This is a genomic window from Streptomyces sp. MUM 2J, from assembly GCF_022414535.1.
Lineage (GTDB): Bacteria > Actinomycetota > Actinomycetes > Streptomycetales > Streptomycetaceae > Streptomyces.
The window spans coordinates 1-113,871 of the sequence record NZ_JADWYM010000015.1; the positions used below are offsets into that span (position 1 = coordinate 1).

The window sequence follows — 113,871 nt, forward strand, 5'->3', positions numbered from 1 at the left end:
CGCTGGTTCCTGGACCGGATCGAAGGCACCGCGCTGGCGCCGGTGCAGAACCGTCTCGACGTGCCCGCCCCGGGCCGGAGACCCGTTCCGCCGGATCGCGGTGCGCGCCCGCGCAGCGCCCGCGGGGGCGCTCGTGCCGGGCGGGCACCGGGATCGTGCCGCCCGGCGCGGGCGCTCCGGTGTGCCGCCGTCACCCGACCCACCGGCGCCGGCGGCGGGCGGGGCGGCCGTCGTGGAGGAGCCGGGCAGGGACGGTTGCCGCGACCGGATGTCAGTCCGGGACTACGCGCGGTCGTCGCAGTTGCCGCTCCAGGTCGGTGAGGTCCGTCGCCTCCCGGTCCGCGGGACGCATCGCAGTGGGCTGGGGCAGGGCAGTGCGGCGCACCCAGGCGGTACCGAGCCCGGCCCGCGCGGCCCCGTCGACGTCCCACGGGTGCGCCGAGACCAGCAGCGCGTCCGCGGCGTCGATCCCCACGGTGCGCAGGGCGTGCGCGTAGGCGTCCGGTGCGGGTTTCCACCGGCCCCCCGCCCCCCGGACGTCGAGGTGCGTCTCGAAGTGGCGGGCGACTCCCGCGCGGGCCAAGGCCGCGCGCGTGGTGCCGGACGAGCCGTTGGTCAGGGTGACCAGGCGGAAGCCCGCCTCCTGCAGGGCCCGGACGCCGTCGGGGACGTCGGGGTGGACGGGCAGGGCGGGGAGTGCGCCGAGGACGTGCCGGACGGCCCGTTCGGGGTCCGGCCCGTCCGGCTGCCCCTGGGCCAGCAGTGTGCGCAGGCCGTCGCCGGCCACGGCGGCGAAGGGGGCGGGCGCGCCGGCCAGCGTCAGGGCGATGCCGTCGCGCAGGACGCCGGCGAACCAGACGGGCAGGAGGCGGGCGGGCAGTCCGACCTCCTCCAGGCAGCTGCCGAGCGGCGCCAGGTCGACGAGCGTCTCGTTGACGTCGAAGATCAGTACCCGTGGGGTGTCGGCGGGCATGGTGTCCTCCTGTCCGCCCCGGCATGGCGGGGACGCCGGTGGGCCGTGCGTCGTTCCACCGCCCGGAGTGCCCCGGCACGCCCCCGGCCACGCATGCGTCGACGCAGCGCGTACGGACGGTGCCCGGGGGAAGCGGGGGTCGTGCTGCTGCCGGACGCCGCCTTCGCCGCCGTCGGAGCGGGCGGCCCGGTTCCGGGCCCGAGTCGGTGGGCGGGACGGAACCGCGGCCGGTCCCGTCGTCCCGGGTTTCCCGGGAGTCACATGCGGATACCCCGGTGGCTGCCCGTACCTCCTGCGAGGTGATCATGCGCCTGCTGCTCGTCCACCCCAGCGCCCTGATGTACTCGGAGATCTTCCTCCGGCTGGAGCCGCTCGGTCTCGAACGGGTGGCCGGTGCCGCCCGGGAGGCGGGACACGAGGTCCGGATCGTCGATCTCCAGGTGTTCGGCCCGAGCGAGCTCGACGCGGAGATCGCCGCCTTCCGCCCCGAGGCCTTCGGCGTCTCCCTCAACTATCTGGCCAACATCCCGGAGGCCATCGAGATCGCCCACCGGGTCAAGGCGGCCGTGCCGGGGTGCTTCGTCTTCTTCGGCGGGCACAGCGTGTCGTTCGTCGCGCCGGACGTCCTGGAGCAGGCGCAGGGGGCCGTCGACGCGGTGGTCCGGGGCGAGGGGGAACCCGCCGTCGTTCCCCTGCTGGAGGCCGTCCGGGACGGCGGCGTGGACGACGTCCCCGGGGTCGTCACCCCGAGCGGACGCGGCCCCGCGCCGCTGCTCATGCACGGCATCGACGCCCCGCGACCCGCCCGGGACCTCATGCGGCGCCGCAACCGGTACTTCATCGGGGAGCTGGACCCGTGCGCCTCCATCGAGTTCACCCGCGGCTGCCCTTGGGACTGCTCCTTCTGCTCGGCATGGACCTTCTACGGCCGCAACTACCGCAAGGCGTCGCCGGAGGCCGCCGCGGAAGAGCTGGCGGGAATCCGCGAGCCCAACGTGTTCGTCGTCGACGACGTGGCGTTCATCCGCCCCGAGCACGGGAACGCGATCGCCGCCGAGCTGGAGCGCCGGCGGATCCGCAAGCGCTACTACCTGGAGACCCGCAGCGACGTCCTGCTGCGCAACTCCGAGGTCTTCGAGCGCTGGGCCCGGCTGGGGCTGTCGTACATGTTCCTCGGTATGGAAGCGCTGGACGAGGAGGGGCTGGACCAGTTCCGCAAGCGGGTCAGCCCGGACGACAACTTCCACGCCCTGGAGGCCGCCCGCCGGCTCGGCATCAACGTGGCGATCAACCTCATCGTGGACCCGGACTGGGACGCCGACCGGTTCCGCCTGGTGCGGGACTTCGCCCTGTCGGTGCCGGAGATCGTGCACCTGACGGTGATGACGCCGTATCCGGGCACGGAGATCTGGCACACCGAGTCCCGGCGTCTGACCACCCGCGACTACCGGCTCTTCGACATCCAGCACGCCGTGGTGCCCACCCGGCTGCCGCTGGAGGAGTTCTACCGGGAGCTGGTGCGCACCCAGTCCGTGATCAACCGCAAGCATCTCGGCCTGCGCACGGCGCTCGGGGCGGGCCGCGTGCTCGGCCGCAACCTGCTGCGCGGGCAGACCAACTTCGCGCGCATGCTCTGGAAGTTCAACGACGTCTACAACCCGCGCCGCCAGCTGGCCGACCACCGGCGTCCGGTCCGCTACGAGTTGCCGCTGCCCCAGCCGGTCGACGTCGGGGACCGGCAGCAGCTGTACGTCCACGTCCGTCCGTCCCGCGACCGCGGCTGACCCGCACCCGGCCGTCCGCGGGTCCTGCGGGGCCCGCGGCGGCACCGGCCGTGCACGGCGGGCATCCCAGGCGCTCCGGGTGGTACCCGGGGGATGTCCGGCGGCTCCCGCCGGACATGGTCATCGGGAGGCGCCATGGAGGCGCTGCGTCGGCTCGACGCGTTCCAGCGACGGCACCACTGGCTGGGCATGCCACTGGGGGTGCTGTACAAGTTCGCCGACGACCAGGGCATGTTCCTGGCCGCCCTGATCGCCTACTACGGCTTCCTGTCCCTCTTCCCGCTCCTGCTCCTGCTCGTCTCCGCCCTCGCGGTGCTGCTCCAGAACGACCCGGAGCTGCAGGAGCAGGTCCTGAACTCGGCGCTGCGGAAGTTCCCCGTGCTGGGCGACCAGCTGAGGGAGAACATCCACTCCCTGCGTGGCAACGGCGTGGCCCTGACCGTGGGTGTGCTGGGCAGCCTGTACGGCGGTCTGGGCGTGGCCCAGGCGGTGCAGCACGCGCTGAACAAGATCTGGGGCGTGCCCCGCCACGCGCGGCCCAATCCGCTGCACTCCCGGGTGCGCGGGCTGATGTTCATCGGGCTGCTGGCGGTCGGCCTGTTCGTGACCACCGGGGTGCTGGCCTCGGCCTCGTTCGAGGAGGCGTTCGGGCTGCGGGTCGGGAGCCTCGTCCGGCTGGTCGCGGTCCCGGGCGTGGTCCTGCTCAACGCCGCCCTGCTGGTGCTCACGGTACGGATCCTCACCCGCGCGCAGGTCACCCTGCGGTACGTGTGGGGGCCCGCGCTGGGCGGGGCCTGCGCCTGGCAGCTGTTGCAGTGGGGCGGCACCTACTACGTGCGGAACTACCTGAGTGGCGCAGGCGCCACGTACGGCATGTTCGCCATCGTGCTCGGGCTGCTGGCCTGGCTGTTCCTGGGGGCGCTGGTCTTCGTTCTGACGGTGGAGACCGCCGCGGTCCACGCGCACCGGCTGTGGCCGCGCAGCCTGCTCACTCCGTTCACCGACGACGTCCGGCTCAGCCACGCCGACCGCCGCGCCTACCGTTCGTACGCCATGGCGGAGAGCTTCAAGGGCTTCCAGAAGGTCACCGTCGAGTTCCACGCCCGGCCGTTCCCGGGTACCAACACCATGGACGGCCGTGCCGCCGCCGACGGCGGCGCGGCTCCATCGGGCGACACCGGACGGCCCGACGCCGGATGAACCGCCCACCGCTCACCCCTGGAGCCGAGATGTGGAAGCCGTGGAAACGCGCCAAGGGCGCCGCCCCGGAGCGGTCCGCCCCGCTGGAGCTGTGCGATCTGTGCGGCACTGCCTTCCCCGAGGCGGAGGCGGTGACCGCGGACGTTCCGGACTCCTCCTGCGCGCGTCCCGGACACGACGGGTACGACGGGCTACGGCGGATCACCGCCTGCTGCACGGAGCACGTCGAGGCCCTCCGGGACGAGTACCGCCGCCGCCCGTTCGTGCAGGAGGAACTCTGGGCCGCCAAGATCGTCCGCGCCTTCGGCACCGGTCCGCCCGTGCGCACCCTGGAGGAGCTCGGACGCCGGACCGGCCTGCACGGGCCGGAGATCCGCCGCGCCATCGCCTGGCACAACGAGCGGTTGCGCCGCACCGGTCCGGGCGGCCCGGACGAGTCGGGCGGGGCGGGCGACGGACGCTGACCGTGCGGGGCGGCACCGAGCTGCGGGGCAGTGGTGCGGACGGCGTGCGGGGCGCCCTTCGCGGTGGCACCGGCACCCGGCGCGTCGAGCGGGACGGCCGGGCCCCGGCACGGGGCGCCGGCGTGGACCGACGGGAGCGGTCGGCCGACCCGCGCGGCCCTGTGACCGGATGCCGTTTGCCGGAGCCGGGGCCGGGTCACTCAGCCCGATGTGCGCGAACCCGGGACCAGCACCGTCGGGCGCCGCCTGCTGCGCGCTGTGCGCAACGGGGCCGGCTGGGTCGGTGCACACCCCCTCGTCAGGCGCGGCCGTGAGCTGGAGCTGATGCACCGGGCCACCGGCTTCGCCACCCTGGCCCTGGTCACCGTGGCGCCGCTGCTGATCGTGGTGGCGGCGGCCGACCCGCTGGGCCGCGGCGGCTTCGCGGCGTGGCTCGCGGACGGCATGGGGGTGTCCGGGAAGTCGGCACAGAGCCTGACCGGCATCATCAGCCCGCCCCCCGACGTGGTCGGCACGACCAGCGTCTGGGGCGGCATCGCGCTGGCGGTGTTCGGGGTGGCCCTCGGCGGGGGCGTGCAGAACGGCTACGAGCGGGTCTGGGAACTGCCTCCCGGCCCGTGGCACCGCGTCTGGCGCCAGGCCACCTGGCTGGTGGTGCTCACGGGGTACCTGTACCAGGAGGTCCTGACCCGCAGCGCGCTCGCCGGACCGCCGCGGATCGCCCTGTCGGCCGCGACGGGCGTGCTGTTCTTCTGGTGGGGGCAGCGCTTCCTGCTGGGCGGCCAGGTCCGCTGGCGTCGGCTGCTGCCCGGCGCGGTCGCCACCATGGCCGGCCTGGTGGGCCTGCGGGGCTTCTCGTACCTGTTCTTCACCCCGCTCATCGTCGACAACGCCATCAGCTACGGGACGGTCGGCATCGTGCTGGTCGTCGAGTCCTGGCTGATCGGCGTGGGGTTCGTCGTCTTCGGCGGGTCCCTGCTCGGCCGCTGGATCAGCGAGCATCATCTGCACCGGCACGAGGACGACTGACCGCCGCCGCGGGGCACCGGCGCCCGGCCTCGTGCGGCGGCGCCCGGACCCGGCCGACCGGGCCGTCCGGTCCGTGCGCGTCCGGACCCGGCCGGGCGGGCCCCGTGGACCCTTCGGCCGTGTCCGGACGAGGGCCCGCCCGGGTGCCGTTCCCCCCTTCCGCCCGTGGGCCCCGCGGCCGCGCGGGGGTTGCCGCAGACGGCCCGTCCCGTGCGCGGGCACGCCCGCCCGGCCCGGGCCCGTTCAGCCGGCAGCGCGGGCGGCGTGCTCGGCGACACGGAGCACGGCGTCGCCGTCCCGGAAGGCCGCGCGTCCCCGCGCGACGGCGCGGTCCCGGGCCGGCCCGGGCGCGGTGAGCCGGTGCAGGGCGGCGAGCAGGTCGTCCCCGTCCCGGGCCGGCCGGGTCAGGCCGAGGGCGGCCATGGCGGCCACGCCCTCGGCACCGTGCCCGGGCAGCGGGCGGTACGCCACCACCGGCAGTCCCGCGGCCAGGGCCTGGACGGCCGTCTGCCCGGCCGCGTTGTCCACCAGGGCACCGGCCGCCGCCGTCAGCCCGGGCATGTCCTGGACCCAGGACGGCGCCAGGACGCCGGGCACCGCCGACAGACGGCGGCGCAGGCGCTCGTTGCGGCCGCAGAGCGCCACGGGGAGGAAACCGCCGCACCCGGCCAGCAGCCGCGCGGTCTCGACGGGCCGCGAGGCGGCGCCCCAGGCCCCCGACGACAGCAGGACTGCCGTTCGTCCCGGGGCCCGGACCGCGAAGAGCTCCCGCCAGCGGGGCGCGCCCGGAGCCGGCCGGAGGAACCCGGGGGCGACGAGCGGCCCGGTGACGTCGGCGGGCACACCGAGGTCCTGCCGCACCACGCGGGCGGCGTCCTCGGTGAGGCAGACATAGTGGTCGTTGCCGGGGTGCAGCCACTGGCGGTGGACCGCGAAGTCGACCACGAACACGACGCTCGGGACCGTCAGCCGGCCCCGTTGCCTGAGGTGCCCGGTCAACTGCGCGGCGAGATGGAACACCGGCACCACCACGTCCGCGCCCGTGCGGTCGGCGATCTCCGTCAGGGCGTCGGCGGCGAGCCGGGCCAGCGGGACACCGCTGGGACGGCTGCCCGACCCCCGGCGCAGGAAGGCCCGGTACAGGCCACCGTAGGCCCACGGGAAGTGCCGCACCGACGCCCGGTAGAAGTCGTGCAGTCCGGTGCCCAGGCCGTACGGCAGCAGCCGCAGAACGTCCACGACGTGGGGCCGGTGGCCCGCCTCACCGGCCCGGCGGGCGAGTTCGGCGGCCACCGTGTCGTGGCCGGCCCCCATGCTCGCGCTGACGATCAGGATGCGCAGGGGGCCGCCGGCCCGGCCGGACCGGCGGCGGTGCGGGAAGGAGGGGACGGCCACGCCCGCCCAGGTGTCCGCCCCCGGCACGGCGCAAACGTGCGTCACCCCGCGGCCCCGCGTTTCGGGTGGGCACGGCGGGGATACTCCGTGTCCGCCGTGTCCTCACGATCCGGAAGGCGTCGCAGTCCCGCTCGTTCCCGGAGTCCGCCGTCGCAGCCGAGGTCAGCACCATGTCGCACGCCCCGTCCTCCGCCCGGTCCGCGCTCGCACCCGGTACGGCCGCGCCCGCCTCCGGCGCCCGCTCCCACCGCGGGACGGACGGCTCCGCCGCGCCGGGTACCGCCCTCGTCACCGGGGCGTCCTCCGGCATCGGCGCCGCCGTCGCCCGCCGGCTGGCGGCCGAGGAGCGCTGGCACCTGGTGCTCACCGGGCGCGACGCGGGCCGGCTGGAGCAGGTGGCGCCCCAGGGCCGGACGGCGCTGTTCCCGGCCGACCTCACCCGGCGCGGCGCCGAGCAGGAACTGGTGGACTTCGCCCTGGACCGCGCGGGCGGGCTGGACCTGCTGGTGGCGGGTGCCGGCGTGGGCTGGGCCGGCGACTTCACCGCCATGCCGGGGCACGCGATCGAGGAACTCGTCGACGTGGACCTGCTGGCCACGCTGCGCCTGGTGCGCTCGGCCGTGCCGCACATGGTGGCGGCGGGGTCCGGACGCGTCGTGCTCATCGGCTCCCTCGCGGGCTCCGTCGGGGTGCGTGGGGAGGCGGTGTACTCGGCCGTGAAAGCGGCGCTCGGACCGTTCGCCGACGCGCTGCGCTACGAGTTGCGCGGTACCGGCGTGGGCGTCACGCACGTCGTCCCGGGCGTGGTGGACACGCCGTTCTTCGAGCACCGCGGGGCGCCCTACCACCGGTCGCGGCCCCGCCCGATGCCGCCGGAGCAGGTGGCCGAGGCGGTTCGGGACGCGGTGCTGCGGGGCAGGGACGAGGTCTACGTCCCCGGCTGGCTGCGGCTGCCCGTCCGGGTGCGCGGGATGGCTCCCGGACTGTACCGGCGGCTCGCCGGCGTGTTCGGATAGGCGCCCGGTGCCCGGCCCCACCGTCGTCCTGATGCCGGGGGCGTGGTTGCTGCCCGAGGTGATCGGGGTGGTGCTCATCGGCCTGGGCAACGTCGGTCTGGCCCGGGCCCCCTCGGTGGGCGGCGGGTGGGACGCCGGGCCGCCGCGGCCGGCCGCGGGCGCCGACGCGGCACGGGCGGCTCTCCGGGAACCGTGGCGGCACGGCGGAGAGGCGGGAGCGATGGCCAGGACGTCCGGCGCGTCGGCGACACGGCGCGCGGCTGCGGTGCTGGTGCCGTGCGCGGCACTGGCCGCCGCACACATCGGCCCGGCGGCCACCTGGCTGCCCGCGGTGCGCCGCAGCTGCTTCCCGCGCCTGGCCGGGACGGGCCGCCCGGACCACGTCGCGCTCACCTTCGACGACGGGCCCGACCCGGTGTCCACGCCGCTGTTCCTGGACGCGCTGGACGCACTCGGGGTGCGGGCGACGTTCTTCCTGCTCGGCGAGGCCGTCGCGGGCCATCCGGCCGTCGCCCGGGAGACCGTCCGGCGCGGGCACGAACTCGCGGTGCACGGCTGGAGCCACGACCGCCCGTGGCTGCCGGCGCCGGTCCGGGAGCTGCGCGGCATCGGGCGGACGGCCGCTGCCGTGCACGCCCTGGCCGGCCGCCGCCCGCGGTGGTACCGCCCGCCCTACGGCATCCTGACGTCCGCCCGCTGGGCCGCCGCCCGGCGGGAGGGGCTGCGGCCGGTGCTGTGGACGGCGTGGGGCCGGGACTGGACGGCGGACGCCACGCCTGCCACGGTGGGGGCCACGGCCGCGGCGGATCTGCGGGGCGGCGGGACGCTCCTGCTGCACGACACCGACCGCACCTCCGCGCCCGGATGCTGGCGTGCCGCGCTCGGAGCGCTGCCCGGCCTCGTCGCGCACTGCCGTGCCGCGGGGCTGTCGGTCGGTCCGCTGGCCGAGCACGGGGATCACGCGGATCCCCGGCACGGCTAGTTTGCACTGTGCAATGATGCGTCCGGGGGAGTCGGGCCGACGGTCGGCCGGACCGCTCGGCGTCCAGGAGTGAACGCGGCAGGGATCACCGGAGCGAGCGGCACACCGGCCGTCGGCCGCTCACACCGCCGGGGCGTACCGCCGTGCCGGGTGCCCTGGTCACAGCTGGGCCCGCCGGGTGCCGTCGCCGCGGCGCGGACCACCGGCTCGGCAGCGGCTCTCCGCCTCCCGCGAGGGACCGGCGGCCGACCGCGGGCCGCACGCCACCGCCGCCGCCCCCGGACGCCCGTCCGGCCGCGCCCTCGGCCGCCTCCCCTTGCCGGGTGTCCCCCCTGCCGGGCGTTCCCCCGCCACGGGGGCGGAGCCGGCGGGTCCCCATCGAGATGTGCCGCGCCGCCGGGTGGCGGAGACTGGAGGGGGCAGCGCCTCTGCGTGCCCGCACGTACCGCCCGAGGCGCGAACGGATACCGCACACGCCCCGCCGCCCGCCCGGACGCGCGCCCCGCTGTCCCTCCGAGACCGTCTCCCGACAGGGGTGTTCGACCATGAGCGGCATCGACGACACTGCGCTGCAGAACCTGCGCGACACCATGCGGGGCCCCGTCCTCGCGCCCCAGGACCCGGGCTACGACGAGGCCCGCAGCATCTACAACGCGATGATCGACCGACGGCCTGCGGTCGTCGCCCGGTGTGTCGACGCCGCGGACGTCCGCACCGCCGTCGGCTTCGCCCGGGAGCACGGGGTGGAGCTGTCGGTGCGGGGCGGCGGCCACAGCGGCCCGGGGCTGTGCCTGGTCGACGGCGGGCTGGTGCTCGACCTGTCGCCGATGCGCGGGGTCCGCGTGGATCCCGAGGCGCGGACCGCGCAGGTGGACGGCGGCAGCCAGCTGGGCGACGTCGACCACGCGACCCACACCTTCGGCCTCGGCGTGCCGGCCGGCATCATGTCGACGACCGGCGTGGGCGGACTCACCCTCGGCGGGGGGCACGGGTATCTGACCCGCAGGTACGGGCTGACGATCGACCATCTGCTGTCCGCCGACGTCGTCCTCGCCGACGGCACCTTCGTCACCGCCTCCGCGGAGCGGAACGCGGACCTCTTCTGGGCGCTGCGGGGCGGCGGCGGGAACTTCGGGGTGATCACCTCCTTCACCTTCGGGCTGGAGCCGGTGGACACCGTCGGGGTGGGGGTGACCGTGTGGCCCGTGGACCGGACCCACGACGTGCTCCGGTGGTACCGCGCGTTCCTGCCCGCCGCACCCGAGGAGCTCTACGGGTTCTTCGCGGTCCTGACCGTCCCGCCCGGGCCGCCCTTCCCGGAGCCCGTCCACGGGCAGAAGATGTGCGGTGTGGTGTGGTGCTACACCGGTGACCTCGAACAGAAGCCTCTGGAGGACGTGCTGACCGTGGTGAACGAGCCGGGACCGCCCGCCTTCCACTTCACCACCCCCATGCCCTACCCGGCCCTTCAGAGCATGTTCGACGCCCTGATCCCCAAGGGCCTCCAGTGGTACTGGCGCGGCGACTTCTTCGACTCGATCCCCGACGAGGCCGTCGCCGTGCACGAGAAGTACGGCGAGAACCTGCCGACCGACCTGTCGACCATGCACCTGTACCCGGTGGACGGAGCCGTCCACCGGGTCGGCACCGACGACACGGCCTGGGCCTACCGGGACGCCGTCTGGTCGGGAGTGATCGGAGGCATCGACCCCGATCCCGCGAACGCGGACCTGATCCGCCAGTGGTGCGTCGACTACTGGACCGACCTGCACCCCACCTCCATGGGAGGCTCCTACATCAACTTCCTGGGAGAGCAGGAGGGGCCGGAGCGCGTCCAGAGCACCTACCGCGGCAACTACGAGCGGCTGGCCGCGGTCAAGCGCGCCTACGACCCGGACAACTTCTTCCACGCCAACCAGAACATCCCGCCGGCCGCGTCCTGAGCCCGGCCGCCTCCGGCTCCGCCCCGCACCGGTTCCGCCGGCGGCGCGGGCCGGGGCGGTCGAGGCCGCCGGCGGCCCCCACCCCCGCCCGACGAGCGCCATCCGGCGGGAGGGGCGGGTCCGGTGCCGGCAGCCGGACCCGGTGGCGCACGCCGGGCAGCGGTGACAGGGGGCGTCCGGACGCGCACGGTGCGGTGCCACCGGACGCCCGGCCGGTCACGGCACCCGCACCCACCGAAGTGGCAGGTGCGGCCGGCCTCCGGGCCGGCCACCCGGCGCACGCGTCCCGTTCCCGCGTCGCAGACGCGCGCCTGGAGGAGTTCTCGGCGGCAGGGCCCCGGTAGTCCTGGGAGCCCCCGTGACCAGCACGGTGTCGTCGGGCAGGATCGACAGCTCCGGGTAGCGGGTGCCCATGTCCGGTTGCCGGCGGTCCGCGAGGAAGGGGCGGGCCCGCGAGAAGCCGATGACGTGGGTCCTCCTCGACGGCTTCGCCGACCCGCCGACGCCTCCGCCACCGGCCATGAACCGCTCGCCCCGGGCGGGCGGCGGCATCACCGTGCCGTAGGTCTCCATGCGGTCGGCGTCGCCGTGCGACGGCGGGACGCCGTGCGCGGCGGCGCGCGACACCGTCACTCGTGCCCCGGATCAGCCCGGATCGACTGCGTCATGCGCCACCATCATATTCTGCGCGACGCAAAGAAGGGTTCAAGGTCCGGCAAGAACCGAGAACTTGAGGCTCGAACACGTCCTCGCCGATGACTCCTCCGCCTCCCCGGCTCACTCGTGTGGCCCAGCCCCGGCGGGCCCCCGACTTGACTCGTTTTGCATAATGCAAAAGTAAGGGAGGAGAACCGATGACTGCCACACCGGCAACCGAGGACATGACCCGTGGGTTCACCACAGCGAGCAACAACGACATCCCACCCCGCCGCCGGCTCATGGACTCGATGCGCGGTGCGCCCTGGGGACTGATGGCGTTCGCCGTGGTCATCGGCGCCGGAGCAGGCGCGGGGTCGATCGTCTTCCGCTGGTGCATCCAGACCTTCACGCGCTTCTTCTCCGGCCACGAGGACTACGCCGCCGCACCGGGCGCCGCCCACCCGAGCGTGCCGTGGCTCGGTCCGTACTTCGTGCTGATCGTGCCCGTGCTGGGCGGCCTGCTGTACGGGCCGCTGGTGCAGCGGTTCGCCAAGGAGGCCCGCGGGCACGGCGTGCCCGAGGTCATGCTCGCGGTCGCCCAGCGAGGCGGCCGGATCAGCCCCAAGGTGGCGGTGGTCAAGACGCTGGCCTCCGCGCTCACCATCGGTTCGGGCGGATCCGTGGGCCGCGAGGGGCCCATCGTGCAGATCGGCTCGGCGCTGGGCTCGACGCTGGGCCGGATGACCCGCGTGACCGAGGCACGGATGAAGCTGCTGGTCGCGTGCGGTGCGGCGGGCGGCATCGCCGCCACGTTCAACGCGCCGCTGGCCGGGGTCTTCTTCTCCATGGAGCTGATCCTCGGCACGTTCACCGCCGAGGCCTTCGGTGCGACGGTGCTGGCCAGCGTGACCGCGAGCGTCATCGGCCGCGCGGCCTTCGGCAACACCGCCTTCCTCGAACTGCCCGACTTCCAGGTCGACCACATCGCCCAGTTCGGCCTGTTCGCACTGCTCGGCGTGATCGCCGCGGGCGTCGGAGTCGGTTTCACCCGCGTGCTGTACCTCATCGAGGACGCCTGCGACTGGGCCTGGCGCGGCCCGGAGTGGCTGCGCCCCGCGGTCGGCGGGCTGGCCCTGGGCGTGGTGCTGCTCGTCCTGCCGGAGATGTACGGGGTGGGCTACCCCGTCCTGCAGAAGGCGACCCAGGGCGGGTACGCGGTGGCCTTCCTGCTGCTGCTCCTGGTGGGCAAGGTGGTGGCGACCAGCCTGACCATCGGCATCGGCGGCTCGGGCGGCGTCTTCGCTCCTGGCCTGTTCATCGGGGCGATGCTCGGCGCCGCCTACGGCGCGGGCGTGCAGGAGCTGCTGCCCCAGCAGGCCGGCCCGGTCGGGGCGTACGCCCTGGTCGGCATGGGCGCCGTATTCGCCGGCGCCTCCCGGGCGCCCATCACGGCCGTGGTCATCCTCTTCGAGCTGACCGGCGAGTACTCGATCATCCTGCCCCTGATGCTGGCCATCGTGCTGGCGACCGCCACCAGCCGCCTGCTGTCCCGTGACACGATCTACACCCTGAAGCTGCGGCGCCGCGGCATCGACCTGGAGGGTCCGGCGCCCGGCGCCCGCATCGGCGGTCAGCCCGTCGAGGCGGTCATGGAACCGCTCCCCTCCCCTCTGCCCTCCTCCACCCCGCTGACCGATGCCGCCGACCTGCTGAGCCTGTCCGGGCACGGCGCCCTTCCCGTGCTCGACGCGTCCGGACGCTACCGCGGCGTCGTCACCGCCCAAGCCGTCGCCGAGAGCCTCGCCGAGCAGCCGGACGGCGCCCCGCTGGACGTCGGGCGACTCGCCGACGTCCCCCAGCCGGTCACCGCGGACGAGCCGCTCGCCCAGGCCCTGCGTCAGCTGGTCACGGCGCCCGGAACCGGCGTACCGGTCCTGGACGGCCCGAGCGGGAAGCCGGTCGGCTGGCTGAGCCACCAGGCTGCCCTGCGCGCCCTGCACACGACGGGCCAGGAGCCGCGCCACAGGCCGTCCGACCGGCGGGCCCCCGCCCGGCGGGTCCACGGCACCGTGTGACGCGCTCCGGGGGCGCGCCCGCGCCCCCGGCCGGCTCCCCGCAGCCTCGCCCCCGGCGCAACAGACCGCGCCCGGAGCGGGGCTGCGGGCCCCAGGCGGTGCAGGGCGCCGGACGGCACACGCGGACCGCGAAGAAGGCTCAGCGGGCAGGAGCCGGCGCGGGAGCCTCCCCGCTCCAGCCGTGGCGGTGGTAGCGCAGCAGCAGCATGGCGGCGTCGTCCCGCGGCGGGCCCCCGCAGTGCCGGACGACGTCCTCGCGCAGCGCGTCCAGGGCGCTGCGGGCATCCGGGTCCTTCAGCAGGTGCGCCCGCTCCTCCAGCGGGTAGAACGCGCCCGCGATGTCGCGGGCCTCGGTGACGCCGTCGGTGTACAGCAGGAGCTGATCGCCGGGCCGGAAGCCGACGCGGTACGGGTGCGGGGGCTCGACTCCGTGCGCGCCGAGCCCCAGCGGCAGCGCGCGGGCGGGCGGCTCGGGGAACTCCGCGGTGCCGTCCCGGTGGACGAGCAGCGGCGCCGGATGGCCGTGGTTGAGGAAGACCACCTCGTGGCCCGAGCGGACCTCTGCGAGGACGGCGGTGACGAACCTCTCCCCCACCAGTTCGCGGGTGATGCTGCGCTCCAGCCGCGCACCGACCCCCGCCAGCTCCGGTTCGTCGTGGGCCGCCTCCCGGAAGGCGCCCAGTACGACGGCGGCCGTCTCGACCGCCGCGAGACCCTTGCCCTGCACGTCTCCCACGATGACGCGCACCCCGTGCGGGGAGGCGACCACCTCGTACAGGTCGCCGCCGATCCTGGCGTCGGCCACGGCCGAGGTGTACGACACGGCGGCGTGCAGCGGGCCCGCCGTCCGCGGGACGGGGCGCAGCAGCACCCGCTGGGCGACCTCGGCGATGGAGCGGACACTGGCCAGTTCCGCCTCACGCCGGCCCCGCATCACGGCGGCGGCGACACCGGCACAGGTCACGCCCGCGACCGAGGCCATGGCGGTGACCGCCCGGCGCCCCTCCAGCAGTCCGTCGTAGGCGCCGAGTGCCAGGCACAGCAGCAGGGCCGCCAGTCCGATGATCGCCGTGCGGCGCCATCCGCCGACCAGCCCGGCGAAGGCGGGGCCGAGGGACACCAGGGGGAGGAAGCCGATCTCGGGCCCGGCCAGGAGGTCCACGCCGGCCACGACCGCCATGACGCCGATCGGCATCCAGGCCAGCACCGTGGTACTGGCCGGCGTCTTCTTCTCGGTCATGGCGTACTCCAGCACTCCTACGTTCCAGGAGCCGCCGCCTGCTCGTCGAGCGGGCACCCCTCCCCTTCCTTTAGGCTATGCAGATGTTTCTGCAGGTCCGCGGCAGGCGCTCGGTCCGTTACTCGATCGAATCCTGCCGCCGGGCCCGGTGACCGGCGGAGGAGAGATGGCGCCACCCGACACCTCGCGGCGCCGCCGCCCGCGGCTTCCCCGCGGATGGCGCAGGACCGCCGCGCGTCTTCCGATCCTGGCGTTCCGGGCCGGGCTGGCGCCGCTGTTCCGGCAGCGGCTGCTGCTCCTGCACCATGTCGGACGGACGACCGGCCTGGACCGGCAGGTGGTGCTGGAGGTCGTCACCAGGGACCCGGACGGGGCGTCGTGGACCGTCGCCTCGGGGTTCGGCCCGTCGGCGGACTGGTACCTCAACCTGCGCCGGCGGCCGCACACGCTCATCCAGGTGGGCAACCGTCACATACCGGTGACGGCGCACTTCCTCTCCGCCGAGGACGGCGACGCGACCATGGCGAGCTACGCGCAGCGGCATCCGCGCACGGCCCGCCGGCTGTGCGCGTTCATGGGTTTCCCGGTCGACGGCAGCGCGGCCTCGTTCCGTGCGGCGGGCCGGTTGATCCCGTTCGTGCGGTTGGCGGCGGCGGTCGGACACCGCCCGGTCTGACCGCCTCCGGACACCGACTCGGCACCTGGGAGGAGACGGTTTGAGCACGCGAGAACCCGGCCGCGGCGACGCTCCGGACGGTCAGGATCCGGTCCATGACCTGCCGGACGACCTGTGGGACCGATTTCTGCGGGAGTGCGCCCACCCGCACGGGGGGACCGCCCCCACCGAGCCGTCGGCCCGGGCCCGCACCGGCGGTGCGCGGGTGCGACCGCCGTCCGGGCCCGGCCCAAAGGCCCTTCGGCAGTCGGTCGGCGACCTGTGGGAGCCGCAGGAGACCCCCGTCGCCGCGTGGCGCGACCTGGACGGTCCGGCCCGCCGCAGGCGTGTGGGCCGGGTCTGCGGAACGGCCGTGGCCGTGACCCTGCTGCTGGCCCTGTGGTCGGGCGCGCCCGTGGACCGGCCGGACGCCTCGGGCACCTCCGCGGACGCCACCCCCAGGCAGTCGGAGGTGGCACCGCCCGCTCCCCGGGCGACCGGCCCCGTGGGACTCCCTTCGCCGGACGGCTCCGCCACCGCGCCGCAGCCCGACTGACGGACCCGGCCGGTGCCGGCCCAGCCGTCAGCCTTCGCGCCGGGCCGCGGCGTCCGCCCAGCCCAGCGGGAACATCTCCAGGTCGTCGACGGCCGGGACGGGCGGCTCGCCGCCCACTTCGCTGAACGCGGTCAGGGCCTCGACCAGGGCCGACCGCCGGTCGGCGTCCAGCCGCTCCACGATCGCGGCGATCTCGGCCCGCCGCCGTGCGGTGACCTCGGCGACGGTGCTCCGCCCCTCCTCGGTCAGCTGCAGCAGGGTCTCGCGCCGGTTGTCCGGGTTGACCTGCCGGTCCGCCAGCCCGGCCGCGATCAGGCGGTCCACCATCCGCATGGCGGTCGACGGCGCCACCTGCAACAGCTCCGCCAGCGCGACCAGCTTCGTGGCTCCCCGCGTCGACAACACGACCAGCATCCGGAACTGCGGAAGCGTCACCCGCTCCTCGACCGCGGCCAACGACCGCGCCGACACCGCCACCAGCAACCTGGACGCCGTCAGCACCGCGCGGGTGACCGCGTCCACATCATCCACGCCCTCGGTCAGGGCCTCATGCTCCCGCATGACTCCTTTCTATCGCGCCGACGCGCCGATGCACGCGTCCGTCCCGCCCACAGCTCCCCGTCATGACCATGACGCCGGCAGGACCGCCCCGCGGCGAACCCTCCCCGGTGCGTGCGAAATCACCCGAGCCGGGCGCATCCGCCCCGTCCGCACACGTCCGCGCATCGGCGGGGCGGCGGCTCCGGTGCGGACCGCCACCCGAACACCGGAGGCCGCCCTGTTCCCGGCCGTGAACGGCCGGGAACAGGGCGGCCTCGCGTGTGGTCCTCAGTGACTGCCCGCGAACCGGCCCGCCAGCTTCTCGTGCATCTCGGCACTCGGCTCGTTCAGGCCGACGATGGTGACCTTCTTGCCGCGCTGGGCGTACTTGGTCTCGATCGCGTCCAGGGCCGCGACGGAGGAGGCGTCCCAGATGTGGGCGCCGGACAGGTCGATGACGACGTCGTCCGGGTCCTCCCGGTAGGCGAACCGGTGGACGAGGTCGTTGGAGGAGGCGAAGAACAGCTCGCCGGTCACCGCGTAGACGACCTGGTTGCCGTCGGGGTCGACGACACCGGAGACCTCGGCGAGGTGGGCGACGCGCTTGGCGAAGATGACCATGGCGGTGACGGAGCCGACGACGACGCCGATGGCGAGGTTGTGGGTGGCGACCACGACCGCGACGGTGGTGACCATGACGATCGTCTCGCCCAGCGGCATCCGGCGCAGCGTACGCGGTGCCACGGAGTGCCAGTCGAAGGTCGCGAAGGACACCATCACCATCACCGCGACCAGGGCGGCCATCGGGATGTCGGAGACCACCGGCCCGAAGACGATGCACAGCACCATCAGGAAGGCTCCGGCGAGGAAGGTCGACAGGCGGGTGCGCGCCCCCGACACCTTCACGTTGATCATCGTCTGGCCGATCATGGCGCAGCCGCCCATGCCGCCGAAGAAACCGGTGACGATGTTGGCGATGCCCTGGCCGATGGCCTCGCGCGTCTTGCCGGAACGGGTGTCGGTGAGGTCGTCGACCAGCTTCGCGGTCATCATCGACTCCATCAGACCGACCAGCGCCATGGCGAGCGCGTAAGGCGCGATGATCTTCAGGGTCTCCAGGGTGAAGGGCACGTCGGGCAGCCCCGGCACGGGCAGGGACGAGGGCAGGGCGCCCTTGTCGCCGACGGTCGGCACCGCGATCCCGGCCGCGACGGTGATCACGGTCAGGACGACGATGGAGACCAGCGGAGCCGGAACCACCTTCGTGACCTTGGGGAACAGCACCATCAGCGTCAGACCTGCGGCGACGAGCGGGTAGACGGCCCAGGGCACGTTGCGCAGCTCGGGCACCTGAGCCATGAAGATCAGCACGGCGAGGGCGTTGACGAAGCCGACCATGACGCTGCGCGGCACGAACCGCATCAGCCGGGCCACGCCCAGCGCGCCCAGGGCCACCTGGAACACACCGGCCAGGACGACGGCCGCGACCAGGTACGGGAGCCCGTACTGGTGATTGAGGGGGGCGATGACCAGCGCGACCGCGCCGGTCGCCGCGGAGATCATCGCCTTCCGGCCGCCCACGACGGAGATCACCACGGCCATGGTGAACGAGGCGAACAGCCCCACGCTCGGGTCGACGCCCGCGATGATGGAGAAGGAGATGGCCTCCGGGATCAGCGCCAGAGCCACCACCAGGCCGGCCAGTACTTCGGTACGGAAGACCTTCGGGGAGGAGAGCCAGTCGGGCCTGGACAGACGCAGCCCGGAGGCCGCGGACAGCGGTGAGGACATGCAACCGTTTCCGTGTGGGGCGCCCACGTCCATGCCGCTGCACGCGCGCGCGTCGTACCTGGTTCCGCAAGGCGGGGAGACCGCTCCGGCGGCCCGGCCGTCTCGCCGGGAGCCGTACCGGGCAGCGCGGCGGTCCGCCGGCCGCCGATCGGGCATCATTGCCCGGAAGCCTTCGGTGCCGTGGGCCGTGAAAGGCCCGGCACGCCCCGGGACTCTACCCTGACGTGACGGCAGAGTGCGACGTGCGGCTGGTGCGGCGCGGGCGAAGACCCAGGTCGACGGCGATCGAGAACCTGTGATTGTTCTCACGTGGACCGGGTGTCCTGCTTCCTGAAGTCGGAGATCCCGAGGAGACGGCCTGTGACGAGCGAGCGGCGGATGCAGATCGGTGAGGTCGCCGAGCGGACCGGCCTGTCGTTGCGCACCATCCGCCACTACGAGGAGGTGGGTCTCGTGGCCCCCTCCGCGCGCAGCAAGGGCGGATTCCGCCTGTACACGGAGTCCGACGTCGAGCGTCTGATGGTGATCCGGCGCATGAAGCCGCTGGACTTCTCCCTGGAGGAGATGCGGGACCTGCTCCAGGTCACCGACCGGCTGACCGGTGCCGGCGGCCGTCCCGCCGGTGAGGAGTTCCGGCGTCTGCGTGAACGGCTGGACTCCTACCGCGCGGTGGCCGACGCCCGTTGCGAGAGGCTGCGCGCCCGCCTGGAGATGGCCGAGGACTTCGCCGCCACCCTGCGCCGGCTGAGGGCCGGCGCCTGACCCCGCCCCCGGACGGCGTACCGCGGCGACGAACCGTGCACGCGACGCGGCCGGGACGCGAACAGGGCGCGAGAGGCGTTCCCCTGACGCACCACCAGAGGTTACCGTTCGGTAGACGACGGAGTCCCGGAGGTGCGCGCATGACGCTCGACCGCTGTGCTGGCCTGGCGGAGACCGCACACGCACTGGCCGTGGGCGAGGTGAGCTCCCGCCGGCTCGTCGAGGAGACCCTGGCGCGGATCGAGGCGACGCAGGGCACCCTCAACGCCTTCCGCGTCGTGCGGGCGGGTGCCGCGCTCGCCGAGGCCGACGTGGCCGACGCGGAGCTGGCCACGGGGGTGCGGCGCCCGCTGCTCGGGGTGCCCGTGGCGGTCAAGGACGACATGGACGTCGCGGGCGAACCGACCGCCTTCGGGTGCGGCGGTGACCATCCGGCCGTCGCCGAGGACGGCGAGGCGGTCCGGCGGCTGCGCGCCGCGGGGGCGGTGATCGTGGGCAAGACCAACACCTGCGAGTTCGGGCAGTGGCCGTTCACCGAAGGGCCCGCCTTCGGCGCGACCCGCAACCCCTGGCACCACGGCCACACGCCCGGTGGTTCCTCGGGGGGCTCCGCCGCCGCGGTCGCGGCCGGGCTGGTTCCCGCGGCGCTCGGCTCCGACGGGGCCGGCTCGGTCCGCATCCCCGCCTCGTGGACCCACCTGGTCGGCATCAAGCCCCAGCGCGGACGGATCTCCACCTGGCCCCTGGGCGAGTCCTTCCAGGGCATCACCGTCAACGGCACCCTCGCCCGTACCGTCACCGACGCCGCCCTGCTGCTGGACGCCGCGAGCGGCAACGACCCCCGCGACCCGCACCGGCCCCCGCGGATCGACGCCGGCGCGGCCGTCGGCCGCGATCCCGGCCGGCTGCGCATCGCCCTGGCCCTCCGGCCGCCGTTCACGGCGGTGCCCGCACGCCTGCACCCCGCGGTGCGCGATCGGGTCGTACGGCTCGCCGAGCGGCTGGAGGGGCTGGGGCACGTCGTCGAACGTGCGGACCCGCCCTACGGGCCGATCGGGCTGACTTTCGTGCCCCGCGCCACCGCCGGGATCGCCGAGCGGGTCCGCGACGCGCCCCACCCGGCCCTGCTGGACCGGCGGACCCGGGACGCCGCCCGGCTCGGGCGGCTGCTGGGCGGGGCCCCGCTGCGTGCGGCGCGCCGGGCGGAGGCGGTGCTGCACCGCCGCGTCGGCGGCTTCTTCGCGTCGTACGACGTGGTCCTCGCGCCGACGACGGCCGCTCCCCCGCCGCGTGTCGGAGCGCTGCAGGACCTGGGCGGACTCGCCACCGACCGGGCGATGATCGCCGCGTGCCCGTATGCCTGGCCGTGGAACGTGCTGGGCTGGCCCGGTGTCAGCGTCCCCGCCGGCTTCGTCGGCCCGGGGCTGCCGGTCGGCGCGCAGCTGCTCGGACCGGCGTACAGCGAGCCCCTGCTCATCGCGCTGGCCGCACAGTTGGAGCGCGAGCTGCGCTGGCACGAGCGCTGGCCGCCGCCGCACCGCGGGCAGGAGCCGGCGGCCGTCGCCTGACGCCCCCCGGAGGACACCCGGCCGCGGCCCGCACCGTGTACGTCACCGGGGTCCCGTGCCGTCGCCGCCGGGCAACCCCCGGGGCGGAGACCGCAGATCGCCGGGGCCGGTGTTCGGGTGTCCCGGACCGATGGTGCCCGGTGTGCTTCTCAACGGGCGGGCGCCGGAGGGGACTTCGTCGCCGGACGGACCGGCGGCACCGGTCGCGCGGGGCTCTCCGGCGAAGCGGGACGTGCCGGTGGCAGCCCGACGTGTTCGACGCGGTCACGACGGAACCCTCTAAGGTGCCCCCCGTGACTGTGTTTATCGATGAGGACAACCCCGGCCGCCACGGCCCCACCGCCACCGTGGAGGCCCACCCGCGCGAGGTCGGCCGGGTGCGCACCGAGTACTCGCCCGCCCGCGACGGCGACCCCGACCCCGGTGAGATCGTCTGGACCTGGGTGCCGTTCGAGGAGAACGACGGGCGGGGCAAGGACCGGCCGGTCCTGGTCGTCGCCCGGGAGGCGGCGGGCACCTTCCTGGCCGTGCAGCTGTCCAGCAAGCGGCACGACGGCGACCGGGAGTGGGTACCGATCGGCAGTGGCCCGTGGGACCGGTCGGGGCGGGACTCGTGGGTCGACGTGGACCGGGTGCTGCGGCTGCACGAGGACGGCATGCGCCGCGAGGCGTGCGCGCTGGACCGCGGCCGGTTCAATCTCGTCCGCAACCGGCTCCAGGAGCGCTACGGCTGGAGCTGAGGCTGCCCGAACGCCCGGTCGAACGCCGCCCGGACGGTCTGCCCGCGGGTGCGGTCCAGGATCCCGAACACCACGTGCCCGAAGGTCCCCGCGAAGCGCCCGCGGGGACCCAGCAGACCGCGGAAGGCGTCCGCGACCTGCGCGGGGTCGTTCCGGAAGACCCCGCAGCCCCAGGCGCCCAGCACCAACCGCCGGTATCCGTGCGCGGCGGCCGTCTCCAGCACGCGCTCGGCGCGCACCGCCAGGACGTGCGGCAGTTCGGCCGCACGCTCCGGCGCCGTGCGCGACACGACGCCCGCGTTCGGCGCGGCGGCCGTCAGGAACCCGGCGGCGTACGGCTCGTCCAGCAACCGGCCCCGGTCGTCGCGGAAGACGGGCACGGCCGGCGCGTGGATGACGCGGTCGGTGTAGAACGGGTCGCGGTGGGCGCGGTGGTGGTCGTAGAACTCCCGGACGCCCGTCAGGCAGGTGTACAGGGCTGAGGCCCGGCACAGGGCCTCCTCCTGGGCCTGGGCGCCGTTCAGGTAACCCCCGCCGGGGTTGCGGGCGGAGGCGAAGTTCAGGACGGCGACGGGCTCGGCGGCGAGCCGCCGGGCGGCCTCCAGGCTGCTCTCCCCCGTGACCTCGATCCGCCCCGCCACCGGGCCGGCAGCGGCGCCCGGCGCGGCCGGGGGCACGACGACGGGCTCCGGTCCGGTCATGCGGGTTCCGGCCCGCGCGTCCTCGATCCGCGCCGCGAGGGACACCTGCCGGCCGTCTGCGCGCCGATAGGTGCCCGCGGCCACGATCGCCTCGGTCTCCTGTGCGATCGCGCGCAGCCGCGCGCTCATGGCGTCTCCCCCGTGCACTCCATGGGCGCGCCGCATGCGCGCACCACCCGCTGTTTCCCCGTGGTGCTCATGAACGCATCGTGAGCGATGCTTGACGTGTGGTGCAACGGGGTTTCCCGGTGCACGAAAAAACTCGACAGCCGTTCCTGCCCGTACCGAACGTACCGATGTGCACTCTTGTGCGAAGCGGTCGCAGCGTCTTGGGTAGAACGAGTGCCGCTCCCGGGACGACCCGTGCCGGGAGCGGTGGCATGGTGGTCTCTCAGGAGGATCCCGACATGTCCGATTCACCCGCTGTCGCGGCGGACGGCTGCACGCAGCCCCGCACGGCAGTCACGGAACCCGAGGTGGAAGCCCTGGTCCGGGGCATCTGCTTCAAGACCGGCCCGCCCCGCACCCTCGGGGTCGAGGTGGAATGGCTGGTCCACGAGCTGCGTCAGCCGCAGCTCCCGGTGACACCCGCACGTCTCGAAGCGGCGTACGCCGCCCTGCGCGCCGCGACCCTCAGGTCGGCGCTCACCGTCGAGCCCGGCGGGCAGCTGGAACTCAGTTCGCCGCCCGCCGCCTCCCTGACGGAATGCATCGGCACCGTCTCCGCCGACCTGGACACCGTCCGCGCCGTCCTGCGCGGCCACGGTCTCGGTCTGCTCGGCATCGGGCACGACCCGCTGCACCCACCGCGCCGGTACCTGCACCAGCCGCGCTACGACGCCATGGAGGCCTGTTTCGATCGCAGCGGCCCGTCCGGCCGCCGCATGATGTGCTCCTCGGCCTCCGTGCAGGTGTGCCTGGACGCCGGGTACGAGGAACCCGGCCCACTGGGGCACGGACGGCGCTGGTGGCTGGCGCACACCCTGGGCGCGGTCCTGGTGGCCGCCTTCGCCAACTCGCCGCTCGCCCTGGACCGGGCCACCGGCTGGCGCTCCACGCGGCAGCTGATGTGGATGCAGATCGGCCCGGGCCGGGCGGGCGCCCCCTTACCGGACGGCGACCCGCGCACCGCGTGGACCCGGCACGTGCTGGACGCCCCGGTGATGTGCATCCGCCGCGAGAGCGGCCCCTGGGATGTACCGGAGGGCCTCACCTTCCGGGAGTGGATCCGGACGGGCGCGCCGAGGCCGCCGACCCGCGAGGACCTGGACTACCACATCTCCACCCTGTTCCCGCCGGTCCGGCCGCGCGGGCATCTGGAGCTGCGGATGATCGACGCGCAGCCCGGCGAGGACGGCTGGATCGTCCCGCTCGCCGTGACGGCCGCCCTGTTCGACGACGCGGAGGCCGCCGAGACCGCCTACCGCACCGTGAAGCCGCTGGCCGAGCGCTCGCTGGGCCGGCCCGCGCCGCACAATCCGCTGTGGACCGCGGCGGCCCGCGACGGACTGACCGACCCCGAACTCCACGAGGCCGCCGTCATCTGCTTCACCACGGCCCTGGAGGCGCTGCCACGGCTCGGCGCCGGACCGGAGGTCCGGGACGCCGTCGCGGCGTACCTCCGGCGCCATGTGGTCCCGGGCCGCAGTCCCGCCGACGCACTGCTCGACCGGCCGGCCTCCGGGGCCCCCTCCGCGCACGGGAAGGACATCCGCTTGTGACCGAGTCCGCCATCGACCCCGAACCCGCCGTCTCTGCGCCCGACGTCGGCGCGGAGACCCTGCGCGAGCGCGCGCTGACCACGCTCACCGCCGCCCGCGAGCGCACCACCCTGCTCACCACCTGCGTGACGGACCACGACCTCACCGCACAGCACTCGCCCCTGATGTCACCGCTGGTGTGGGACCTGGCGCACATCGGCAACCAGGAGGAGCTGTGGCTGCTGCGCACGGTCGCGGGGCAGGAGGCGATCCGGCCGGAGATCGACGGCCTCTACGACGCCTTCGAGCATCCGCGCGCCGAGCGGCCGAGCCTGCCGCTGCTGCCGCCGGAGGAGGCCCGCGCGTACGCCGCCGACGTGCGCGGCCGTGCCCTGGACGTGCTGGAGCGGACCACGCTGCACGGCACGCGGCTGACCGAGGCCGGGTTCGCCTTCGGAATGATCGCGCAGCACGAACAGCAGCACGACGAGACGATGCTGATCACCCATCAGCTCCGTCCGGGCCCGCAGGCCCTGACCGCGCCCGACCCCGGCCCGGCGCCCCTGTTCACCGGGCCGGCCGAGGTCCTGGTCCCCGGCGGCCCGTTCACCATGGGCACCTCGGGCGAGCCGTGGGCGCTGGACAACGAGCGGCCCGCGCACGTGCGCGAGGTGGCGGCGTTCCACATCGACACCACCCCGGTGACGAACGCCGCCTTCCAGGCCTTCATCGAGGACGGCGGCTACGACACCGAACGCTGGTGGACGCCGGAGGGCTGGGCGCACATCCGCCGCCACCGCATCACCGCGCCGCTGTTCTGGCGGCGTGAGGGCACCCAGTGGCTGCGCCGCCGGTTCGGCGTCACCGAGGTCGTCCCGCCCGACGAGCCGGTGCTGCACGTGTGCTGGTACGAGGCCGACGCCTACGCCCGCTGGGCCGGGCGCAGGCTGCCCACCGAGACGGAGTGGGAGAAGGCGGCCCGCTTCGACCCGGCGACCGGCGGCTCGATGCGCTACCCGTGGGGCGACGCCGACCCGGAGCCCGGGCACGCGAACCTCGGCCAGCGGCACCTGCGCCCGGCTCCGGCCGGCAGCTATCCGGCGGGCGCGTCCCCGCTGGGTGTGCGGCAGCTGATCGGCGACGTCTGGGAGTGGACGGCGAGCGACTTCCTGCCGTACCCGGGCTTCAGGGCGTTCCCGTACAAGGAGTACTCGGAGGTGTTCTTCGGCTCCGAGTACAAGGTCCTGCGCGGTGGTTCCTTCGCCGTGGATCCGGTGGCCTGCCGGGGCACCTTCCGCAACTGGGACTACCCGATCCGGCGGCAGATCTTCTCCGGCTTCCGCACCGCGCGCTCGGCCGGGGAGTCCTGATGTGCCGTCACCTCGCGTGTCTGGGGCCCGAGGAGCCGATGCAGCGGCTCCTGGTGGATCCGCCGCACGCGCTGTACCGGCAGTCGTGGGCGCCCCGGCACCAGCGCCACGGAACGGTGAACGCCGACGGTTTCGGCGTGGGCTGGTACGCCGAGGGCGATCCGGTGCCGGCCCGCTACCGCAGGGCCGGGCCGATCTGGGCCGACCGGTCGTTCGCCGATCTCGCCAGGGTCGTCCGGGCGGGCGCGCTGCTGGCCGCCGTGCGGGACGCGACGCTGGCGGGGGCCGACGCGGAGGCCGCCGCCGCGCCGTTCGCCGGTGACCGGTGGCTGTTCAGCCACAACGGCGCCGTCACCGGCTGGCCGCGCTCCCTGGCCGCGGTCTCCCGTACCCTGCCGTCTGCGGACCTGCTGGAGCTGGAGGCACGCAACGACTCGGCGCTGGTGTGGGCGCTGGTCCTGGCCCGGCTGCGGGCCGGGGACGGTGCGGGGCAGGCGCTGGCGGACACGGTCGCCGGGGTCGCCGAGGCGGCCCCCGGTTCCCGGCTCAACCTGCTGCTCACCGACGGCACGTCGATCGCCGCGACCGCCTGGGGCGACACCCTGTGGTACCTGCACGAGCCCGGCCACCGCGTCGTCGCGGCTTCCGAGCCGTACGACGACGATCCGCGCTGGCGACCGGTCGCCGACCGCACCCTGCTCACGGCGAACCGGACCGACCTGCTGCTCACCCCGTTGAAGGACCCGCACGCCGACGCGGCGCCCCACCCCCCTCTCGGCTCCGGCCGGGCGGGGACGCCCCCATCCCCCGAGGAGTCCCGTACGTGAGCCCGTTCCAGATCACCCGCACGCTGCCGGAGCACGCCACGGAGGCCGCCCTGCGCGACGACGTGCTGCACGGCCTGACCTCGACGCCCAGGACACTGCCGCCGAAGTGGTTCTACGACGCCCGGGGCAGCGAACTGTTCGAGCAGATCACCGAGCTGCCCGAGTACTACCCCACGCGCGCCGAGCGCGAGATCCTCGTCGACCGAGCGGCCGACATCGCCGCGGCGGCCGGCGCCCGCACCCTGGTGGAGCTGGGCTCGGGTTCCTCCGAGAAGACCCGGTATCTCATCGACGCCCTCTCCGGCCTGCACACCTACGTCCCCGTGGACGTCAGCGAGAGCGCGCTCGCCCAGGCCGGGAAGGCGGTGGCGGCCGAGCGGCCGGGGCTGGCCGTGCACGCCCTGATCGCCGACTTCACCGGCACTCTGGTGCTGCCGGACACGCCCGGTCCACGGCTGGTGGCGTTCCTCGGCGGCACGATCGGCAATCTGCTGCCCGCCGAGCGGGCCGCCTTCCTGTCCTCCCTGCGGGCGATGCTGGCGCCGGGCGACATGCTCCTGCTCGGCACGGACCTGGTCAAGGACGAGGAGGTGCTGGTGCGGGCGTACGACGACACGGCCGGGGTGACGGCCGCGTTCAACAAGAACGTCCTGGCCGTCATCGACCGCGAGCTGGGCGCGGACTTCGATGCGGACGCCTTCGACCACGTGGCCCTGTGGGACGCCGAGCGCGAGTGGATCGAGATGCGGCTGCGCTCCCGCAAGGCGCAGACCGTGAAGATCCCCGCGCTCGGCCTGGCCCTGGACTTCGCCGCAGGCGAGGACCTGCGCACCGAGGTGTCGGCGAAGTTCCGCCGGGAAGGCGTGCGCCGCGAACTGGCCGCGTCCGGGCTGGACCTGACGCACTGGTGGACCGACGCCGAGGGGCGTTTCGCGCTGTCGCTGAGCACGGCCGGCTGACCGGGGACGGTCAGGTGAGCGGGACCTGGAGCTGCTCGGTGATACGGCGCGAGGCCCGGCCTGCCGCCGTCTCGGGGTCGGTGCCGGTCAGGACCGCGGTCATGTAGGTCTTGATCGGGTTGTCCGCCTCGACGACCGCCCACTCCGGTGTACTGGGGGTCGCCCGTCCCTGGGCGGCCCCCGCCGCCATCGCGGCCACGCCCTCCTCGCCGGCGACGGCCCGGGCGAGTCCCGCCTTGTTGGGCACGTAGTCCATCGTCCGGGCCAGGTCGCTGTCCCACCGGGCGCCGGTGAGCGCGCCGACCACGGCCACGGCGCCCGCCCGGTCGTCGGTGTTCTGCGGGACCACGAGGTCCGAGCCTCCGGTGAAGACGGCACCGGGCTTGCCGGCGGTCGGCCCGGGCACGGGGAAGAATCCCAGCTTGTCCTCCAGGGCGGGGTTCTTCTCCAGGACGGCTCGGACGAGTCCCGGCACGGCGATGATCTGCGCCACCCTGCCGCCCGCGAAGACGCCCGCCTGGGGCGGGTGGTCCTCGTCGGCGTCGGCCGGACCGTCGCCGAGGGCCTGGAGCCGGCGGTAGAAGTCCATGCCGCGCAGGGCGGCCGGGGTGTCGAGGGTGCCCTTCCAGGCGCCTTCGTCCTGGCGGGCGAGGTCGCCGCCCTCGTCCCAGATGAAGCCGGAGAGGGTGTACCAGTCCTGGCCGGCCAGGTAGATGCCCTGGTTGGCGCCGGAGTCGAGCTTCGCGGTGACGTCCAGCCACTCGTCGCGCGAGCGCGGCGGCTTCTTGATGCCGGCCTCGGCGAAGAGGTCCTTGCGGTAGATGACGACGCGGTTGGCGGCGTACCAGGGGATGCCGTACTGCGTGCCCCTCTGCCGGCCCGGTTCGGCGAGGCCGGGCAGCCAGTCGTCGGAGCCCCAGTCGCGCATCGACTCCAGCGTCAGGTCGAGCAGTCCGCCCCGGTCGACGTACTGCGGGACCTGGGTGTTCCCGACCTCGATGACGTCCGGGAGGCTCTCCTTGCCGTCCTTGCCGTCCTTGCCGGATCCGCTCTTCAGCGCGGCCTGGATCTTCGGGCCGATGCCCGTCCACTCCTGGATGCGGATGTCCAGGTCGAGGTCGGTACGGGTGCGTTCGAAGTCCTCGGTGAACCGGCGCAGGAACTCCGGGGAGGCACTGTCCTTCATCAGCCACACGGTGACGGTGTGCCGTGCGCCCCCGCCGCCCTGCGGCAGCAGGCCGCAGCCACCGAGCAGAGAGGCGGACACGCAGACGAGGGCGAGCAGACGGCGGCGCACGGAGGGTCTCCCGGGGTCCGGAACTGATCCTGTGGACAGGGGTGTGGGGCCCGACGTGGGGGACGAGCGCACGGCTCGAACGGGTGTGCTGGATTTTGGTATGGACCAATGCCGAGGTCAAGGGGTCCCGGCTGACGCACCCGACGCCTCGCGCTCCGCCGCAGCTTGGGGCACGGTGGAGTGACAGGTACCACACGCACCGTGACCGTCTCCGCGGAGAGGAGCACCCGCATGTCGAACCACACCTACCGGGTCACCGAGATCGTCGGCAGCTCGCACGACGGCGTCGACCAAGCCGTACGCAACGCCATCAGCAGGGCCTCGCAGACCCTGCGGAACCTGGACTGGTTCGAGGTGACCCAGGTTCGCGGCCAGTTGGAGAACGGGCAGATCGCGCACTGGCAGGTGGGGGTCAAGGTCGGGTTCCGCCTGGAGGAGTCGGACTGACGTCCCGTCCGGACGCACCGCACCGCTCGGGGCGCACCCCGCGGAACGGACGTCCTGTCCGGGCAGACCCGGCCCCGCCGGGGCGCGGCCCGGACGCACCGCGCCGTCCGTGCTCCGGGCCGGTGGCTCAGGTGCGCCCCTCCCGCTCCTGCGCGTCCCGCAGGTCGGGGGACGGGGCGGACCAACGGGCCCGGACGACGGTGAACCCCGCCCGCTCGGCGTCCACGCACACCAACTCGTCGTCGTCGACCAGCATCCGCACCTCCCTCGTACGGGCGAGCCGGCGCAGGACGGCCAGCTTGGTGGAACGGGCGGGCCGCCGGTCGTCGTTGCGGCGCATGTACAGCCGTCCCGCGGGCAGCCCGTGCGCGGCGAGCCACTGCAGGCTGTCGTGCCGGCAGCGCTCGGGCCGCCCGGTCAGGTAGACCACCTCGCACTCGCGGGCGCTGTCCACGGCGAGCGCCACACCCTCGGGGATCGGCGGATCGTGCGGCGCGGCCGCGAAGAACGCGGTCCAGTCGCGCGGCCTGTGCTCCAGGAACCTCTGCCGGTGGGTGGTGTCGGCGAGGGTGTTGTCGAGGTCGAACACGGCGAGCGGAGCCCGGCTGTTGTCGGTCACGCCGCCCACCCTAGGGATGTTTCGAAGGTCCCGCACAGCACCCACGGCGCCCGGCACGCGCCCCCGCCGCACCGTGCCGCGAGCCGGCAGGACGCCCTCCGCGTCCCCGGGCCCGGATCCGGGAAACGCCGTGGTGCCCGGAGGGGGGCGCGTGCTTGCATGGGCGGCATGGTGTCCCCCGACCGGCTGACCGCCTTCGCCGCGCTCTCCCTGCTGCTGATCGTCGTCCCCGGCCCGAGCGTGCTGTTCGTCGTCGGGCGGGCGCTGGCGCAGGGCCGCCGTGCCGCGCTCACCACGGTCGCCGGCAACACCCTGGGCGCCTATGTCCTCGTGGCGGCCGTGGCCCTCGGTATCGGCTCGGTCGTGGAACGCTCGGCCCTCGTCTTCACCATCCTCAAGCTCGCGGGCGCCGTCTGCCTCGTGCACCTCGGCGTCCGGGCGTGGCGGGAACGGGGCGGGCTGCGGGCGGCGTTCACCGCGGCGGAGGGCGCGCGCGGCGGCCGGCGCACCTTCTGGGAGGGGTTCGCGCTCGGCGTCTCCAACCCCAAGACCATCGTGTTCTTCGCCGCGGTCCTGCCCCAGTTCGTCGACCGCGGGCAGGGCGGCGCGGCGGCCCAGATGCTGCTGCTCGGCCTGGTGTTCAACCTGATGGCGCTCGCCTGCGACAGCATGTGGGGACTGGCGGCCGCCACCACGCGCGACTGGTTCGCCCGCTCCCCACGCCGGCTCTCCCTGATCGGCGGGGCCGGCGGGCTGACGATGATCGGCCTCGGTGTGACGGTGGCCGCGACCGGTGGCAAGGACTGACGGAGTGGTGATCACCGCGGCTCCACCCCGGGTCCGCCCTCAGGACCGCCGGCCCCCAGGGCACGAGGCTTCCCGGAGCACAGGCCCGGGCGACCGGGGTCCCGCGGCATGCCGGCCACCCGAATGGATCATGCTGCTTCCATGAGAAGCGTCTCGCCCGCCGTACCCGTTTCCGCCGCCCCCTCCCGCGCTCCCGCCCGCGCCGCCTCCACGCCCCCGTGCACGCTGGTCGTGTGCCGCGGCTGCTGCTGCGGCGACGCCCGCAAGAACCCCGGCACGGACCACGCCGGGCAGCTCGACCGGCTGCGGTCGGCCGCCGTGGAGCACGGGTTCCGGGTCCGTACGAGCGACTGCCCCGGCCCCTGCGACCAGGCGAACGTCATCGTCGTCCAGCCCTCCGCCGCGGGCCGCCGGGCCGGCGGGCGGCCCGTGTGGGTCGGCTTCGCCACCGACGACGACAGCACCGGGGAGGTCGTCGCCTGGGCGGCGGAGGGCGGGCCGGGTGTGGCCCGCCCTCCGGTGGCACTGGAGCTGCAGTTCGTCGAACCGCGCCCGCCCCGCGCCTGAGCCGTCCCGGGCCCGCGCAGCGGGCGGAATCCCTGGGCGTGCGGGGCGTTGAACGGTGTATGAGTTCCCTGATCGCGCAGACCCGTTTCTCCGTCCTCGACCGCTCCCGCATCCGCGAGGGCCGCACGGCCGGCGAGGCGCTGCGCGACACCGTGGCACTGGCCCAGGAGGCCGAACGGCTGGGCTACCACCGGTTCTGGGTGTCGGAGCACCACGGGGTGCCCGGCGTGGCCGGCTCGGCGCCGACCGTGTTGGCCGCGGCCGTCGCCGGGGCGACGCGCACACTGCGCGTCGGCACCGGCGGGGTGATGCTGCCCAACCACCGGCCGCTGGTGGTCGCAGAGCAGTTCGGGGTGCTGGAGTCGCTCTTCCCGGGGCGGATCGACATGGGCCTCGGCCGCTCGGTCGGGTTCACCGACGGGGTGCGCCGGGCACTCGGCCGGGACCGGGACGACGCGGCAGGCTTCGCGGACCAGCTCCGTGAACTGCTCGGCTGGTTCCGGGGCACCTCCCCGACCGGGGTCCGTGCGCGCCCCGCCGAGGGGCTGCTGGTCCCGCCGTTCGTCCTCGCCATGGGCGAGGGGGCCTCGATCGCCGCCCACGCGGGGCTGCCGATGGTCATCGGCGACCTGCGGAACCGGGAGCGGATGCAGCGCGGCGTGGACCACTACCACACGCACTTCCGCCCCTCCGAGTGGGCGCGGGAACCGTACGTCGTCGTCTCCGGCACGGTCGCGGTGGCCCGCACCCCGGAGGCGGCCCGCAGGCTGCTGGTACCCGAGGCCTGGTCGATGGCTCACTCCCGCACCCGCGGCACCTTCCCTCCGCTGCCACCCGCCGAGCACGTGGAGGCCCGCACGATGACCGCCAGGGAACGCACCCTGTACGAGTCGGGACTCACCGGGCACATCGCCGGCACCGGGGAGCAGGTCGCCCACGCACTGGAGACGCTGCTGAAGGAGACCGGTGCACAGGAGGTGCTGGTGACGACGAGCACCTACGACCGCGAGGCGCTGACGGACTCCTACCGGCGGCTCGCCGCCCTCGTGTCCGGGGGCGCCGTCGCGTCCTGAGCGTGGCCCTCGGTGCTGGCGTAGGATCGCAGGGTTTGCCCCCGAGAGCGGAGAGCGGTGCCAAGGCCCCATGCCCAGCCCCAACGACCCGTACGTGCGGGTCCGCGGCGCCCGCGAGCACAACCTCAAGAACGTGGACGTGGACATCCCCAGGGATGTCGTGGCCGTCTTCACGGGCGTCTCCGGATCGGGGAAGTCGTCACTGGCGTTCGGCACGATCTACGCCGAGGCGCAGCGGCGCTACTTCGAGTCGGTCGCACCGTACGCGCGGCGTCTGATCCACCAGGTCGGTGCCCCGAAGGTCGGCGAGATCTCGGGCCTGCCGCCCGCGGTCTCCCTGGAGCAGCGCCGGTCGGCGCCGACCTCTCGCTCGTCGGTCGGGACGGTGACCCATCTGTCCGCGTCCCTGCGGATGCTGTTCTCCCGCGCGGGCGACCACCCGCCGGGCGCGCCGCGCCTGGACTCCGACGCCTTCTCCCCCAACACGGCCGCCGGAGCCTGCCCCGCGTGCCACGGCCTGGGCCGGGTGCACCGCACGGCCGAGGAGTTGCTGGTCCCCGACGCGTCGCTGTCGATCCGCGAGGGCGCGATCGCCGCGTGGCCGGGCGCCTGGCAGGGCAAGAACCTGCGGGACGTCCTGGAGGCCCTCGGCCACGACGTGGACCGGCCCTGGCGCGAGCTGCCCGCCGCCGAACGCGAGTGGATCCTGTTCACGGACGAGCAGCCGGTGGTCACCGTGCACCCGGTGCGCGACGCCGACCGGATCCAACGGCCGTACCAGGGCACGTACATGAGTGCCCGGCGCTGGGTGATGAAGACCTTCGCGGAGTCGAAGAGCGCCACTCTGCGGGCGAAGGCGGAGCGTTTCCTGACCAGTGTGCCCTGCCCGGCGTGCGGAGGCGGCAGGCTGCGGCCCGAGGCCCTGGCGGTCACCTTCGCGGGCCGGACGATCGCCGACCTGGCGGCGCTGCCGCTGGCGGAGCTGGCCGGGATCCTGGCGGCCGGGGACGGGGCTGCGCGGGTGCTGACCGACGATCTCAAGGCCCGTATCGCGCCGGTCGTCGAACTCGGTCTCGGCTACCTCAGCCTGGACCGCGCCACGCCGACCCTGTCAGCGGGTGAACTGCAACGCCTGCGCCTGGCGACCCAGCTGAGGTCCGGTCTGTTCGGCGTGGTGTACGTCCTCGACGAACCGTCGGCGGGGCTGCACCCGGCGGACACGGAGGCGCTGCTGGCGGTGCTGGCACGGCTGAAGGCAGCCGGGAACACGGTCTTCGTGGTCGAGCACCACTTGGAGGTCGTCCGCGGCGCCGACTGGCTGGTGGACGTCGGGCCGCACGCGGGCGAGCACGGCGGACGGGTGCTGCACAGCGGCCCGGTGGCACAGCTCGCGGGTGTCGCGGAGTCGGCGACGGCCCGTCACCTGTTCGACGCCTCCCCGGCCCCCGCGCGTGAGGTCCGCACCGCCCGCGGACACCTGCGGGTCGGCCCGGTCACCCGCCACAACCTTCGGGAGGTGACGGCGGACATCCCGCTCGGGGTGCTCACGGCGGTCACCGGGGTGTCCGGTTCCGGGAAGTCGACGCTGATCGGTGAGATCACCGAGGACCTCGACGGTGTGAGCCGCCTGGTGGCGGTCGACCAGAAGCCGATCGGCCGCACCCCCCGCTCCAACCTCGCCACCTACACGGGCCTGTTCGACGTCGTGCGGAAGCTCTTCGCGGCCACCGGGGAGGCGCGGCGGCGCGGCTACGGCGTCGGCCGCTTCTCCTTCAACGTGCCCGGAGGACGCTGCGAGACCTGCCAGGGCGAGGGCTTCGTCAGCGTGGAGCTGCTCTTCCTGCCCAGCACGTACGCCCCCTGCCCCGGCTGCGGCGGGGCGCGCTACAACCCGCGGACGCTGGAGGTGGCGTACCGGGGCAGGACCGTCGCCGAGGTCCTGGACCTGACCGTCGAGGCCGCGGCGGACTTCTTCGCGGACACCCCGGCCGCCGCCCGCCCCTTGGGTGCCCTGCTCGACGTCGGCCTCGGATACCTGCGGCTCGGCCAGCCCGCCACCGAACTCTCCGGCGGCGAGGCCCAGCGCATCAAACTCGCGGCCGAGCTGCAGCGCGGCCGGCGCGGGGACACCCTCTACCTCCTCGACGAACCGACCACCGGCCTCCATCCCGCCGATGTGGAGGTGCTGATGCGGCGGCTGCACGGCCTGGTGGACGCCGGGCACACGGTCGTCGTCGTCGAGCACGACATGTCGGTGGTGGCGGGTTCGGACTGGGTGATCGACCTGGGTCCCGGGGGCGGCGAGGCGGGCGGCAGGATCGTGGCGGCGGGGGTACCCGCGCGCGTGGCCCGCGCGGAGGGGAGCGCGACGGCGGCGTATCTGGCGCGGGCGCTGCCTCCGCATCCGGCGGACCGGGCGGGGCACACGTCGGACCGGTGACGGCGGGCCTACCGCGCGCGGCGGAACCGCCCGCCGGCCCGGCCAGGGCGCGCTGCCCACCCGCACCGACCGGCCCCGCCGGCCCCCTCGGGCTCACGGACCGGCAGCGGCCGGACGCACCGGGGACTCCTGCGCCGGATGGGGCACCCGGGCGGCCGGGGCGGCGTGCGCCGGACGGGGTTGCGGCGGTGGGGCGGGCTGGGCGGCGCGGGCCAGGGAGCGGCGGTCGGCGTGGCTGCCCGGCGCGATCACCGTGCGCACCTGGACGTCGGCCACCAGCCCGCGCGCCGACACCACCCGCCACACCGACGCCGGCAGCGAGTCGTCGCCGACGAAGGCGGGGGCGGTGCTGCGGGCTCCGCCGGTGAGCCGGTAGCGGAGGTGAACCGGCTGCACGGGGACACCGGCGTCCAGCGCCGCCTGGAACACCGCGCGCCGGAAGTCGCCCTGGGCCCGGCCGCACCAGGTACTGCCCTCGGGGAAGACGGCGACCGCGCCCCCGTTGCGCAGCACGGCGGTGACGCGGGCGACGGTGTCGGGCAGGGCGCGCAGGCGGTCGCGGTCGATGAAGAGGGCGCCACCGCGGGCGGCCAGCGGACCGGCCACCGGCCAGTGGCGGATCTCGGCCTTGGCCAGCATGCGCGCGGGGCGTACGGCGGCCAGCAGCGGGATGTCCAGCCAGGAGATGTGGTTGGCCACGAGGAGCATCCCGCCGCTCCGGGCGGCGGCGCCGCTGATGCGGACGCGGACGCCCGCCGCCCGGACGATCCACCGGCACCAGCGGCGGGTGGCGCCGGCCGGGATCCGTCGGCTCAACGGGGACAGGGCGATCCCCGTGAGCAGCAGGGCCAGCACCGCCGTCAGCCGCAGCAGCGCCCTCGGGGCGGACCGGACGGAGCCGGCGGGTTCCACACACGCCCCGGGGGTACAGGGCGCGGCGGGCAGCCAGACGCTCATCAGGCCGGGACGAGGGAGAGGAAGTGCCGCAGATAGCGGGGGTCGACCCGGCGCATCGACAGCAGCACGTACAGGTCGGCGACCCCGAAGTCCGGGTCGTGGGCGGGTTCCCCGCACACCCAGGCACCCAGGCGGAGGTAGCCGCGCAGCAGGGCGGGCAGTTCGGTGCGGGAGGCCGCCGGGCCCGGCCGGGCCGGGACCCACGGGAGCAGCGGCCGTACCCGGAACCCCTCCGGTGCCAGGTTCTTGGCCCGCACCCGGCTCCAGGCGGCGCTTGCCAGGGTGCCGCCGTCGGCGAGCGGGAGGGAGCAGCAGCCGGCCAGCCACTCGTGGCCGCGGTCGACCATGTAGCGGGCGATGCCGGCCCAGATCAGGCCGATCACGGCGCCGTCGCGGTGGTCGGGGTGCACGCAGGAACGGCCGACCTCGACCAGGCCGGGGCGGATCGGGTCCAGCGCCGCGAGGTCGAACTCGCCCTCGGAGTACAGGCGTCCGGCGATGGCGGCGCGCTCTGGCGGCAGCAGCCGGTAGGTGCCGACGACCTCGCCGGTGGCCTCCTGGCGGACCAGCAGGTGGTCGCAGTAGGCATCGAAGGCGTCGACGTCGTGGCCGGGCTGCGCGGTGTCGAGCAGGGCGCCCATCTCCCCGGCGAACACGTCGTGCCGCAGGCGCTGCGCGGCCCGCACGTCGTCCTCGTCCCGGGCCAGCGTGACGGTGTAGCGGGTGGGGGCGGCGCCGAGCGGGGGACGGTCGAGGGTGGAAACACCGGGCATGGCACTCTCCAGGTCACGGGCCGGTTCGGGGACGGCACCCGGTGGGCCGGGGACGTCCGGCCCACCGCCTCTGTTCTTCCGATCGCGGTTGGCGTGCACGTGACGGGTTCCGAAGGCCCGGGTGTGGGGCGGTTGAACGGCTCGCGCCGGGTGTCGGACGCCCCCGGCCCGGTGGACGGGCCGGTGTCCTACGGGTGACCGGCAGGAGGCGACCCGGCGGCACCGGGCGTCTCACCGCGGGGAGCGGTCACCGGGCCCTGGGGGCGGCGTGGGACGGCTGTCGGCAGGGACGCCGGACGCGACGCCGTGGCAGTTGCCGGAGTCCCCGGGTCCGCAGGTGCCGCCGCAGGAGGTGCGCCGGGCGCCGCGGTGGGCGGCCGGTGGCCCGGAAGGGCGGGCGCGGCCGTCCGGGCACCGCTCGCCGGCCCGGGTCCGGCGGTGCTCCGGGAGGCGGTCCTGGGCGGGGAACCTTGGCGGGACCGGGGTCGAGCACCACGCCCGGTCCCGCCCGTCCGCACCCTGTCGGCGAACGTTCCGCTACCGCCTGGCGACCTTCCGGGTCGCCCGCAGCCACTCCTTGTTCATGCCGGTGATGGACGCCAGCGGGATGCCCTTGGGGCAGGCGGTCGCACACTCGCCCGTCAGGGTGCAGCCGCCGAACCCCTCCTCGTCCATCTGGGCCACCATGTCCAGCACGCGGGTCTCACGCTCGGGTGCCCCCTGCGGCAGCACGTTGAGGTGGTTGACCTTGGCCGAGGTGAACAGCATCGCCGCACCGTTCGGGCAGGCGGCCACACAGGCTCCGCAGCCGATGCACTCGGCGTGCTCGAACGCCCGGTCGGCGTCCGGCTTGGGGACCGGCGTGGCGTGGGCCTCGGGCGCCGATCCGGTGGGCGCGGTGATGTAGCCGCCGGACTGGATGATCCGGTCGAAGGCGGAGCGGTCGACCACCAGGTCCTTGATCACGGGGAAGGCGGCGGCGCGCCACGGCTCGATGTCGATGGTGTCGCCGTCCTGGAAGGACCGCATGTGCAGCTGGCAGGTGGTGGTGCGTTCCGGTCCGTGCGCATCGCCGTTGATCACCAGACTGCACGCGCCGCAGATGCCCTCGCGGCAGTCGTGGTCGAAGGCGACCGGGTCCTCGCCTGTGACGATGAGTTCCTCGTTCAGGGTGTCGAGCATCTCCAGGAAGGACATGTCCGGCGAGATGCCGTCCACCTCGTACGTGGACATGGCGCCGTCGGCGTCGGCGTTCTTCTGCCGCCAGACGCGCAGGGTGAGCTTCATGCGTAGCTCCGCTGGGTGGGGTGGACGTACTCGAAGACGAGGTCTTCCTTGTGCAGGACCGGGGCGGTGCCGGTGCCGGTGAACTCCCAGGCCGCCGCGTAGGCGAACGCGTCGTCGTCGCGGGCCGCCTCGCCGTCCGGTGTCTGCGACTCCTCGCGGAAGTGGCCGCCGCAGGACTCGGTGCGGTGCAGCGCGTCGAGGCACATGAGTTCGGCGAGCTCCAGGTAGTCGACGACGCGGTTGGCCTTCTCCAGCGACTGGTTGAACTCCTCGCCCGTGCCGGGAACCCTGATGCGCCGCCAGAACTCCTCTCGGATCTGCGGGATGCGCTCCAGCGCCTTGCGCAGCCCGGAGTCGGTGCGGGCCATGCCGCAGAACTCCCACATCAGCTCGCCGAGTTCGCGGTGGAAGGAGTCGGGGGTGCGGTCGCCGTCGACGCCCAGCAGCCGGTCCAGGCGGTCCCGGGTCCCGGCCAGCGTGTCCCGGACGTCCGGGTGCTCGTCGGTGACCTCGTCCTGGTGCGGGTTGCGCGCGAGGTAGTCGTTGATGGTGGCGGGCAGTACGAAGTAGCCGTCGGCGAGCCCCTGCATCAGGGCGGACGCGCCGAGCCGGTTGGCTCCGTGGTCGGAGAAGTTGGCCTCGCCGATCGCGAACAGGCCGGGCACGGTGGTCCGGAGGTCGTAGTCGACCCACAGTCCGCCCATCGTGTAGTGGACGGCCGGGTAGATCCGCATCGGCACCTCGTACGGATCCTCGTCGGTGATCCGCCGGTACATGTCGAAGAGGTTTCCGTACCTGGCCTCCACCGCCGCCCGGCCCATCCGCTCGACGGCGTCGGCGAAGTCGAGGTACACGCCCTGTCCGCCGGGACCGACGCCGCGGCCCTCGTCGCAGACGTTCTTCGCGGCGCGGGAGGCGATGTCGCGTGGGACCAGGTTGCCGAAGGAGGGGTAGATCCGCTCCAGGTAGTAGTCGCGCTCGTCCTCGGGGATCCGGTGCGGCGGGCGGGTGTCACCCTTGGCCCTGGGCACCCAGATCCGCCCGTCGTTGCGCAGCGACTCGCTCATCAGGGTGAGCTTGGACTGGTGGTCGCCGGTGCGGGGGATGCAGGTGGGGTGGATCTGCGTGAAGCAGGGGTTGGCGAACAGGGCGCCGCGCCGGTGCGCCCGCCACACGGCGGTGGCGTTGGAGTTCATGGCGTTGGTCGACAGGTGGAAGACGTTGCCGTAGCCGCCGGAGGCGAGCACGACGGCGTCCGCGTAGTACGTGTCGATCCTGCCGGTGATCAGGTCCCGGGCGACGATGCCGCGGGCCCGTCCGTCGACGACGATCAGGTCGAGCATCTCGGTGCGCGGGTGCATCTCGACGTTGCCGGCCGCGATCTGCCGGCTGAGCGCCTGGTAGGCGCCGAGCAGCAGTTGCTGGCCGGTCTGGCCGCGGGCGTAGAAGGTGCGGGAGACCTGGACACCGCCGAAGGAGCGGGTGTCGAGCAGGCCGCCGTACTCGCGGGCGAAGGGCACGCCCTGCGCCACGCACTGGTCGATGATCTCGACGGAGATCTGGGCGAGCCGGTGGACGTTGGACTCGCGGGCGCGGAAGTCGCCGCCCTTGACGGTGTCGTAGAAGAGGCGGTGGACGGAGTCGCCGTCGTTGCGGTAGTTCTTCGCCGCGTTGATCCCGCCCTGCGCCGCGATGGAGTGGGCGCGTCGCGGGGAGTCCTGGTAGCAGAACTGGACGACGTGGTAGCCCTGTTCGGCGAGCGTGGCGCCGGCGGAGCCACCCGCCAGGCCGGTGCCGACGACGATGACGGTGTGTTTGCGCCGGTTGGCCGGGTTGACCAGCCTGGCCTCGAAGCGGCGCTTGTCCCAGCGCTCGTGGACCGGGCCGGACGGCGCCCTGGTGTCGGCGATCGGCTCGCCGGTCGTGTAGCTCGTGTATGCAGCGGTCATGTCAGCTCACCACTCCGGTCATGACGCCCACGGGCACGGCGACGAAGCCGGCCGTGAGCAGCAGCGCGAGGACGTCGGCGACGGTCTTCAGGACGCGGTCCCGGCTACGGCTGCCGACGCCGAGGGTCTGGGCGGCGCTCCAGAAGCCGTGCCGGACGTGCAGGCCGAGGGCGAGCATCGCGACGATGTAGATGACGTTGCCGTACCAGGTGGAGAAGGTGTCCACGACGTTCTGGTACGGGTGGCCCTCCTGGAAACCGCCGGAGTGCACGGTGCCGGTGGTCAGGTCCAGGATGTGCCAGACGATGAACAGGCCGAGGATGATGCCGCCCCAGCGCATGGTGCGCGTGGCGTAGCTCGCCCGGGGCCTTCGGTGGACGTAGCGGGTCGGGCGGGCCCGGATGTCGCGGCGGCTGAGCTGGTACGCGGAGAGGGCGTGCGCGACGACCGCGACGACGAGCACCGCGCGGACCAGCCACAGCGTCCACTCCTCGTGCATGAAGGGCTCGCCGACGGTGCGCAGCCAGTGCGCGTAGTGGTTGAACTCCCCCGCGCCGAAGAAGATCTTCAGGTTTCCGATGACGTGTGCGACCAGGTACAGCAGCATGATCACGCCGCTGACGGCCATCACCGTCTTCTTGCCGACGGTGGAGTTCCACACGGTGCGCGCCATGGACTGCCGCCGGTCGGTCCGCGTTGCCAGAGCCATGGGACAGAACGCTAGGGCCGAAGGTCCTCATCGGTCCAAGACATGGCCCACCTCGTTTCGATAGGCAACGCCTATCGAGTTCCCTATGCTGGAACGGTGCAGTTCCAGCAGCTCCAGTACTTCGTTGCGGTCGCCGAGGCCCGGCACTTCACCCGGGCGGCGGAGGCGGTCCACGTCGCCCAGCCGTCACTGTCCCAGCAGATCAGGGCGCTGGAGAGGGAGCTGGGCGCCGACCTGTTCCTGCGGGCCCGGGGCAACATCGCGCTCACCGACGCGGGCGAGGCACTGCTTCCGCTGGCCCGGCGGATCCTGGCGGACACGGAGACGGCGCGCCAGGAGGTGCAGGAGCTGGCGCAGCTGCGCCGCGGGCGGGTCCGGCTGGGCGCGACCCCGAGTCTGTGCACGGGCCTGCTGCCCGACGTGCTGCGCGCCTTCCACGACCGCTACCCCGGCATCCGGCTGCTGGTCGAGGAGGGCGGTTCGCTCGACCTGGTCCGGCAGCTGGCCCGCGGCGCCCTCGACCTCGCACTGGTCGTCCTGCCCCTGCCGACGCCGTCCCCGGCGCTGACGACGGTGGAGCTGCTGCGCGAGGACCTGGTGGTGGTGTCCTCGCCGGAGGCGCCGAGTCCGGGCGGCGGGCGGCGCACCGTGCGGATCGCCGACCTGGAGGGCGAGCGCCTGGTGATGTTCCGGCACGGCTACGACCTGCGGGAGCTGACGGTGGCCGCGTGCCGTTCGGCCGGCTTCGAGCCGGACTTCGCCGTCGAGGGCGGTGAGATGGACGCGGTCCTGGGGTTCGTGCGGGCGGGGCTGGGCGTGGCGGTCGTACCGCGCATGGTCGCCACCCGTTCGGGGCGCGGACTGCGTGTCACCCCGCTCGCCCCGCCGGGCCTGCACCGGACGATCGCCCTGGCCCATCGCAGCGACGTCGCCCCGCCGAGGGCCGCCCGGGAGTTGCAGCGGATGCTGCTGGAACGATGAGCGCCGCCGTCGTACCCCGGGGGACGCGTGCCCTTCGGGGCGATCAGGGCGGATCGGTTCAGGAGGGCACCTCCCGGTGCGGAAGGGCGCCTCATCGGCACGGGGCCGGACCGGAGCGCCCAGCGCCGAGAGCCTGAACCCCGCCGGGGCCTGTCCTACCCCGTCGCGTCCGCCAGGGCCAGTTCGTGCAGCCGCTCCGGCGGCCCCGGGCGGGCGTAGTACCAGCCCTGCGCGGTGTCGCAGCCCAGTATCCGCAGTTGTTCGGCCTGCGCGCCGGTCTCCACCCCTTCCACGGTGACCGCGAGATCGAGGCTGTGGGCCAGCGAGACGATCCCCTCGACGATCTTCAGGTCGACGGGGTCGGCCGGGAACTGCTGCATGCTCTGGGTGAACGAGCGGTCCAGCTTGAGGATGCTCACCGGCAGTCTGCGCAGGTTCGCCAGGTTCGAGTACCCGGTGCCGAAGTCGTCCAGGGCGATGTCCACACCCATCTCGGCCAGTCGGCGCAGGGGTTTGAGGAGGTCGTCGTCGGCGCCGATCAGGGCGGACTCGGTGACCTCCAGGCACAGCACGTCCGGCTCGACACCCGCCCGTTCCAGGATGTCGACGGTGTCCTGGACGAGTGCGGGGTGGGTGAGCTGGCAGGGCGAGAGGTTGACGTTGATGCGGAAGCGGCCGGCGTCCGCGTGCCGGGCCCGCCACTCCCGGGCCTGCCGTACCGACTGCTCCAGCACCCAGCGGCCCAGCGGGACGATCAGGCCCGTGTGCTCGGCGAGCGGGATGAACCGGTCCGGGCCGAGCACGCCGTGCTGCGGGTGGAGCCAGCGGACGAGGGCCTCCGCGCCGCGCACGCTGCCGTCGCCGAGATGGACCAGCGGCTGGTACTCGATGAAGAACTCGCCGCGGTCCAGGGCGGCCGGCAGCGCCGTGGTCAGCCCGTGCCGGGTGATGGTGCGGGCGTCCGCCTCCGGGTCGGCGAGCTCGAAGCGGTTGCCGCCCGCCGACTTGGCCCGGTACATGGTGATGTCGGCGCTGCGCAGGACCTCCGCCGCGCTGCGCTCGCCCGCCGCGCCCTCGACGATCCCGATGCTGCCGCGCACGGTCAGCTCACGGCCGTCGATCCCGATCGGCGCGAGCAGCGCGTTCATGATGCGGGCGGCCAGTTCGTCCACCTCGCGCTGGGCGTCCGGCCCGGTGGTCAGCGCCACGAACTCGTCGCCGCCGAGGCGGGCGACCATCTCCCCGGGCGCGGTCGCGCAGGACTGCAGACGGTCGGCGACCTCCACCAGCAGCCGGTCGCCCGCGGCGTGACCGAGGCTGTCGTTGATGGTCTTGAAGCCGTCCAGGTCGAGATAGCACAGGCCGAAGCGCTGCTCCTCGCCCGCGCCGAGCACCTTCTCCAGCCGCTCGAAGAACAGCGTCCGGTTCGGCAGCCCGGTGAGCGCGTCGTGCGTGGCCTCGTAGCGCAGCCGCAGGTTGAGCAGGCGGCGCTCGGTGGTGTCCTCCATCAGCGCCAGCTGGTACTGGGGGGTGCCGTCGGCGTCGCGCAGCAGGGAGACCGTCAGATTGGTCCACAGAACCGTGCCGTCGGGCCGGTAGAACGCCTTCTCCAGGTGGTAGTGCTCGCGTTCGCCCTGCACCAGCTCGTCGTACAGGCGCCACACCTGCGGGGCGTCGTCGGCGTGCGTCCAGTCCTTGACGTTCCGGCCGCGCACGAGTTGCTCACCGCCGCCGAACATGCGCATCAGGGCGTCGTTGACCTGCAGTATGTTTCCCTCCAGGTCGGCGATGCCGATCCCTATGGCGGCGCCCTCGAACACCGCGCGGAAGCGGGCCTCGCTGGCGTGCAGCGCCTGGGCGACCACGCCCTGGGCACGCAGCGCGGCCTGCGCGATGGCCTCCTGCTCGGCGAGGGTGCGCTCGCGCAGCGCCTGCGCGTACCCCGCGGACATCGCGTGCTGCAACCGTGCGCTGCGCGAGCGCAGGGCCTCCCGGTCGCCGTCGCCGCCGCAGTACAGCACGAGGTAGGCGTCGACGCAGTCGAGGCTGCGGCTGAGTGCCTCCGGATCGGTGCAGTGCGCGGCGACCAGCGCGGCGCCGACCGCCCGGCCCTCGGCCGCCTGGAACGCGGGGGCCCGCAGGGCGCAGCTCAGCCGTTCTGCCAGCGGCAGCAGTTGCTCCTCGAACTCGGTCCGGGTCGAGCACGTCGGCGTGAGCGGGAACACAGCCCTGCTCCAGATCGCCGCGAACCGTCGCACTCTGTCCTCGGGCCCGTCCGGTTTCCCGCTCACGCCGTACGCCCCACGCCGGCGAAACCGGAGAAGGCATAAGGATCCTCCTCCTCGGGGGCCGTCTCCGGCCGCCACCGCGGCATCGGCACCAGTCCCGGTTCCACCATCTCGTACCCCTCGAAGAACCGCGCGATCTCGTCGCGCGAGCGCATGATCAGCGGGCTGCGAATGTCCTTGTACACGTCCACCGCGCCCTCCGCCCGCCCGGGCGGCAGCGGGATCCCCTCGTACGAGGCGTGCGTGAGCAGCAGCAGGCTGCCGGGCGCGAGCGCGTCGCGCAGCTCGGCCACCGCCCCGTACGGGTCGTCAGCGTCCTCCACGAAGTGCAGTATGGCAACGAGAAGCAGCGCCACTGGCCGATTCAGGTCGATCAGCCGCTGCACCTGAGCACTCGCCAGGATCTCCTGGGGCTTGCGGAGGTCGGCGGCGACCACGTCGGCGTCGTCGTTGCCCTCCAGCACCGCCCTGCTGTGCGCGACGGCCACCGGGTCGTGGTCGACGTAGACGACGCGGGCGCCGGGGTTGGCCTTCTGGGCCACCTCGTGGGCGTTGCCGAAGGTGGGGATGCCGGAGCCGATGTCGAGGAACTGGGTGATGCCCTGGTCCGCGGCGAAGCGCACGGCGCGGCGCATGAACGCGCGGTTCGCCTGCATGATCTTCGGCAGCCCCGGCAGGTGCTCCATGGCCTTGCGGGCGGCTTCCCGGTCGACCTCGAAGTTGTGCGAACCGCCCAGGTAGTAGTCGTAGATGCGCGAGACGCTCGGCACCGAGATGTCGATGCTCCGTGGAGCCCAAGCGGGACGCTCCATCTGCTCACTCCAAGGCGTAGGCGATCCGGTGTTCGAGCTGAGGCTACTGATCGCCCGGCAAAGGAGCGAGCAGAAACGGAAATTGACCGTCCGTTCCCGGTCACTGCCAGCGGCACGTGCCGCCCGGGGGACGGTCCCGTGCACGCACACAGGTCCGCCCCCTCCGTGCGGTGCGGAGGGGGCGGACGTTCGGCCGGGCGCGCCGCCGCGGCGGGGGCGATCGGCCCTGGGGTGGTGATCCTCTACTGCTTCGGAGCGCCGACCGGCTTTCCTTCAGGGGTCACGGCGTACCAGGTGCCGCCGACGCCCTGACCGTTGATGTCCCCCTCGGCCTTGTCACCGGAGAAGGTGTAGATGGGCCAGCAGTTGACCGTCTGCTGCTTGACGCCGTCGGGCCGGGTGAAGCTCATCAGGCCCTTCTTCTGCACGTCCTTGGTGTCGTCCGCCGCGACGGGCGACACGGCCGGCCACTTCTCCAGACAGGCGCCCGTGCAGGCGGAGACCGGCTTGGGCCAGGCCTTGTCCTTGAGGAAGCGGTAGACGGTCATGCCGTTCTTGTCCACGATGATGTCGCCGAGGTTGGTGTCGTGCCGGACGGACAGGCCGGGGAGGTTGCTCAGCCGGGCCTTCTTGCCGTCGGGGGCGAGGGCGTACCACTTGTCGCCGACGCCCTGGCCGCGCACGTCACCGGCGGCGGTGTCCTTGGCGTAGCGGTACGCCGGCCAGCCACCGACGGTGAGCTGCTTGGTACCGTCGGACCGGGTGATCTCGCCGAGCAGCTTCTTGTCGACGCCGTCGCCGGCCGTGGCGTCGTCCGCGGGCACCGGGGGCCAGGCCTTGGCGCAGTCGCCGTCGCAGGTGGACTTCGGCGGCTCGGCGGTGTCGGCGTCGAAGCGGTAGAGCGTCATACCGGCGCTGTCGGTGAGCACCTTGCCCAGTTCCGGATTCTCGGCGACGGCCAGTTCGCCCGCGGTCTGGGCCGCGGTGTCCTGCCCTTCCTTGGCGGCGTCGGATCCCGCGTTGCCGAGACCGCTGTAGTCGCCGGCCGGGGCGGTGGCGCCCACGTTCTGGCTCACGGCCCGGGCCCCGCCGCCGTCCTGACCGCACGCCGTCGTCAGCGCCAGAACGGCCACGGCGCCCACCGCGAGCGAGGCGCTCCGCCAGGAGGTCTTCATCGTCAACTCCCCATGTCAGCAAGGGTGTTGCAGCGCCCTGCTGCGCCGCCGCACGGCCATGGGTACGCAGGAGGAGGGGTGGTGTGTTCAATGGCGGCGCGGAATTCTTTCCGGAACCCGTGACACGCCCGTCGTACTGGCGTACGTCTCGCCGGACACACGAGCGTCACCGCGCCGCGTGCAGCGGGGCCGTTGTCCCCCTTCGGGGGCAATCCCCCGGCGGCGGACGTCGCCAGACCGGCACAGGCCTCAAGATCTTCTTCGTGCATGGACCCCAACCGACCCGATCGCCCGCGACTGTACGGGTGTTGGCCGTGACGGCGCTGGCGTGGCTCCTGCTGGGGGCGCCGGCCGGGACGGCGTCCGCCGACGCCTGCGCCTGGGCCCTGACCGGCCCGGACGGTGTCGAGGCGGTGGCGGTGGCCGGGAGCGCCCCCTGGCCGACGGTGTGCCCGCCGCCCGGCCCGACCCCGACGCCGACCCCGACGCCGACCCCGACGCCGGCCCCGACGCCCAGCCCGACGGCACCGCCACCGCCCGCACGGTCGGAATCCGCCGCGCCCCCGAACCCCGCGCCCCCGAACCCCGTCCCCGAGCCTGCGGCGCCCGGGGCGGCGCCGCAACGGCGCGCCCCGGTACCGGAACCACCCCTGCCGCCCCGGCCCAGCCCCCCGCCGACCCCGGCCCCCGAGGCGACGCCCCCGCCGCGGCCGTCCGCGAGCCCGGTCGGCTACCCGCGGTACCACGCGGCGCCGCCCCGGCGGCAGGTGCACCGCACCGTCTCGCCCGTCATGTACGTGCTGCTGATCACCGCTCCCGCGGTGATCGCCGCGGCCGCGCTCCGTCCGCGCCGACCCACCGGCCCTCCCCCACCGCGCCCCGTTGTCCGATAGCTGGAGGTATCCCCCTTGCCGGAATGGCTTGTTCTCACCCTCGCGATGCTGGCCGCGTGTGTCGTCGTGGTCGCCATCACCTTCGTGCGGCACCGCGGGGCCGCCGTCGACGAGGACCCCAGTGAGACTCCGGACGTCATCGAGTACATGACGATGTGGATCGGGGTGGTGTACGCCATCGTCCTCGGCCTGGCCATCGCCGGTGTCTGGGAGGCCCGCAGCGCGGCCCAGGACCACGTGCAGGCGGAGGCGCAGGCGCTGCACGAGATCGACGAGCGGGTCCGGGTCTACCCCGTCGACGTCCGCGACCGCGTCCGCGCGGATGTCAACGCCTACGTCGGACATGTCGTCACCATCGAGTGGAGGGCGATGCGGGACCACGGCAGCGTCACCGCGCACGGCACCGAACTGCTCCGACGCGTCCGCGTGGACGTCACCGACTACGAACCGGTGAACGACTTCGAGGCCCAGGCCTACCAGCCGCTCGTCGACCAGGTGGCCGCCGCCGACCAGGCACGCACCGCACGCGCCGACGCCACCGGCCCGACGATGCCGGGCGTGGTGTGGTTCGGGCTGATCGCCGGGGCGGTGATCACCATCGGCATGGTCTTCGCGCTGCAGATCCGGCGCACGCCGCGCGAGCTGGTCCTCGCCGGGCTGTTCTCCGCGCTCATCGCCTTCCTGTTGTTCCTCATCTGGGACTTCGACGCGCCCTACAGCCGGGGCATCACGGCATCGATGGAACCGTTCATGCGTCTCTTCCCGCAGGCCGGCGGCTGACGGAAGAGGCGGGGCGCGGTGCCGCGCGATCCCGCCACCGCCCCTCGCCCCGGTTCCGGCGGGTCAGGACCCGGCGCGGGGCGGCGTCCGCGTCCGGCGGCGGACCGACGCGCCCCGGGGACGGGGGCTTGCTCCGCCTCGTCGCGATCTGCGTGCCGGAGCCCCCGCCACGTCCCGCGGCCCCCGGACGGCCGGCAGCCACCCGGGACGGGTTCCCCCGGGTGGCGCACCGCGGTGACCCGTTCGCGCGACTGCGATCGCGGGGACGCACACGTGTTCCTAACGTTTCACTCATCGAGGTGCATTTCTGGCGCAAGCGGAATCAGGTCCGCAGCTGCTCCTCGTGGACCCGGAGGACTCACATGCACGCGATACGCGTTGCCACGGCCGCGCTGCTGGGCGCCGGCGCTCTCGCTCTGTCCGCGCCGGTCGCCGTCGCGACGGGTGGCTCGGACATCACCCCGTTCGGCTTCTCCGTCACCCCCTCGACCGTCGCGGCCGGCGGGCGGGTCGAGCTTCAGGTGGAGCGCGACCACGGCGGCTGCAAGGGCCCGGTCACCGTCACGTCGGGCGTCTTCGACACCGTCACGATCCGGCGCGGGCACTCGTCCGCCACCGCCACCGTCGACCGGGACGCCCGGCCGGGCGCGGAGTACCGCGTCACCTTCACCTGTGACGGCGTCAGCGGATCCACGGACCTGACGATCGCCGGCGGGCGGACCCATCCGACACCGGAGCCCCTGGTGCCCCGGGGCGTCCACGCGGGTGAGGGTGGCAGCATCGCCGGACTCGACCTCAAGCAGATCGGTCTGGGCGCCGCGCTCATCGCGGGCTCGCTCGGCACCGCCTACCACTTCGCGCGGCGCCGTACCGGTGAGGACGGCGCCTGACGGACCGCGTACGCCGCACAGGACGTGGCCCCGGAACCGAGTGGGTTCCGGGGCCACGTCCTGTGCGGCGTACGAAGGGGAAGCGGGCCAGGTCAGATCTGCCGCTCGGCCCGGCGGCGCATCCAGAACAGGCCGCCGCCGACCAGGGCCGCTGCGACCAGACCGCCGCCGATGGCCATGTCGGTGGGCGTCGCCCCGCTGGAGCTGCTGCCGCCCAGGCCGCCCCGGACGCCGCCGATGACGGTGAAGGCGGATGGGTTGGTCAGGGTCCGGCCGTTGCAGTTGACGGTGATGCTGTGCGTGCCGGGCCGGGCGTTGGAGTTGACGGTGGCGGTGCCCTTGGACGTCCGGTGGGCGCCGTTGATCGGCGTCAGGGGCGTACTCGGGAAGACGTCCGAGGTCGCCGTGCCGCCCGCCGGACAGCCGTCGACGGTGATGGTCAGCTGACCGCCGCGGGCGATGACGCTCGGCAGGGCGACGATGTTGCTGGGGTTGACGCCCATGCCGTCCCGCGCGACGGCCGCGGGTGCGGCGAGGCCGAGGACGGCGACCGCCGCGGCCGAGACCGCAAGGCCACGAGAATTGCGCATGTGATCCTCCGCGGAAGGCGCCCCGGGACCCGTCCCCGGTCGATCGGCGAGAAAGCACCTCCCGGAAAGACCCTCAGATGAGCTGCACGCGCCCGCATTTCGGGGATGGTCCGTCCTGGTGAGACGGCACGCCCGCACGGCACCGCGCGCCGTGGCATCTGCGCAGGTCACACGCCGTCAGAAAATTCCTGGCAGCGGCAACCCCGGATGGCGCACCCCGAGCGGCGCGGGCCACCCGTTCGCCGCTGCCTTGTCGCCGGTTGAGCGTGTCGGACTTAGCGTTCTGCGTAGGCGCGAAGTGACATGGCGACGGCCGTGTCGAGAGGGGATGGCGAATGTCTGCGTCCGAGCTGTCCGAGCTGGCCGAAGAGGAGGAGCGCCGGAGGAGGCGCGCCCCCTGGGGTGTGATAGCGCTCGTCCTGCTGACCGGGCTCGCGCTCATCCGGAACGGGTCGGGAGAGTTCGACATCGGCCCGCCACAGCCGGCCTCCGCGGCGGCGGCGGCGGACGGCGGCAGTGCCGCGGGCGGCCTGTTCCGGGCACCGGCGCCGCTGCCGTTCTCCGTGGCCGACCGGGTGCGGATCCCGACGATCCAGGTCGACGCGCCGCTGATGCCGGTGGGCCTGGACGCGGACGGCTGGGTCGACGCGCCGCCGCCCGAGGACCCGAATCTGGCCGGGTGGTTCACCGGCGCCGTCGCACCCGGTGAGAAGGGCACCGCGGTCGTCGTCGGCCACGTCGACAACCTGCGCGGCCCGGCCGTGTTCTACGGTCTCGGGGCGCTGAAGAAGGGCAACCACGTCGAGGTGCTGCGCAAGGACGGCAAGACCGCCGTCTTCGAGATCTACGGTGTCGAGGTCTTCGCGAAGAACGACTTCCCCGGCGACCGCGTCTACGCCTCCAAGGGCAGCGCGGAGCTGAGGGTGATCACCTGCGGAGGCGGTTTCTCCAAGCAGAACGGCTACGACGGCAACGTCGTGGTCTTCGCCCGCCTGGCCGAGGTCCGCTGACGGATCCCCGGCCGGGCCGGCCCTCCCCCGTCAGGCGTACCGCCGCCGGGGGACGGCGAGGTGGTAGCCGGAGTCCAGCAGCTGCGGCAGGTAGGTGCGCAGGGCCTGGACGCTCTGGGAGCGGTTGCCCCCGGCGTCGTGCGACAGGACCACGACGCCGGGGCCGGCGCCGTTCTCCACGCTGCGGACGATGCTGCGGGTGCCGGGGGTGGTCCAGTCGAGGGTGTCGACGGTCCAGGCCAGCGAATCCATGCCGAGGTCGGCGCAGATCTGGAAGGTGGCGCGGTTCCAGGCCCCGTAGGGCGCGCGGAACCACTGCGGGGGCTCGCCGTAGGCGTCCTCGATGACGTCGCTGGTGCGTTCGATCTCGGAGCGGATACGGGAGCGGCTCAGCCGGGTCAGCAGCGGGTGCGTCCAGGTGTGGTTGCCGACGACATGGCCCTCGTCACTCATACGCGCCAGCAGGTCCCTGTTCCACTCGGCCTGTTCCCCGCACACGAAGAACGTGGCGCGCACGTCGTACTCGCGCAGGGTGTCGAGGATGTCCGGGGTGTAGCGGGGGTCCGGGCCGTCGTCGAAGGTCAGCAGCATGGTGCGGCCGCGTCCGGACATCTTCAGCAGCGGCTTGCTCCGCACGGGGGTCCGGCGCTGAGCGGTGGGCGGCGGACCGTATCCGGTGACCGGGCGCAGGCGGTAGGTGGACGGCTTCTGCGGGACGCGGTGCGGCGGGGCGCCCGCGCCGGGGGCTGCGGAGCGGGCCGGTTCCCCTCCGGCACCCAGCGCGAACACTCCGGCGGTGCCGGCGGCTCCCACGGCGACGGCCCCGGCGACCAGGAGGCGGCGCCGGGTGAACAACTGATCCTTCGTCATGAGTCATGCCTCGCCCCTTGAGGCGGCGGCGCACCACAGCGACACCGGTGCGGCGGCCGGAAACCACCCGCGTGGGCCAAGCAGACGGGTCATCCGGCCGGCGTTCGAGGGGCGCCGCGTGAAGGGCGGGCCGCAGGGGCCCGCGTCAGCGGCGGCGCACCAGCGGGAAGGGCAGGGTCTCGCGGATCGTCAGGCCGGTGAGGAACATGATCAGGCGGTCGACGCCGAGGCCGAGGCCGCCGGTGGGCGGCATGGCGTATTCCAGGGCGCCGAGAAAGTCCTCGTCGAGTTCCATCGCCTCGGGGTCCCCGCCGGCGGCGAGCAGCGACTGGGCGGCGAGGCGGCGGCGCTGCTCCACCGGGTCGGTCAGCTCGGAGTAGGCCGTGCCGAGCTCCGTGCCGAAGGCGACCAGGTCCCAGCGCTCGGCGAGCCGCGGGTCACGCCGGTGCTGCCGGGTGAGGGGGGAGACGTCGGTCGGGAAGTCCTTGTAGAAGGTGGGGCGCAGAGTCTTCTCCTCCACCAGGCGTTCGTACATCTCCAGGACGACGTCGCCGCGGCCGTCGTCCGCGGTGTACGGCACCGAGGCGCGGTCGCACAGCAGGTGCAGCCGCAGCAGCTCGGTACCGGCGTCGATCTCCTCGCCGAGCGCCTCGGAGAGGGCGCCGTACACGGTCTTGACCGGCCAGGGCCCGGAGATGTCGTACTCGGCGCCGCCCCTGCGGGCGACGGGGCTGCCGAAGGCGGCGGTGGCGGCACCCTGGATCAGTTCGCGGGTGAGGTCGAGCATCACGTCGTAGTCGGCGTGGGCCTGGTAGGCCTCCAGCATCGTGAACTCGGGGTTGTGCTTGTGGGAGACGCCTTCGTTGCGGAAGGTGCGGCCCATCTCGAAGACCTTCTCCAGTCCTCCGACGCAGAGCCGCTTCAGGTACAGCTCGGGGGCGATGCGCAGGTACAGGTCGAGGTGGTAGGCGTTGATGTGGGTGGTGAAGGGCCGGGCGTTGGCACCGCCGTGGATCTGCTGGAGCATCGGCGTCTCGACCTCCAGGTAGCCGCGGTCCAGCAGCCCCTGACGCAGTGCCTGGACGGCGGTGGAGCGGGCGCGGACCACGTCGCGGGCGGCGGGGCTGGTGACCAGGTCCAGGGAGCGCATGCGCACCTTGGCCTCGGGATCGGTGAGGCCGCGGCGTTTGTCGGGCAGCGGGCGCAGGCACTTGCCGGTCAGCTGCCAGTCGGTGACGAAGACGGTCGGTTCGCCCCGGTCGCTGACGCCCGCCCGGCCGGTGGCGGTGATGTGGTCGCCGATGTCGGTGTCGGCACGGAATCGGGGCAGCGCCGGTCCCGAGCCGCTGCGGGTGAGGGCGAGCTGGCGGTCGCCGGACCAGTCGCGCAGCACGGCGAAGACGATGCCGCCGAAGTCGCGGACCAGCATGATCCGTCCGGCGACGGTGACCAGGTCGCCCGTGCGGACCTCGGCGAGGGTGTGGGTGCGGGACGGGACGCCGACCGGGTAGGGGTCGACACCGGCCGCCCGCAGGCGATCCAGCTTGCGGTGCCGGACGCGGACCTGTTCGGGCCGGTCCGCACCCGGGACGGCGGTCCCGGTCTCGTCTCCTCCATCGAGGCCGAGGGCCGTGAGCGGCGGCAGCCCTTCCGTGGTGGCGGGCCGCCGTGCGCCCTTCGGGTGCCCTCGGCCCCAGAGCGCGCGCAGCGACGGTACGGAGACGAAGCCCTCGGCGATGGCGGAGGCCAGGCCGATACGGGCGAGGGCGGCGGCATCGCCGTAGCACAGGAAGCGCGGGTACCACTCGGGGTGGTACTTGGCGTTGGACCGGTACAGGGCCTCCAGCTGCCACCATCTGGACAGGAACAGCAGCAGGCGGCGCCAGAGCCTGAGGACCGGTCCGGCACCGATGCGGGCGCCCTCCTCGAAGGCGGAGCGGAAGACGGCGAAGTTCAGCGAGACGCGGTGTACGCCGAGTCTGGGGGCGGCGGCGCTCAGTTCGGCGACCATGAACTCCGTCACGCCGTTGGGGGCGCTGCGGTCCCGACGCATCAGGTCCAGGGAGATGCCGTCGAGGCCCCACGGTACGAAGGAGAGCAGGGCGAGCAGGCGGCCGTCCGCGTCGAAGGCCTCGACGAGCAGACAGTCGCCGTCGGCGGGGTCGCCGAGCCGGTCCAGTGCCATCGAGAAGCCGCGTTCGGTCTCGGTGTCGCGCCAGGCGTCGGCCTTGTCGACGATCTCCTCCATCTCGGTGTCGCTCAGCGTGGCGTGGCGGCGGATGCGGCAGGTCGCGCCGGTGCGGCGCAGCCGGTGCACGGCCTGCCGGGTGACGCGCATGTCGCGGCCGCCCAGGTCGAAGGTCATCACGTGCAGGATCGCCTCGTCGCCGAGCTGGAGGGCGCCGAGGCCGGCGCGGGCGTAGGCGGTGGCACCGTCCTCGGAGGCGCCCATCACGGCGGGGGCCCAGGCGTGCCGGCGGGCGATGTCCAGCCACGCCGCGATGGCGTGCGGCCATGCTTCCCGGTCGCCGACCGGGTCGCCGCTGGCGAGGCAGACGCCGGCCTCGACGCGGTAGGTGACGGCCGCCTTGCCGCTGGGCGAGAAGACGACGGCCTTGTCCCGGCGGGTGGCGAAGTAGCCGAGGGAGTCCTGCGCGCCGTAGCGGCCGAGCAGGGCGCGGATGCGCAGTTCCTCGTCGTCGTGGAGTGCGGCTTCCAGGCGCTGGGAGCGGAAGAGGGTGGCGGCGGCGTTCAGCAGGGCGAGCGCGCCGAACAGACCGAGCAGGAAGTACAGGGCGCGCGGTGGGCGGCCGTCGAAGGAGCCGCCCGAGACGAGGCCGCCGAGGACGCGGTTGGCGGCCCAGGCGAGGCGCTGGCCGGACGGCAGGGTGCCGGGGAACAGTTCCACCAGGCCCCAGCCGAACAGGATCGCCAGTGCGAGCCCGCCCAGCAGCACACCGATCGCCCTCCGCACGGCGCCGCGGCGGGACGCGGCGTAGAACTCGGCCCGGGCCGCGATCAGCAGCGCCAGGGCGAACAGGCAGACGACGAGTGACGGCAGGGATTCGGCGTACAGGCCGAGCGTCACGCCGAGGACGTCGGTGAGGACGAGCAGGCCCAGATAGACGACGACCAGCCACCAGGCGACCTTCTTGCGGGCGGCGGTGGCACCGGCCAGCAGGAACAGGAAGACCGCGTAGGCGAGGTTGGCGCTGACCGGGACGATGAGCAGGTCCAGGGCGCGCACCAGCGGGCGCAGCAGCCTGCGCAGCGGTGGGACGAGCGCGAGCAGCAGGCACAGCAGACCGAGGGCGCCGAAGAAGGCGCCGAACCCCTCCGGCACCCTGCTGAGGAAGCCACGCCCGGGCGCGGGTGCCGGCCCGCGGCCGTCCTGATCCGCCGGGGCTTCCACCGTGGCACTCATGGTTCCGACTGTAGGAACACGCCGGCCGCCCCGCCCGTCGAGCGTCCCGGACCGGCGCCTCCCCCGTGCCCGGACGGTGGCTGCCCGTGCGGTTCGATAGCCTCGGTCCGTGACGCAGCAGCACTCCCAGGGGTTCGAGCGGGGCACGGACGGCCCGAAGGTCATCGTGGTCGGGGTGGACGGCTCCGACTCGTCGCTGCGCGCGGCGGCCTACGCGGGCGGCCTGGCCCGGCGCCAGCACGCGCTGCTCGCCGTCGTGTACGTGCAGCCGGTGATGGCCGCCGGTGCCGCGCTCGGCGCGCCCGTGTCCGAGGCGACCGACGAGATCGCCGAGGACCTCGTCCGGCAGATCCGGGAGGCGGCCGAGCGGGTCAGAGGGATGTTCGAGGTGCGCTGGGAGTTCCACACCCTGCGCGGCGACCCCTACAACGGCCTGGTGACGGCGGCCGACCGGCTGCGGGCCGACGCCGTGGTGGTGGGCGCCTCCGAGCAGGCCGGGCACCGGATCATCGGATCGGTCGCGGTCCGGCTGGTGAAGGCGGGGCGCTGGCCGGTGACCGTGGTGCCGTAGCCCCCGGACCGCGCGTGGCTCCCTGCCGCGCCGCTCCCCGGCCGGTCACTTCCCCATCACCAGCCCGTCCTTGGCCGCGCCCCGGCTGAGCACCACGTCCCGGATGCGGTCGCGCACCCCGCGCACGTCGGCGCCCCGGGCGAGCGCGTGGCCGAGGTTCACCACGCGGCCGGCGTCGATGTCGAAGAGCTGCGGGACGAACTCTGCCCTGGTCACCTCCCAGCGGCCGCCGGGCCGGCGGGGTGGGGCGAAGGTGAACCGGGCCACGGTGGACTGGTTGCCGCGCGGGTCCTGCGCGCCCTGGTGGTTGAACATCCCGCCGGCGATCTGGTCGCCCATGCCGTACACCACCCAGGTGCCGTTGACCTTCTCGTACGCCTGCGGGACATGGGCGTGGGTGCCGAGGATCAGGTCGATGTCGGGACGGTTGCCGGTGCGGGAGGCGGTCAGGCGGCGGGCCAGGTCGAGCTGCTGCTGGTCCGGGGCGTCCTGCCACTCGGTGCCCCAGTGCACGGAGACGACGACCACGTCCGCGCCGGCGCGGCGGGCGGCCCGGGCGTCGGCGACGATCCGGCCCTCGTCGATCAGGTTGACGGCCCAGGGCTGCCCGGGCGGCAGCGGATAGCCGTTGGTGCCGTAGGTGTAGGCCAGGTGGGCGACCATGGCGGGACCGGCCCGCATGACGGTGACGGCGTCGCCCTCGCCCTGGGTGCGCGCCGATCCGGCGTGCCGTACGCCTGCGGCGTCGAGGGCGTCCAGGGTGCGGTGGATGCCGTCGGCGCCGTCGTCGAGGGTGTGGTTGGAGGCGGTGGAGCAGCCGTCGTAGCCGGTGGCGGCGAGCGCGGCGGCGATCTCGGGCGGGGACTTGAACACGGGGTAGCCGGTGTAGGCGCCGTTCGCGCCGTAGACCGTCTCCATGTGACACAGTGCCAGGTCGGCTCGGGAGACGACGGGTTCGATACCGGCGAGCATCGGCCGGAAGTCGTAGCCCGTCCCGCCCGCGTCGAAGCGGGCGCGCTCGATGATCGAGGCGTGCGGCAGGATGTCGCCGGAGGCGACGAGCGTGAAGCCGCGACCGGCGGCCGAGGCGGCCGGTCCCGGGCGGGCGGGTGCTTCGTGGTCGTGGGCCTGGCAGGCGGCGGCCGCGGCGAGCACGGCCGTCAGGGCCAGGGCCAACTGCTGTCTGCGTGCGATCATCTCTCACCCCACTGTGGTCATATTTACCCACGAATAGGTACGAGCTTGGCTCGCGCGGCAAACGGCCCCCGCCCGCCTTTGACCCGTCCGGTGTGCGCCAACGGGAGGTTCCGTCCGGATCACGACCGCTCGTCGAACCGTTCGCCGACGCGATCGACCGTCCGCCGCACGGCCGTGTGCTCGCCCTGTCCGAAACCCGGGCACTGCGCTGCCATACGGGCATGACGGCCGGAACCACCCTCACCCCTGTGACGACGACCGCCGAGCACGAGCTCGCCGCGCTCCAGCGCGAGCACGGCAGGCCCCTGTTCGCGCTGCTGCTCAGGCTCTGCGACGGCGACCGGCAGCGCGCCGAGGACCTCGTGCAGGAGACGCTGGTGCGCGCCTGGCAGCATCCCGAGGCACTGCGCACGGACGCCTTCGACTCCGTACGGCCCTGGCTGATGACCGTGGCGCGGCGCCTCGCGATCGACGCGCGGCGGGCCCGGCAGGCACGGCCCGCGGAGGTCGGCGACGCGGTCCTCGACGGGGCGCACGCGCCGGTGTGCGCCGACCATGCCGAGCAGTCCGCCGCCGTACTCGACGTCCGCAGGGCTGTGAAGACTCTCACGCCGCAGCACCGTGAAGTCCTGGTGCTCGTGTACTTCCAGGGGGCGAGCGTGGCGGAAGCGGCGCAGACCCTCGGCATCCCGCCCGGTACCGTGAAGTCGCGCGCATACTACGGACTGCGTGCCCTGCGCAGGGTTCTGCCCGGATACGCGGCCGACCTGCGATGAAACCGGTGCCAGGGTCAAGCCTTCGCAAAGCGCCTTGCTGGGGACCATGGTTGAGTAATCGGCTGTCCTCATCCGTGTTCCGGATGGGGTCCGGCGACCGGTCCCCCCCGGCCCGGCATCGGGCGACGCGCACGCACCGGAGGAAGGCAGGAAGGGATGCTGCACAGAGGTCATCAGAGCACGGACGGCACCGGCGGCGGGGAACTCACGGTCCCCATGGCCTGGCTGTACGCCGAGTACATCGCGGACGAACTCCTGCGCACCGGCGACCTCATGCCGCCGACGTCCTTCGAGTTCCGGGCCGGCCGGGACGCGCTGGCCCTGACCGTCTTCCTCTCGGACACCGACGGCGAGCTGTCCGGGATCCGGGTCGTGACCCAGCTGGAGACCTGGCTGTCGCTGACCGCGTACGACCAGCCCTGGCAGGACTGGGTGTGCGAGCGGCTGGCCGAACTCGCCGCCGAGGCCGCCGCGGCGGGCCGGCCCTCGCCCGACCTCGAACTGGCCGAGGCGGCCTGGCGCTGGCTGGAGGAGACCGAACTGCTCGCTCCGGACCTCGACGCGGTGCCGGGCGGCACCGGTCCGTTCGGCGAGGAGGACGGCCCGAAGGTCTGGACCCCGGCGTGGCGGCTCGGTCTGCCCTTGGGGCACCTGGCCATCCACCTCTTCTAGGGCCTGGTGCGAACGCTGCGCCTGCCGCGCGACGCCGCTTTCGCACCGGTCCCCGGCCGCCGCCTCCTCCAGCCGCCGCGTCCAACCGAGCCGCCTGCCGCCGTCCCTTGCGGCCGCCACTTCCGGCCGTCCCGAAAATTCTTCTCCGGGGACCAAACCGCCGGCCGGTCCGCTCCGAATCCGTTGGTTGGGATTCTGCGCGGGACTTGAGTGATTCGGCGGTCCGCTGCGTACGGGTGGGAGCAAGGAGTAACCCCACCCCCACTCAACGGCACGAGGATGCGCATGAGGTCCCTGGAAAGGCATCGCGATGTCGCCGCGTACGCGCTCGGCGTGCTGGACGAAGCGGACACCTTCCGCTTCGAGGACCACCTCATGGAGTGTGCCGGCTGCTCGGCGCAGGTGACCGAGTTCGGTCCCGCGGCACGGCAGTTGATGCTCTACCGGCAGGCGACGCCCCGCCCGGTGCATCCCATGGCGCAGCCGGGTCCCCGGCTGCTGGACCGGCTGCTGGAGGCCACGGCGGCCCGGCACCGCAGGGCACGCCGGCGGATGCTGTACGCCGTGGCCGCGTCCGTCGTCGCCGCGCTCGCCGGGCCCGCGCTGGCCCTCATGGCGGGCGGCGGCCACGGAGCCGTCCGGGTCACGGCGACCGACGAGCGCTCGGGCGTGTGGGCACAGATCACGACCGAGGACGAGTCCTGGGGCAGCCGGCTGAAGCTCACCGTCAAGGACGGTGCCGGACCGCGCACCTGCCGGCTCGTCGTGATCGGCCGTGACGGCTCGGAGGAGACGGTGACCAGTTGGCAGGCCCAGGAGCACGACGCCCGCCCCGACACCGTGCAGGGCGGCGCGGCCCTGCATCCGGGGGAGATCGCGCGCTACGAGGTGCGCACGTCGGACGGCGAACATCTGGTCACGCTCCAGCCGTAGGTCCCCCGCGCCGCCCCCACCCGGCCTCCGGGCGGAACCGGGCGCCGCACGCCACCCCGGCAGGCGGCTGCCGCGCCGCCACTCCGAAGGAGCCGGACGGCACCCGGCGGCCCCCTCATCTCAGCAGGCGCGACATCCTCCGGTCCGCCAGCGGCCTGCCGCCCGTCTGACAGGTGGGGCAGTACTGGAGGGAGGAGTCGCTGAAGGAGACCTCGCGGATGATGTCGCCGCAGACGGGGCACGGCTCGCCGGTGCGGCCGTGGACACGCAGCCCCGTCTTCTTCTCCGCCTTCAGCCGGCCGGCGGCGACACCCCGGGAGCGTTCGACGGCGCCGGAGAGGGTGCCGCGCAGTGCCTCGTAGAGGCGGTGGGTCTCCTCCGGGGACAGCGACGAGGCGAGTTTGAACGGGGACATCCGCGCGGCATGCAGGATCTCGTCGCTGTAGGCGTTGCCGACCCCGGCGAGGAGGCTCTGGTCCCGCAGCGCCCCCTTGATCCGGCGGCGCTCACCGGACAACAGGTCCGCCAGGCGCCGTTCGTCGAAGTCCTCCGCCAGGGGGTCGGGGCCCAGCCGGGCCACCCCCTCGATCCGCAGGGGCTCGTCGACGACGTACACCGCGAGGCGTTTCTGCGTTCCGGCCTCGGTCAGGTCGAATCCGGCGCCCGTCTCCAGGGCCACCCGCAGGGCCAGCGGCCCCTTGCCGGGGCGCGGCGGGCCGTCGGGCAGGCGGTCCCGCCAGTGCAGCCAGCCGGCCCGGGCCAGATGGGTGACCAGGTGCGGACCGCCGCCGGTCGCGACGTCGAGGAACTTGCCGAGCCGCCGCACGGCGACGACCTCACCACCCTCCAGGGCGGTGACCGGCGGATCGTACGTCTTCAGGACACTGACCGCGACCGGCAGCACCCGGACGATCTCATGGCCGACCAGGTGCTCGACGAGGAAGTCCTTGAGGGCCTCGACCTCGGGAAGTTCCGGCATACGACCAGAGTGCCCGCTCGACGCCTTCGGCGCAGGCGGCGTGCTCAACCGCGGCCCGGGACGACGAACTCGCACCACACGCACTTGCCGCCGCCCCGCGCCTCCACACCCCACACGTCCGAGAGCAGGTCGACCAGGAGCAGGCCGCGGCCGGAGACACCCGACTCACCGGCCTCCCGGCGGCGCGGCAGGGCGCTGGAGGTGTCCTCGACCTCGACCCGCAGCCGCCGGTCGGAGTCCGTCAGGACCCGCAGGGTGACGATCGCGGCGCCCTCGGTGTGCATGAGGGCGTTGGTGATCAGTTCGTCGGCGACGAGTTCGATCTCGTCGGCGCGGTCCCGGGCGCCCCAGGCGCGCACGGCGGCGCGGATCATGTGCCGGGCTCCGGTGAGGGCCTCGGGGTCACCGGGAGCCACGTGCTGCTGGAGCCGCCCACCGGCCCGGGGGGCGTGCAGGCTGCGGCGGCGCAGCAGGAGCAGGGCCACGTCGTCGTCGCCGCCGCGCTCCTCGAAGACCTCGATCAGTTGGTCGGCGAGCTCCCGGACGTCCTCGGGGCCGGCCGCGACGAGCGCGGTCAGGGCGCGCATGCCGTCGTCCAGGTCGAGGCCGGGCTGCTCGACCAGGCCGTCGGTGCACAGCAGCAGCGTGTCGCCCGGGTCGATCTCGACGGTGGCGGCCGGGTAGTCCAGACTGCCGAACTCGGCGGACAGCCCGAGGGGCAGCCCACCCGGGGCCGGGACGCGGCGGCAGGTGCCGTCGGCCGAGCGCACCAGCGGGTCGATGTGACCGGCCCGGACCACCTGCACCACGCCGGTGGCCAGGTCGGCCTCGGCGTACAGGCAGGTGGCGAAGCGGTCGGTGTCCAGCTCGTGCAGGAAGACGGAGGCGCGGGCCATCACCGTGGCCGGGGTGTGGCCCTCGGCGGCGTAGGCCCGCAGCACGATCCGCAGCTGGCCCATGACCGCGGCGGCGTGGGTGTCGTGGCCCTGGACGTCCCCGATGACGGCGCCGACGCGGCCCCCGGGCAGCGGGATCAGGTCGTACCAGTCGCCCCCGATGTCCCGGCCCTGTGATCCGCCGATGGTGGCCGCCCGGTAGCGGACGGCGACGTCGGCGCCGGACACGCTGGGGATGGTGCGCGGCAGCATCGCCTGCTGGAGGCCCTGGGCGATGTCCTTCTCCTGCTCGTAGAACATCGCCCGCTGCAGGCTCTGCGCGATGCTGCTGCCCAGGGCGAGGAGGATGTTGCGCTCCTCGGTGGTGAAGCCCCGACGGTCGCTGTAGAGCAGGCCCATGGCACCGATCGGACGGGCCTGGACGATGAGGGGCAGATAGGCCGCGGCGGTGATGTTCAGGTCGGTGAGGTGCGGCCACAGGATCGGGTAGCCGGCGGCGAACTCCTGCGGGGACTCGATGAAGCGGGGGGTGAGGGTGCGGACGACCTCGCTCATCGGGTACGGCTCGTCGATCCGGGTGACCCGTGTGCCGGGAACGAAGCTGCCCTCGGGCCCCTCGGCGATCAGCCGGATCCGCCCCGCCTCGACCAGGCCCATGACGAGGCTGGTCGCGCCCAGATGGGTGAGGCCGTGGGTGTCCTTCAGGACGTCGATGACGTCCTTGACGGTGCGGGCGTGGGCGAGGGCGGCGGTGGCGAGCTGGACGACGTTGGTCTGCTGCCGGCGGACGTCCTCCGGTGCGGCCTCCTCGCGGCGTGCGGCGAGTTCGTCGAGTTCCTGGGTGGCGTCGCGGACGATGCCGATGATGCGGCGGGGGCGGCCGGTCTCGTCGCGCCGGATGTGGCCCTGCATGTGGGTCCAGCGCAGGCCGCCGTCACGGCGGCGGATGCGGAAGTAGGCGCCGTAGTTGTCGCTGCCGTCCTTGATGGCGCGGGCGACGAGGGCGTCGAGACGGTGGACCTCGTCGGGCGGCACCCGCAGGGCGAGGCCCTCGGGGCTGCCGTCGTACTCGTCCGGGCGCATGTCGAAGGCCTCGTGGGCCTGGGCGTCCATGCGCAACAGACCGGCGTCCAGGTCCCAGTCGAAGCTTCCCATGTGGTTGAGCGCCAGGATCGGCTCCGGGCGGGCCGGCCAGTCGTCCGGGAGTGCCAGGGCGCTCGCTCCCCGATCAACCATGGGGACACCTTGCCAGGATTTGCCCGATTCTTCGACCCGTGAGCCGGACGGAACCGGGTCTCGGGGCCCCGGGTGCCGCGACCGGAGCACCGGCCGCGCCTCGGGATCCGGCCCTCGTTGCGTCACGCAGCGGAGCGAGGGCGTACGTTCTGCGACGAAGGAGGCGGCGTCAGAATGGAGGAGAGGAGCGCACGGCCGTGGACTGGTTCACCGCACCCGGGTACTGGCTGAGCCGGCTGGTCTTCCAGCGGGCGCTGGCCGGCGTGTACCTGGTGGCCTTCCTGACCGCCGCCCTGCAGTTCCGGGCTCTGCTGGGCGAGCGGGGGATGCTGCCCGTCCCGCGTTTCGTGGCGCGGGTGCCCCTGCGACGGGCGCCGAGCCTGTTCCAGTTCCACTACACGGACCGTTTCTTCGCGGCCTGTGCCTGGACGGGGTGCGCGGTCTCGGCCGCGCTGCTGGCGGGCCTGGACGGACGCCTGCCGCTGTGGGCCGGGATGCTGCTGTGGCTGGTGCCGTGGGTGCTGTACCTGTCGATCGTCAACGTGGGACAGACGTGGTACGCGTTCGGCTGGGAGTCGCTGTTGCTGGAGACCGGCTTCCTCGCGGTCTTCCTCGGCAACGACGAGGTGGCGCCGCCGGTCGTCGTGCTGTTCCTGCTGCGTTGGATCCTGTTCCGGGTGGAGTTCGGCGCGGGGCTGATCAAGATGCGCGGGGACATCTGCTGGCGCAGGCTCACGTGCCTGGACCACCACCACGAGACCCAGCCGATGCCGGGTCCGCTGAGCTGGTTCTTCCACCACCTGCCCCGGCGCCTGCACCGGGTGGAGGCGGCAGCGAACCACGTGACGCAACTCGCCGTTCCCGTTCTGCTGTTCACTCCGCAGCCGATCGCGACGGCCGCCGCGTCCCTGATGATCCTCACCCAGTTGTGGCTGGTGCTGTCGGGTAACTTCTCCTGGCTGAACTGGATCACCATCGTGCTGGCCCTGTCCGTGATCGGGTACCCGGACGGCGCAGCCCCGGCGTCCGTCGCGGACACGGCTCCGGTGTGGTTCGAGGCCGTGGTCCTCGCGGTCGCCGCCCTGCTGGTGTTCCTCAGCCGTCGGCCGGTGATCAACATGATCTCCCGCCGCCAGGTGATGAACCGCGCCTTCGACCCGCTCCACCTCGTCAACACCTACGGCGCGTTCGGCAGCGTCAGCCGGGTGCGGTACGAGGTGGTGCTGGAGGGCACGGCGGACGACGTACCGCGTGAGGACTCCGACTGGCGGGAGTACGAGTTCAGGGGCAAGCCGGGCGACCCGCGGCACTGGCCTCGCCAGTTCGCGCCCTACCACCTGCGGCTGGACTGGCTGATGTGGTTCGCCGCGCTGTCGCCCGCCTACGCGGAGCCGTGGTTCGGCGGGCTGGTGGAGCGGCTCCTGGCGGACGACGGGGACACCCTGAGGCTGCTGCGCCGCTCGCCGTTCCCGCGCGGCTCGCCGCCGCGCCACATCCGCGCCGGCCTCTACCGCTACCGCTTCACCACCTGGCGGGAGCTGCGCGAGACGGGCGCGTGCTGGCAGCGGACGTACGTACGCGCGTACCTGCCGCCGACCCGGCTGGCCCAGGACGTCCACCGGTCCTGACGGCGTGCACGCCTGCGGCCACGGACGGTGTCCGGCCGTGGTCCGCGGACGGAGGACCGTGAGGAAACCGGCCCGGTGCCGGAACCGCGGCCCCCACCGGCCCGCCCCCGGAACGCACCGGGCCCGGCCGGAGCGCCCCCTCCCGGGAGAGCAACAGCGCCCCGGCGCGGGCCGCCCGCCTCGCGGGCTCCCGCGCCGGTCAGCCGTGTCCCGCCGGGTGCGGCCGCACACCGGTGGCGGATCGGCGTCGGATCGGTGGCGGGGACTCGCCTCAGACGCGCTCCAGCCGCAGCGTCACCAGCTCGAACGGCCGCAGCCGCACGCCGATCCGGTCGCCCTCCACGGTCGGGGCGGCGGCCTCCGGCAGGGGGCGTTCCAGCAGGTCGGTGGGGGTCACCCCGGCGAGCGGGAACCCGGCTGTCAGTGTGGCCCGGGCGCGACCGCCGTGAGCCTCGTGGAAACGGACGACGACGTCCCCGCTGCCGTCGTCGGCCAGCTTCACCGCGGTGACCACGATCGCGTCGTCGTCCACGGTGACCAGCGGGGCCACCTCGCTCCCGCCGGTCACGCGCCGCCGGGGCAGATTGATCCGCCAGCCCTCGCGCACCGCGTCACCGATGCCGGCACCGGGCACCAGGGCGTGCCGGAAGCGGTGCACGCCCTGGTCGGTCTCGGGGTCGGGGAAGCGGGGGGCGCGCAGCAGTGACACCCGAACCGTGGTGGTCGTGCCCCGGTCGCCGTCGGTGCGGACGGTGCGGGTCACGTCGTGGCCGTAGGTCGAGTCGTTCACGAGCGCGACACCGAAGCCGGGCTCCTCCAGGTGCACGAAACGGTGGTTGCAGGCCTCGAACTTGGCCGCCTCCCAGGACGTGTTGGTATGGGTGGGGCGGTGGAAGTGGCCGAACTGGGTCTCCGAGGCATACCGCTCGGCGTGCACGTCCAGCGGGAAGGCCAGCTTCAGGAACTTCTCCGTCTCGTGCCAGTCGACCTCCGTGTCGATCTCCAGCCGCCGCTCCCCCGGCGGCAGCGACAGCACCTGGGTGACGTGCGAGGCGCCGAAGGACCGGACGATCCGCACGGACGCCCCGTCCTGCCCCGCCGTGACGGAGTCGGCGCCGGTGAGGTCGGTGACGGTGTTCCGGTAGAACGCGTCGACGTCCCAGGCGTCCCACATGTTCGGGAAGTCGGGGTGCAACTGGAGCAGGTTGGCCGCGCGGTCCGGTGCGACCGTCTCGCGGCCGGCGGTGAGGTCGTAGGCCGAGCGGACGAGTCCGTCCGCGTCGATGCCGACCCGCAGCAGCCCGTTGTCCAGTACGAAACCGCCGCCCTCGCGCGGGCCGAGCGCGGTGCGGCCCGGGGCGGCGGGCACACCGGCGCCGCCCGCCAGGATCCCGGCGCGCGGGTGCGGGGCGGCGTTGAACTCCAGCACGGTGTCGCCGTCCCCGGCCAGGGCGCGCTGCGCGGTGCCGATGATGCCGGTCAGCTCGGCGGTGATCCGGTCGTAGGCGGCCCGGGCCTCGCGGTGCACCCAGGCGATGGAGGAACCGGGCAGGATGTCGTGGAACTGGTGCAGCAGCACCGTCTTCCAGATCCGGTCCAGCTCCTGGTACGGGTAGGGCGCGCCGGTGCGCACCGCGGCGGTGGCGGCCCACAGCTCGGCCTCGCGCAGCAGGTGCTCGCTGCGCCGGTTGCCCTGCTTGGTCCTGGCCTGGCTGGTCAGCGTGGCGCGGTGGAGTTCGAGGTACAGCTCGCCGACCCAGACCGGCGGCTCGGGGTTCTCCGCCTCCGCCCGGGCGAAGAACGCCGACGGTGGCTCCCACGCCACCGTCGGGGAGCCCTCCAGGTCGTGCACCCGGGCCGCCTTGGCGACCATCTCGCGGGTGGTGCCCCCGCCCCCGTCGCCCCAGCCGGTGGGGGCCAGGGAGTGCCGGGCGACGCCCTTGTCCTTGAAGTTGCGAGCCGCGTGGGCGAGTTCACTGCCCTTCATGGAGCAGTTGTAGGTGTCGACGGGCGGGAAGTGGGTGAAGATGCGGGTGCCGTCGATGCCTTCCCAGCGGAAGGTGTGGTGCGGGAACGTGTTCGTCCGCGACCAGGAGATCTTCTGCGTCAGCAGGTACCTCGACCCGGCCGCACGGATGATCTGCGGCAGGCCCGCTGCGAAACCGAAGGTGTCGGGCAGCCACGCCTCGTCGTTGTCGATGCCGAACTCGTCGAGGAAGAACCGCTTGCCATGGACGAACTGACGGGCCATCGCCTCCGAGCCCGGCATGTTGGTGTCCGACTCCACCCACATGCCGCCGGCGGGCACGAACCGCCCCTCGGCGACCGCCTTCTTCACCCGCGCCCACACCTCGGGCCGGTGTTCCTTGACCCACGCCCACTGCTGTGCCTGCGACATGGCGAAGACGAACTCCGGCTCGTCGTCGAGCAGCGCGGTCATGTTGGACACCGTGCGGGCGACCTTGCGCACCGTCTCCCGCAGCGGCCACAGCCAGGCCGAGTCGATGTGCGCGTGCCCGACCGCGCTGATGCGGTGGGCGGAGGGGACGGCGGGGGCGGCGAGGACCCGCTCCAGCCGGGCCCGCGCGCGGGCCGCCGTACCGTTCACGTCCTGGAGGTCGACGGCGTCCAGCGCCCGCTCCACCGCCCGCAGGATCTCCCAGCGGCGAGAGGAGTCGACCGGCAGCTCGGCCATCAGCTCGCCCAGCACCTCCAGGTCGATCACCAGCTGCCACACGGTCTCGTCGAAGACGGCCAGATCCATCCGGGTGAGCGTGTACTGCGGCTCGCGGCCGGCGGTCTCCTTGTCGCCCAGCCGGGTGGGCCGGAAGGGGTGGTAGTCGAGGATGACGGGGTTGGAGGCGGCCTCGATGTGCAGGCGGACCTCCTCCCCGCCCGCGGCGGGCGCTCCGACGCGCACCCACTGGTTGCGCGGGTTGAGGCCCTTCACCGGCGTGCCGTCGGGCCGGTAGACCAGGCCCTCGCACTGGAAGCCGGGCATGTTCTCGTCGAAGCCGATGTCGAGGACGGCCTCGACGGTCCGCCCGGCCCATTCCCCGGGGACGGTCCCGGTGACGCGGAACCAACTGGTGCCCCAGGGGGCACCCCAGCGGGTGCCCACCGCGATCGGCTCGGGCTCGGCCGACAGGCCTTCGGCGACCGGAACGGGCTCGCCGGGCGCGTGCCACACCGCCACGTCCAGCGGCACGGACTCGGGGTGGACGGCGGGCCGGATGCGCTCTTCCAGGACGCGCTTGAGGCGGGCCTCGACCAGGGTGCGGTCGTCATGCATGCGGGGTGCTCCGTTGTCGTCCGGGGTGGGTGGTGGTCAGGTGCGGCGGCGTGCCCGCGGGCGGGCGGGGGGCCGGGTGGTCACCACGGGTGGTGACGGTCGCGGGGGCGGACACGGTGTACAGCTCCCCCACCGCGCGTACCCCGAACCGCGCTGCCCGCCGGCCCTGTTCGGGCTGCGGTCCGCGACGGCGGCGGTGTGGCGGTGGCCCGTGGGGCGGCCCGGGCGGGCCGCGGGGCGGTCAGGGTGGGCAGGAACGCGGCGCCGGTGACGAGCGGCAGGGTGCGGCGGGTGGGCTTCATGCGCGGGTGCCTCATCGCCGTCCGTGCGGGGTGAGGACCTGGTCGGGGTGGACGACCTCGGTGATACCGCGCGCGGCGAGGTGGGCGCGGTCGTGCACGCGGGTGGCGAGGACGGCGGTGGGGCGTGCCCCGTCGGTGACGAGCCGGAAGAAGGCGTCGTAGACGGGTCCGCCGGGGGCGCAGCGGGAGCGTTCGCGGGGGTCGGCGGGGACGGCCAGCGCCGTGGTGCGGGGCGCGGGCGCCGGCCGGGGCGCGCGGGCGGCACCGGCCAGGGCCCGGGCGATGTCCTTGGGGCGGCGGTCGTTGGTCAGCAGGCCCAGCCCGTATTCGAGTTCGGGGAAGTCGGCGAGGTCCCGCGAGACGTCGTGCGAGCACCACCAGGTGATGCCCCACAGGTCGGGACAGTCCAGGGCGTGCGCGATCGTGGCCCCGGTGAAGGCGGCGGCGTTTCCGGCCGGGATCAGGGGTGCCGGGGAGCCGACCTCCTGGAGCCATACGGGCCGGTGCGGGTCGTCGGCCCAGGCCTTGCTGAGTTCGATCAGGTAGGCGGCGTGGTGCTCGGTGGGCACGCCGCTGGGTCCGTGACGCTGGACGGTGCCGTTGAAGACCCAGGAGTGCACGGCGGTGACGGCGCCGTGCCGGGCGGCCTGGGCCGGGGTGAAGGGCTGGTCGTCCTGGTACCAGGTGGCGTCGTACTCGGCGTGCAGGTGGAGCCGGCCGGGCGCGCCCGCCTCGCAGGCGGTGAGCATGCGTTCCAGCCAGGCGTCGATCTGGGCCTCGGTCGCCCGGTCGGGATCGGGATGGGGCCCGGCGGAGAACTGGTTGATCTCGTTGCCGACGGTCATGCCGAGGAAGTTGGGGCGGTCGGCGAGGGCGGCGGCCAGGGTGCGCAGGTAGGCGGCCTGGCCGTGGACGACGTCGGGGTCGGTGAAGAGGTTGCGCCGGTGCCAGGTCCGGGTCCAGGCCGGCAGGAAGTCGAAGCTGCTCAGGTGGCCCTGGAGGCCGTCCACGTTGACGTCCAGGCCGCGTTCGGCGGCGGCGTCGACGAGGGCGCACAACTGCTCCACCGCCCTGGGCCGGATCAGGGCGCGGTCGGGCTGGAAGTAGGGCCACAGCGCGAAGACGCGGACGTGGTCCAGCCCGAGCGCGGCCACGGAGTCCAGGTCGGCGCGGACCGAGTCGAGGTCGAAGTCGAGCCAGTGGTGGAACCATCCTTCGCTGGGGGTGTAGTTGACCCCGAAACGGGGGGTGGCGAGCGGCGGGACGGAGGAGGACGGGGCGGCAGGGCGCATGGCGGAGGTCCTTGGAGGGGTCAGCCCTTCACCCCGCCTTCGCCCACTCCGCGGAAGAAGTACCGCTGGAGGCAGGCGAAGAGGGCGATGAGCGGGGCGACGGCGATGACCGTGCCGGCGGCGACGAGGCGTTCGTCGTTGGCGAAGGTGCCGTGCAGGTAGTTGAGGCCGATGGTGAGGGTGAACCTGGAGGGGTCGCTGAGGACGATGAGCGGCCACAGGAAGTCGTCCCAGGCGCCCATGAAGGAGAGGATGGCCACGACCGCGAGGGTGCCCTTGACCGAGGGCAGTGCGATCCGCCGGAACCGCTGCCAGACGTCGGCTCCGTCGACGTAGGCGGCCTCCTCGATCTCGTAGGGCAGGTTGGCGAAGGCGTTGCGCATCAGCAGGACGTTCATGGCGCCGACGGAGCCCGGCAGGAGGACGCCGACGAGGGTGTTGTTCAGGCCGAGCTCCCGCATGGTGGTGAACTGGGCGATGATGATGCCCTCGACGGGCACGAGCATGGCCAGGACGAAGGCCAGGGTGGCCGCGCGCCGGCCCCGGTAGCGCAGCCGGGCCAGGGCGTAGCCGGCGAGGGCGGAGCCCACGCAGTTGGTCACGACGTTGGCGGTGGCGACCTTCAGCGAGTTCAGGGCGTAGTCCCAGACGGGGATGGTGTCCGCCACCCGTGCGTAGTTGTGCAGGGTGGGGTGTTCGGGCAGGAAGGCGGGCGGGGAGCTGAAGATGTCCTCGGTGGGTCCCTTGAGCGAGGTCGACAGCTGCCACAGGAAGGGGCCGACGGTCAGGGCGAGGACGGCGAGCAGCAGCAGGTAGCGCCAGAGCAGTTCCCCGGCGCGGATGCGGCGGCGGGGCCGGTGGGCGACCCGGGGTGGGGAGGCGGCTGCCGTCCGCGGGCCGCGGACCTTCTCGGCGAGGCTCATGAGTCCTCCCCCCGGTCGGCGCGCAGCACCAGGAGCATCAGGGCGACGGTGACGGCGAAGACGACCAGGGAGAGAGCGGAGGCGTAGCCGACGCGGCCGGTCAGGCCGGTGCCGGTGCGCTGGACGAGCATGACGAGGGTGGTGTCCTCCCCGGCCGGGCCGCCGTTGGGTCCGGCCATCAGGTAGACCTCGGAGAACACCTTGAACGCGGCGACCGAGGACAGGGCCCCGACCAGGACCATCGTGGAGCGCACGGCGGGCACGGTGACGGTCAGGAAGCGGCGCAGCGCTCCCGCTCCGTCGACGGCAGCGGCCTCGTGCAGTTCGCGCGGCACGTTGGCCAGTGCCGCGAGGTAGATGATCATGTAGTAGCCGAGACCTTTCCACACGGTGACGGCCATGGCGCTCAGCAACAGCAGCCACTGGTCGCTGAGGAAGCCGATCCGGCCGATTCCGACGCTCTCCAGCAGGGAGTTGACCAGCCCGCGCTCGTCCAGCAGCCACACCCAGATCAGTCCGACGACGACGATCGAGGCGACGACCGGGGTGTAGAAGGCGGAGCGGAAGAAGGTGATGCCGGGGATGTTCTTCTGCACCAGCAGGGCGAGCAGCAGCGGCAGCACGACGAGCGCGGGCACGACGCCGGCGACGTAGAGGGAGCTGTTGCGCAGGCCGATCCAGAACATGTCGTCGTGCAGCAGCTCGCGGAAGTTGGCGAGGCCGACGAACCGCCCTGCCACGAGGGTGCGGCGGTCGGTGAAGGCGTTCGCGACGGTCGAGGCGAAGGGGTACAGCACGAACGTGCCCGTGACCAGCAGCCCGGGTGCGGCGAACAGCCAGGGGCTGGTGGGCAGTTGACGCCGCACCCGAGCGACGGGTGTGGAGGGGGCCATCGGTGCCTATCCCTGCTGCCGGAGGAGCGTGTTGCACTCCTTGACAGCGTTGTCAAGAGCTTCCCGCGGGCTCTCCTTGCCCTGGAGCGCCTTGGCGACCTCGTTGCGCAGCGCGGTCTTCATCTGCTCGCTGAACAGCACGGGGGTGTAGTTCACCGCGGTCTTCAACGACTTGGCGGCGGCGACCCGCACCCGGGTCTCGTCGGTGCCGTCCTCCTTGGTGAAGTAGGGGTCGTCGAGCGATCCGGTGGTGCTCGGGAAGATGGCGACCTGGCGGGCGAACGCCATCTGGTGCGCGGCGTCGGTGACGTAGTGCGCGAAGGCGACGGCTGCGGGCTTCCTCGCGGTGCGCGCGTTGACCATCACGCCCATCACGTACATGTTGGCGTGCCCGGTGCTGGTGATCTGGTCGGTGATGCCGATGTTGCGGTACAGGTCGGGGGCCTGCTTCTTGAAGTTGCCGAGGTCGAGCGCGCTGCCGGGGTTCATGGCGACGGCGCCGGTGAGGAACTTCCGGCCGGACGACTCCGGGGTGGCGGTCAGCGCCTGCGGGTCGAGGGCCCGGGCGTCGTACAGCTCCTTGTACTTGGCGAGCAGTTCGACGCCCTTGTCGTCGTTGAAGGTGAAGGCGGTGCCCTTGTCGTCCATCGGGGGGACGCCGTAACGGCCGAAGTCCTCGATCGTGGGCACGTTGGCGAGGGTGGCGACCTTGCCGCCGCTGCGCTCGGCCATCCGCAGGGCGTCGGCGAACAGTTCGTCGTAGGTCCTGGGGGGCTGCTCCGGGTCGAGCCCCGCCGCGGTGAACAGGGTCTTGTTGTAGAAGAGCGGCCCGGTGTTGAGGTACCAGGGGAAGGCGTAGGTCCCGCTCATGCCCGGTATCCGGTGGGAGTCCCAGGCACCCTGAAGGTACTCGCCCCGGTACCGGGAGGCGGCCTGGTCGAGGTCGAGGGCGAGGCCGGCCCTGGCCAGCGGGGCGACGAGGTCGGGCGAGACGTTGACGACGTCGGGGAGGGTGCCCCCGGCCGCGTCGGCGCTGATCTTGTCGGCGTACCCCTCGGCGGGCTGGTCGATCCACTTCACGTGGGTGCCGGGATAGCGCTTCTCGAAGTCGGCGACGAGGCCTTCGAAGTACGGCTTGAAGTTGGCTCTCAGGTTCCAGGTCTGGAAGGTGATGTCGCCTTCGATCCTGCCCGAGGCGTCGCCGGAGCCGCTGTCGTCGCCGGAGCCGCAGGCGCTCAGCGGCAGCAGGACGACGGCGACGGCAGCGGCGGCGAAGGTTCTGCGGGACATGCGCACGACGGTGTGCTCCTTTGCGGGGACGGCGGCCGATGGTGCCGCGCCGACCTTGCCCGCCGTTCTCAGGAAAAGTCAATCGATGAACGGCAACTAATGGCATTAGTTCATCGAAACCGCAGGTCAGGATGTTCACACCGGAACACTTGCGGCAGATCGCTAATGCGCTTTAGTGTCTAAGTGCTCAAGCGCATTAGTGGATCGCGCCGACCGAAGGGGCAGGACGCGGTGACGGGAAAGCGTTTGCCGGCGCGCCGGCCGACGATGAAGGACATCGCGCGCCGCGCCGGCGTCTCGGAGAGCGCGGTCTCCTTCGCGCTGAACGGCCGGCCCGGGGTCTCCGAGATCACCCGGGACCGCGTGCGCCGGGTCGCCGAGCAGCTCGGCTGGCGACCGAGCACGGCCGCGCGGGCCCTGTCCGGGGAGGGTGCGGCGACGGTCGGCTTCGTACTGGCCCGGCCGGCGCACACGCTGGGGGTGGACTCCTTCTTCCTCCAACTGGTCTCCGGTATCCAGGAGGTGCTGGCCGAGCGGCACCTCGGGCTGCTGTTCCAGATCGCCCGGGACGTCTCCGACGAGTGCGCGGTCTACCGCCGCTGGTGGGCGGAGCACCGGGTGGACGGCGTCCTCGTCGTCGACCCGCGCACCGACGACCCGCGGCCCGCGCTGCTCGACGAACTCGGCCTGCCCGCCGTGGTGATCGGCGGCGCACCCGACGCGCCGCATCCGGGTCTGTCCACCGTGTGGGCGGACGACGCCGGGGCGATGGCGTCGGTGGTGGACCGGCTGCACGCGCTCGGCCACCGGCGGATCGTGCACATCGCCGGAATGCCCGGCCTCGCCCACACCGAGCGCCGGATCCGCACCCTGCGGGCCGAGGCCGGGCGCCGGGGCCTGGCGCAGGTGGAATCGGTGACGACGGACTACTCCGATGCGGAGGGCGCGGCCGTCACCCGCCGGGTGCTCGGCCGCCCCGCTCCCCCGACCGCCCTGATCTACGACAACGACGTGATGGCCGTGGCCGGCGTGGCCACTGCCGCCGGGCTGGACCGTGCGGTGCCGGGGGACGTGTCGGTGGTCGCCTGGGAGGACTCCGCGCTGTGCCGGATGGTCACTCCACGGCTGTCGGCGCTGTCCCGGGACAGCGTCGAGTTCGGCCGGACCGCGGCCCGTGAACTGGTCGCGCTCGTGGACGGCGGGCCGGCCCGGTCGGTGCGGGTGCCGGTGCCGGAGCTGATCGAACGGCACAGCACGGGTCCCGCGTGTCCCGGGTGACCGGCACACGGCCCCTCCCCCGGCCGTGCCCGGCCGGACCTCCGGCGGCGCGGAACGCCCGTACGCCGCCGGCATCCGCGCCGAGGCGGCGGGGCGGACCACGCAGTCCCACACCGCGCCGCGGCTCGCGGAGGTGACGCACCACGGCCGGCGCGGAACACACCCCGCCGTCGGGAATCCGGCCGCGCGGTCCAGCCTGCTGTCCGAGGGGCCGCACCGCGCCGGTCGCCCCGATCCGGGCATCGAGGCCGAGGACGTCGACGCCGCCCACGCGGCCCTGTGGCAGCGCGACGCGAAGACCGTCCACCCGCTGACCGACGAGGGGTGGGGCGTGCGCCGGTTCCTTGTCCGCGCCCTCTCGGGCCGTGTGGTGAACGTCCTCGGCCACCGCGGACGTCCGGTCGGCCTCTCGACGCGGCGGCGGCCCGCGGTGCACAGTTCTCCGTGCGCACTACTCACCGGTAATCGCCGCAGCCGCACCACTTCCGAGGAGCGCCCGTGACCAGCTGGGTCGGTTCTACCGCCACCGAGATCGCCGCCGCCGTCCGTGAGGGCCGGGCCACCCCCCGCGAGGTGGTGGCCGGCCATCTCGCCCGTATCGAGCGACTGGACCGGCGGGTCGGCGCCTTCCGTGCGGTGCGGGTCCGGGCGGCACTGGCCGAGGCCGGGGCCGTGGGTTCGCGGGCCGATCTCGCCGACCTTCCGCTCGCCGGGGTGCCGGTGGCGGTGAAGGACAACCTCGCCGTGCGCGGCGAGTCGATGCGCGTCGGCTCCGCGGCCACCCCGGACACCCCCGCGCGCGCCGACCATGTGACGGTGGCCCGGCTGCGGGCGGCGGGTGCGGTGGTCGTCGGCCTGACGAACGTCCCCGAACTGTGTGTCTTCGGTACCACGGAGGGCGTGCACGGTACCGCCCGCAACCCGTGGGACCTGTCCCGTTCGGCGGGAGGCTCCTCCGGCGGCAGCGCAGCCGCCGTGGCCGCGGGCTTCGTGCCGCTGGCCCTCGGCAACGACGGCATGGGCTCACTGCGCATCCCCGCCGCCAACTGCGGGCTGGTCACGATCAAGCCGGGCCACGGACTCGTGCCCGCGGGCATCGGGGACGGGGACTGGTTCGGCATGTCCGAGAACGGCCCGCTGGCGACGACGGTGGAGGACACGCGACTGATGCTGTCGGTCCTCGCGGACGCCAAGGTGGCCCGGGGCCGGGAGCCGGCGGCGCGCTGCGTGGCCGTCTCACTGCGCAGCCCCCTGGCCGGGGTGAGGATCAGCAGGCCGTACGCGACCGCGGCCCGGCAGGCGGCCGGAGTGCTCGCCGAAGCCGGTCACCGGGTGCGGCAGGCGGAGCCGCCGTATCCGCTGTCCCTGGGGGTCACGGCGCTCACGCACTGGACGGCGGGCACGGCGGTCGACGCGCGCGGCCTGGACCAGCGGCTGCTGACCCGCCGGACCAGGGTCCACGCCGCCCTCGGGCAGCGCTTCGTGTCCACAGTGCGGTCGGGCCACGGCCGGGAGCGGCTGCGGCGGCGCCTGGAGCCGTTCTTCACCCGGTACGACATCCTGCTCACACCGGCGCTGGCACGTCGTTCCCCCAAGGCCGGACCGTGGCACGAACGGGGCTGGCTGCGCAACCTGGCCGCCGACTCGGCCTACTCGCCTCTGACCCCGCCCTGGAACCTGACCGGCTGGCCGGCGATGGCAGTGCCGTTCGGCAGGCTGCCGTCGGGCGCCCCCTGCGCGGTCCAGCTGGTCGGCCGGCCCGGGTCCGAGGCGCAACTGCTGGACATCGCCGGGCAGTTGGAGGAGATGCGGCCGTGGCCGCGGACGGCACCGCTGGACTGACGGGACCGCCGCCGCGGGCCGTCGTCCGCGAGCGTGGGGGCGTTCGGGGATTGCGGTGCACGACGTCCCGTTCCACCCGGGGCGCCGGGGTAAGGCGGCAGGCTCGGGAACGGTCTGCGGGACGGCGCAGCCGCACGGTCACGGCCGTGGGGCCGGCGTCGGCTACGCGGGGGTGCGCGGAGGCCCGTGGGGATGGGGCGGGCGGCCCCGGCGTCGGTTGCGGGCGCCCCGGCGGCGTCCACCCGTTCGGCCGGGTACGCCCGTCGGGCGCGAGCCGCTCCTTCGGAGGCGTCTGGCCTCCCGCACCGGTCCCGGCGGCGGCGACGGGCGGTGCCGGAGCGGCCGGACGCACGGCCCGCGGTCGGCCACTGTCCGCGTGAGCGGCATGGGCGTGAGTCTCGCACGCCCACGCGTTCGGCGATCGCGGCAGTACGGGCCCGCGGGTCAGTCCACGCTGGGAAGGATGTGGGGCTCGGCGAGGTCGTCCTCGTAGCCGGCCAGGCGGATGGGGGCGGACCGGGCCCACACGTCGAGGCTGCCGATCTCCCCGGGCTGGCGGCCCGCGCGCTCCGTGCGTTCCTTGGGGTGCTGCTCGCGATTCGTCTTCTCTGGTGTCACCGCGCACTCCTTATGTGTCGGTCACCCTCGGGACGTCGCGGTCCGCTGTGCGGCCCTGAGGTCGACGCCCGCTCGGGGTCTGTCTCGAAGCGGTTCGGACGCGGTGGCGCCGGCAACTCGTGTGGAGAGCTGGTCGTGGTGGACCGGCTTGTCCCATGACGGACCGTGGGTGTGGGTGGGACCCCGTACTGCTGTCCGTCGGACACAGGTTAACCAAATGAGCGGGGGTGCGCTCGATGGGGCTGCAAGATTTGGGGTAACCATGGCAAGTCACCCGTATGTCCTGCCAGGGAATTGAACCCTTTCATGGCGTCATACGCCTTTTGTACATCACCCCAACGGCCTACATTCCCCCACGGTCCTTCGACGAGGGCTACGTCATCGGCGGTACATCGTCACCTCGTTCAGGCCCCGTTGGCCGACTCGCAAGGTCGCCATGATCTGCTGGTGCACCGCAACGGCTGTCTCGCGGGAGGACTGACGCATGGAGCTGCGCAGCGTCGAGGAGCTGATGGACCTGCTGTACGCCTGCCAGGGCGTCACGGACACGCCCGTGCCCGGCGGCGAGGTCGTCGACCGGCACGACCTCGCGCTGCGGAGTGCCGCGCTGCTGCGCCGAAGCCGCCCTGCGGACAAGGAACTCCAGGTGACGGCCCTGGTGCAGCCGATCGGGCGGCTGCTGCAGCCGGGAGAGGCGCGCGGAGGGGCCGACCGGGCGGCCGACGCGGTGCGCGGTCTGCTCGGCGAACGGGTCGCGGGCCTGGTGCGCCGGTATCCCTGGCACGGCGGGCCGGCCGACGACGATGTCCTCAGCCTCCGGCACGCCGAGGAGGAGAGCCGCTCGGCCTGGTTCGACGCCGGGGTGCTGGAGGACTGGCGCACCGTGCTGGAGTTGCTGGCGGCACGCAACTCCCGGCTGGGCGCCGTCGACTGACGCCCCGGCCCCGAGCGCACCGGCGTCCCGGCCGCCCCACGCGGCCCGGTGTCACCACCTGCCCGGCGCGTAGTCCTTCAGGAAGACGCCGTACAGGTCCTCGCCCGCCTCGCCGCGCACGATCGGGTCGTAGACGCGGGCCGCACCGTCGACCAGGTCGAGCGGGGCGTGGAAGCCGGCCTCGGCGAGGCGAAGCTTGTCGTAGTGGGGGCGCTCGTCGGTGATCCAGCCGGTGTCGACCGAGGTCATGAGGATGTTGTCGGTGTCGAACATCTCCTGCGCGCTGGTCCGCGTCACCATGTTGATGGCGGCCTTGGCGGCGTTGGTGTTGGGGTGGCCCGCGCCCTTGTAGCCACGGTCGAAGACGCCCTCCATGGCGGAGACGTTGACGACGTAGGCCCGCTTGCTCTCCGCCCTGCGCGCGGCCTCGGCCATGGCCGGGCGGAGCTTGCTGATCAGGATGAACGGGGCGGTGTAGTTGCACAGCTGGGTCTCCAGGAGCTCCACCGGCGAGATCTGCTCGATGGTCTGGACCCAGGTGTTGGTCTCGACGACGTCGGGGACGAGGCCGCCCGCGTCGATGGCGGTGCCCTCCAGGTGCCGGGCGACGCTGGCGTGGCCGGCGACCAGGGCGAGGTCGGCGACCTTCTGCGCGTCGAGGCCGCTGGTGCCCACGGGCAGTGCGGCCAGGCCGTCGACCGCGCCGGAGTTGAAGGCGCCGATGACCTGGTGGGCGGGCAGCTCCCCGGCGGGCAGGGGGGCGCTCTCGCCCTCGACCAGGGCGGCGTAGGCGGAGGGCAGGCGGCGCACGGTCTGCGTCGCGTTGTTGACGAGGATGTCGAGCGGGCCCGCCCCGGCTACCTGGTCGGCGAGGGCGACGGCCTGGGCGGGGTCGCGCAGGTCGATGCCGACGACCTCCAGGCGGTGCAGCCAGTCCGCCGAGTCGTCCATGGCCTTGAAGCGGCGGATGGCGTCCTTGGGGAAGCGGGTGGTGACCGTCGTGTGGGCGCCGTCGCGCAGCAGCCGCAGCGCGATGTACATGCCGATCTTGGCGCGCCCGCCGGTGAGCAGGGCGCGCTTGCCGGTGAGGTCGGCGCGCGCCTCGCGCCTGGTCCGGTTCTCGGCGGCGCAGTCCTGGCAGAGCTGGTGGTAGAAGTGGTCGACCTCGACGTAGCGGGTCTTGCAGGTGTAGCAGGAGCGCGGGCGCTGGAGTATGCCCGCGATGTGCCCGGCCCGGACCTGCGAGGTGGGCAGCAGTCCCTCGGTCTCGTCGTCGATGCGCTGCGCGGAGCCCGTGGCGGTGGCCTCGGTGACGGCACGGTCGTGCGCGGTCTTGGCGGCGCGGCGCTCCTGCCGGCGGCGCTGCTTGACCGTGCGGTAGATGTGGGAGGTGGCCCGCCGGACCCGGACGGCGTCCGGGTGGTCGACGTCCAGCGTGTCGAGTTCCTCCAGCACGCTCAGGCAGACGGCCAGGCGCTCGGGGTCGATGCCGGGACCGTACGACTCCTCGGGCACGTCACTCGTCGTCGCCGAGCCGTCCTCAGTCACCGTCATCGCGCTGCCGTTCCCTGGAATCCCGTCGCGGCGCTCCGACCGCGCTCGCTTGCGAACGCGGCATTCTACGAAGCCCCGCGGCCGGCGTCCAAACCGGTGGCGGTCAGTCGGCGCACACTGTGAGCAGGGTCTCCACCTCCTGTTCCAGGGCCGTCGCCAGCCGGTCGAGGTCGGGCACGGCGCGGGCGTCGGCGACGAGACCGTAGTGCACGCGGCCGCGGTAGGTCGACACGGCGACCGCGAGGGACTGGCCACGGGCGAGCGGGGCGAGGGGGTAGACGGCCGCGAGGGGGTTGCCGCCGAGCTTCAGGCCGAGGCTGGGCAGCGGCACGCTGGTGACCAGGATGTCGAACCAGAGCCGGGCAGCCTGCCCGACCAGCGGCCCCCCGAGCCGGTGGCCGAGGGCGGGCACGTGGTCGGCGAGCAGAGCGACGGCACCGGCGCCCCGGTTGGGTCCGGCGTCCTTGTTGCGGTCCATCGCGGTGCGCACCGCGGCGAGCCGGCCGAGCGGGTCGGGGTCGCCGACGGGCAGCTGTATCAGGTAGCCGGAGAGCCGGTTGCCCTGCGGGTGCGCGGTGCGCGGGCGTCGCTTGGAGACCGGGATCAGGGCGCGGGGCGTGACGCCCTCGCTGCCGTCGCCCCGCTCGTCGAGCCAGCGGCGCAGGGCGCCCGCGACGACCGCGATCAGCACGTCGTTGACGGTGCCGCCGACGACCTTGCGGACCACGTGCACGTCGTCGAGGTCGAGGACGACCCCGGCGGTGCGGCGGGTGCCGGTGGGTTCGGCGGTGAGCGCCGGGATGGCACGGGTGCCGAGCGTGGACACGGCGACGGAGGTGCCGATGTCCAGGGCCCGGCCGGCGTCCGACAGCGCGCCGCGCACCAGTTCGGGCAGCCGGCGCACCTCGGGCAGCAGGCCGCGCCGCGGCTCCGGGGGCCGGGGGCGCCGGGCGGGCAGGTCGACCGGATCGAGGATCGCGGCGGCCAGGCCGAGAGCGCGCAGCCCGTCGGCGAGGGCGTGGTGGAACTTGAACAGCACGGCGAAGCAGTCGCCGTCCGCGCCGGGCAGCACATGCGCCTCCCACGGTGGCCGGGCGCGGTTCAGGGGCCCTTCCATGAGCCGGCCCGCGGCAGCGTGGAAGTCGGCGGCGGGGGCGTGCAGGCGGACGTGCCTGAGGGGGTCGAAGGCGGGATCCGGTTCGCGGGTGGCGCCACCGAAGCCGAGCGGCGGCCGTAGCGGCTGCCAGGTGTCGCGGATGCGCATGCGCAGTCCGGGCACGCCGGCGGCACGGGCTGCCAGGAGGTCGGCGGCATGGGCGCCGGCCGTGGGCGAGGAGGCCGAGAAGACCCCGAGCGCACCGAGGTGCATGGGGTGCTCGGCGGACTCGATGTTCCAGAACGCCAGATCGAGCGGTGCGAGCGGGTCAGAAGTCAAGGGCTTGCCTCGCGTCGGCGACGGGTGAGCCAACAGTCAACCGCCTCTCGGCGATTACGGTCAAGTACGATCAGACCACGCACAGTTAACATCAGATGAAGCCCGGCCGCATCGGGAGAGGTGGGGCACGGGGCGGCCCAGGGGACGGCGGGGGCTCTCGGGAGGAGGAGATGCGAGAGTCGTCCGCGCCGTCGCCGTGGCTGTGAGCAGCAAGAACCCCATGCCGCCCCGCTTCCCGGGCAGACGCCGGAAGTTGGGCGGCGAGCGTGCCGCCGACCCACCCGACCGCCGCTCGGGGTACCCCGTACGCAGCAGGGCACGACCCGCGCCCCGGACGATGTGTCACCTGAGCGGGGGTGCCCCGCCACGGCCGGACGGCTCAGGGCACCGGCGTCCGCCGGGCGGCACGCGTCCCACCCGGCACGGCAGCGGACGTCGAACGCCGGCGGGGCCCGGCCCCTGGAAACCCCTCGCGCGGGGAGCGGGCGCGGGGTGGCTACGACACCTGCTGGCCCTTGCCCAGTGCGATCACGCCGTTCTTGGAGACCGTGTACAACGCGGCGTCGCGCTCCGGATTGACGCCGATCGTCGCGCCGGAGGGCACCTCGACGTTCTTGTCCAGGACGGCACCGCGGACGACCGCGCCGCGGCCGACGTGGACGTTGTCGTGCAGGACCGAGCCCTGGACGACCGCACCGGGGTCGACGACGACGCCCGGTGACAGGACGGAGCGGGTGACCTGCCCCCGGATCAGACAGCCCGCGCTGATGATCGACTCGCTGGCGATGCCACCGGCGTTGAAACGGGCCGGGGAGAGCTGGCCGGAGTGGGTGTAGATGGGCCAGCTGCGGTTGTAGAGGTTGAAGGCGGGCCGCTCGGCGATGAGGTCCATGTGGGCGTCGTAGTAGGCGTCGAGGGTGCCGACGTCCCGCCAGTAGCCCTGGTCGCGGCTGGTCTCGCCGGGCACGTGGTTGTCGCTGAAGTCGTACAGCGCCGCCTCGCCCCGTTCGGTGAGCTGGGGAAGGATCGAACCGCCCATGTCGTGGACGGACTCGGCATCCTCCGCGTCCCGCTGGAGGGCCTCGACCAGGGCCTTGGTGCTGAAGACGTAGTTGCCCATCGAGGCGAACACCCGTTCCGGGTCGTCGGCGAGGCCGGGCGGGTCCGCCGGCTTCTCCAGGAACCCCTCGACCGCCTGCCCGTCCGAGCCCGGCGTGATCACCCCGAAGGCCGCGGACTCGGTGCGCGGCACCCGGATGCCGGCCACCGTCACGCCGGCGCCGCTGTCGACGTGCTGGGCGAGCATCTGGCGCGGGTCCATGCGGTAGACGTGGTCGGCGCCGAAGACGGCGACGTACTCGGGCTGCTCGTCGTGGATCAGGTTCAGCGACTGGAGGATGGCGTCGGCGCTGCCCAGGTACCAGCGCGGGCCCAGCCGCTGCTGGGCCGGGACCGGCGTGATGTAGTTGCCGAGCAGGCTGGACATGCGCCAGGTGGTGGTGATGTGGCGGTCCAGCGAGTGCGACTTGTACTGGGTGAGCACGCAGATGCGCCGGATGTCGCCGTTGACCAGGTTCGACAGGACGAAGTCGACCAGGCGGTAGGTGCCGCCGAAGGTGACCGCCGGTTTCGCGCGGTCCGTGGTGAGGGGCATCAGACGCTTGCCCTCTCCGCCCGCCAGCACGATGCCCAGCACCGAAGCTCCACCACGCCGCATGGCTGCTCCCCTCACCATGATTGCCCCATGCCTGCCCCTGAGCAGGGCCGGCTAAGCCTGTTTCAGGATCTCCTCGTAGAGCCGCACGGTGCGCCGGGCCACGGCGTCCCAGCCGAACTCGCCCACCGCTCGCTCCCGCCCGGCCCCGCCCATCCGCCGGGCGGTCCCCGGGTCGCCGACCATCGCGTCCAGCGCCCGGGCGAGACCTGTCTCGAAGTCGTCGTCCACGGTGACGAGTACCCCGGTACGGCCGTCCTCGACGACCTCGGGGATGCCGCCGACCCGGGAGGCCACGACGGGGGTGCCGCACGCCATCGCCTCCAGGTTGACGATGCCGAGGGGTTCGTACACGGAGGGGCAGACGAACACGGCCGCGTGCGTGAGCAGCTGGATCACGTCGGGACGCGGGAGCATCCGCGGGATCCAGAAGACACCGTCGCGGGTACGGCTCAGCTCCTCGAACAGGGCGCGGAACTCGCGGTCGATCTCGGGCGTGTCCGGGGCACCCGCACACAGGACGACCTGCGCCGCCGGGTCGATGCCGCGCACCGCGCGCAGCAGGTGGTCGACGCCCTTCTGGCGGGTGATGCGGCCGACGAACAGCACGTAGGGACGGTCCGGGTCGATGCCGGTGCGGGCCAGAGCCTCCGTGCCGGGGTCGGGGCGGTACAGGGTGGTGTCGATGCCGTTGTGCACGATGTGCACGCGGTCCGCCTCCAGCGCCGGGTAGCAGGCGAGGATGTCCTCGCGCATCGCGCCGGAGACGGCGATCACCGCGTCGGCCGCTTCGATCGCGGTGCGCTCGGCCCAGCCGGAGAGCGCGTACCCGCCGCCGAGCTGCTCGGCCTTCCACGGGCGCAGCGGCTCCAGCGAGTGGGCCGTCATCACGTGCGGGATGCCGTGCAGGAGTTTGGCGAGGTGGCCGCCCAGGTTGGCGTACCAGGTGTGCGAGTGGACCACTTCGCGGCCCTGGAGCGCGGCGGCCATGGCGAGGTCGACGGAGAAGGTGCGCAGGGCGTCGTTGGCGCCGTCGAGGCCGGACCAGGGGCGGTGGCGCAGCACCCCGTCGGTGCGGCCCTCGCCCCAGCAGTGCACGGCGAGGTCGACCAGGGGCCGCAGCTCGCGGGCGAGGAACTCGACATGGACGCCCGCCCCGCCGTACACGTCCGGGGGGTACTCCCGGGTCAGCAGTCCCACTCGCACCCGCAACCCCCTGTGCTCGGCGGCCGTTCCCCCTCATGGTCACCCAGATGAGGCGCCCGGGGAAGAGCGTGGGGGCCTGGCGAAGCAACAGTCGCCGCACACGCCGCCTCCGGGCACCCGGTAGTACAGGCAGCAGCTGCGGCGCCGGAAGGCCGTGCCGGTGAGGGTGCCGGCCCCCGCGAGACGGGGGTGGCGGAGCAGGCCGGCGGCCAGGGCGCGGGCCCGTTCCGCCCGGTCGGCGCGGCCTGCGGCCCGCGCCCATCGGTCCAGTTGCCCGGCGGCGCCCGCGAGCGCGGAGGCGGCGTTGCCGCGCAGCAGGCCCGGTGCGAGGCGGTACCGGGTTCGCAGGGCGGCCTCCAGGGGCACGAGGTGCCCGTCGACGATCTGGGCCGCCAGGCCTTCCACGGGCCGCGGGCACACGGCCGCCGCATGCAGTTCGCCGGGGGCGCTGCCGTCCGGGTCCCAGTGCAGCATCCGCGGGTCGAGGTCGGGGAGGCAGTCGTAGAGCACGGCGCATCCGAGGGCGACGGACCACAGCCGGGCGGCGAGGCCGAGGTGGGCCACCGACGCGGCGACCCGCACCTCGGCGGCCCGGATTCCGGCGGCCACCTTGCCGACGCGGAAAGTGAGTGGATCTCCGTAAACATCCGATGTTTCTCCCTCGTACACCCGGGCGAGGGTGGGCAGACGGGCGGGCGGGGCTCCGGTCGTGCGCAGGAGGAAGAAGCCGCCGAGCGGACGGAGGGCTGCGAGATCGGGGTCGAGGTCCACGACGGGCAGTAGTACCAAGCCCGGCCGTAGGCGGGACCAGGGGCCCCTGCGGAGGTCGCCCGCCCGGGGGAGGACGGTCGGCACGGCGTACTCCATCGGCAGTAGGACCTATTGCGTGCTCAGGTACGACGACGGGAACACCGCGAGAGGGCATCGTGTTGTGTATGAGAGTCGACCGTTCGACGCGCCGGGTCCTGGGCCCCCGCCTGACGCAGAGGAGCCGCCGATGAGCGCCCTCGCGTTGTCCGTGTTGCTGTCGCTGGTCTCCGCCGTCGCCTACGCGGCCGGGGCGATCGTGCAGGAGCAGGTCGCGCTGTCCTCCCCCGGTGCACAGTTCGCACCGGTGCGGCGGCCGGCCTGGTGGGCGGCGGTGGCGCTGAACGGACTCGGCGGGCTGCTCCACGTGCTGGCCCTGGCGTACGGCCCTCTCAGCCTGGTCCAGCCGCTCGGCGCGCTGACGATCGTGTTCGCTCTGCCCATGGCGGCGCTGTTCGTGCGCCGCAGGGCCGGGGCGGCCGCCTGGCGGGGCGCCGTCATGGCGACGGTGGGCCTCGCCGGTCTGCTGTCACTGGTCGGCGCGGCCGGCGCGCAGTCGCTGAGCGCCTCGCAGCGGGTGGGCGCGGCCCTGGCCACGGGTGCCGCGGTCGCGGCGCTGATGGCTGCCGGCCGGGCTGCGCACCGGCATCCGGCGGTACGCAGCGTCCTGCTGGCCGCCGCCTCCGGCATCGCGTTCGGCATGGCCTCGGTGTTCACCAAGACCGTCGCCGTCGACTGGACCGGTGGCGCCGCCGTCGCGGACGTGCCCTCGCTGGCCGTGATCGGTGTGTTCGCCTCGGCGGGCGTACTGCTGTCCCAGGCCTCGTACCGGGACGGCGGGCTGGCGGCCCCGCTGGCGACGCTGACGGTCGTCAACCCGGTCGTGGCGGCGGCCGTGGGTATCACGATGTTCGGCGAAACCTTCCGCCACGGCACGACGGGCACCGTCCTCGCCCTCGGCTGCGGGGTCGTCGCGGCAGGCGGCCTGATCCTGCTGACCACCGAGCGCATCCAGCGGACGCCGGCACCCGGCACGCGCCCGTCACCGGCCGGAGTCCCGGTGGCCGCGGCCCCCGGAGGGCTGCCGCCGACGCCCGGTGACGCCGCGCTCGCGGGCGCCGAGGGACCACCGGCGGTGGGCGGGGAGCCGGCCGCGCCGGAACGCCGCGCGGGGCTGTCGCTCACGGCGGCCGCCGCACAGGCGGGCCCCGGAGGGCAACCGGCCCTTCCGGCCGTCCCCCGGCAACCCGCCACGGCGCCGGACGAGGAGACCCCCGTCCCGGCTGCCGCGCAGACGCCCGGCCCGCCGCCACCGTCCGCGCCCGACCGTCCGTCGCCCTCCGGCAATCCGAGGTCCGCCGGGCACGACGACGCTCCGCCCGCGCTGGTGTTCGGCCCCTTCTACGGCGCGCCGTTCGTGGCGGTGGCCGTCCTGGACCGCCACCGCACGCGTGTCAAATCCTGACCCCGCCGGCGCGCAGGTAGGCCAGCGGGTCCACGTCGGAACCGAAGCCGGGCCCCGTCCGCACCTCGAAGTGCAGATGCGGGCCTGTGCTGTTGCCCGTGGAACCCGAGCGCCCGATGCGCTGTCCCCCGCCCACCGCCTGTCCTTCCCGCACCGAGATCGCGGACAGGTGCGCGTACTGCGTGTAGCGCCCGTCCGCGTGCCGGATCACCACCTGGTAGCCGAACGAGCCGCCCCAGCCGGCGTCGACGACCGTGCCGGGCGCGACGGCCTTCACCGAGGTGCCGGTGGGCACGGGAAAGTCGACCCCGGTGTGGTAGCCCTTCGACCACGACGAGCCCGCGGCGCGGTACGGCGTACCGACGGCACCGCCGCTGACCGGGGCGACGCGTGCGTGCCCGCCCGTCGTGCTCCTGCGCGTGCTGCTCCCGCTCTGCTTCTTCGACGCCGACGCGCCGCTCTTCGGCGGGGCCTTCTGCTGCCGTGACGGCGAGGTCTTCTCCGGGCGGGACCCGGCGGCGCGGTCCGCGGCGGGCGCCGAGCCGGTGCGGCCCGCCAGGTCCAGCCGCTGACCGGGCAGGATCAGGTCGGGGTCGGCCCCGATCGTCTCCCGGTTGGCGTCGTACAGCCGTTGCCAGCCGCCGCGGACGTGCTGGGTGGAGGCGATTCCGGACAACGTGTCGCCGTGTACGACGGTGTACATCTCCGCCCTGCCGGCGCGCGACTGGGGCGTGGTCTGCGGCTGGACGTCGCGCACGGAGCTCGCGGAGACGCCCGCCGCCCTGCCGGGCGCCCCGTCCGGGCGGACACCGGGCGTGCCGCCGTCCCGGGTCAGTCCGGCCCGCACCGAGCACGCCGGCCAGGCGCCGGGCCCTTGCCCGTCCAGGACCCTCTCGGCGACGGCGATCTGCTCGTCCCTGGTCGCCAGGTCGGCGCGGGGCGCGTACCGGGTGCCGCCGTACTCCTCCCAGGTGGACTCGGTGAACTGGAGTCCGCCGTAGAATCCGTTGCCGGTGTTGATGCCCCAGTCGCCGCTGGACTCGCAGGCGGCGACCTTCTCCCAGGTTCCGGCGTCCGCGGCGTGGGCGGCACCTGCGCCGATGAGGGGCAGCGCCATCCCGGCACCGCCCGCGGTGACGGTGAGTGAGGCGCGGTTGATCCTGTTCGGCTGGTACCGGCGGTGCCGGCCGCGTACGGCCATGTCTGAAGCCCCCTCGCCTTGCGTCAGGAGGGCCAAAAGTAAGTGCCGCGAACAGGCCATGACAAGAAGACAATCGGACGCACACACGCACCAAGTGGCCTGTAATCGGCGCTCCTTGGCCGGAACCTCGGCCCGGCTTGAGGCACTGGGCCGTTCCGGTGCGTACTGAGATCCGGCGGGTCCGCTGTGCGCCCCCCGTAGCCGCACGTCAGGATGGTCGCCGGAGGACGACACCGGAGGGCGCACGACGGACGACGCCGGCGCACGGCGGCAGCACGGCCACCACCACCGGGCACGACCGGCACCATCGATGCACGACCGACAGAACACCGATCCACGACGAGCCACCAGGACCAGGACCACCGACAGCCGGCCGGCGCCTTGGCACCGGACCGCAGGACCGATACTCGACGGCAGCAGCCGATACAGATCCACCTTCCGAGATCCATATTTCAAGATCCACCTTCGATCGCGGGATCCACGGGATCCCCAAGGAGCAGGCGGTATGAGCACTTCAGCGCAGATCGGCGTCACGGGTCTGGCGGTCATGGGCCGCAACCTCGCCCGCAACTTCGCCCGCAACGGCTACACCGTGGCGGTGCACAACCGCACCGCGGCGCGCACGCACGCGCTCGTCGAGGAGTTCGGGCAGGAGGGGACCTTCGTCCCGGCCGAGACCGCGAAGGAGTTCGTGGCGGCGCTGGAGCGCCCCCGGCGACTGGTGATCATGGTCAAGGCCGGTGCGCCGACGGACGCGGTGATCCAGGAGTTCGCACCCCTCCTGGAACCCGGCGACATGATCATCGACGGCGGCAACGCGCACTTCGCCGACACCCGGCGCCGGGAGCGGGAACTGCGCGAGCAGGGCATCCACTTCGTCGGCACCGGTATCTCCGGCGGTGAGGAGGGCGCCCTGCACGGGCCGAGCATCATGCCGGGCGGCTCGACGGAGTCGTACGACTCGCTGGGCCCGATGCTGGAGAAGGTCTCCGCGAAGGCGGCGGACGGGGCGCCCTGCGTGACCCACGTCGGCCCCGACGGCGCCGGGCACTTCGTGAAGATGGTGCACAACGGCATCGAGTACGCCGACATGCAGCTGATCGGTGAGGCGTACCAGCTGCTGCGCGACGTCGCCGGGTACTCCCCCGCACAGATCGCCGAGATCTTCCGGAGGTGGAACACCGGCCGGCTGGACTCGTACCTCATCGAGATCACGGCCGAGGTGCTGTCGCACGTGGACGCGGCGACGGGCCGGCCGTTCGTGGACGTGGTGGTCGACCAGGCCGAGCAGAAGGGCACGGGCCGCTGGACCGTCCAGATCGCCCTCGACCTCGGTGTGCCGGTGTCGGGCATCGCCGAGGCCGTGTTCGCCCGCTCGCTCTCCGGGCACGCGGCACTGCGGGACGCCTCCCGCGGCCTGGCCGGCCCCCGGGCGTCCGCGCTGAGCGGCGACGAGGCCGCGGCGTTCGCGGACCGGGTGGAGCAGGCGCTGTACGCCTCGAAGATCGTGTCGTACACGCAGGGCTTCCACGAGATCGCCGCGGGCAGCGAGGAGTACGGCTGGGACATCGACCTGGGTGCCGTCTCGTCGATCTGGCGGGGCGGCTGCATCATCCGCGCCGCGTTCCTGGACCGCATCCGCGCCGCGTACGACGCGCGCCCGGACCTGCCGAGCCTGCTGTCCGACGAGACCTTCGCGCAGGAGATCGCCGACGCCCAGGACGACTGGCGCGAGGTGCTGATCGCCGCGACCCGCCAGGGCGTGCCCACCCCCGGTTTCGCGGCGGCCCTGGCCTACTACGACGCCCTGCGCGCCGAGCGCCTGCCCGCCGCCCTCACCCAGGGGCAGCGGGACTTCTTCGGGGCGCACACCTACCGCCGCGTCGACCGTGACGGCTCGTTCCACACGCTGTGGGGCGGCGACCGCTCGGAGGTCTCGGCCTAAGGGGCTCCCCGCTGGAAGTGCCGCGACGCGCCGTCGGTGGTCCGCGGCGCAGTCACGCCCGGGCGTGGTTCCCCGCGCCCCGTTTCGGGGGCTGCCTGCTGCGGATCGGCAGCAGGCAGCCCCCGACCCGCTGGGCACCGCGCCCGCCCGGCGGGCGGGCGGCTCGTCCGGGGCCACCCGCCGGGCACCACGGCGTCGCCGACCGGCCGCCGTACGCACGCGGGGTACGGCCCGGTGTACGGCGGCCCGGATACAGGACCCGGGTACGGCCCGGCACACGGCGAACCAGGTGCGGGCCCGGTGTACGCGGCTCAGCTGAGCGGCGGCCCGGGCTCCGGGTTCGGCACCGGCTCCGGACCCGGCGGGATCGGTGAGGGGTCGGGCTCGGGGACGGGACCGGGCGGGGGCTGCGGCACGGGGCTCGGCGGAGGCTGCGGCACGGGACCCGGCGGACTCGGACTCGGCGGAGGCTGCGGCACCGGGCCGGGCGGGGGCTGCGGCACGGGACCCGGCGGACTCGGACTCGGCGGAGGCTGCGGCACCGGTCCGGGCGGAGGCTGCGGCACGGGACCCGGCGGACTCGGACTCGGCGGAGGCTGCGGCACCGGGCCGGGCGGTGCCGGGGGCGGGGGAGGTTCCGGGTGCACGGGGTCCGGGACGGAGTGTGTCATGGTGTCCTCCAGCCGGCGGGGCGACCTTGGCTCTGGACTACTCCCCCGCCTACCCGGGTGCCGTGCGGCCAGTCACCCGAGGGAGCCACCGCACACGGCCGGGTGGGCGCAGGGTCCTGCCCCTCCCGGACAGCTCCGGGCCCTCAGAAGCGCCCGGGGTGGGCGGCGAGCCAGGCCTTCGCCGCACGCAGCAGCTCGGGGTCGGCCCGGGGGGCCTCCTCGGGGTGGCGGGCGGCCCACTCGACGACGTACGGACACAGCGGCGCGACCGGGACCTGCTCACGGGCCGACATGTCGTACAGTTCCCGGGCCAGCGAGCCGGCGATGCCCCGGCCCTTCTGGGCGGGCTCGACGACGGTGTGCACCGGGACCAGGGTGCGCCGCGGAGACTCCAGGACGAAGTACTCGATGCGGCCGACGACCTCGCCCCGCCCACCCAGTGCTTCGAGTCTGCCGGCCGCCCGGTCGTCCCGAATCCCGACGTCGCTCACGGGCACGCTCCTGGTCCGTCGGTCCTGTCAGCCCGAGACCGCCTGCGGGCTGCGCTCCTGGTCCGAGCCGGGTACCGGCTCGGACGGGTCGGCGCCGAGGGCCAGGATCCGGTTGCCGCGGTCCACGTGCACGATCCTGGGCTTCAGCGCCCGCGCCTCGGCGTCGGTGACCTGAGCGTAGCTGATGATGATCACGAGGTCGCCGGGGTGGACGAGGTGGGCGGCGGCGCCGTTGATGCCGATCACGCCCGAGCCGCGCTCGCCCTCGATGACGTACGTCTCCAGGCGGGCACCGTTGGTGATGTCCACGATGTGCACCAGCTCGCCGGGCAGCAGATCGGCGGCGTCCAGCAGATCGGCGTCGATGGTCACCGATCCCACGTAGTGCAGGTCGGCCTGGGTGACGGTGGCCCGGTGGATCTTGGACTTGAACATTGTTCGCATCATCGAGGTACTCCTGGACATAGGCTCCCTGCCTGCGTTTTTGCAGGTCAAGGGCGATTTTCCTACCCTACAACGAGTCGCGCGTCCGGGCGGCACCCCCAGGTTCTCCAGGACTCGCACTCACCACGTGCCGACTTTTCTGACGCACCGTCAGGCGGTGGGGGGAGAGAACTCCGCCCGCCCTCCCGGACCCCACCCCGACGACTGCACAAGCCTACGCAGCACCCCCCGGACGCTGTCCGTGATCACCGTCACTATCGGCCTGGTCGGCCGTGACGGCGCGGGCAAGACCACTCCCATGACCGCCCTCCCCGGGCAGGCCGAGCCCTCCGCAGGCACCGTCACGCACACCAGCCCGGTCGGCCACCTCGCGCGCAGGATTCCCGGACCGCCGACCCGCAGGTCAGCGTCACCGACCGGATCCTGTCCACCCGCGGCCTGGACCGGGCCCCGCACCGGCTGCGGGTCGCAATGGCCGACGCGGCCGGCCGCACCGGAGCGGGCGAGGAGCGCCTGCACCCGCGCCGAGGCGGCCTTCCGGTCAGGTGGTGGCCACGCCGCCGAGGCGGAGGCAGCGCGTGCGGCGGCCGGACTCGCACTGGCGGGCCGGGTCCCGGACGAGCCGGTGGCAGCCCTGTCCGGCGGGCATCGCCGACGGGTGGAGCCGGCACGCGTCCTCTTCGCCGGGCCGCGGGGCGCCCTGCTGCTGGACGAGCGTGTCAGGCGAGGGTCACCTCCACCGGGAGCTTCTTGACGCCGTTGACGAAGTTGGAGCGGACACGGGGGATGTCTCCGGCGAGGCGGATGTCCGCCAGACGAGGGATCAGCTCCTCGAACATGATGCGGATCTCGGTGCGGGCCAGCAGGTTGCCCAGGCACAGGTGAGGGCTGCCCTTGCCGAAGGTGACGTGGTCATTGTCCTGACGGGCGACGTCGAAGTCGTACGGATCACCGAAGACCTCTTCGTCACGGTTGCCGGAGGCGAACCACATGACGACCTTGTCGCCCTCCTTGACGTGCTTGCCACCGAGTTCGACATCGCGGGTGGCGGTGCGGCGGAAGTGGTACACGGGCGACGCCCAGCGCAGGAACTCCTCGACCGCCGTCGGGATCAGGGAGGGGTCGTCCCTGAGGCGGGCCAGCTGCTCGGGGTGCTGCAGCAGGGCCAGCATGGCGTGGGACATGGTGTGGCGGGTGGTCTCGTTGCCGGCGACCACGAGCAGCAGGAAGTAGTTGTCGAAGTCCTGCACGGACAGCGGCACACCGTCGCGCGGGGTTTCGTTGACGAGCCTGGAGACGATATCGGTGCCGTCCCTGCCTCGTCGCTCCCGGGCGAGTGCGCGGCCGTACTCGAAGACCTCGAGCGCGGCGGGGGAGCGGAAGGGCAGGTCCTTGTACTTCCCGCTCTCCTCACTCGTCAGAAGGACGTCTGCGTAGTCGGGGTCGGTGTTGCCGACCATGCGGTTGCCCCAGTCGATGAGCCGCTGGTTGTCCTCCGGGGGCACGTCGAGGAGGCGGGCGAGGACGTTGATGGGGAAGTCTGCGGAGACCTCGTGGACGAAGTCGAAGGTGCCCTTGGGCAGGGCGGCGTCGAGAGTGCGTGCGGTCAGGCCGCGCAGGAAGTCGGTGTAGCCGTTGATGACGTTCGCGCCGAACTGGCGCTGGATCACACGGCGCAGCGCGCGGTGGCGGACGCCGTCCATCTCCAGGATGGAGGCGCGCTTCTTGATCTGGTCGTCGTCGACCTCCTCGAGGTTGACGAACCTCATGGAGGTGAAGGTCTCCGGGTCGCGGTCGACGCGGGCGATGTCAGCGTGTCGGGTCACCGCCCAGAAGCCGGAGTTCGGGGCCTCCTCCGGCGTCCAGTGGACCGGGTCCTCGTGGCGCAGGGTGTGGAACATGCGCCAGGGCCTGGTGGGGTCGGTGAAGTTGTCGAGGTCGGCGAGGTTCACCTCCTGAAGCGGGAGGGGTTCGGCGAGGCGCTCGCGCAGCTCGGCTGCGGTGGTGGGAGTGGCCGGCACGGTGGGACTCGTCATGGCTGTGGATCTCCTGGTCGAGGGCTTCGGCTTTCGGGGCTTACTGGTGGTAGGCGTACTCGGTGAACTCCCAGTCGGTGACCTGCCGCCCGAAGCGTTCGACCTCGTCACGCTTGTAGCCGAGGAAGGAGGTGGTGAAGTCCTTGCCGAGGACGTCGGTCAGGGCGGTGTCCGCCTCCAGGGCGTCCAGGGCGGTCGGCAGATTCATCGGCAGGAGGGCGGAGCGGGCGGTGTCATAGCCGTAGCCCTCCAGCGGCGCCGGAGGCTCCTCGCCTGCCCGGATGCCGAGCAGGGCGGCGGCGATCGTGCCGGCGATCACCAGGTAGGGGTTGGCGCTGGCGTCGCCGAGCCTGAGTTCGAGGCGGGCGCCGGGGCCGCGTTCCGGCGGGATGCGCACCAGGGCGCTGCGGTTGTCCAGGCCCCAGTCGATCAGCCAGGGGGCGAGGGTGTCCGGGCCGAACCGCTTGTAGGAGTTGATCGTGGGATTGGCGAGGGCGGCCAGAGCGGGGGCGTGGGCGAGGATCCCGGCGAGGGCGTGCCGGGCGGTGGCGGACAGGCCGTGGGCGCCGGCGGGGTCGCCGAAGGTGTTGTGGCCGTCGGCGCCGACGCAGGAGAAGTGGAGGTGGAAGCCGGAGCCGCCCGCGTCCGTGAAGGGCTTGGCCATGAAGGTGGCCAGGTTGCCCTCCTTACGGGCCAGTTCCTTGACCGCGGCCTTGAAGCGGAAGGCGCGATCGGCCGCGTCGAGGGCGTCGGAGTGGGTGAGGTTGATCTCGTACTGGCCGCCGTCGAACTCGTGGTTGCCGGCGATGACGCCGAGTCCCAGGTCGCGCAGCTGGCGCAGGGTGCGCAGCAGGTGGTTCTCGGGATCGGCACGCAGGCCGGCGGTGTAGACGGCGCCGGTGGTCTCCGGGGCGCGCCGCCAGCCGGTGGGGGTTCCGGGGGCGGGCTCCAGCAGGAAGTACTCCAGCTCGGGCCCGACGACCGGGCGCAGTCCGTGCTCCTGGCATCGGGCCAGGACGGAGCGCAGCAGGTCGCGCGGGGACTCGGCGGCAGGGCCACCGGTGGCAGGGTCGGTGACCTCGCCGAGGCAGGTGGCGACCCCTGGCTCCCACGGCAGCGTCGCCAGCGTCTCGAGGTCCGGCCGTACGGCGATGTCGGGCAGGCCCGCGTCCAGACCGCCCGCGACCTGGGCGACATCGCCCTGCGGGGTGGTGTGGTACACGGCCTTGCAGAACGCCAGGCCGTGGTCGACGGCCGAGGGCAGGTGGTCGAGCAGGACGTCGCGGGCGCGGTCGGTGCCGATGAGGTCGGGATAGACGACCCGGACCACGTCGATGCCCTCGGCGGCCAGCCTCTCCATGTGCTGACGGATGTCTGGGGTGTCGGATGCGCTCACCGATGTCTCCTTGGGCGGAAGGGTGGCATCCCCCTGCCCTGAGGCTCTGGGGATGGGTGGTGTGCAGAGGACGGGAGCCGGGGCGCGGGAGGAGGAGGGAGGCAGACCCGGGTCAGTCGTTTGGTCCCGAACGGTATGGAGAAGGGTCATCGCCCCGCAAGGGGGCGGTCGCAAAAATTTATCCACCTGGACAGGTATTGACCAGGGCCGAGTCGGTTCCTATGTTGTTTGGAGCCAAACGAGTCAGGGGGGCGGGTTTCCGCCTCCCTTTGGCCGAGGGGTCCGGTCCGACGGTGGTCGGGCCCCTCTTACCCCTCCCTCCTCTCTCTTCCTGCTCCGCCGCCCACACCCCCAGGAGGACCGGCCATGAAGGTCGTCGTCGACATGAACAAGTGCCAGGACCACGGCCAGTGCGTCTTCGCGGCCCCCGATGTCTTCTCGATGGACGACAGCGGGCACCTGGTCCACGTCTCCGAACCGGACGAGGCACTGCGCGACGAGGTCGAGGAAGCCGCCGACGTGTGTCCGCTGCAGGCCATCCGGATCGAGGGCTGAGCCCCATGACCGGACGCATAGTCGTCGCGGGCGCCTCGATGGGCGGGCTGCGCGCCGCCGAGCAACTGCGTGCGGCGGGCTGGACCGGCGCCGTCACGGTCGTCGGCGACGAGCCGCACATGCCGTACAACCGGCCCCCGCTGTCCAAGGAGGTCCTGGCCGGCAAGGAACCCTTCGAGTCTCTGGCCATCACGCCGAAGGCGGCTGCCGCCGACGTGGAATGGCGGCTGGGGACGAAAGCCGTCGCGGCCCGGCTCGACGAGCGGACCGTCGAACTCGGCGACGGTTCGTCGCTGTCGTACGACGGCCTGGTGGTCGCCACCGGCATGCGGCCCCGGCGGCTGCGCTGCCCCGGGCCACTCGCCGGGCGCCACACGGTCCGCACACTCGCCGACGCCCAGGGGCTGCGGGGTGAACTGATCCGGCCCGGTGCGCGCGTGGTGGTCGTCGGTGCCGGGTTCATCGGCTGCGAAGTGGCCGCCACCGCCGTAGGACTCGGCGTGCGTGAGGTCACCGTCGTCGATCCGCTGCCGCTGCCCATGGTGGGCCCGCTCGGTGAACTGCTGGGTCGCGCGCTGCTGAAGCGGCACGAGGAGCGCGGGGTGCGCTTCGCGCTGGGCCGGGGAGTCGCCGGGTTCGAGGGCGCCGAACGGGTCGCCGGTGTGGTTCTCGGCGACGGAACGGTCCTTCCGGCCGACGTGGTCGTGGAGTCGGTCGGTTCGGCCGCCAACGTCGAGTGGCTGGACGGCAACGGCCTCGACCTGTCCGACGGTGTGCTCACCGACGAGCAGTTGCGGGTCGGCGGACGCGCGGATGTCGTCGCGGTCGGCGATGTCGCCCGCTTCCCCAACGCCCGCTACGACGGCGTACCCCGCCGGGTCGAGCACTGGTCCATTCCCACCGACACGGCCAAGCACGCCGCGAGGGTCCTTGTCGCCCATCTCGCCGGCACAGGACCCGGGTCCGCGCCGTTCGCGCCGCTGCCCACCTTCTGGAGCGACCAGCACGACTTCCGGCTGCAGTCCTTCGGCGCGCCCGTGCTCGGCAAGGACGACGTGCGGATCCTGGACGGCGACCCGGAGGGCGACATCCTGGTCGGCTATCACACGGGCGGCCGACTGGTCGGCGTCGTGGCCCTCGGCGGCCGGGCCGCCACCCTGCGCGCCGCCCGCCACCGCGCCCAGCTGCTCAAGCAGCCCGCCCTCACTGCGTAAGGAAGCCTTGCGATGCCCCCTGTCCGTGGTTACTTCCCTCCCAAGACGGCGAGCGGTACCTCGTCGCTCATCCCGTCACCGCCGTGGCGGTACTCCGGTGACCTGCTCACCGTCGAGTACCGCACCGACCCCGCCCGCGTGCTCGAACTGCTGCCCGAACCACTGGAGTTGGCCGACGTCGATCCTGGAGCTGTCGCGCTCGTCTGGGCCGACTGGCAGTCGTGTTCCGCCTCGGGGGAGGAACTGCTCGACCCCGTGCTGGCCCAGTACAAGGAGGCGTTCGCGGTCGTCCGCTGCAAGTACCGGGGGCAGACCTACAGCCGCTGCGTGTACATCTGGGTCGACAAGGACTTCGCCATCGCCCGGGGCCTGCATCAGGGCTACCCGAAGAAGCTCGGCTCGATCCACCAGACTCGTCCGCACCCGTACGGTCCCGCCCCGCGCATCGAGGCGGGTGCCCGCTTCGGCGCAACCCTCGCGGCGGCCGACCGGCGCCTCGCGCAGGCCGTGGTCACGCTGCGGGAGCCGTCCGGGACCAACGGCTTCGTCAACGGCCACCCCATGGCCCATCACCGCTGGCTGCCCTCCATCGAAAAGGGCAAGGGCCTGGCGCTGGACGAGTTGATCGAGTCCGGTGCGGCCTCCTTCGAGGGCGGGCAGCCCTGGGTGGGCGAGGCGGAGCTGGAGCTGTTCGACGCCCCCACCGAAGAGCTGGCACGACTGGAGATCCGCGAACCGATCGCCGCCTACCACCGCCAGGTCGGAGTCGTCTGGGACGGTGGCCGGCTGCTGGAGTCCGGCATGTCCGGCGCCGAGTAACCGCCTTACCCATCACAGGACTTGGAGACCGGACATGACCGATCACACCCTCACGGTGGCCGGGGTCGCCGTGGACACCCGGCACTGGATAGGTGGCGAGCGCGTCGCCTCCACCGAGACGTTCACCGATGTCTCGCCGATCGACGGAAGCGCTCTCGGTGAGATCTCCCGGGGCGCCGCGACGGAGGCGGCGGCGGCCGTGGCCGCGGCGCAGGCAGCCTTCCCCGCATGGGCCGCCACCCCCCGCGCCGAACGCGCGCGCATCCTGCACGCCATCGCCGACGGCGTGGAGAAGCGCCTCGAAGAGCTCGCCATCGTCGAGACCACCGACAACGGCGCCCTCCTGCGCTCCCACCGCCGCGGTGTCATGCCCCGCGTCGCGTACAACTTCCGCTTCTTCGCCGACTGGCTGATGACGCTCGACCGCGAGGACTTCGCTACGCGCGGCCACACGAATCACGTGAGCTGGGACCCGGCGGGCCCCTGTGTGCTGATCACGCCGTGGAACGCACCGCTGATGCTGGCGACCTGGAAGGTGGCGCCGGCGCTGGCCGCGGGCGACACCGTGGTGCTCAAGCCCGCCGAGTGGTCCCCGCTGACCGCCTCTCTGCTGGCCGACATCGCCGCCGAGGCCGGGCTGCCGGCCGGCGTCCTGAACGTCGTGCAGGGTTACGGCGCCGAGATCGGCGACGCCCTGACCTCGGCTCCCGAAGTGCGCCGGATCAGCTTCACCGGTTCCGTGCCGACGGCCAGGCGGATCATGGAGTCGGCCGCGGCGAACCTGACCCCGCTCAGTCTCGAACTCGGTGGCAAGTCGCCCCTGCTGGTGTTCGCGGACGCCGATCTGGACCTGGCGGTCGACCTGGCGGTGGAGCAGTACGACAACGCCGGGCAGGTCTGCCTCGCCGCGACCCGCATCCTGGTCGAGGAACCGGTCGCCGAGGAGTTCACGCGCCGGTTCGTGGAGAGGGCCGGGCAGCTCACGCAAGGTGACCCCCGGGACGAGGCCACCGACATCGGGCCCACCATCCACCCCCGCCAGCTGGAGAAGATCGACGGATTCGTACGGCGGGCCGTCGCGAACGGAGCCCGCGTGGTCGTCGGCGGACATCCCGAGGGCGGGCAGTACTACGCGCCGACCCTGATCACCGACGTCGCCCAGGACTCCGAGATCGTCCAGGAGGAGGTCTTCGGACCGGTCCTCACCCTCCAGACCTTCACCGACGAGGACGAGGCCGTACGGCTCGCCAACGACACCCGCTTCGGGCTCGCCGCCACCCTCGCCACCGGCGACCCCGAGCGTGCCCGGCGCGTCACCGCGCAACTGGTCGCGGGCACCGTCTGGGTCAACTGCTTCTTCGTACGCGACCTCCGGGCGCCCTTCGGCGGCTCCCGCCACTCCGGTGTCGGCCGCGAGGGCGGTACCTGGAGCTTCGACTTCTACTGCGACCTGAAGAACACCGTCACCGCGCCGAAGGGATTCAAGGACCATGGGTGAGATCGTCGGGGCCGGGCTCCTCGCCCATGTCCCCACCATCATGCTGCCGAAGGCCGACCGCCTCGAACTCAACGAGGGCAAGGAGATCACCCTCGTCACCGGTCTGGAGCAGCTCCGCAAGGAGGTCTTCGAGCGCGACGACTACGACACCGTCGTCGTCCTGGACTCCCACTGGGCCACCACCGTCGAGTTCGTCGTCACCGCCCAGCACCGCAGGGCCGGGCTGTTCACCTCCGAGGAACTGCCGCGCGGCATGTGCCGGATGCCGTACGACTTCCCCGGCGACCCCGAACTCGCCCGCAACGTCGAGAAGTCCGCCGACCAGCACGGTACCTGGATCACCGCGATCGACGACGCGTACCTGCCGGTCTACTACGCCACCGTCAACCTCTGGAAGTACCTCGGCGAGGGCCTGCCGGACAAGCGGTGGGTGACCATCGGCGTCTGCCAGACCGGTGACATGGAGGACCACCTGCGTCTCGGGCGCGCGCTCGCCGACGGCATCGCCGCCACCCCTGGGCGCCGGGTCCTCCTCGTCGCCTCCGGCGCGCTGTCGCACACCTTCTGGCCGCTGCGCGAACTGCGCGACCACGAGGCCAGCGACCCGGTGCACATCTTCACCCCTCAGGCGCGCGAGGCCGACCGCGAGCGCATCGCCTGGTTCGGGGAGGGCCGCCACGACAAGGTCCTCGACACCATGGACGAGTTCTGGAAGTACAAGCCCGAGGCGAAGTTCTTCCACTACCTGATGATGGCCGGCGCCCTCGGTGAGCAGGCGTGCGTCGCCAAGGCCCGCCAGTACGGCGAGTACGAGAACTCGATAGGAACCGGCCAGGTCCACCTCTGGTTCGACCGCCCGGCCGACGGCTGGACCGGCACCGGCCGGCCGGCCGCCTCCCCGTCCCCGCGCACCCCCCACAGCCGTATCTAGGAGCCTGGCATGCCCGAATACCGCCGCATCCTGCTGGATGGCGCCGCCGTCGAGGTCACCGTCGACGGGGACGAACTCGTCGCCGGGGACGGCCGCCGCACCAAGATCGAGGAAGCCAGGCATCTGCCCCCGGTCGTCCCGTCCAAGATCATCGCGGTCCACCTCAACCACTCCAGCCGTGTCGACGAGTTCCAGATCGAACTCCCCGGCACACCCACCTACTTCCACAAGCCGACCTCCGCCCTCAACTCCCACAGAGGCGCGATCGTCCGTCCCGAGGGCTGCACCTGGCTCAACTACGAGGGCGAGGTCGCCATCGTCATCGGAAAGACCGCGCGGAACATCCCTCCGGACCAGGCCGGCGCGTACATCGCGGGCTACACGATCGCCAACGACTACGGCCTGCACGACTTCCGCGACACCGACGCGGGCTCCATGCTCCGGGTCAAGGGCTCCGACACCCTGTGCCCGCTCGGGCCGGGCCTGGTCACCGACTGGGACTTCCACGGCAAGACGCTGCGCACGTACGTCAACGGCGAGGTCGCCCAGGACGGTTCGACCGACGAGATGACGTGGGACATGCACTACCTCGTCGCCGACATCGCCCGCACCATCACCCTCCACCCCGGCGACGTCCTGCTGTCGGGCACCCCGGCCAACTCCCGCCCCGTCCAGCCGGGCGACGTCGTCGAGGTGGAGGTCGAAGGCCTCGGCCGCCTCACCAACCACATCGTCACCGGCCCCACCCCCGTCCGCACCGACGTGGGCGCCCAGCCCACCGAGTCCGAGGAGGTGCTGTCCACCGCGCTCGGTGGCGACTGGGAACTCCGCGGCATCCGCCCGCCCCGGCGCTGATGCCGCCCACCGGACCGCGCCGCACCGGGCATGACGGAGGACGTCGCCCGGTGCCGCGCTTCCGGCGGACGCTGCCCGGGGCCCGGCACCGTCCCGCCCCTGGTCCGGCCCGTTCCCGGACATGGCGCGGCGGGTAGGGTCGCCCCCATGACCGACTCCGCCGAGCCCCCTGACGGGCGCAAGCCGCGCAAGAGGCGCATGAACTACGGCGAGGGCCGTGAGGCCCTGCTCAACGCGGCTGTGCGGGTCGTGGCCCGCGGTGGGCTGCGCAAGCTCACCTACCGGGCGGTCGCGGAGGAGGCGGGCACCACACACGGGCTGGTCGTGCACCACTTCGGCTCGCGGGACGCCCTCATCGAGGAGGCGCTCGCACACGCGATCCGCACCTCGCTGAACACCAGCGCGCTCGAACCGGGCACCGGCAAGGTCGCGGACTTCTCGGCGGGAGTCTCCGAGATGGTCACCGCCGATCCGGACATACAGGCTTTCCAGTACGAGCTGCTGCTGGAGGCCCGGCGCCGCCCCGAACTGCTGACGCACCTGCGAGCCCTGTACGACGAGTACTTCGACGCCACCGCGCGCGAGCTGTCCCGCATGCTGCCCGACGGCGCCGACCGCTCGCTCACCCGGCTCGTCTTCGCCGCCCTGGACGGCCTCGTGCTGCACCAGCTCGTGTTCGGCGGCCCCGAGACCACCGACGCCGCCATCGAGAAGCTGCGCACCCTGCTTCGGCTGCTCGCCGCCGAAGAGCACACCGACTCGAAGTCCGAGGACGGGCCGCACGACTGACTCCGCCCCGCACCTCACGAGGCCCTGGACGTCCGTCGTCCAGGGCCTCGTCCGTAGGCATCCGGCCCTCCTCCGTACCCCTGCGGCCGCGCAGGGCGCCCTGCTGCCGGATCTCGCCGTTGTCACGGTCGCGTAAGGAACCGGGAGACGCCCGGGAATCCGGTCGCAACCCCTTGTCAAACGGATAGTTCCAGCCCACTATGAGGCAACTCGTTTGGCCTGAAACGAAAACTTCTCCCCTCCCTGGCAGGTGATCCGAGTGGACAGCCCGACGGCGGTCAGAAACCAGACCGCGCCCGACGCCTCCACCGCAGGCAAGCTCAAGCCCAACTCCCTCGGCGTTCTGGGCATCCTCTTCTTCGTCCTCTCCGCCCAGGCGCCGCTGACCGGCATCGCGGGCGCCGTCCCCATCGCCGTCGCCCTCGGCAACGGCGCCGGCGCCCCCGCCGCCTACGTGGCGGCCGGTGTGATCACCCTGCTGTTCTCGGTCGGGTTCGTCGCCATGGGCCGGCACGTCGTGGACGCCGGCGCCTTCTACACGTACATCGGCAAGGGCCTCGGACGGCACCTCGGTACCGGCAGCGCGGGGGTCGCGCTGTTCGCCTACTGTGCGATCCAGGCCGCCATGTACGGCCTCTACGGGGCGACCGTGAGCGGGCTGCTGACGCACTACACGGGGGCGCAGGTGCCGTGGTGGGTCTGCGCCCTGGTGACCATGGCGATCGTCCAGGTACTGGGAGCCGCAGGCATCGAGATGGGCGCCAAGGTGCTGGCCGTCTTCGTGCTGGCGGAGTTCAGCATCCTGAGCGTCTTCGCGCTGGTCACCCTGTTCAAGGGCGGCGGACCCGAGGGGCTCGGCTTCACGGGCTCGTTCTCGCCGGCTGCGGTCGTCCAGGGGGCGCCGGGCGTGGCGATGATGTTCGCCGTGGCGTCGATGGTCGGCTTCGAGGCCACCGCGATCTACGGCGAGGAGGCGCGTGAACCCCGCAAGACGGTCCCGCGGGCCACCTACCTGGCCGTCGCCTGCGTCACCGGCTTCTTCAGCTTCGCCTCCTGGATGCTGGTCTCCTCCTACGGCGCCTCGAAGGCGACCGAGGCCGCGGGCAGCGCACTGCAGAGCGGTGACTCGACGGCCTTCGTCTTCATGCCGATCGCCGGCCTCTTCGGCACCTGGGTGAATGACGTCCTGCCCGTCCTGCTGGCCACCTCACTCTTCGCCGGCATCCTCGCCTTCCACAACTCCGCCAACCGCTACCTGTTCTCGCTCAGCCGCGACGGGCTGCTGCCCCGCAAGCTGTCGGCGATCAACCGCCGCCACTCGCCCGGCGTGGCCGGCGGCGTCCAAACCGCCATCGCCGTCGCACTGGTCCTCCCCTTCGCGCTGACCGGCAGGGACCCGGTGCTCTACCTGTTCTCCTGGGGCAGCGGGGTGGCCGTCCTCGCGATCATGCTGATGTACCTGCTGACCTCGATCTCCGTGATCGTCTTCTTCCGCCGCGACCGCCTGGACACCCGGCCGTGGAACACGCTGATCGCCCCGGCCCTGGGCGCGCTCGGTATCGTCGGCGCCATCTGGCTGATCGTCGAGAACTTCACCATGCTCGTCGGCGGTGAGGGCGGCACCGCCCTCTGGCTTGCACTCACCGTCCCCGCCGTCCTGGCCGTGGGTGTCGCCGCGGCCCGGCTGACCCGCGACAGGACCGCGGCCACCAACGGCTGACGTGCACGTCGGCCGCTCAGCGGGCCGGCCTGCCGCCTGGTCGAGGAACCGTGGACCAGGCGGCAGGCGTCCACCCGGGCGGTTGACTCCATGGCCCGACTCGGTGACGCCCTCCCGGGGTGCGCGGGCCTGCCGGATCGATCCCGTGAGCCGTTGTGGCGGCTCCACGCCCAGACTGTCGTTTGGGTTCAAACATTCTTTTTGGAGGTCCCGCATGCCGCACGTCACCCACGAGGAGTGGATGCGTCGCGCCGAGTTCCTGGACCTGTCCGGTGCCCATCACATCGACGGCGCGGACGAGGACGGCGGAGGAGCGACCTTCGCCGCCGTCTCGCCCCGTGACGGGCAGGTGCTCACCGAGGTCGCCGACGGGGGCACGGCCGAGGTGAACGCGGCCGTGGCCGCCGCCCGCCGGGCCTTCGACACCGGGCCCTGGCCGCGCCTCGCGCCCGCCGAGCGCGGCCGGGTGCTGCTGCGCATCGCCGAGCTGCTCCAGGAACGGCGTGAGGAGGCCGCGCTCACCGTCAGCCTGGAGATGGGCAAGCCCATCGCCGACGCGTACGAGATCGAACTGCGCGCCGTCGTCGACACCTTCCGCTGGTACGGCCAGCTGGCCGACAAGCTCACCGACGAGTCCCCGCACACCGCGCCGGACGCCCTCGCGCTGGTCACCCGGGAACCGGCCGGTGTGGTCGGCGCCGTCGTGCCGTGGAACTTCCCGCTGACGCTGTCCGGCTGGAAGGTGGCCCCGGCGCTGGCCGCCGGCTGCACGGTCGTACTGAAGCCGTCGGAGAACTCGCCCCTGTCCGCACTGTTGCTGGGCCGGATCGCGACCGAGGCCGGACTGCCGCCGGGCGTGCTCAACGTCGTGGGCGGCCTCGGTCCGGTGGCTGGCCGGGCCCTCGGCCGCCATCCCGACGTCGACGTCCTGGCCTTCACCGGCTCCACCGCCGTCGGCCGCCACTTCCTGCGCTACGCGGCCGACTCCAACCTCAAGCGGGTCTGGCTGGAACTGGGCGGCAAGTCGCCCAACATCATCCTCCCCGACGCCCCCGACCTGGAGAAGGCCGCAGCCACCGCGGCCTGGGGCATCTTCTTCAACCAGGGCGAGATGTGCACCGCCCCCTCCCGGCTCCTCGTACACACCTCCATCGCCGAACAGGTCACCGACTCCGTCGTACGACGGGCACGCGAGCTGCGGATCGGCGACCCGCTCGACCCCGCCACCGAGATGGGCGCCCTGGCCGGCGACGGCCACCTCAGGCGCGTACAGGACCACATCGACGCCGGCCGGCGGGAGGGTGCCCGCCTGCGCGCCGGCGGTGAGCGCATCCTCACCGGCACCGGCGGCAGCTTCCTCGCACCGACCGTCTTCGACCACGTGGGCCCGGGCATGCGGCTGGCCCGCGAGGAGATCTTCGGCCCCGTGCTGTCCGTCCTGACCTTCGACGACCTGGACGAGGCGGTACGGCTGGCCAACGCCACCGAGTACGGCCTCGCCGCCGGCCTGTGGACCTCCGACCTGTCCACCGCTCACCGGGTCTCCCGCGCCCTGAGGGCCGGCACGGTCTGGGTCAACTGCTACGAGGAGGGCGACCTGACCGTTCCCTTCGGCGGCATGAAGCAGTCCGGCAACGGCCGCGACAAGTCCGCCCACGCCCTGGAGAAGTACACCGAACTCAAGACCACCTGGATCCAGCTGTGACACGCCCCCTGATAGCCGTCCCCGCCCGTTTCTCCGCGACGGCCTCCGCACTCCGGTACGCCGCCGAGGTCAACGCCCGCGCGCTGATCGAGGCGGTGTGGCGAGCGGGCGGTGAACCGGTGAGCATCCACCCCGTCCGCGGAGGTGTCGCCGAGCGCCTCGCCCGCTTCGACGGCGTCCTGCTCCCCGGCGGCGGCGACCTCGCGCCGCACTGCTACGGCGCCACCGACACCCACGACAGCGTCCACGACGTCGACGCGCTCCAGGACACCTTCGACCTGGCGGTCGCCCGCCACGCAACGGACGTGGGCCTGCCCCTGCTGGCGATCTGCCGCGGCCTGCAGGTCGTCAACGTCGCCCTCGGCGGCACCCTGGAACAGGACATGGGCGGCCCCGAACGCGTGCACCGCCACGTCGTGCACCCGGTGGCCATCCGGCGCGGCACCCTGCTGGAGCAGGCCACCGGTGCCGAGAAGACGGAGGTGTCCTGCTACCACCACCAGCGGGTGGACCGGCTTGGCGAGGGGCTCGTGGTCACCGCGCGCGCCGCCGACGGCACCGTGGAGGGGCTCGAACTCCCCGGCCACGGGTCGTTCACCGCCGTCCAGTGGCACCCGGAGGACACCGCCCACGGGGACCCCGCCCAGCAGGGCCTCTTCGATGCTCTCGTCCGGGCCGCCCACGACGGACGCTGACACCGCCATGGCTCTCTTCGGCCGCAGGCAGCAGGCACCCCGCCTTGCCCCGGAACTCGACGACACGGCGCTCGGCCGGGTGCTGAGGGGCATCGCCTCCTCGCGCGGCCCGGGGCCGCAGGAGCTGGCCATCGCCCAGGTGGAACAGCTGCTGCGGGACTCCCGGGACGACTGGGACCGCCGCTGCCACCGTGTCACGGTACTGGCCGGGACCGCGCCCGCCCTGGCCCGTGCCTGGCGGGCGCGGCGGCCCCACGACCCGGACGCGCTGATCCTGCACGCCTGGTCCGAACTGCCCACCGATCCATGGGCGTCGGCGGCGACCTTCCGGTCGGCCGCCGACGCCCGTCCGGGCGACCCGACTCCGTGGGTCGGGATGCTGGCGGCGCTGAGGCTGCTGGCCCGCACCAGCGCGGAACTCACCCCCGTCTGGCGGCAGATCGGTGCCCGCGCCGCCTGGCACCGCGAAGCGCACCTGCAGATCCTCGGGTATCTCTCACCGGAGGAACAGGGCAGCCAGGCGGCGCTGCGCGACTTCCTGGACGACGTCGTGGCCGCCATGCCGCACGGGGTACCGGCGGCGTGCGTACCGCTGGCCGCCGCCGTACGGCAGTACCAGCGCGAGCTGGACAGCGGCGGCACCCAGGCGCTCGGCGCCGGCCGCTACTGGTCCCAGCCGCACGTGGCACGCCTGCTGGACCAGGCCCTGGACCGATGGCCCAGGCCCGGCCACCCGCGCCACGCCGCCACCGTCGCCGACCTCGGGCTGCTCGCGTACGCCCTGTCACGGGCGGTGCGGACCAAGGACGCGGCTGCGGTCTTCGCCGTCACCGGCGGGCTGGTCACGGCCTGGCCGTGGGGGCACGACGGCGATCCGGTGGAGCGGTACGCCTACTGGAGCCGCAGGTGACCGATCAGTTCGGCCACCCGGTCCAGCCCCGGACGCTGCGAGCCCGGATACCGCGCGCAAGGAGAAGGACGTGGCGGCCGTCGTCGCAGCAGAACAGCACCGGCCGGGATTCGGCGACGGACGCGAGGCGCTGCCGGCGGCGGCCGTCACGGGCGTGACTGGTGGCGGTCTGCGAAGACCGACCGACAGGTCCGTCGCCGCCGAGGCGTGCCGCCTCCCCACCCGAGCGGCTCGAACCCCTTGCGGTCGACGTCGTCTTCGCTCCCCGGCCGGCCCTCAGCCCTTCGGCCGGCGCCCACTACGGCGCGGTGCCGGCTGCGCACCGCCGAGCGCAGCGAGTCGGCGCTCCTTGCCGTGCTCCTCGACCTGGAGCACGACCTGCCGCAGCCCGTCGGCGACGCTCCGGCACTCCTCGTCACCGAGCCGCGACGTGACGAACACCTCCTCCTGGTTGAACTCCGGGAACAACCGCTGCATCAGCTTCTCGCCCTCCTCGGTGAGGCTGAGCAGCACCAACCTGCCGTCGGAGGGGTGCCTGGCCCTCTTGACCAGCCCACGCCCCTCCAGCGTCCGCGAGACCCCGGTGAGGGTCCCCTTGGAGATCCCGGCTTCCTCCGCGACGTGTCGGGTCTCCGACTCGCCCCACACCCACACCACCCAGAGCACGACGAACGCCGTCCACGTCAGATCGGCACCGCGCAGCACCGAACTCTCCAGGTGCTGCCGGACCGCGGAGGCGGCACGGTAGATGTTGGCGACCACCGCCATCTGCTCACGGTGGATCGGTGTACCTCCGAGCTTCGCCGCCGCCAGCTCCTCCGCTGCGGTGATGGACCGATGGCCGGGCACGGGCACACTCCTTCGATCGTTCGGAGTCAAATTGTACGAGTGCTCCCGGCCGTCGTGTCTCGGAACGTGAGAGCGGCTCGCGGCTCAGCCGGTCCCACCTGCGTGCCTCGCCACACCAGGGCGCGGTCTCCGTGCGCGGGACGACCCGTCGGGGGCGGCCCTCCTGGCCGGGCGCCAGCGCGCACAGCCGCACCGACGCTCTGTGAGCTGCCTCACGCGGCGCAGCGACCCGGCGCACGAAGTGCCTTGCCGGCAGCGCTCCCGGCCCGCCCGGCACCCTGCGCTGGCCGGATCCGTCAGTAATCCGTCATTGCAGCCAGTGCGATGTTCGATACAGGCTGTGACTGTGTCTGAGCGACGTGTTGTGGTGGTGGTGTATGCGGGCGCGATGGCCCTGGACATCACCGGACCGATTGAAGTGTTCGATACCGCGAACCGGCTCCTGGGCCCTACGGGCACCCCCTACCGGGCCGACTTCGTCTCGGCCGACGCACCACTGGTGCGGATGAGTTCGGGGGTGGTGGTGGGGGCTTCGCCGCTGGAGGCGGGACAGGGGCCGATCGACACGCTCCTCGTGCCGGGCGGCTGGAGTCTCGACAACGCGCTCCGGGACCGGGCGCTGGTGTCCTGGATCGGCCGGGCGGCGGCCCGGTCCCGCAGAGTCGCCTCCGTCTGCGGTGGATCCTTTCTGCTGGCCGAGGCCGGCCTCCTGGACGGCCGGCGCGCCACCACGCACTGGGCGTACAGCGAGGCGATGGCGTGCCGCTATCCGAAGGTGACGGTGGACGCCGAGCCGATCTTCGTCTGGGACGGCCCCTTCGTGACCTCCGCGGGCGTGTCGACGGGCATCGACATGGCTCTGGCCCTGGTGGAGGCCGATCACGGGTCGGCGCTCGCTCTGGAGACGGCACGGTTCCTGGTGCTGTTCCTCAAGCGGCACGGAGGGCAGTCGCAGTACAGCGCCGTCCTCGACGCCCAGTTGGCCGACCATCCGCCGATCCGGGCGGCGCAGGAGTGGATCCACGACCATCTGGACATCCGGCTTCCGGTGGCCGAGATCGCGCGGCAGGCCAACATGAGCCAGCGCAACTTCGCCCGGGTCTTCCGGCGCGAGGTGGGCATGACACCGGGCCAGTACGTCGAGCGGACGCGCATCGCCCGCGCACGCGACCTGCTGGAGACCACGGACCTGACGATCGGCCAGATAGCCGGCCGCTGCGGGTTCCCCGCGACCGAGACGTTCTTCCGGTCCTTCGGACGCACCCTGGGGCTCACCCCCACCGAGTACCGGCACCGCTTCCAGGTCATCGCGCCATCCGGCCTCATCGACCGGCACCACGAGAGGGAGGAAAGCCCCGTATGACCACCACGGCTCCGGAACCACGCACAGCGGAACCGTTACGCCTGGTCGACCACCTGGCCTCGGCGCTCGCCGGGGCCGGCGTCACCCACCTGTTCGGCGTGGGCGGTGCGAACATCGAGGACCTGTACGACGCCGTGCACCGCGGCGGCGCCATCCGGGGCGTCGTCGCCAAACACGAGTTCTCCGCCGTCACCATGGCCGACGGATACGCACGTACCACCGGGCGCCTCGGCGTCGTCGCCGCCACCTCGGGCGGCGGGGCGATGAACCTCGTGCCGGGCCTGGCGGAGGCTCATGCCTCGCGGGTGCCCGTGCTGGCCCTGGTGGGCCAGCCGCCGACGGACCAGGAAGGGCTCGGAGCGTTCCAGGACTCCAGCGGCAAGTCGGGCTCCTTCGACGCGCAGCAGATCTTCACGCCCCTCTCCCGGTTCTGCGCGCGGGTCGACGACCCGCACTCGCTGGCGGAGTTGCTGCCCCGGGCCGTCGAGGCGGCACAGGCCGAGCCGCGCGGACCGGCCGTGCTGTTGCTGCCCAAGGACGTGCAGCAGGCGCTGATCCACGTGCCTGCCCGCGCCGCCGCCCCGCCGCCGAACGACCCCTCGACGACATCCGTGGCACGACTCGACGCGGTTGCCGTGAGCGCCGTGTCGGACGCCCTTCGCGAGGCAGGTCGCGTCCTCGTCATCGCCGGTGAGGGCGTCGCCGCCGCCGACGCACGGGGAGATCTGGCCGAACTGGCCCGGCGCCTCGGGGCGTGGGTGGCGGTCACCCCGGACGCCAAGGACGTCTTCGACAACCGTGACCCCCGGTTCGCCGGAGTGGCCGGCGTGATGGGCCACGCCAACGTCGAGGCCTGCCTGCGGCGGGCCGACCTGTGCCTGCTCGCCGGTACGCGGCTTCCGCTCCTGGCCCGCGGCGGCCTCGACCGGGCCCTGGCCGGCACCGACGTCGTCTGTCTCGGGCCCGAACCGCCGTTCGTGGCAGGCACCGCCCTCGGCGGGAACCTACGGGACGCGCTGCGCGCGGTTGCCTCCGGGCTGCCGTCGCGCCCACTCCCCTGCCCGCCTCACTCCGGCCCCCTTCCCACCCCCACACCGGCTCCGCTCGTTCGGGCGCTCGGGCGAACCGTCCCCCATGCCCGGGCAGTCGCCGCGGTGGAGGCGGCGCTCCCCGAGGACGCGCACGTCTTCGTGGACGCCGGCAACGCGGGGGCCAGCGCCATCCACCTGCTTCCGGCACCGCGCCACGGCCGCTTCGTGGTGGCGGTCGGCATGGGCGGCATGGGCTACACCTTCGGTGCCGGTATCGGTGCCGCGCTCGCCACCGGCCGACGCACCTACGTCCTCGCGGGCGACGGATCCTTCTTCATGCACGGGATGGAGGTGCACACCGCCGTGGAGTACGGCGCACCCGTGACGTTCGTGATCTTCAACAACAACGCCCACGCCATGTGCGCGCTGCGGGAGGAGTTCCTCCAGGGCGGGGTCCGCGACGACGACCTGTTCGCCCGGACCGACCTCGCCGCCGGCGTGGCCGCCGCCTTCCCGTCGCTGCGGGCCACGGAAGCCACCGACGCGGCGCAGCTGCGCGCGGCACTGCTGCGCGGCAACGCGGGCGGCGGCCCGGCGCTGGTCTCGGTGGCCTGCGACCCGCGGGAGATTCCCCCGTTCCTTCCCTTCCAGTCCTTCACCGAAGCCGTCAAGAGCAAGGAGGGTTCAGATGAGCGACACGTCGTCCACGTTGGCTGACATCCCCGGTCTGGTCCGCATCGAGAACACCGGCAAGGAGGAACTGACCGCCCACTGCATGGAGCTCACCCACGCGGTCTACCCCCACCATCAGGTCTACGGGCAGTACTGCACCATCCACGAGTACGTCGACTGCCCCCCGGAGCAGGCCTACGACTACCTGCGCCAGGGACACCACCTGGAGGAGTGGACCTGCAGCCTGCGGGACTTCGCCCCCACCGGCACACCGGGGCTGTGGGTCGGTCACGACCGGCTGGAGGACGACACCAGGATCTACTGCAGGGTGCTCGCGAACCCCGAGGCCATGACCGTGGACTACCACTGCTCCTGGGACCAGGGCGAGAAGCTGTGGATGATCTACCTGATGCGTGTCGTCCCGGCCCGGCTGGTGCTCGACAAGCCGGGCTCGGTGATCACCTGGACCAACTGCCGGCACCCGTACTACGACGGCAACCCGCACCCCGATCTGGCTCCCCGCGCGGACCGGCCCTGGGTGGGCGACTACTGGGACCTCTTCTACGCCGGGCACACGGTGGAGATGCGCAACCTCAAGGCCATCCTGGAGCATCGTCACCGGCGCGGTCTGCCGATCGGTTCGGCTCCGGCGAGGACGGTGGCGCGGTGACGACGGTCAGCCTCACCGACGTCGCCGCCTACCTGCCCGGCGAGCCGGTCCCCGCGGAGTTCTACACGGACTACCCCGGAGCCGAGGACAAGCTCCGCGACAACCCCATGTTCAGGGTCCCACCGTTACGGCACCACGTGGCCGGGGACGAGACCAACGCGGACATGGTGGAACGCGCCGTACAGCCCCTGATCGAACGGCACGGCGCGGCGGAGATCCGGGGCGTCGACGTGCTGCTGGTGCACAGTCAGTTGCCGGACCTGCCGTTCGTGGGCGCCGGAACCGAGGTGGCGCGACGGCTGGGCCTGAATCCGGAGTGGCTCGTCGACGTGGCCAACGCGGGCTGCGCGTCCTTCGTGCACATGATGAAGCTGGCGCGGCAGATCCTCACCTCCACCGACGCGAGGACCGCGCTGATCTGCAACGCGCAGAGCGCCGCCGGGCAGTGGTTCACCCAGTCCGAGGTGCGCAGACTCGCCCAGGCGGCGATCCCGGGCGACGGGTGCGGTGTGGGGTACGTGACGACGTCGGCGCAGTCGCCGATCCTCGACGTGGAGACCCGGCACCTCGGGGAGTACGCCGGTGACATGACCGTGGCCGTCGACGACGGGCGCAAGTACTGGGAGCCGGGCGAGTCCCAGCTGCGGATCGGGTTCACCGACGCCAGTGTCGCCAAGGTCCTGGCGCGCGGTAACCGGCTGGTTCCCGAGGTGGTCGCGGACCTGTGCCGCCGACTGGGCGTGGCGACCTCCGACATCGACGTCCTCATCACCAACCAGCCCAACCGCACCTTCCTGCGGAACTGGCGGGAGGCGCTGCAACTGCCCGCCGAGCGGCACCTGAACACCTTCGACGAGTACGGCAACCTGTTCGGAGCGGCGATCCCGGTCACCCTGGACCGCGCCATCGGTTCCGGCGAGGTGGAGGACGGGGACCTGGTGGTACTCGGGGGTTTCGCCCACGCGGGCGACTTCGCCGGTGCCGTCGCGGTCCGCTGGCACGGCGGACGCGACTGAGCCATGGACATCCCCGTGATGCACCGGCTCGCGCTCAACGAGAGCCCGTATCCCCCACTGCCCACGGTCCGCGAGGCGATGCAGCGGGCGGTCGCGCAGGCTCACCGCTATCCGCAGTTCCGTCCCGACGACCTCACCGAGTCGATCGCCACGTGGTGCGGGGTGCCCTCCGAGCGGGTCGCGGTCGGCAGCGGCTCGGTCGGCGTGGCCCTGCAACTGCTCCGGGCGGTGGTCCGGCCCGGCGACACGGTGGCCTACGCCTGGCGCACGTTCGACGCCTACCCCCTCCTGGCGTCCATGGTCGGTGCCCGGTCCGCCCCCGTGCCCCTGACACCGGACGGGCACCAGGACCTGGATGCCCTCCTCGCCGCGGTCGACCACCACACGCGCGTCGTGGTGCTCTGCAGTCCCCACAACCCCACCGGAAGCCTCGTCACCGCCGATGCGCTGTCGGCGTTCCTGCACCAGGTGCCCCGCCGCACCACCGTGCTCCTGGACGAGGCGTACGTGGAGTTCGCCCGCGACACCCAGCTGCCCGATGCGCCCTCGCTCCTGGACGCACACCCCAACCTGCTGGTCCTGCGCACCTTCTCCAAGGCCTACGGCCTCGCCGCCCTGCGGGTGGGCTACGGGCTCGGGGCCGCCGAGCTGGTGGAGCGGATCCGCCGGCAGCAACTGCCCTTCGGGATCAACGCGGTGGCGACGGCGGCGGTGAAGGCCTCCCTGCGGGCCGAGAGCGAGCTGCGCCTGCGCGTGGACTCCGTCGTCACCGAACGGGAACGGCTCGGGGGTGAACTCGCCGCCGCCGGCTGGCGCGTGAGCCCCGGTCACGCCAACTCCGTCTGGCTCGCCGCCCCCGATCCGGTCGACGAGGGCGCCGCTGCACTCGCCGACGCCGGTGTCCAGGCGCGCCACTTCCCCGGCGAGGGAATCCGGCTCACGGTGGGCAACCGCGAGGCCAACGACGCCGTGCTGACGGCGCTGGCGGGACTGAGCGCCCGGCGGATCGCGCCGCGGGCGTGAAGCGCGCCCCTGCACCCTCCGGAAGGGGCTCCCGCCCCACCCCAGGAACCCGGATGTCCGGCGCCGCGCGTGTGCCGCTCCCCCGCAACCGGGCGGGGCTCGGCACGCCCCTCCGCCCGCGTCCACCGGGCAACGGGGCCCCGCGCGTCGGGCGGGGCCCCGGAGCTGCCCGCCCTTCCCGTATCCCTCGCGCGGGCGGGCGCTCGGAGGGCCGCTGCCGCAGGCCCTCACCGGTAATCCGTCACGGTCGGCCCGGCGGATGGGTCGGGCCGCGTCCCCCCTGGTGGACGGGGGACGCGGCTGCTCCCGCCCGTGGGCGCAACCGTGGGTGGCATGCGGACGGAAGCATGCTCACAGAGGCGCGGCACGGTGGACGTGCGCGGCGGGGCGAAGGGAGTGCGGGTCATGGGCCGATGGAGGGTGGCACCCGACGGTGGACGGCCCGAGGGCCGCGACTGCGCGCATGTCGACGAGATCGGTCCGGCCCCGGAGGCGGGGGACCCTCTGTGCCGGGAGTGTGCGCGCAGAGGGTGGGCGTGGGTCGGGCTGCGGCTCTGCCTGACCTGCGGGCATCTCGGCTGCTGCGACAGCTCACGCGGAGCGCATGCGACCGCGCACCACGAGTCCACCGGGCATCCGGTCGCCCGCTGCCTCGGAACGGGGTGCGCGCGGCCGGGCCGGGGGTGGGCGTGGTGCCATGCCGACGAGGTGTACCTGTGGCCGCGGTGAGCACCGGCCCGGTCCCGGGTGTGCGGACGCGGTCCCCGGCTGTGCGGGACGCGGTCCCCGTCCGGGCCGGAGTCCCCCGGAGTCCCCCTGCCGCGGGCCGGTGCCCCGCCTGCGAGGCCACGGCGCCGACCGCGCGGGGTCATCGGCGGCGGCGCGGGGCGGACAGTGCGGCGGTGAAGTCGTCCAGGGCCGCGAGGCTGTGGGCGCTGACGACGGCGTCGCAGTAGGGCAGTGCCGCTGCCATGCCGGCCACGAGGGGACGGTAGCGCGGGCTGGCCGTGCGCGGGTTGACCCATACGACGCGGTAGGCGACCCGGGACAGCCGTGCCATGTGCGTGGCGAGGTCGGCGGGCGCACCGGTGTCCCAGCCGTCGGAGATGATGGCGATCACGGCGCCGTGCGCCATGCCGCGCCGGCCGAACCGCTCGTTGAACTCAGCCAGGCAGTCCGCGATCCGGGTGCCCCCGGACCAGTCCGGGGCCGCCCGTCCGGCCTGGGCCAGGGCGTCGTCCGGCCCGGACCGGCGCAGGACGGGGGTGAGGCGGGTGAGCCGGGTGGCGAAGGTGAAGACCTCGGCGTGAGCGGCGCGGGAGGCGCAGTAGAGCAGCTGCAGCATCGCACGCGCGTACGGCTCCATCGATCCCGAGATGTCGCAGAGCACGACGAGGTCGCGAGGGCGGGTGCGGGGCACGAAGCGTCGCAGCCGCAGCGGGTAGCCGCCGGTGCGCCTGCTGGCGGAGAGGGTGCGGCGCACGTCGATGCGCGCGCCGCGCTGGGCTGTGCGGCGTCGCCGGGACGGCCGGGTCGGGGTGCGCAGGACGAGGGTGTGCATCACCTCGGAGAGCCGGGCCAGTTCTTCGGGGGACAACTCCGCGAAGTCGCGGTCCGCGAGCCGGTCGAGTGGACTGGCCGCGAGGGGGACGGGTGCCGTCCCGGACTGTGCGCCGGCGTCCGGGCGTCTGTCCGCGGTGCCCGGCCGGGTGCCGGGGACCCTGCCGGGCACGGTGTTCAGGAGGTCGCGGGTCGGGTCGCCGGGCTGCCCGCGCTGTGCCGGACGGTCGGCCGGGGCGCCGAAGACCTCCCGGAAGATCGCGTCGAACGGCTCGATCTGCGCACGCTCGGACACAAGGGTGGCGAGCGCGCAGTACCGCAGTTCCCGCGTGGTCGACGGCGCCAGCACGGTGACGGCCCGGGCGAAGCTCCGGGTGCGGTCGGGGCCCACCACGATGCCCGCGTCCTGCAGGGCGGCGGTGAAGGAGGCGGCCAGCTCCGGCAGGTCAGACATCGGTCCCCGGCTCCGCGTCGACCAGCTCGGCCAGCCCGTCCCGGCGTACGGCCCGAAGGTCCTCGGCGTACTTGAGCACCACCCCCAGGGTGCGGTCGGCGGTGTCGGCGTCGAGCGCGTCGAGCCCCAGGGCGCGCAGCGCGCCCGCCCAGTCGATCGCCTCGGCGATGCCGGGTGGCTTGGTGAGTCCCTGCCGGGCGCGCAGGCGCGTCACTCCGCGGGCCACGCGCTCGGCGAGCCACTCGGCCGTCTCCGGTACCCGCCTGCGGATGATCGCGGCGACCCGCGCGGTGTCCGGGTAGTCGATCCAGTGGTAGAGGCAGCGGCGCTTGAGCGCGTCGTGCAGGTCCCGGGTGCGGTTGGACGTCAGGACGGCCACCGGCGGCACGGCTGCCGTGCGGGTGCCGAGTTCCGGGATGGTGACCGCGGCATCGGCCAGCAGTTCCAGCAGGAACGCCTCGAACTCGTCGTCGGCACGGTCCACCTCGTCGATGAGCAGCACCGCCGGCCGCGGGCCCGGGTGGCACAGCGCGGCGAGCAGCGGCCGCGGCAGCAGATAGTCCTCGGTGAACAGGTCGGCGTCCCGCAGAGGCTCCCCGCGGGACTCGGCCAGCCGTATGGCCAGGAGCTGCCGCGGGTAGTTCCACTCGTAGAGCGCCTCGGCCGAGGACAGCCCCTCGTAGCACTGCAACCGGATCAGGGGGGTGTCGAGCACGGTGGCGAGCGAGCGGGCCGCCTCGGTCTTGCCGACGCCGGGCTCACCCTCCAGCAGGATCGGCTGCCGCATGCGCACGGCCAGCAGCAGTGCCGTGGCCAGCGCGTCGTCGGCCAGGTAGCCCGTCGTCTCCAGACGCGAGCGCAGGGCGGGGCCATCGGGGACGAGGGCGTCTGGGTCAGGCATGCGCGTAGCGGGAGGGGTCGTCGGCGTAGGCGTGCTGGCACCCCGGCCCGCAGAAGTAGACCCTGCCGTCGGCGCGGTCCAGTGACAGGGTGCCGGGTGTGATCGCCACGGTCATCCCGCACACGGGGTCCACGCTCTCGGCCACGGGGTGCGGTACGGCTGCTCCTGCTGCGGGGCGCCCTGCCGGGATCGCCTGCGGCCGCAGGGCGATGATCTCGGCGAACACCGACAGCGCGATCTCCGCCGGGGTCCGTGCGCCGATGTCCAGCCCGGCCGGGGTGTGGATGCGCGCACGTTGCTCGTCGGTGAGTTCCAGCCCGGCGAGCACCGCCGCGCCGCGCTTCGGGCTGGCCACCAGCCCGATGTACGGGATCCCGGCTCGGGCGGCCTCGGTCAGCGCGTCCTCTTCGTCGCGGCCGTGCGTGGCGACGACGACGACGCCCAGGTCGGGTGGCAGGGGCTGCCCGGGTGCGGCCGGCCGGGCGTCGGTTCCGAGCGCACGGCCGACGTCGAGCAGGGCGCGCGCGATGGGGGCGTCTCCGTGGACGAACGCCAGCGCCGGGGGGAGGTTGGCCTCCAGGAAGATGTCGAGCGTGCCGCCCGACAGGCAGGGATTGGCCACGGTGAGGAGGCCCTCGGCGGGCTCCCGTGGGCCTTCGGTACCGGTGTCCGCGCTGGGGGTGATCCGCAGCAGCAGCGACTCGCCCGTCTCCAGCACCCGCAGTCCCTGCAGTTGCACCGTCGTCTCGGCACACGTGCCGCCCACGAAGCCCTCGACGGTGCCGTCCGGCAGCACCAGCGCGCTGTCCCCGGGCTTGGCGCTGGTGGGCCGTTCCGCGTGGACGACGGTGGCCAGGACGAACGGCGTACGGCCGTGCCGGAGCACATCCGCGCGGGCCAGGAGTTCGGTGTCCGTCATCGTGCGGCCTCAGGTGATCGCCAGGTCGGTGCGCAGCGGCCGGCCCTGGGCGGCCCGCCACACCGCGGCGGGAGTCAGCGGCATGTCGACATGGTGGACGCCGAGCGGCTTCAGCGCGTCGACGACGGCGTTGACCACCGCGGCGGGCGAGCCCACCGTGGCGGACTCACCGATGCCCTTGGCACCGATGGGGTGGTGCGGGGACGGGGTGACGGTTTCACCGAGTTCCCAGGGCGGGCACTCGACCGAGGTGGGCAG

The 113,871-nt window shown here is 73.3% G+C and carries 98 protein-coding genes and 2 pseudogenes (1 of these 100 only partly in view); 55 read left to right on the forward strand and 45 right to left on the reverse strand.

Features of this window, described 5'->3' with window-relative positions; translation table 11 throughout:
* Positions 1-271: 271 nt before the first annotated feature.
* Positions 272-973 (reverse strand): haloacid dehalogenase type II, encoded by a 702-nt coding sequence (locus I3F54_RS15110; protein ID WP_240119264.1) that lies wholly within the window; start codon positions 971-973, stop codon positions 272-274.
* A gap of 305 nt (positions 974-1,278) precedes the next feature.
* Here I3F54_RS15110 and hpnR point away from each other — a divergent pair, with 305 nt between their 5' ends.
* From hpnR to I3F54_RS15130, 4 genes are all read left to right on the forward strand, one after another.
* Positions 1,279-2,757 carry a hopanoid C-3 methylase HpnR gene (gene hpnR, locus I3F54_RS15115; protein WP_240119369.1) on the forward strand — a complete coding sequence of 493 codons (1,479 nt, stop codon included), beginning with the start codon at positions 1,279-1,281 and terminating at the stop codon, positions 2,755-2,757.
* A 135-nt stretch (positions 2,758-2,892) separates the two neighbouring features.
* Complete coding sequence (locus tag I3F54_RS15120) at positions 2,893-3,957, forward strand: YihY/virulence factor BrkB family protein (RefSeq protein ID WP_240119265.1); 1,065 nt, start codon at positions 2,893-2,895, stop codon at positions 3,955-3,957.
* 29 nt (positions 3,958-3,986) lie between these two features.
* Positions 3,987-4,421, forward strand: a complete 435-nt coding sequence (locus I3F54_RS15125) for a hypothetical protein (protein ID WP_240119266.1) — start codon at positions 3,987-3,989, stop codon at positions 4,419-4,421.
* 210 nt (positions 4,422-4,631) lie between these two features.
* Complete coding sequence (locus I3F54_RS15130; RefSeq protein WP_374205925.1) at positions 4,632-5,450, forward strand: ribonuclease BN; 819 nt, start codon at positions 4,632-4,634, stop codon at positions 5,448-5,450.
* A gap of 243 nt (positions 5,451-5,693) precedes the next feature.
* On the opposite strand, the gene I3F54_RS15135 is transcribed toward I3F54_RS15130, so the two are convergent.
* Positions 5,694-6,764, reverse strand: a complete 1,071-nt coding sequence (locus I3F54_RS15135; RefSeq protein ID WP_240119371.1) for a galactosyldiacylglycerol synthase — start codon at positions 6,762-6,764, stop codon at positions 5,694-5,696.
* A 251-nt stretch (positions 6,765-7,015) separates the two neighbouring features.
* On the opposite strand from I3F54_RS15135, the gene I3F54_RS15140 reads away from it, so the two are divergent.
* The 3 genes from I3F54_RS15140 (at position 7,016) to I3F54_RS15150 (ending at position 10,786) form a co-directional block, all read left to right on the forward strand.
* Positions 7,016-7,861 carry an SDR family oxidoreductase gene (locus tag I3F54_RS15140; protein WP_240119267.1) on the forward strand — a complete coding sequence of 282 codons (846 nt, stop codon included), beginning with the start codon at positions 7,016-7,018 and terminating at the stop codon, positions 7,859-7,861.
* A gap of 220 nt (positions 7,862-8,081) precedes the next feature.
* Positions 8,082-8,843, forward strand: coding sequence for a polysaccharide deacetylase family protein (locus I3F54_RS15145; RefSeq protein ID WP_240119372.1), 762 nt, complete (start codon positions 8,082-8,084; stop codon positions 8,841-8,843).
* Between the two features lie 545 nt (positions 8,844-9,388).
* Positions 9,389-10,786, forward strand: a complete 1,398-nt coding sequence (locus I3F54_RS15150) for an FAD-binding oxidoreductase (RefSeq protein WP_240119268.1) — start codon at positions 9,389-9,391, stop codon at positions 10,784-10,786.
* 216 nt (positions 10,787-11,002) lie between these two features.
* On the opposite strand, the gene I3F54_RS15155 is transcribed toward I3F54_RS15150, so the two are convergent.
* Positions 11,003-11,419 carry a hypothetical protein gene (locus tag I3F54_RS15155; protein WP_240119269.1) on the reverse strand — a complete coding sequence of 139 codons (417 nt, stop codon included), beginning with the start codon at positions 11,417-11,419 and terminating at the stop codon, positions 11,003-11,005.
* 338 nt (positions 11,420-11,757) lie between these two features.
* Between I3F54_RS15155 and I3F54_RS15160 the strand changes: the two genes are divergently transcribed.
* Entirely contained in the window at positions 11,758-13,500 is a 1,743-nt protein-coding gene (locus I3F54_RS15160) for a chloride channel protein (protein ID WP_240119373.1), read from the forward strand.
* A 139-nt stretch (positions 13,501-13,639) separates the two neighbouring features.
* On the opposite strand, the gene I3F54_RS15165 is transcribed toward I3F54_RS15160, so the two are convergent.
* A complete protein-coding gene (locus I3F54_RS15165) occupies positions 13,640-14,740 on the reverse strand; it encodes a PP2C family protein-serine/threonine phosphatase (RefSeq protein WP_240119374.1) in 1,101 nt (366 codons plus the stop codon).
* Between the two features lie 166 nt (positions 14,741-14,906).
* Between I3F54_RS15165 and I3F54_RS15170 the strand changes: the two genes are divergently transcribed.
* Positions 14,907-15,416 carry a nitroreductase family deazaflavin-dependent oxidoreductase gene (locus I3F54_RS15170; RefSeq protein ID WP_240119270.1) on the forward strand — a complete coding sequence of 170 codons (510 nt, stop codon included), beginning with the start codon at positions 14,907-14,909 and terminating at the stop codon, positions 15,414-15,416.
* Between the two features lie 40 nt (positions 15,417-15,456).
* A complete protein-coding gene (locus I3F54_RS15175; RefSeq protein WP_240119271.1) occupies positions 15,457-15,951 on the forward strand; it encodes a hypothetical protein in 495 nt (164 codons plus the stop codon).
* A 27-nt stretch (positions 15,952-15,978) separates the two neighbouring features.
* On the opposite strand, the gene I3F54_RS15180 is transcribed toward I3F54_RS15175, so the two are convergent.
* Together I3F54_RS15180 and I3F54_RS15185 are read right to left on the reverse strand one after the other, a co-directional pair.
* Complete coding sequence (locus I3F54_RS15180; RefSeq protein ID WP_240119272.1) at positions 15,979-16,512, reverse strand: MarR family winged helix-turn-helix transcriptional regulator; 534 nt, start codon at positions 16,510-16,512, stop codon at positions 15,979-15,981.
* Between the two features lie 267 nt (positions 16,513-16,779).
* On the reverse strand, positions 16,780-18,282 hold the full coding sequence (locus tag I3F54_RS15185) for a SulP family inorganic anion transporter (RefSeq protein WP_240119273.1): 1,503 nt from the start codon (positions 18,280-18,282) through the stop codon (positions 16,780-16,782).
* A 378-nt stretch (positions 18,283-18,660) separates the two neighbouring features.
* On the opposite strand from I3F54_RS15185, the gene I3F54_RS15190 reads away from it, so the two are divergent.
* The 3 genes from I3F54_RS15190 to I3F54_RS15200 all read left to right on the forward strand — a co-directional run bounded on the left by I3F54_RS15190 (position 18,661) and on the right by I3F54_RS15200 (position 21,352).
* Entirely contained in the window at positions 18,661-19,044 is a 384-nt protein-coding gene (locus tag I3F54_RS15190; RefSeq protein ID WP_240119375.1) for a MerR family transcriptional regulator, read from the forward strand.
* 140 nt (positions 19,045-19,184) lie between these two features.
* Positions 19,185-20,612, forward strand: coding sequence for an amidase (locus I3F54_RS15195; protein WP_240119274.1), 1,428 nt, complete (start codon positions 19,185-19,187; stop codon positions 20,610-20,612).
* A gap of 293 nt (positions 20,613-20,905) precedes the next feature.
* Positions 20,906-21,352 carry a type II toxin-antitoxin system PemK/MazF family toxin gene (locus I3F54_RS15200; RefSeq protein ID WP_240119275.1) on the forward strand — a complete coding sequence of 149 codons (447 nt, stop codon included), beginning with the start codon at positions 20,906-20,908 and terminating at the stop codon, positions 21,350-21,352.
* On the opposite strand, the gene I3F54_RS15205 is transcribed toward I3F54_RS15200, so the two are convergent.
* Positions 21,337-22,182: a TIGR02452 family protein gene (locus I3F54_RS15205; RefSeq protein WP_240119276.1), complete on the reverse strand. Its 846-nt coding sequence runs from the start codon at positions 22,180-22,182 to the stop codon at positions 21,337-21,339. The two genes, I3F54_RS15200 and I3F54_RS15205, sit on opposite strands and share 16 nt — an antisense overlap.
* Positions 22,183-22,460: 278 nt before the next feature.
* Between I3F54_RS15205 and egtA the strand changes: the two genes are divergently transcribed.
* Genes egtA through egtD form a run of 4 tightly spaced genes read left to right on the forward strand, consistent with a single transcriptional unit; the run spans position 22,461 to position 26,909 of the window.
* Entirely contained in the window at positions 22,461-23,774 is a 1,314-nt protein-coding gene (gene egtA / locus I3F54_RS15210) for an ergothioneine biosynthesis glutamate--cysteine ligase EgtA (RefSeq protein ID WP_240119277.1), read from the forward strand.
* Positions 23,771-25,123 carry an ergothioneine biosynthesis protein EgtB gene (egtB, locus tag I3F54_RS15215; RefSeq protein WP_374205926.1) on the forward strand — a complete coding sequence of 451 codons (1,353 nt, stop codon included), beginning with the start codon at positions 23,771-23,773 and terminating at the stop codon, positions 25,121-25,123. The genes egtA and egtB overlap by 4 nt, the downstream gene beginning before the upstream one ends.
* A complete protein-coding gene (gene egtC / locus I3F54_RS15220) occupies positions 25,123-25,950 on the forward strand; it encodes an ergothioneine biosynthesis protein EgtC (RefSeq protein ID WP_240119278.1) in 828 nt (275 codons plus the stop codon). The genes egtB and egtC overlap by 1 nt, the downstream gene beginning before the upstream one ends.
* Positions 25,947-26,909: an L-histidine N(alpha)-methyltransferase gene (gene egtD, locus I3F54_RS15225; RefSeq protein ID WP_240119279.1), complete on the forward strand. Its 963-nt coding sequence runs from the start codon at positions 25,947-25,949 to the stop codon at positions 26,907-26,909. The genes egtC and egtD overlap by 4 nt, the downstream gene beginning before the upstream one ends.
* A gap of 10 nt (positions 26,910-26,919) precedes the next feature.
* Here egtD and I3F54_RS15230 read toward each other — a convergent pair whose 3' ends face one another.
* Entirely contained in the window at positions 26,920-28,206 is a 1,287-nt protein-coding gene (locus tag I3F54_RS15230; RefSeq protein ID WP_240119280.1) for an extracellular solute-binding protein, read from the reverse strand.
* 231 nt (positions 28,207-28,437) lie between these two features.
* Between I3F54_RS15230 and I3F54_RS15235 the strand changes: the two genes are divergently transcribed.
* Positions 28,438-28,653 (forward strand): dodecin, encoded by a 216-nt coding sequence (locus I3F54_RS15235; RefSeq protein ID WP_240119281.1) that lies wholly within the window; start codon positions 28,438-28,440, stop codon positions 28,651-28,653.
* A gap of 127 nt (positions 28,654-28,780) precedes the next feature.
* On the opposite strand, the gene I3F54_RS15240 is transcribed toward I3F54_RS15235, so the two are convergent.
* Positions 28,781-29,272 carry a hypothetical protein gene (locus I3F54_RS15240; protein WP_240119282.1) on the reverse strand — a complete coding sequence of 164 codons (492 nt, stop codon included), beginning with the start codon at positions 29,270-29,272 and terminating at the stop codon, positions 28,781-28,783.
* A 168-nt stretch (positions 29,273-29,440) separates the two neighbouring features.
* Between I3F54_RS15240 and I3F54_RS15245 the strand changes: the two genes are divergently transcribed.
* From I3F54_RS15245 to I3F54_RS15260, 4 genes are all read left to right on the forward strand, one after another.
* Positions 29,441-30,079 carry a LysE family translocator gene (locus tag I3F54_RS15245; protein ID WP_240119283.1) on the forward strand — a complete coding sequence of 213 codons (639 nt, stop codon included), beginning with the start codon at positions 29,441-29,443 and terminating at the stop codon, positions 30,077-30,079.
* A gap of 141 nt (positions 30,080-30,220) precedes the next feature.
* Entirely contained in the window at positions 30,221-30,646 is a 426-nt protein-coding gene (locus I3F54_RS15250; RefSeq protein WP_240119284.1) for a (2Fe-2S) ferredoxin domain-containing protein, read from the forward strand.
* Positions 30,647-30,705: 59 nt separating this feature from the next.
* The gene (locus I3F54_RS15255; protein WP_240119285.1) at positions 30,706-31,719 is read left to right on the forward strand and encodes an LLM class flavin-dependent oxidoreductase; all 1,014 of its coding nucleotides are present in this window, start codon (positions 30,706-30,708) and stop codon (positions 31,717-31,719) included.
* Positions 31,720-31,789: 70 nt separating this feature from the next.
* On the forward strand, positions 31,790-34,159 hold the full coding sequence (locus I3F54_RS15260; RefSeq protein ID WP_240119286.1) for an excinuclease ABC subunit UvrA: 2,370 nt from the start codon (positions 31,790-31,792) through the stop codon (positions 34,157-34,159).
* A gap of 93 nt (positions 34,160-34,252) precedes the next feature.
* Here the strand turns inward: I3F54_RS15260 and I3F54_RS15265 are convergent, their stop codons facing one another.
* From I3F54_RS15265 to I3F54_RS15285, 5 genes are all read right to left on the reverse strand, one after another.
* Positions 34,253-35,116 carry a 1-acyl-sn-glycerol-3-phosphate acyltransferase gene (locus I3F54_RS15265; protein ID WP_240119287.1) on the reverse strand — a complete coding sequence of 288 codons (864 nt, stop codon included), beginning with the start codon at positions 35,114-35,116 and terminating at the stop codon, positions 34,253-34,255.
* Positions 35,116-35,889 carry a GNAT family N-acetyltransferase gene (locus I3F54_RS15270; RefSeq protein WP_240119288.1) on the reverse strand — a complete coding sequence of 258 codons (774 nt, stop codon included), beginning with the start codon at positions 35,887-35,889 and terminating at the stop codon, positions 35,116-35,118. The genes I3F54_RS15265 and I3F54_RS15270 overlap by 1 nt, the downstream gene beginning before the upstream one ends.
* A gap of 537 nt (positions 35,890-36,426) precedes the next feature.
* Positions 36,427-37,176 (reverse strand): succinate dehydrogenase/fumarate reductase iron-sulfur subunit, encoded by a 750-nt coding sequence (locus tag I3F54_RS15275; protein WP_240119289.1) that lies wholly within the window; start codon positions 37,174-37,176, stop codon positions 36,427-36,429.
* Entirely contained in the window at positions 37,173-39,125 is a 1,953-nt protein-coding gene (locus tag I3F54_RS15280) for a fumarate reductase/succinate dehydrogenase flavoprotein subunit (RefSeq protein ID WP_240119290.1), read from the reverse strand. Before I3F54_RS15280 ends, I3F54_RS15275 begins: the two co-directional genes overlap by 4 nt.
* A 1-nt stretch (position 39,126) precedes the next feature.
* On the reverse strand, positions 39,127-39,798 hold the full coding sequence (locus I3F54_RS15285) for a succinate dehydrogenase (protein WP_240119377.1): 672 nt from the start codon (positions 39,796-39,798) through the stop codon (positions 39,127-39,129).
* A gap of 132 nt (positions 39,799-39,930) precedes the next feature.
* Between I3F54_RS15285 and I3F54_RS15290 the strand changes: the two genes are divergently transcribed.
* Positions 39,931-40,815: a LysR family transcriptional regulator gene (locus I3F54_RS15290; RefSeq protein ID WP_240119291.1), complete on the forward strand. Its 885-nt coding sequence runs from the start codon at positions 39,931-39,933 to the stop codon at positions 40,813-40,815.
* A 155-nt stretch (positions 40,816-40,970) separates the two neighbouring features.
* Here the strand turns inward: I3F54_RS15290 and I3F54_RS15295 are convergent, their stop codons facing one another.
* The 3 genes from I3F54_RS15295 to I3F54_RS15305 all read right to left on the reverse strand — a co-directional run bounded on the left by I3F54_RS15295 (position 40,971) and on the right by I3F54_RS15305 (position 45,090).
* Complete coding sequence (locus I3F54_RS15295) at positions 40,971-43,106, reverse strand: EAL domain-containing protein (protein ID WP_240119292.1); 2,136 nt, start codon at positions 43,104-43,106, stop codon at positions 40,971-40,973.
* Complete coding sequence (locus tag I3F54_RS15300) at positions 43,103-43,915, reverse strand: SAM-dependent methyltransferase (protein ID WP_240119293.1); 813 nt, start codon at positions 43,913-43,915, stop codon at positions 43,103-43,105. Before I3F54_RS15300 ends, I3F54_RS15295 begins: the two co-directional genes overlap by 4 nt.
* Positions 43,916-44,157: 242 nt before the next feature.
* On the reverse strand, positions 44,158-45,090 hold the full coding sequence (locus tag I3F54_RS15305) for an SCO0930 family lipoprotein (RefSeq protein ID WP_240119294.1): 933 nt from the start codon (positions 45,088-45,090) through the stop codon (positions 44,158-44,160).
* A gap of 908 nt (positions 45,091-45,998) precedes the next feature.
* Between I3F54_RS15305 and I3F54_RS15310 the strand changes: the two genes are divergently transcribed.
* Entirely contained in the window at positions 45,999-46,763 is a 765-nt protein-coding gene (locus tag I3F54_RS15310) for a DUF4239 domain-containing protein (protein ID WP_240119295.1), read from the forward strand.
* Between the two features lie 362 nt (positions 46,764-47,125).
* Positions 47,126-47,653, forward strand: a complete 528-nt coding sequence (locus I3F54_RS15315; RefSeq protein ID WP_240119296.1) for a hypothetical protein — start codon at positions 47,126-47,128, stop codon at positions 47,651-47,653.
* Positions 47,654-47,745: 92 nt separating this feature from the next.
* Here I3F54_RS15315 and I3F54_RS15320 read toward each other — a convergent pair whose 3' ends face one another.
* Positions 47,746-48,243 carry a hypothetical protein gene (locus tag I3F54_RS15320; RefSeq protein WP_240119297.1) on the reverse strand — a complete coding sequence of 166 codons (498 nt, stop codon included), beginning with the start codon at positions 48,241-48,243 and terminating at the stop codon, positions 47,746-47,748.
* 335 nt (positions 48,244-48,578) lie between these two features.
* On the opposite strand from I3F54_RS15320, the gene I3F54_RS15325 reads away from it, so the two are divergent.
* Positions 48,579-49,253 carry a class F sortase gene (locus tag I3F54_RS15325; protein ID WP_240119298.1) on the forward strand — a complete coding sequence of 225 codons (675 nt, stop codon included), beginning with the start codon at positions 48,579-48,581 and terminating at the stop codon, positions 49,251-49,253.
* 30 nt (positions 49,254-49,283) lie between these two features.
* Here I3F54_RS15325 and I3F54_RS15330 read toward each other — a convergent pair whose 3' ends face one another.
* Both I3F54_RS15330 and lysX read right to left on the reverse strand, forming a co-directional pair.
* The gene (locus I3F54_RS15330) at positions 49,284-50,123 is read right to left on the reverse strand and encodes a polysaccharide deacetylase family protein (protein ID WP_240119299.1); all 840 of its coding nucleotides are present in this window, start codon (positions 50,121-50,123) and stop codon (positions 49,284-49,286) included.
* A gap of 145 nt (positions 50,124-50,268) precedes the next feature.
* Positions 50,269-53,547: a bifunctional lysylphosphatidylglycerol synthetase/lysine--tRNA ligase LysX gene (gene lysX, locus I3F54_RS15335; RefSeq protein WP_240119300.1), complete on the reverse strand. Its 3,279-nt coding sequence runs from the start codon at positions 53,545-53,547 to the stop codon at positions 50,269-50,271.
* A 109-nt stretch (positions 53,548-53,656) separates the two neighbouring features.
* Between lysX and I3F54_RS15340 the strand changes: the two genes are divergently transcribed.
* Entirely contained in the window at positions 53,657-54,118 is a 462-nt protein-coding gene (locus I3F54_RS15340) for a universal stress protein (protein ID WP_240119301.1), read from the forward strand.
* A gap of 45 nt (positions 54,119-54,163) precedes the next feature.
* On the opposite strand, the gene I3F54_RS15345 is transcribed toward I3F54_RS15340, so the two are convergent.
* Positions 54,164-55,315, reverse strand: coding sequence for a CapA family protein (locus I3F54_RS15345; RefSeq protein ID WP_240119302.1), 1,152 nt, complete (start codon positions 55,313-55,315; stop codon positions 54,164-54,166).
* Between the two features lie 221 nt (positions 55,316-55,536).
* Here I3F54_RS15345 and I3F54_RS15350 point away from each other — a divergent pair, with 221 nt between their 5' ends.
* The 3 genes from I3F54_RS15350 to I3F54_RS15360 all read left to right on the forward strand — a co-directional run bounded on the left by I3F54_RS15350 (position 55,537) and on the right by I3F54_RS15360 (position 57,696).
* Positions 55,537-56,091: a sigma-70 family RNA polymerase sigma factor gene (locus I3F54_RS15350; protein WP_240119303.1), complete on the forward strand. Its 555-nt coding sequence runs from the start codon at positions 55,537-55,539 to the stop codon at positions 56,089-56,091.
* A gap of 156 nt (positions 56,092-56,247) precedes the next feature.
* Entirely contained in the window at positions 56,248-56,763 is a 516-nt protein-coding gene (locus I3F54_RS15355) for a hypothetical protein (RefSeq protein WP_240119304.1), read from the forward strand.
* Between the two features lie 285 nt (positions 56,764-57,048).
* Complete coding sequence (locus tag I3F54_RS15360; protein WP_240119305.1) at positions 57,049-57,696, forward strand: zf-HC2 domain-containing protein; 648 nt, start codon at positions 57,049-57,051, stop codon at positions 57,694-57,696.
* 115 nt (positions 57,697-57,811) lie between these two features.
* Here I3F54_RS15360 and I3F54_RS15365 read toward each other — a convergent pair whose 3' ends face one another.
* Positions 57,812-58,675: an Fpg/Nei family DNA glycosylase gene (locus tag I3F54_RS15365; RefSeq protein WP_240119306.1), complete on the reverse strand. Its 864-nt coding sequence runs from the start codon at positions 58,673-58,675 to the stop codon at positions 57,812-57,814.
* Positions 58,676-58,719: 44 nt separating this feature from the next.
* Positions 58,720-60,807, reverse strand: a complete 2,088-nt coding sequence (locus I3F54_RS15370) for a SpoIIE family protein phosphatase (protein ID WP_240119307.1) — start codon at positions 60,805-60,807, stop codon at positions 58,720-58,722.
* Between the two features lie 197 nt (positions 60,808-61,004).
* Between I3F54_RS15370 and I3F54_RS15375 the strand changes: the two genes are divergently transcribed.
* Entirely contained in the window at positions 61,005-62,435 is a 1,431-nt protein-coding gene (locus tag I3F54_RS15375; RefSeq protein WP_240119308.1) for a lipase maturation factor family protein, read from the forward strand.
* Positions 62,436-62,706: 271 nt separating this feature from the next.
* Here the strand turns inward: I3F54_RS15375 and I3F54_RS15380 are convergent, their stop codons facing one another.
* The 5 genes from I3F54_RS15380 to I3F54_RS15400 all read right to left on the reverse strand — a co-directional run bounded on the left by I3F54_RS15380 (position 62,707) and on the right by I3F54_RS15400 (position 70,433).
* Positions 62,707-65,727: a glycoside hydrolase family 38 C-terminal domain-containing protein gene (locus tag I3F54_RS15380; RefSeq protein WP_240119309.1), complete on the reverse strand. Its 3,021-nt coding sequence runs from the start codon at positions 65,725-65,727 to the stop codon at positions 62,707-62,709.
* Between the two features lie 313 nt (positions 65,728-66,040).
* Positions 66,041-67,321: a cellulase family glycosylhydrolase gene (locus tag I3F54_RS15385; RefSeq protein WP_240119310.1), complete on the reverse strand. Its 1,281-nt coding sequence runs from the start codon at positions 67,319-67,321 to the stop codon at positions 66,041-66,043.
* A gap of 20 nt (positions 67,322-67,341) precedes the next feature.
* A complete protein-coding gene (locus I3F54_RS15390; protein ID WP_240119311.1) occupies positions 67,342-68,244 on the reverse strand; it encodes a carbohydrate ABC transporter permease in 903 nt (300 codons plus the stop codon).
* Positions 68,241-69,137, reverse strand: a complete 897-nt coding sequence (locus I3F54_RS15395) for a carbohydrate ABC transporter permease (protein ID WP_240119312.1) — start codon at positions 69,135-69,137, stop codon at positions 68,241-68,243. Before I3F54_RS15395 ends, I3F54_RS15390 begins: the two co-directional genes overlap by 4 nt.
* 6 nt (positions 69,138-69,143) lie before the next feature.
* The gene (locus I3F54_RS15400) at positions 69,144-70,433 is read right to left on the reverse strand and encodes an ABC transporter substrate-binding protein (RefSeq protein ID WP_240119313.1); all 1,290 of its coding nucleotides are present in this window, start codon (positions 70,431-70,433) and stop codon (positions 69,144-69,146) included.
* Positions 70,434-70,694: 261 nt separating this feature from the next.
* On the opposite strand from I3F54_RS15400, the gene I3F54_RS15405 reads away from it, so the two are divergent.
* Genes I3F54_RS15405 through I3F54_RS15415 form a run of 3 tightly spaced genes read left to right on the forward strand, consistent with a single transcriptional unit; the run spans position 70,695 to position 73,547 of the window.
* Positions 70,695-71,705: a LacI family DNA-binding transcriptional regulator gene (locus tag I3F54_RS15405; RefSeq protein ID WP_240119378.1), complete on the forward strand. Its 1,011-nt coding sequence runs from the start codon at positions 70,695-70,697 to the stop codon at positions 71,703-71,705.
* 25 nt (positions 71,706-71,730) lie between these two features.
* Complete coding sequence (locus I3F54_RS32525) at positions 71,731-72,207, forward strand: glyoxalase (protein WP_374205927.1); 477 nt, start codon at positions 71,731-71,733, stop codon at positions 72,205-72,207.
* The gene (locus tag I3F54_RS15415) at positions 72,204-73,547 is read left to right on the forward strand and encodes an amidase (protein ID WP_240119314.1); all 1,344 of its coding nucleotides are present in this window, start codon (positions 72,204-72,206) and stop codon (positions 73,545-73,547) included. The genes I3F54_RS32525 and I3F54_RS15415 overlap by 4 nt, the downstream gene beginning before the upstream one ends.
* A gap of 444 nt (positions 73,548-73,991) precedes the next feature.
* On the opposite strand, the gene I3F54_RS15420 is transcribed toward I3F54_RS15415, so the two are convergent.
* The gene (locus I3F54_RS15420) at positions 73,992-74,165 is read right to left on the reverse strand and encodes a hypothetical protein (RefSeq protein ID WP_240119315.1); all 174 of its coding nucleotides are present in this window, start codon (positions 74,163-74,165) and stop codon (positions 73,992-73,994) included.
* Between the two features lie 484 nt (positions 74,166-74,649).
* Between I3F54_RS15420 and I3F54_RS15425 the strand changes: the two genes are divergently transcribed.
* On the forward strand, positions 74,650-75,099 hold the full coding sequence (locus I3F54_RS15425; protein ID WP_240119316.1) for a hypothetical protein: 450 nt from the start codon (positions 74,650-74,652) through the stop codon (positions 75,097-75,099).
* Between the two features lie 51 nt (positions 75,100-75,150).
* Here I3F54_RS15425 and I3F54_RS15430 read toward each other — a convergent pair whose 3' ends face one another.
* From I3F54_RS15430 to I3F54_RS15450, 5 genes are all read right to left on the reverse strand, one after another.
* Positions 75,151-76,653, reverse strand: coding sequence for an SDR family NAD(P)-dependent oxidoreductase (locus I3F54_RS15430; protein ID WP_240119317.1), 1,503 nt, complete (start codon positions 76,651-76,653; stop codon positions 75,151-75,153).
* 103 nt (positions 76,654-76,756) lie between these two features.
* The gene (locus tag I3F54_RS15435; protein WP_240119318.1) at positions 76,757-78,088 is read right to left on the reverse strand and encodes a wax ester/triacylglycerol synthase family O-acyltransferase; all 1,332 of its coding nucleotides are present in this window, start codon (positions 78,086-78,088) and stop codon (positions 76,757-76,759) included.
* Between the two features lie 496 nt (positions 78,089-78,584).
* Positions 78,585-79,805, reverse strand: a complete 1,221-nt coding sequence (glgC, locus tag I3F54_RS15440) for a glucose-1-phosphate adenylyltransferase (protein ID WP_240119319.1) — start codon at positions 79,803-79,805, stop codon at positions 78,585-78,587.
* 51 nt (positions 79,806-79,856) lie between these two features.
* Positions 79,857-81,008, reverse strand: coding sequence for a glycogen synthase (gene glgA / locus I3F54_RS15445; RefSeq protein ID WP_240119320.1), 1,152 nt, complete (start codon positions 81,006-81,008; stop codon positions 79,857-79,859).
* Positions 81,009-81,047: 39 nt separating this feature from the next.
* Positions 81,048-81,797: a (2Fe-2S)-binding protein gene (locus I3F54_RS15450; protein WP_240119379.1), complete on the reverse strand. Its 750-nt coding sequence runs from the start codon at positions 81,795-81,797 to the stop codon at positions 81,048-81,050.
* A gap of 208 nt (positions 81,798-82,005) precedes the next feature.
* On the opposite strand from I3F54_RS15450, the gene I3F54_RS15455 reads away from it, so the two are divergent.
* Entirely contained in the window at positions 82,006-83,280 is a 1,275-nt protein-coding gene (locus I3F54_RS15455) for a DMT family transporter (RefSeq protein ID WP_240119321.1), read from the forward strand.
* On the opposite strand, the pseudogene I3F54_RS32530 reads toward I3F54_RS15455, so the two are convergent.
* Together I3F54_RS32530 and I3F54_RS32535 are read right to left on the reverse strand one after the other, a co-directional pair.
* Positions 83,270-84,043 (reverse strand): annotated as a pseudogene (locus I3F54_RS32530) (peptidoglycan DD-metalloendopeptidase family protein); the annotation flags it as partial. The gene I3F54_RS15455 and the pseudogene I3F54_RS32530 overlap by 11 nt on opposite strands.
* A gap of 147 nt (positions 84,044-84,190) precedes the next feature.
* Positions 84,191-85,030 (reverse strand): annotated as a pseudogene (locus tag I3F54_RS32535) (transglycosylase family protein); the annotation flags it as partial.
* Here I3F54_RS32535 and gndA point away from each other — a divergent pair.
* Positions 84,987-86,426 carry an NADP-dependent phosphogluconate dehydrogenase gene (gndA, locus tag I3F54_RS15465; RefSeq protein WP_240119323.1) on the forward strand — a complete coding sequence of 480 codons (1,440 nt, stop codon included), beginning with the start codon at positions 84,987-84,989 and terminating at the stop codon, positions 86,424-86,426. The pseudogene I3F54_RS32535 and the gene gndA sit on opposite strands and share 44 nt — an antisense overlap.
* 814 nt (positions 86,427-87,240) lie before the next feature.
* Here gndA and I3F54_RS15470 read toward each other — a convergent pair.
* Together I3F54_RS15470 and panD are read right to left on the reverse strand one after the other, a co-directional pair.
* Positions 87,241-87,588, reverse strand: coding sequence for a GNAT family N-acetyltransferase (locus I3F54_RS15470; protein WP_240119324.1), 348 nt, complete (start codon positions 87,586-87,588; stop codon positions 87,241-87,243).
* Between the two features lie 27 nt (positions 87,589-87,615).
* The gene (gene panD, locus I3F54_RS15475; protein ID WP_240119325.1) at positions 87,616-88,035 is read right to left on the reverse strand and encodes an aspartate 1-decarboxylase; all 420 of its coding nucleotides are present in this window, start codon (positions 88,033-88,035) and stop codon (positions 87,616-87,618) included.
* 238 nt (positions 88,036-88,273) lie between these two features.
* Between panD and I3F54_RS32540 the strand changes: the two genes are divergently transcribed.
* A complete protein-coding gene (locus I3F54_RS32540; RefSeq protein WP_374205928.1) occupies positions 88,274-88,786 on the forward strand; it encodes an ATP-binding cassette domain-containing protein in 513 nt (170 codons plus the stop codon).
* Here I3F54_RS32540 and I3F54_RS15485 read toward each other — a convergent pair.
* Positions 88,752-90,068, reverse strand: coding sequence for a cytochrome P450 (locus tag I3F54_RS15485; RefSeq protein WP_240119326.1), 1,317 nt, complete (start codon positions 90,066-90,068; stop codon positions 88,752-88,754). The two genes, I3F54_RS32540 and I3F54_RS15485, sit on opposite strands and share 35 nt — an antisense overlap.
* Before the next feature lie 40 nt (positions 90,069-90,108).
* Positions 90,109-91,464 (reverse strand): glutamine synthetase family protein, encoded by a 1,356-nt coding sequence (locus tag I3F54_RS15490; protein ID WP_240119327.1) that lies wholly within the window; start codon positions 91,462-91,464, stop codon positions 90,109-90,111.
* 366 nt (positions 91,465-91,830) lie between these two features.
* Here I3F54_RS15490 and I3F54_RS15495 point away from each other — a divergent pair, with 366 nt between their 5' ends.
* From I3F54_RS15495 to I3F54_RS15545, 11 genes are all read left to right on the forward strand, one after another.
* A complete protein-coding gene (locus I3F54_RS15495; RefSeq protein ID WP_240119328.1) occupies positions 91,831-92,019 on the forward strand; it encodes a ferredoxin in 189 nt (62 codons plus the stop codon).
* 5 nt (positions 92,020-92,024) lie between these two features.
* Entirely contained in the window at positions 92,025-93,233 is a 1,209-nt protein-coding gene (locus tag I3F54_RS15500) for an NAD(P)/FAD-dependent oxidoreductase (RefSeq protein WP_240119329.1), read from the forward strand.
* A 12-nt stretch (positions 93,234-93,245) separates the two neighbouring features.
* A complete protein-coding gene (locus tag I3F54_RS15505; protein ID WP_240119330.1) occupies positions 93,246-94,052 on the forward strand; it encodes an acetoacetate decarboxylase family protein in 807 nt (268 codons plus the stop codon).
* Positions 94,053-94,086: 34 nt separating this feature from the next.
* Positions 94,087-95,550, forward strand: coding sequence for an aldehyde dehydrogenase (locus I3F54_RS15510; protein ID WP_240119331.1), 1,464 nt, complete (start codon positions 94,087-94,089; stop codon positions 95,548-95,550).
* Complete coding sequence (locus I3F54_RS15515) at positions 95,543-96,481, forward strand: 3,4-dihydroxyphenylacetate 2,3-dioxygenase (RefSeq protein WP_240119332.1); 939 nt, start codon at positions 95,543-95,545, stop codon at positions 96,479-96,481. The genes I3F54_RS15510 and I3F54_RS15515 overlap by 8 nt, the downstream gene beginning before the upstream one ends.
* Before the next feature lie 9 nt (positions 96,482-96,490).
* Positions 96,491-97,336, forward strand: coding sequence for a fumarylacetoacetate hydrolase family protein (locus tag I3F54_RS15520; protein WP_240119333.1), 846 nt, complete (start codon positions 96,491-96,493; stop codon positions 97,334-97,336).
* 147 nt (positions 97,337-97,483) lie between these two features.
* Positions 97,484-98,125, forward strand: coding sequence for a TetR/AcrR family transcriptional regulator (locus I3F54_RS15525; protein WP_240119334.1), 642 nt, complete (start codon positions 97,484-97,486; stop codon positions 98,123-98,125).
* A 259-nt stretch (positions 98,126-98,384) separates the two neighbouring features.
* The gene (locus I3F54_RS15530; RefSeq protein ID WP_240119335.1) at positions 98,385-99,845 is read left to right on the forward strand and encodes an APC family permease; all 1,461 of its coding nucleotides are present in this window, start codon (positions 98,385-98,387) and stop codon (positions 99,843-99,845) included.
* Between the two features lie 214 nt (positions 99,846-100,059).
* Positions 100,060-101,550 (forward strand): aldehyde dehydrogenase, encoded by a 1,491-nt coding sequence (locus tag I3F54_RS15535; RefSeq protein WP_240119336.1) that lies wholly within the window; start codon positions 100,060-100,062, stop codon positions 101,548-101,550.
* Positions 101,547-102,245, forward strand: coding sequence for a gamma-glutamyl-gamma-aminobutyrate hydrolase family protein (locus tag I3F54_RS15540; protein ID WP_240119337.1), 699 nt, complete (start codon positions 101,547-101,549; stop codon positions 102,243-102,245). The genes I3F54_RS15535 and I3F54_RS15540 overlap by 4 nt, the downstream gene beginning before the upstream one ends.
* 7 nt (positions 102,246-102,252) lie before the next feature.
* Positions 102,253-103,155 (forward strand): hypothetical protein, encoded by a 903-nt coding sequence (locus I3F54_RS15545; RefSeq protein ID WP_240119338.1) that lies wholly within the window; start codon positions 102,253-102,255, stop codon positions 103,153-103,155.
* 276 nt (positions 103,156-103,431) lie between these two features.
* On the opposite strand, the gene I3F54_RS15550 is transcribed toward I3F54_RS15545, so the two are convergent.
* On the reverse strand, positions 103,432-104,004 hold the full coding sequence (locus I3F54_RS15550) for a MarR family transcriptional regulator (RefSeq protein ID WP_240119339.1): 573 nt from the start codon (positions 104,002-104,004) through the stop codon (positions 103,432-103,434).
* Between the two features lie 346 nt (positions 104,005-104,350).
* Here I3F54_RS15550 and I3F54_RS15555 point away from each other — a divergent pair, with 346 nt between their 5' ends.
* From I3F54_RS15555 to I3F54_RS15580, 6 genes are all read left to right on the forward strand, one after another.
* Complete coding sequence (locus tag I3F54_RS15555; RefSeq protein WP_240119340.1) at positions 104,351-105,367, forward strand: GlxA family transcriptional regulator; 1,017 nt, start codon at positions 104,351-104,353, stop codon at positions 105,365-105,367.
* Positions 105,364-107,115 (forward strand): thiamine pyrophosphate-binding protein, encoded by a 1,752-nt coding sequence (locus tag I3F54_RS15560; RefSeq protein WP_240119341.1) that lies wholly within the window; start codon positions 105,364-105,366, stop codon positions 107,113-107,115. Before I3F54_RS15555 ends, I3F54_RS15560 begins: the two co-directional genes overlap by 4 nt.
* Positions 107,087-107,740 carry an SRPBCC family protein gene (locus I3F54_RS15565; RefSeq protein WP_240119342.1) on the forward strand — a complete coding sequence of 218 codons (654 nt, stop codon included), beginning with the start codon at positions 107,087-107,089 and terminating at the stop codon, positions 107,738-107,740. The genes I3F54_RS15560 and I3F54_RS15565 overlap by 29 nt, the downstream gene beginning before the upstream one ends.
* The gene (locus I3F54_RS15570) at positions 107,737-108,756 is read left to right on the forward strand and encodes a 3-oxoacyl-ACP synthase III family protein (RefSeq protein WP_240119343.1); all 1,020 of its coding nucleotides are present in this window, start codon (positions 107,737-107,739) and stop codon (positions 108,754-108,756) included. The genes I3F54_RS15565 and I3F54_RS15570 overlap by 4 nt, the downstream gene beginning before the upstream one ends.
* 3 nt (positions 108,757-108,759) lie before the next feature.
* Complete coding sequence (locus I3F54_RS15575) at positions 108,760-109,779, forward strand: histidinol-phosphate transaminase (RefSeq protein ID WP_240119344.1); 1,020 nt, start codon at positions 108,760-108,762, stop codon at positions 109,777-109,779.
* Positions 109,780-110,184: 405 nt separating this feature from the next.
* A complete protein-coding gene (locus tag I3F54_RS15580) occupies positions 110,185-110,508 on the forward strand; it encodes a UBP-type zinc finger domain-containing protein (RefSeq protein WP_240119345.1) in 324 nt (107 codons plus the stop codon).
* A gap of 139 nt (positions 110,509-110,647) precedes the next feature.
* Here the strand turns inward: I3F54_RS15580 and I3F54_RS15585 are convergent, their stop codons facing one another.
* The 4 genes in view from I3F54_RS15585 to I3F54_RS15600 are tightly spaced (at most 9 nt apart) and all read right to left on the reverse strand, a layout consistent with a single transcriptional unit that may run on beyond the window.
* Positions 110,648-111,793 carry a VWA domain-containing protein gene (locus I3F54_RS15585; RefSeq protein ID WP_240119346.1) on the reverse strand — a complete coding sequence of 382 codons (1,146 nt, stop codon included), beginning with the start codon at positions 111,791-111,793 and terminating at the stop codon, positions 110,648-110,650.
* Entirely contained in the window at positions 111,786-112,694 is a 909-nt protein-coding gene (locus I3F54_RS15590) for a MoxR family ATPase (protein WP_240119347.1), read from the reverse strand. The genes I3F54_RS15585 and I3F54_RS15590 overlap by 8 nt, the downstream gene beginning before the upstream one ends.
* Complete coding sequence (locus I3F54_RS15595; protein ID WP_240119348.1) at positions 112,687-113,613, reverse strand: XdhC family protein; 927 nt, start codon at positions 113,611-113,613, stop codon at positions 112,687-112,689. Before I3F54_RS15595 ends, I3F54_RS15590 begins: the two co-directional genes overlap by 8 nt.
* Before the next feature lie 9 nt (positions 113,614-113,622).
* Positions 113,623-113,871, reverse strand: partial view of an aerobic carbon-monoxide dehydrogenase large subunit gene (locus tag I3F54_RS15600; protein WP_240119349.1) — the 3' portion only. The gene runs 2,124 nt beyond the window's last position; the window shows 249 of its 2,373 coding nt (coding positions 2,125-2,373); its start codon lies off the right edge, out of view; its stop codon occupies positions 113,623-113,625.

Excerpts from the sequence above, each read along its gene's own strand:
- I3F54_RS15110 (WP_240119264.1), bottom strand. The coding sequence starts at position 973 with ATGCCCGCCGACACCCCACGGGTACTGATCTTCGACGTCAACGAGACG.
- hpnR (WP_240119369.1), top strand. The coding sequence starts at position 1,279 with ATGCGCCTGCTGCTCGTCCACCCCAGCGCCCTGATGTACTCGGAGATC.
- I3F54_RS15120 (WP_240119265.1), top strand. The coding sequence starts at position 2,893 with ATGGAGGCGCTGCGTCGGCTCGACGCGTTCCAGCGACGGCACCACTGG.
- I3F54_RS15125 (WP_240119266.1), top strand. The coding sequence starts at position 3,987 with ATGTGGAAGCCGTGGAAACGCGCCAAGGGCGCCGCCCCGGAGCGGTCC.
- I3F54_RS15135 (WP_240119371.1), bottom strand. The coding sequence starts at position 6,764 with ATGGGGGCCGGCCACGACACGGTGGCCGCCGAACTCGCCCGCCGGGCC.
- I3F54_RS15140 (WP_240119267.1), top strand. The coding sequence starts at position 7,016 with ATGTCGCACGCCCCGTCCTCCGCCCGGTCCGCGCTCGCACCCGGTACG.
- I3F54_RS15145 (WP_240119372.1), top strand. The coding sequence starts at position 8,082 with ATGGCCAGGACGTCCGGCGCGTCGGCGACACGGCGCGCGGCTGCGGTG.
- I3F54_RS15150 (WP_240119268.1), top strand. The coding sequence starts at position 9,389 with ATGAGCGGCATCGACGACACTGCGCTGCAGAACCTGCGCGACACCATG.
- I3F54_RS15160 (WP_240119373.1), top strand. The coding sequence starts at position 11,758 with ATGGCGTTCGCCGTGGTCATCGGCGCCGGAGCAGGCGCGGGGTCGATC.
- I3F54_RS15165 (WP_240119374.1), bottom strand. The coding sequence starts at position 14,740 with ATGACCGAGAAGAAGACGCCGGCCAGTACCACGGTGCTGGCCTGGATG.
- I3F54_RS15170 (WP_240119270.1), top strand. The coding sequence starts at position 14,907 with ATGGCGCCACCCGACACCTCGCGGCGCCGCCGCCCGCGGCTTCCCCGC.
- I3F54_RS15180 (WP_240119272.1), bottom strand. The coding sequence starts at position 16,512 with ATGCGGGAGCATGAGGCCCTGACCGAGGGCGTGGATGATGTGGACGCG.
- I3F54_RS15185 (WP_240119273.1), bottom strand. The coding sequence starts at position 18,282 with ATGTCCTCACCGCTGTCCGCGGCCTCCGGGCTGCGTCTGTCCAGGCCC.
- I3F54_RS15190 (WP_240119375.1), top strand. The coding sequence starts at position 18,661 with ATGCAGATCGGTGAGGTCGCCGAGCGGACCGGCCTGTCGTTGCGCACC.
- I3F54_RS15195 (WP_240119274.1), top strand. The coding sequence starts at position 19,185 with ATGACGCTCGACCGCTGTGCTGGCCTGGCGGAGACCGCACACGCACTG.
- I3F54_RS15205 (WP_240119276.1), bottom strand. The coding sequence starts at position 22,182 with ATGAGCGCGCGGCTGCGCGCGATCGCACAGGAGACCGAGGCGATCGTG.
- egtA (WP_240119277.1), top strand. The coding sequence starts at position 22,461 with ATGTCCGATTCACCCGCTGTCGCGGCGGACGGCTGCACGCAGCCCCGC.
- egtC (WP_240119278.1), top strand. The coding sequence starts at position 25,123 with ATGTGCCGTCACCTCGCGTGTCTGGGGCCCGAGGAGCCGATGCAGCGG.
- I3F54_RS15235 (WP_240119281.1), top strand. The coding sequence starts at position 28,438 with ATGTCGAACCACACCTACCGGGTCACCGAGATCGTCGGCAGCTCGCAC.
- I3F54_RS15245 (WP_240119283.1), top strand. The coding sequence starts at position 29,441 with ATGGTGTCCCCCGACCGGCTGACCGCCTTCGCCGCGCTCTCCCTGCTG.
- I3F54_RS15250 (WP_240119284.1), top strand. The coding sequence starts at position 30,221 with ATGAGAAGCGTCTCGCCCGCCGTACCCGTTTCCGCCGCCCCCTCCCGC.
- I3F54_RS15255 (WP_240119285.1), top strand. The coding sequence starts at position 30,706 with ATGAGTTCCCTGATCGCGCAGACCCGTTTCTCCGTCCTCGACCGCTCC.
- I3F54_RS15260 (WP_240119286.1), top strand. The coding sequence starts at position 31,790 with ATGCCCAGCCCCAACGACCCGTACGTGCGGGTCCGCGGCGCCCGCGAG.
- I3F54_RS15265 (WP_240119287.1), bottom strand. The coding sequence starts at position 35,116 with ATGAGCGTCTGGCTGCCCGCCGCGCCCTGTACCCCCGGGGCGTGTGTG.
- I3F54_RS15270 (WP_240119288.1), bottom strand. The coding sequence starts at position 35,889 with ATGCCCGGTGTTTCCACCCTCGACCGTCCCCCGCTCGGCGCCGCCCCC.
- I3F54_RS15275 (WP_240119289.1), bottom strand. The coding sequence starts at position 37,176 with ATGAAGCTCACCCTGCGCGTCTGGCGGCAGAAGAACGCCGACGCCGAC.
- I3F54_RS15280 (WP_240119290.1), bottom strand. The coding sequence starts at position 39,125 with ATGACCGCTGCATACACGAGCTACACGACCGGCGAGCCGATCGCCGAC.
- I3F54_RS15285 (WP_240119377.1), bottom strand. The coding sequence starts at position 39,798 with ATGGCGCGCACCGTGTGGAACTCCACCGTCGGCAAGAAGACGGTGATG.
- I3F54_RS15300 (WP_240119293.1), bottom strand. The coding sequence starts at position 43,915 with ATGGAGCGTCCCGCTTGGGCTCCACGGAGCATCGACATCTCGGTGCCG.
- I3F54_RS15305 (WP_240119294.1), bottom strand. The coding sequence starts at position 45,090 with ATGAAGACCTCCTGGCGGAGCGCCTCGCTCGCGGTGGGCGCCGTGGCC.
- I3F54_RS15315 (WP_240119296.1), top strand. The coding sequence starts at position 47,126 with ATGCACGCGATACGCGTTGCCACGGCCGCGCTGCTGGGCGCCGGCGCT.
- I3F54_RS15320 (WP_240119297.1), bottom strand. The coding sequence starts at position 48,243 with ATGCGCAATTCTCGTGGCCTTGCGGTCTCGGCCGCGGCGGTCGCCGTC.
- I3F54_RS15325 (WP_240119298.1), top strand. The coding sequence starts at position 48,579 with ATGTCTGCGTCCGAGCTGTCCGAGCTGGCCGAAGAGGAGGAGCGCCGG.
- I3F54_RS15330 (WP_240119299.1), bottom strand. The coding sequence starts at position 50,123 with ATGACGAAGGATCAGTTGTTCACCCGGCGCCGCCTCCTGGTCGCCGGG.
- lysX (WP_240119300.1), bottom strand. The coding sequence starts at position 53,547 with ATGAGTGCCACGGTGGAAGCCCCGGCGGATCAGGACGGCCGCGGGCCG.
- I3F54_RS15345 (WP_240119302.1), bottom strand. The coding sequence starts at position 55,315 with ATGATCGCACGCAGACAGCAGTTGGCCCTGGCCCTGACGGCCGTGCTC.
- I3F54_RS15350 (WP_240119303.1), top strand. The coding sequence starts at position 55,537 with ATGACGGCCGGAACCACCCTCACCCCTGTGACGACGACCGCCGAGCAC.
- I3F54_RS15355 (WP_240119304.1), top strand. The coding sequence starts at position 56,248 with ATGCTGCACAGAGGTCATCAGAGCACGGACGGCACCGGCGGCGGGGAA.
- I3F54_RS15360 (WP_240119305.1), top strand. The coding sequence starts at position 57,049 with ATGAGGTCCCTGGAAAGGCATCGCGATGTCGCCGCGTACGCGCTCGGC.
- I3F54_RS15365 (WP_240119306.1), bottom strand. The coding sequence starts at position 58,675 with ATGCCGGAACTTCCCGAGGTCGAGGCCCTCAAGGACTTCCTCGTCGAG.
- I3F54_RS15370 (WP_240119307.1), bottom strand. The coding sequence starts at position 60,807 with ATGGTTGATCGGGGAGCGAGCGCCCTGGCACTCCCGGACGACTGGCCG.
- I3F54_RS15380 (WP_240119309.1), bottom strand. The coding sequence starts at position 65,727 with ATGCATGACGACCGCACCCTGGTCGAGGCCCGCCTCAAGCGCGTCCTG.
- I3F54_RS15385 (WP_240119310.1), bottom strand. The coding sequence starts at position 67,321 with ATGCGCCCTGCCGCCCCGTCCTCCTCCGTCCCGCCGCTCGCCACCCCC.
- I3F54_RS15390 (WP_240119311.1), bottom strand. The coding sequence starts at position 68,244 with ATGAGCCTCGCCGAGAAGGTCCGCGGCCCGCGGACGGCAGCCGCCTCC.
- I3F54_RS15395 (WP_240119312.1), bottom strand. The coding sequence starts at position 69,137 with ATGGCCCCCTCCACACCCGTCGCTCGGGTGCGGCGTCAACTGCCCACC.
- I3F54_RS15405 (WP_240119378.1), top strand. The coding sequence starts at position 70,695 with ATGAAGGACATCGCGCGCCGCGCCGGCGTCTCGGAGAGCGCGGTCTCC.
- I3F54_RS15425 (WP_240119316.1), top strand. The coding sequence starts at position 74,650 with ATGGAGCTGCGCAGCGTCGAGGAGCTGATGGACCTGCTGTACGCCTGC.
- I3F54_RS15430 (WP_240119317.1), bottom strand. The coding sequence starts at position 76,653 with ATGACGGTGACTGAGGACGGCTCGGCGACGACGAGTGACGTGCCCGAG.
- glgC (WP_240119319.1), bottom strand. The coding sequence starts at position 79,805 with ATGCGGCGTGGTGGAGCTTCGGTGCTGGGCATCGTGCTGGCGGGCGGA.
- I3F54_RS15455 (WP_240119321.1), top strand. The coding sequence starts at position 82,006 with ATGAGCGCCCTCGCGTTGTCCGTGTTGCTGTCGCTGGTCTCCGCCGTC.
- gndA (WP_240119323.1), top strand. The coding sequence starts at position 84,987 with ATGAGCACTTCAGCGCAGATCGGCGTCACGGGTCTGGCGGTCATGGGC.
- panD (WP_240119325.1), bottom strand. The coding sequence starts at position 88,035 with ATGATGCGAACAATGTTCAAGTCCAAGATCCACCGGGCCACCGTCACC.
- I3F54_RS15485 (WP_240119326.1), bottom strand. The coding sequence starts at position 90,068 with ATGACGAGTCCCACCGTGCCGGCCACTCCCACCACCGCAGCCGAGCTG.
- I3F54_RS15495 (WP_240119328.1), top strand. The coding sequence starts at position 91,831 with ATGAAGGTCGTCGTCGACATGAACAAGTGCCAGGACCACGGCCAGTGC.
- I3F54_RS15500 (WP_240119329.1), top strand. The coding sequence starts at position 92,025 with ATGACCGGACGCATAGTCGTCGCGGGCGCCTCGATGGGCGGGCTGCGC.
- I3F54_RS15505 (WP_240119330.1), top strand. The coding sequence starts at position 93,246 with ATGCCCCCTGTCCGTGGTTACTTCCCTCCCAAGACGGCGAGCGGTACC.
- I3F54_RS15510 (WP_240119331.1), top strand. The coding sequence starts at position 94,087 with ATGACCGATCACACCCTCACGGTGGCCGGGGTCGCCGTGGACACCCGG.
- I3F54_RS15515 (WP_240119332.1), top strand. The coding sequence starts at position 95,543 with ATGGGTGAGATCGTCGGGGCCGGGCTCCTCGCCCATGTCCCCACCATC.
- I3F54_RS15520 (WP_240119333.1), top strand. The coding sequence starts at position 96,491 with ATGCCCGAATACCGCCGCATCCTGCTGGATGGCGCCGCCGTCGAGGTC.
- I3F54_RS15525 (WP_240119334.1), top strand. The coding sequence starts at position 97,484 with ATGACCGACTCCGCCGAGCCCCCTGACGGGCGCAAGCCGCGCAAGAGG.
- I3F54_RS15535 (WP_240119336.1), top strand. The coding sequence starts at position 100,060 with ATGCCGCACGTCACCCACGAGGAGTGGATGCGTCGCGCCGAGTTCCTG.
- I3F54_RS15545 (WP_240119338.1), top strand. The coding sequence starts at position 102,253 with ATGGCTCTCTTCGGCCGCAGGCAGCAGGCACCCCGCCTTGCCCCGGAA.
- I3F54_RS15560 (WP_240119341.1), top strand. The coding sequence starts at position 105,364 with ATGACCACCACGGCTCCGGAACCACGCACAGCGGAACCGTTACGCCTG.
- I3F54_RS15565 (WP_240119342.1), top strand. The coding sequence starts at position 107,087 with ATGAGCGACACGTCGTCCACGTTGGCTGACATCCCCGGTCTGGTCCGC.
- I3F54_RS15575 (WP_240119344.1), top strand. The coding sequence starts at position 108,760 with ATGGACATCCCCGTGATGCACCGGCTCGCGCTCAACGAGAGCCCGTAT.
- I3F54_RS15580 (WP_240119345.1), top strand. The coding sequence starts at position 110,185 with ATGGGCCGATGGAGGGTGGCACCCGACGGTGGACGGCCCGAGGGCCGC.
- I3F54_RS15585 (WP_240119346.1), bottom strand. The coding sequence starts at position 111,793 with ATGTCTGACCTGCCGGAGCTGGCCGCCTCCTTCACCGCCGCCCTGCAG.
- I3F54_RS15590 (WP_240119347.1), bottom strand. The coding sequence starts at position 112,694 with ATGCCTGACCCAGACGCCCTCGTCCCCGATGGCCCCGCCCTGCGCTCG.
- I3F54_RS15595 (WP_240119348.1), bottom strand. The coding sequence starts at position 113,613 with ATGACGGACACCGAACTCCTGGCCCGCGCGGATGTGCTCCGGCACGGC.